This is a genomic window from Legionella cardiaca, from assembly GCF_029026145.1.
GTDB lineage: Bacteria > Pseudomonadota > Gammaproteobacteria > Legionellales > Legionellaceae > Tatlockia > Tatlockia cardiaca.
In genome coordinates this window covers 1,370,343-1,485,685 of sequence record NZ_CP119078.1, presented here as the reverse complement: position 1 = coordinate 1,485,685, position 115,343 = coordinate 1,370,343, and the positions used below count along the sequence as shown (strand labels likewise).

Here is a 115,343-nt window from a genome sequence, read left to right as displayed (position 1 = left end):
TTCTGGCATGCAAGCTCTTGATAATGCAGCAATGCAAATTGCTAACGGTCGTAGTGATCTTGTCCTTGCTGGGGGAACAGAGGCAATGAGTCACGCCCCATTGTTATTTAACCAAAAAATGGCTTCCTGGTTGGCCAGTTGGTTTGCTGCTAAAACGATGGGCCAACGGGCTGTGCTAATGACTAAGTTTAGACCTTCATTTCTTGCGCCCGTTATTGCTTTATTAAGAGGGTTAACCGATCCGATTGTTGGTTTAAATATGGGACAAACTGCTGAAAAGGTAGCTTATCGGTTTAATCTTACCCGCGAACAAATGGATAGCTTTGCCAGTGAAAGTCATCGCCGTTTATCGCTAGCCTATGCTGAAGGACGTATGGAAGAGGTTATACCAATTATTGATTACAAAGGACGCGTCTATCCTCAAGACGATGGAATACGTCCTGATTCTACAGTCGAAAAATTAGCGAAATTGAAGCCTTATTTTGACAAAAAATATGGCATGGTTACTCCTGGTAATAGTTCACAAGTAACTGATGGTGCTTGTCTATTGTTACTGGCGAGCGCTGACGCGATAAAAAAATATAACTTACCAGTTCTTGGACGCATTGTTGATTCGCAATGGGCAGCTCTGGATCCATCACAGATGGGATTGGGTCCTGTTCATGCTGCAACACCAATTATGCAGCGTCATAATCTAAAACCTGCTGATTTTGATTGTTGGGAAATTAATGAGGCGTTTGCAGCGCAGGTTCTTGGATGTTTAGCTGCTTGGGATGATGAAGAGTATTGCCGTACACAGTTAGGTTTAAAACAAGCTATGGGAGCTCCTTCATTGGGGCGATTGAATAAAGACGGTGGGGCAATCGCTGCTGGTCATCCGATTGGCGCAAGCGGAGCACGCATTGTGTTACATGTACTTCAGTCACTCAAACAGCAAAATGGAAGTCGAGGTATGGCAGCCATTTGTATTGGTGGTGGACAAGGAGGCGCAATGTATCTGGAACGTGTAACAGAGGTGAAAGGACATGAGTAACTATAAACACTGGGAATTACAAACGGATGCAGATCACATCGCTTGGTTAGCTATCAATCGACAAGATACTGCTGTTAACGCGATTAACAACGATGTTTTAGATGAATTAAATAGCCTGCTACAAGAAATCGGCCAACGCTCTAATCTAAAAGGATTAATCATTTATTCTGGTAAGAATAAAGGTTTTATCGCTGGAGCAGATGTTAATGCATTTTCACAATTTACAGCCCCAGCGGAAGCAGTCGATTTTTTAAGAAAAGGCCAAGCTGTTTTTTCTCGCTTAGAAGCATTATCAATTCCTACTGTAGCGATGATAGATGGTTTTTGTATGGGTGGAGGATTGGAACTAGCGCTTGCCTGCAATTATCGTGTAGCTAGTGATGACAAAGATACCCGTATAGGCTTACCTGAAATTATGTTGGGTATTCATCCAGGGTGGGGTGGGACTGTTCGTTTACCAAGATTGATTGGTGGTTTTAATGCCTTATCCAAAGTAATTTTAACTGGTGCACCACTTAGTGCAGAAAAGGCCAAATATCTGGGCGTGGTTGATGATGTGGTTCCTTTAAGACAATTAAAGCGGGCAGCAGTTTATTTTATAAAAAATAAACCACCGAAACATAGACCAAGCTTTGCACAATCAATAACTAACTATTCTTGGATACGTGCTTTACTTGCATTGGTGTTGCGTTATAACGTCGCCAAACGGGTATCAAAGGAACATTACCCAGCACCTTTTGCGGTGATTGATCTTTGGGAAAAAGAAGGTGGAATAGGCGAACGAGCTTATCTTAAGGAAGCAGATTCTGTTGAGCAGCTTGTCAGCCAAGGTGATACTTCTCGCAATCTAATACGGGCATTTTTACTGCGAGAGCGCATGAAAGCATTTGCCAAAGATAGTGATTTCAAAGCCCAACATGTACATGTTATTGGTGCTGGTGTCATGGGTGGTGATATAGCAGCTTGGTGTGCGTTAAGAGGAATGCGTGTTACTTTACAGGATAAATCTCATTTACAAATCGCTCCTGCAATTGGGCGTGCCTATGCTTTATTTAAAAAGAAATTACGGAAGCCTCGCCTTATCCAGGCCGCAATGGATCGTTTGATTGTTGATTCTGAGGGGCACGGTATTGCTCGTGCTGACGTGATTATTGAAGCTGTTTTTGAAAATTTAGAAGTTAAACAAGCAATTATGCAACAAGTTGAAGCCAAAGCTAAAAAAGATGCAATTATTGCTACTAATACGTCAAGTATTCCCCTTGATGAAATAAGTCAGGTAATGAAAAATCCTGAGCGTTTGGTTGGGATTCATTTCTTTAATCCTGTTGCGAAAATGGAACTCGTTGAAGTCGTGAGTAGCTCTAAAACCACCAAAAAGGTTTGCAAAGATTCTTGTGCATTTGTTAACCAAATTGGACGCTTGCCTTTGCCTGTAAAATCCAGTCCTGGGTTTTTAATCAATCGTGTACTAATGCCTTACCTCATGGAGTGTGTTCAGCTGCTTGAGGAAGGATACAGCGGTGAAGAAATTGATGAGGCAGCAAAAGATTTTGGTATGGTAATGGGACCAGTTGAATTAGCTGATACAGTAGGGATGGATGTTTGTTTGGCTGTGGCTGAAAATTTAACCAGTCATTTTGGTGGCACCGTTCCTCAAAGATTGCGTGATATGGTCAAAGAGGGCAAGCTTGGTCGTAAAACAGGTCAAGGATTTTATCGTTATAAAAATGGCAAACCTGTTAAGCAAAAGGTAACAAGTACTAAATCAGCTAAGGATATTGCTAATCGACTGATCTTGCGCATGGTTAATGAAGCTGCTACTTGTCTCCGAGAAGGAGTTGTTGCAGACAGCGATTTATTGGATGGTGGAATGATTTTCGCTACAGGTTTTGCACCTTTCCGTGGCGGTCCAATGAACTATGCCAAACACTTCGGCCACGATAAGTTAAATGAGCTTTTTGCAAAATTAGAAGCTCAATATGGCGAGCGTTTTAAGGCTGATGCCAGCTTATAATTTGATGGCAATTTAGCTATTTATCTTACTAAACGGCAAGGTATTTACCTTGCCGTTTCTTTTAAAAGTAGCAATCTATGAAAACATCAAAGCTTTTAGGCGCTTTATGCCTTAGTATGGCAACGTTAAATCCTCTGTGGGCTATTACTTTTGTTCTGCCTGAGCAAGGTGATATGGTCGGTGAGGTACAATATGCTAATCCAGAAGCTGGAGAAACATTAAGCGAAATTGGGATTCGTTTTGATATTGGTTACTATGAAATGGTTCGAGCTAATCCCCATGTCGATCCTGCTAGTCCTCTACCTGCTAATATCACAGTACTTATTCCATCCCAATTTATTCTTCCACCAGTATCACGAAGAGGCATAGTTATTAATTTAGCTGAATACCGTTTGTATTACTTTCCTCCAAATGACAATGTGGTGGTAACAATGCCTGTCGGTATTGGTCGTGAAGGTTGGACAACGCCATCGGGAATAACCAAAGTTATAGGCAAGGAAAGAGATCCTATTTGGCGACCAACAGCAAATGTAAAAGCTGAAGCAGCTAAGCAGGGAGTGCCTATTCCTAATGAATTTCCTGCAGGTTTTGCTAATCCTTTGGGAAGGCATGTTTTACGTTTAGGTTGGCCTACTTACCTCATTCATGGCACAAATCGACGTGATGGCGTGGGAGCAAGGGTGAGTGCTGGTTGTATGAGAATGATGCCTGAAGACATTGAATATTTATTTAGTCTTGTTGCAGTGGGAACTCCGGTGCATGTGCTTAATGAGCCCGTAAAATTTGGATATTCTGACGGAAGCTTATATATGCAGCTCCATCCGTTACTGGCTGAGCAGAAAAATCATAATCTAGATTCATTAGTGTATAGGCAATTAGTGCGAATGGCTGTAGTCAATAAAGTGAATAAGAAAATAGTGCAGTTAGAATTAAGACACCCTAGTGGAGTTCCTAAAAAAATAAGTTAATTCTTTTTTAGCGCAGTGGGAGCACAGGCTATAAGTGAGCAATAAAACGAGTCCGCTGCCCACCAAATCGAGGGGATAATGCCAACCTAACAAGACACACGATGCGATAAGTAATAAATTAATTGGCAGAAATAAATAGAAAAGCAAGCGTGACCAACGAACAAGATAGAGACAAAGCCAAGCCCAGATTGCATGAAAAGAAGGAAAAGCAATCATGCCCCCCTCCATGGTGGACGGTGGGAGATGTTGGTGGATTTCTTTAAATTTAATGCCTGTTGCATATTGTTCTGGAGTAAACAATGGGCTGTTAATAACACTGGCAGGAGCCACAGTAGGATAAAAATAATAAAGTGCAAATCCAATTAGTGCACTTATAAGTAATAAACAATAGTATTCTCGCATATAGAAAAACTTGCGCATGAATATTGTCACTACGGGCAAAATACTCATTTGATAAGGTAAGCTATCATAAATATGAACAAGCAGGGTGGTTAGCCAAGAATGGCTTACTGTCCAGGCGACAATGCTATTTACATTGATGTGTAAAGAGTTTTCTAATTCAATTAGTTGATTATCAATGGGGGCAAAAGGTGTATATTGAATGGCATTGGTGGCTAAAGCAATCACAGACATCACAAGAAAATAATAAATTAATTCTTTCGTTATTTTGACAGCAATACTGCCTCTACCGAATTGCAAGTAGCTACCTATCAATGCCAAAAAAAGAAGAACGGCTATTAAAAACACATCTGGTGGGAAATAATTGTTGCCGGGGTATTTAAAGACTGAAGTGTTAATATAAAGTGCTATGAGGGCTAATAAGCATAGAACAAGGGCGGCGAATAAAGAGCAAGTCTGAGTGTTTCGCTGCATTATTAATAATTATTCAGTGTCATTGTTTTGTCGTTTTTGTTTAATGGCATTATAAATTTCCTCCCGATGAACCTCCACCGCACGTGGGGCCTCGACACCAAATTTAATATTGCCATGCTCTAAGGTTTTGAATGCCACTACCTGAACGACGGTGCCTTTAATATTAACAGTTAACGGTTCTTCAAACGGGATAGTTACGATATTCATAAAAACCTCTTTACTTTTTAATACGTTATATATCATGACCTTATGAAAAGCAATGTTTTCATTATTATCTATCTACGAATGGTATATGACAAAAATTTTCATTTCAGTGAAGTTAGGGGACAGCAACTATTTGAAAAGAGGGTTCACTAAGCCTACGTTTGGGATTTCCCACCGTTTCTGGTTTTGACCTTATTAATACTCACTTTAATTACACCGCTAAGATTCTTGACTCAGGGGTATATGAGCCGAATAGATGATTTAATCGGCTTGATGAGTGAGCCGAATATAAGCTATATTTAAATCATTTGATGAGCCAAATAAATTTCTTAATGGGCTCAAAATGGGATAATTTATGAGCGACACGCAAAAAAATTGGATTTGGCAACAATTAGATTGGCCAAAGTTTCATTGGGATGAAGCAGTAATTCAACCCTTATTACGTGCAGTCAGGTTAAAACAGGGTGTACTTTTGGGAAGAACTGGAGCAGTGAACGATAATATCACACTTGAAGCTTCTCTAGATACATTGCTGCAAAATATCATTGCTTCATCGGCAATTGAAGGGGAACAGTTGAATGCTCAATCTGTTCGGTCGTCACTGGCAAAACGCATTGGTCTGCATCTAAACCAATCCTATCCTACAACAGAACGTTCAGAAGGCTTGGCGCAAATGATGCTGGATGCTATTTGTAATTTGGATTCACCCTTATCATTGGGACGGTTGCTCCAATGGCATGAGTGGCTTTTCCCCAATGAATCAATGTCTCTTTATTCAGTCAGAGCGGGACAGTTGCGAGGTGAAGAGCCTATGCAGGTTGTCTCAGGACGTATTGATAAACCCACAGTGCATTATGAAGCGCCTCCGAGAGACCGGTTAGAATCAGAGTTAGTCAAATTTATAACTTGGTTTAACCAAAGTTTGAAAGAGCCGACTATAGATCCTTTGTTACGAGCAGCTATCTGCCATTTTTGGTTTGTAACTCTCCATCCTTTTGAGGATGGAAACGGACGAATAACACGTGCTCTAACTGATCTGGCATTAGCTCAGGATGATAAGCAGAGTATTCGTTTATACGCCATGTCAACTACTATTCTAGCTAATCGTAATGAGTATTATTTAAAACTAGAAAAAAGTCAGCGCAACACAACAAATATAACCTCATGGTTGTGTTGGTTTTTGCAAACAATGGAAAATAGTCTGCAAACTGCCATTCATAAAATTGACCAAACACTTGCTAAAAGTCGTTTTTGGCAGTCTTTTCAGGATGCGGAACTCACTAAGGAACAATGCAAAATTCTTAATCTAATGTTTGATGAAGGTCACAAAGATTTTGCAAATGGTATCAGTGCATCACAATATAAAAAAATTGCCAAGGTAAGTAAGGCTACAGCTACTAGGCATTTGGCTGATTTACTTGAAAAGGGTTGCATCGAAAAATTACCAGGTGGTGGACGAAGCACGCGATATCAAATTGCCTCGAAATTTATAAAAATAAACTTTGCAATACCAACTAATGTGTAGCACGAGCATTTTTAATTTGATAAGGGCATTAGAAATTTTTTGCGAGGATACATCCTGTATCTTTTTGTTGAGAATGATTGATTTAGTTTAACTTGATTTTTGTAATTGCTGGCACGAACGGCTAAATAGTAATAAATATGTTGTAATATTTGTCGCATGAATGATTTAAAATTGCATTATATAGTCAAAACATGATTTTGCCTGATTCAAACCCAATAAATTTGCTCAAGAGCTAAAAATCAGTTAACATTGTGCGTTTTTTTAACCTTGCCTTACTTTATATTCATGAAGAAGGCTATATCCATAAGGAGAAGTCAGTGAGACATTATGAAGTAGTGTTTCTCGTGCACCCCGATCAAAGCGAACAAGTACCTGCAATGGTTGAGCGTTATGAGGGGATTATTACCAAGCATGATGGAAAAATTCATCGTAAGGAAGACTGGGGTCGTAGACAGCTTGCTTACACCATCAAAGAAGTTCATAAAGCACATTACATATTAATGAATATTGAATGTAATCAGGCTGCACTTGATGAGCTAAAAAATGCATTTAAATTTAACGATGCCATTTTGAGAAATTTAATCATCAAGCGTAAACACGCGATTACTGGTCAATCCGTGTTAATGAAGAAAGAAAAAGACGAAAGAGCAGCCTAAGGAGAATAGTCTATGTCAAATGCATATTTTCGACGTAAAAAAATGCGCTTAAGCACAGAAGGTGCTACTGAAATTGATTATAAAGATATCATCGCTTTAAAAAACTACATTACTGAAACAGGCAAAATTGTACCAAGCCGCATTACTGGTACTCCAACTCGCCCCCAACGTCAGTTGGCACAAGCTATAAAATGGGCGCGCTTTTTGGGATTGTTGCCTTATTGTGACAGCCACCGTTAAAAATGACACGTTTGGGCGAGTTATTGCGTAAACAGGGTCGTTTTCTGTTGGAAAATGATGCCTATGCTTTGTTATACATCGCAATTTTAGCCTTAGTACCCTTTGCGGCATGGTTATCAGTTGCAATTGTAGCACTAATCACATTGCGCAAAGGGGGTAATGCTGGATTTATAGGAGTTTTGGTTGGGATGGTTTCAATGACTGTCTCATCAATATGGTCTATAACTTGGTCTGCAAGCATCATTAACGCCACGTTGGCCTTTATACCTTGCTATTTGACAGCAAGCGTATTGCGTGCCAGTGCAAGTTGGCGAATTGCTGTAGGCTTTATTGTTTTGCAAGCTTTAGTTGTTATTACCTTAGTACATTGGTTAGCTCCAGCGTTCATTAATGAACAATACCAATTTGTTCAAGAGGTGATAAAAGAATTAGAACATGAAGGTGCGATTAAAGATTTGCTTAACAATCAAGATGGATTTAATCCAGTAGTGATTGCCAACTATATTGTAGGAATACAGGCCGTCAGTACAGTGATGTCAGCAATTGCTTCGCTGATGTTGGCACGCTCTGTTCAGGCAAGCTTATTTTATCCTGGTGGATTTCGTCAGGAAATGATTGGGTTTCGTGCCAGCACGTTAGGTGTGATTTTACTGGTAGTTGCCGCACTGGGCGCATACCAGTACAGCCCGCTTGGAATAAGCTGCTTACCAATATTAGTTGTGTATTATGTTAGCGCAGGAATAAGTTTAAGTTTTAATATTTTGACTAAGGGAAAAAAGGGAATCGGCGCATTCCTTTTATTGTTACTTCCATTGGTAATTTTACCCTTTGTCATGTTGCCCATTTATGTCGTTTTAGGTGCTTTAGATAGTTTGTTTAATTTTAGGTTACATTTGCCCGCTAAGTCGGGTGGAAAATAGAATAAGGGGTTTTCAGATGGAAGTTATTTTATTAGAAAAAATTAGGAACTTAGGAAATTTAGGCGATAAAGTAAATGTAAAAGCAGGTTATGGTCGAAATTACCTAATTCCACAAAGCAAAGCTGTATTTGCTACTGAAGAAAATGTTAAGCGCTTTGAAGAGCGTCGTGCCGATCTTGAGAAAAAAGCACAGCAATCTTTGGCAAATGCCGAGCAACGTGCTGCCAAATTAAACGATGTAACTATCGTTATTTCGGCAATGGCAAGCGATGAGGGTAAACTTTACGGCTCCGTTGGTCCGAATGAAGTTAAAGATGCCCTAAAGGCTAAATCAATTGAAGTAAGCAAGCGTGAAATCGTTATGCCAGAAGGTCCTATTCACTCTATTGGTGATTACGTGGTTGAAATTCACGTTCATAGCGATGTTATTGCAAATCTGCAAATTCAAATTGTTCCTGCAAAATAAAAACCCAAAGAGAACCTGCATCATGCAGGTTCTTTTTAATAACTTTCCAAACGCACCACATCAAATGCCGGCTCTTCATAAGGATGACTTGACTTAAGGGCTTGAACTACTTTTGCAATATGCTTGGCAGAGCACAGCATTTCCACTTTATACTCAGAGACAAACGTTAAGATATTAGGTGTGCCAATTGTAGGATTTGCTTCTGTAAGAGGTTTAAATTGACCCTGACCTAAGCATTGCCAGCAACAATGCTCATAATTACCGAGCCTTCCAGCGCCAGCATCAAATACAGCTTGTTTAACTTGTTCGATGTGGCTTTCTGGAACATAAAAAGTTAATTTATACTGAGCTAATTTTTCCACTTAATGTTGCATCCCAAGCTAGGTTTTTGTTCAACAGTGACAGGTTGATCTGACAATAAACTATCTAAGGCGCTGCGGACATGCTCACCTGTGACGGCGGTAGTATTTCCTGGTCGAGAGTCATCAAATTGCCCTCTGTAAACCAAACTAAGGTTGGCGTCAAAAATATAGAAATCAGGCGTACAAGCAGCTTGATATGCTCTGGCAACTTCTTGCGTCTCATCATAGAGATAAGGAAAGGAATAATTTTGCTCGATCGCTGTTTTTTTCATATTCTCTGGTGAATCGTCAGGATAAGCTTCTACGTCGTTTGAATTAATGGCGAGAAAACTTACACCTTTTGCACTGTAGTCTCGTGCTAATTTTGCCAATTCCTTATTTATATGTTTAACGTAGGGACAATGGTTACAAATAAACATAATTACGGTTGCTTTACTATTCCAGGTATTATTTAAACTCACCTTGGTTCCGCTTACGACATCTAATAGAGAGAATTGTCTAGCCTGAGTGCCTAAGGGAATCATATTAGAGGGGGTTTTAGCCATAATTTTAACCTTGTGAAAAAATCAATTTCAAAATAGCGATTAGTGCAAAAAGCGAGTTAAGAACTGCCCATAATAAGGTAATTGTCTTTCCTTTGTAAGCTGTATAAAAAGCATAAATAGCTATAGAAAAACTGCCAATGAAAAACACCCATTGGTTTTCATAGGAAAAACCTACGGAAAGTACAGCAATACCCGCAATGCCGATAAGAAGGAAAATATTATTCAATTGCCCGCTCATAAAATAAAAAGACAACAATTGAATGCAAAGAAGAATAGGTAATGCTAGCTGGAGGGTGGTGCCAATCCCTAATAGAATAGCACCATGACCAGCCATAAGAATCATTTCAAGCGCTATAAAATAGATTAACTTGAAATGAATGGAGGTCAGCAATAACAATGCTGAACCAATGACATAGTATTTCTGCGCGGGGGTATTAGTAAGTCCAAGCAACAGTATGCAAGAACCAATAATACCTATTAGAAGAAATAATTGATCTTGTCTTTTTATATTCACCTATAATCACCAGCGTAAGTAAATTCCTTTTTTGGTTGCATCAGTAATGACCTCATTCTGACCTTTATTTGTAGAAACCCAATAGTTTCCCATATTGCTTAAAGCAAATTTAACGCGCGGATATTGGCAAACATCTAAAACATCGCGACAATCCAAAGTTTTTATTGTTTCATTTTCCTTGATGAAACATTGAAAATGTAAGTTTTCAATGTCTGAAGCAAAAGCCGCCCAATTCAAAGGATCTAATTTTACGTTTAGTGACGGACTCATAAACACTTCACGAGTTTCAATACGCTGTAACTCAATGGGTTGGTTGCTGCGATTTTGAATTAAATAAAAAGATTGTAAACCGTTGTCATTAACGATTAAATGATTTTGGCCAAAGCCAAAACCACTAACTTCACAGCCATGAGGGAATGGTGTTGGTGTGGCGGCTACACTATTTAAGGAAACAGTAATCATTGCTACTGACATGATTGCTTTAAAAAATGACATGAAAATCCTCACAAAAATTTTGGAAGTGCGTATTTTAATGATAACTACTTTAAAAGTGAATCAGCTAATCTATTTACTGTCAGTAATCACTTCAGAATGCGTCATCGGAGAATAAGTTCGATACATGCTTAGGCTTAAATACATCACTACATAGCCTACGGATAAAAACAGCCACGTATAATTAATGTTGGGATAATTCCAAAGAACAAGAGCAGAACTAAGTCCATAAATTAAAGAGAAAGTATGCATAACAATTTTTAGATAACGATATTGGGTTAAGTAATCCAGGCGAGAAGGATAAACGTACTTGATGGGAACAAAAATTAATATACACAAAATCGATAGTATCCATGCATTAGTGTACATTGACGTATTAAAGATGAACATATAAAAAACGGCAATATTCCAATAACAAGGAAAACCTTTAAAGAAATGATCAGGTGTTTTAGCATCAATCTGACAAAATTGATAGGAGGACGTTATTGTAATTGCAGTAATAATGAATAATAAATAACTGGATGGCAACATGTCCGGTTTTACATAAAGGAAAAAACAAGGGGTGATGACGTAGTTTAGGTAATCTACAATGTTATCAAGCAAGGTTCCATCAACATTGGGTAATACTGATTTTACACGCACTAATCTTGCAAGCGTGCCATCGACCGCATCGATTACTACCGTAATTGCCATAAACCATAATGCTTGGACGTAGTTATGCTGGTAAATTTTAATAAGGGTAAGAACACCAAAGAATGCGGCGCTTGCTGTAAAGGCATGCACAGCCCAGGCAACCAAATAATGAGCGGGGTGGTAGCCTAGTTTTTTATTTGTCATTGATTATCCTAGTTCTGTATTAGTTACTCTATCGCACTGCTTTTTGTTTATTTTTTCGACTAGCAGAGTCAATACAATGAAATTATCAAAATAGTAACAACAATCAAAAGGGGTGTGCAAGAAACTAAGAGTGGAATTCAGCATTTTTATACAGATAATCCTCCGTAGATACACTATATTGAGCTATTTGTGCTTTTTATGTCCCCATGCGTTAATGCCTTATAGGGGTTAAATTTTAAGATGAAATTAAATTGGGAAGAAGTCTTGATGAAGATTTTTATATTCTGGGTCTCTATATTTTGAGATTACAGGACTCGTCCGAAAATAATGACGAGTGATAGTTGCGTCTTGACTTGCATAAGCTAAACTGAGAAAAAATACCAGGAGTAATAGCGATGATAATTCGTACTATAAATCCCAGCACGGAAGAGGTCTTAAAAGAGTATAAAATTCTAAGTGAAAAGCAATTATCTGCCTGTATTGATGCTGGACATCTAAGTTTCGATGTCTGGAAAAAAACGCCTTTTTCCCATCGTAAGCAATTGATGCTAAAAATGGCAAAATTGCTCAGAGAAAAAAAAGATGAGCTTGCTTTACTCATGGCTCATGAGATGGGTAAGCCAATTACTGCTGGACGAGCAGAAATTGAAAAATGCGCATGGGTTTGTGAGCATTATGCTGAAAACGCAGAAAGTTATCTACAACCTCGCATTGTTCAAACCGAGATGAGCAAAGCAATGGTATGTTACCAACCATTAGGCATTATTTTTGCGATTATGCCCTGGAATTTTCCTTTTTGGCAGGTATTTCGTTTTGCTGTACCCACGCTAATGGCTGGTAATGCGGCAATTTTAAAGCACGCCCCTATTTCAACAGGTACTGGCAATCGTATTGCTGAGTTATTTGCTGAGGCTGGTTTCCCTGAACATTTATTTCAACATTTTATTTTAGATAATGATTTGGCAGCGCAAGTTATTGCAAATGAGAAAATTAGAGCTGTGACGCTAACGGGTAGTGAAACAGCGGGAGCAACCGTGTCAGCGAATGCCGCTAGTCATTTAAAAAAGGCCGTGCTGGAGTTAGGTGGTAGTGATCCTTATTTAATCCTTCACGATGCAGATCTTGATCTAGCTGCTAAAGCCGTTGTGACTTCGCGGCTTAATAATACCGGACAAGTTTGTATTGCTGCAAAACGTGTCATTGCTGTTGAATCGATACATAATTCGCTTGTGGAGAAAATCCAAAATTTAATGAAAAATTATCATATGGGTGATCCTCTGGATGAAAAAACCAATATAGGACCTATGGCACGTGATGATTTACGAAAAACAGTTCATGAACAAGTTGAAAAGAGTATAAAATCCGGCGCTAAATTAATTGAAGGAGGGGAAATACCCAAGTGCAAAGGGTTTTATTATCCGCCTACTTTATTAGTAAATGTGAAAAAAGGCATGGTTGCTTTTGATGAGGAGATATTTGGTCCAGTGATTTCTATTATTGAGGCAAAAGATGAATCAGAGGCAATTCAGCTTGCGAATCAAACCCAATTTGGATTAGGTGCCGCAGTTTTTACCCAGGATTTAGCACGAGGAGAACATATTGCAAGATATGAAATAGAAGCAGGAGCCTGTTTTGTAAATGCTTTTGTTGCTTCTGACCCTAGATTGCCCTTCGGCGGTATAAAACGTTCTGGGTTTGGGCGAGAATTATCGAAAGAAGGTATTTTAGAGTTTGTAAATACAAAAACAATTGCAATTAATGATAATGCAAAAAAACACTAATCAATTTATTTATATTTCTGCCAAGCAGCAAATGATGCATTGTTTTGAAAATGACAACGCATATAGGATATATTTGGTCTCGACTGGTAAAAATGGTTTAGGGGAACAAAATGGAAGTGGGTGCACTCCTAGAGGCTGGCATGTGATCTATTCGCGTATTGGTCTTAATAAGCCAATTAATACTGTGTTTGTATCGCGCAAGCCTACAGGAGAAACGTATAGTTCGGAGTTGGCTTTGCGATATCCGAAACGAGATTGGATATTAACACGCATTCTTCAGCTTGATGGACTGGAAGAAGGAAGAAATCGAGGAGGGGAAGTCGATAGTTTGCGGCGTTATATTTATATTCACGGTACCCCGGACACAAAAGAACTGGGAAAGCCTGCTTCTCATGGTTGTATTCGCATGCGAAATGAAGATGTCATCGAGTTGACGGACTGGATTATTCCTGGAGCCCGAGTTTATATTGAATAAAATTTAAGAATGAATGCCTGGGAAATTATAAAAAGTGAATTGTTTGATTAAATAAATGCAACACTGGCGTGTAAGTTGTCGTATAGAAGTATATAATTTGCGGCAATTTTATTTTCATGCCTAAAAGAGGTGAATGAATGTCCTATAAATTTGAAGAGGGTAAAGATTTAATTATCGATGCTGTGGTTGAACGAGTCAAAGAGAAAATGGAAGAAGAACAGTCTTCCTTTTGCGCTGAATTTGTTCGCCAGTTCTACGGCACCGTCGCACTCGAAGATTTACGAGAATGGGATACGGAAGATCTTTATGGCGCTGCAGTTAATTTCTGGTCTCTTATTCAGCAACGTGCTCCTGATGAAACGAAAATTCGCATTTATAACCCTGATTTTGAGCGTCATGGATGGCAAACAACCCATACAGTGGTAGAGATTATTACCGAAGATATGCCGTTTTTAGTAGATTCTTTGCGGATGGTAATTAATCGTCTAGGGTTGGTTTCGCATTTAATTATGCATATGGGGGGGTTGCGGTTACAACGTGATAAAAATAATCATGTGACAGCGATTTTTCCACGCAAAAAGGAAGATGATGAGGATCTTGAAGGGGTTAGTACTGAAGCTGCTATCTTTATTGAAATTGACAGACAAACTGATCCCTCAATCCTAGAAGATCTGCATAGCAATTTTGAACGCGTTCTTGAAGATAATCGTATTGTAGTGAAAGATTGGATTCCAATGCGTAAAAAAGTTCGTGAGGCAATTGCAGAGCTCGACCAAGTCAGTTCCGTTCTCGACAAGAATGAAGCAGAGGAAACAAAAGCATTCTTAAATTGGATAGAAGATCATCATTTTACTTTTTTAGGTATTCGTGACTATGAGTTGATACAGAAGGGTCAAGAAACTATTTTGCAACCACTTCCTGAAACAGGTTTAGGTGTACTCAGACAAAGTATGAGTAAATCAAGTGCTCGCAGCATTTCAGCAATGACCCCTGAAGCGAGAGAGTTGACTCTATCAACTCGTATTCTGGTTATGTCTAAAACCAATACAGAGGCAACAGTACACCGTCGAGCGTATACCGATTATATAGGTATTAAACGTTTTAATAAAAAAGGACAGGTTATTGGCGAACGCCGTATTATTGGTTTGTATACCTCAGCGGCTTACAACACAAATCCGAAGCATATTCCGTTTTTGCGTCACAAAGTCGCATTAATTATGAAAAATTCCAATGTAAGTCCTCGTGGACATGCTGGAAAAGTGTTATTAAATATTCTTGAAACGTTACCACGCGATGATTTAATTCAAGCTTCTGAAGATGAAATTTTAGAAATTGCAATGGGCATTTATTATATGCAGGAACGTCGTCGTATCCGCATGTTTGCTCGTGCTGATGTATATCGTCGTTTTATTTCTTGCCTGGTATATGTGCCCAAAGAACGCTTTAATACCGAGTTGCGCCAGGAAATGCAAAAAATTCTCGCAGAAAGTTTTAACTCTCATGAAATTACCTTTTCTACCTGGTTCTCTGAATCAGTACTGGCTCGCATTCATTTCTTGATTCGTACCAATCCTCAAGATACGACCCAGTGGGATTTTAAAGAGATTGAACAACGATTGATTGAAGTTGGGCGTACGTGGACTGATGATTTACAGCATTTTCTTTTTGAAGCCTTTGGTGAAGAAACTGCTAACAGATTGTACAGTCGCTATAAGGGCGCGTTTCCCGTTGCTTATTCAGCAAATTTCTCACCAAGAACGGCTGTTTATGATATCAAGCATATAGAGACATTATCTGCAAAAAATCCTTTAGTGATGAATTTTTACAAATTAATGGATGAAAAAACAGAAAGTTTCCGTTTAAAAATTTATCAACATGATAATACCATTCCTCTTTCTGATGTTCTTCCTATTGTAGAAAGATTAGGAATGAGGGCAATTAGCGAGAGACCTTATGTATTGAAATTTGACGATGGGAAAGAAACCTGGATTAATGATTTTGCTCTACAGTACACTCGTGGAATGCAGTTTGAAATTGATGATATTAAAGATCTATTTCAAAATGCTTTTGCCAGTGTCTGGTTTGGTGAGGCAGAAAATGATGGATTCAATCAACTTGTACTGGCAGCAGAGTTAGATTGGCGCCAAGTAGCTGTACTGCGAACCTATGCAAAATATTTTAAACAAATTGGGTTTACTTTCAGTCAAGAATACATCGAATCGGCTTTGAATAATAATGCCCATATTGCTAAAAAATTGGTTGAATTATTTGACGCACGGTTTAATCCCCGTGCTAATGGAAATAGAGACGAAGATTGCAACCGAATTGCCGAAGAAATTTTTACGGCTCTTGATGATGTGGCTAATCTTGATGAAGACAAAATTATTAGACAGTACGTACAAACAATACGGTCAACGCTACGTACAAACTATTATCAAACTGACAGTAAAGGCAATCATAAGAGTTACATTTCAATTAAATTAAATAGTAAAGAGATTCCGGGGGTACCAAAGCCCTATCCCATGTTTGAAATTTTTGTTTATTCTCCAAAATTCGAAGGCGTTCACTTAAGAGGCGGACGGGTTGCACGTGGAGGTTTACGCTGGTCAGATCGTCGAGAAGATTTTCGTACGGAAATCTTAGGGCTTATGAAAGCGCAGCAAGTTAAAAATGCTGTTATTGTTCCCAGTGGAGCAAAGGGTGGATTTGTTCCTAAACAAATGCCAGTTAATGGAACAAGAGAAGAAATTTTAGCAGAAGGAATTCGATGCTACCAAATGTTTATTCGTGGATTACTGGATATTACGGATAACTATAGCCAAGGCGGTGTTATTAAGCCTGCGAATGTTATTTGCTTTGATGAAGATGACCCCTATCTGGTGGTGGCGGCAGATAAAGGGACTGCTACATTTTCAGATATTGCTAATGAAATTTCCCTCGAATATGGCTTCTGGCTAGGCGATGCATTTGCTTCAGGTGGTTCTGTTGGTTATGACCACAAGAAAATGGGGATTACTGCAAGAGGCGCCTGGGAATCAGTAAAACGTCATTTCTACGAAATGAATCGAGATATTCAAACCAGTGATTTTACTGTGGTTGGCATCGGTGATATGGCTGGAGATGTTTTTGGAAATGGGATGTTGCTATCAAGACATATTAAATTGCTTGGGGCGTTTAACCACGTTCACATTTTCGTTGATCCAGATCCAGATCCGGAAGTTAGCTTCAAAGAGCGTGAGCGATTATTTAATTTACCCCGCTCTAGCTGGACTGATTATGATAAAAAACTGATTTCCAAAGGTGGTGGTGTATTCAATCGTAGTGCCAAATCAATCACTGTTAGTAAGGAAATGAAAGAAGTATTTGGTATTAAGCAAACAGCAATTGAACCTAATGAATTAATCCGGGTTCTTTTAAGAGCGAAGGTGGATTTATTGTGGAGTGCTGGTATTGGAACATTTGTTAAGGCGCAAACAGAAGCCCATACTGATGTTGGCGATAGAACAAACGATGCTATTCGTATTAACGGCAAACAGCTTCGCTGTAAAGTTGTAGGTGAGGGCGGTAATTTAGGTCTAACCCAATTAGCCCGTGTGGAATATGCGGTAAATGGAGGACTTATTTATACCGACTTTATCGACAACTCTGCTGGTGTAAACTGTTCGGATAAAGAAGTTAATATTAAAATTCTTCTTAATAGCATTGTGTCATCTGGCGACTTAACTGAGAAACAACGTAATGAACTACTCAGTGAAATGACAGATGAAGTGGCTGCTTTAGTATTACGAGATAACTTTGCACAGCCACGAGCAATTAGTCTTACCGCAACTCAAGCAGCCGGCTCTGTCGAACTGCATAGCCGCTACATGAATGAATTGGAGCGCAGTGGTAAATTAGATAGAGAGCTGGAATTCCTGCCTAATGAAAAAGTATTAATGGAGCGCAAATTATTGGGCAAGGGTTTAACTCGCCCAGGAATTGCAGTACTGCTTTGCTACACTAAAACGATTCTGAAAGAACAAATATTAGCTTCAAACGTTCCGGAAGATCCTTATCTGAAGGAAACATTGATTGGTTGTTTTCCAAAACCCTTGCAGGAACGTTTCAGCAAGCAAATGCAAGAGCATCCATTGAAGCGCGAAATTATTGCAACGCGATTAAGTAATCTTATTGTCAATGAAATGGGCTTTACCTTTGTTTATCGTTTGCAAGATGAAACAGGCGCTCCCGTTTCAGCAATCGTTCGCGCTTACATGATCGCAAGAAGTGTGCTCGATTTGGAAACTATTTGGAATGAAATTGCAGCCTTGGGAACAACAATTACTGCAGATAAACAAAATGAATTGATGATGCTGTATGTGCGTTTATTAAGACGAATTACTCGTTGGTTCTTGCGTAGTCAACGAATGCGTTTAAACATCAGCAAGGCAGTGAAACACTATGGACCCGGCGTAAAAGCGTTTAAAAAAGCGTTTCCTGCTGTTCTGACTGAAGGCAATCGTGCTCAATATGATAGGCATTTCGCCGAATATGTTGAGTTAGGAATACCAACAGGTTTGGCACATGAACTAACCATCACTCGGGCATTATTCTCGGCTTTAGATGTTATAGAAGTGAGTCACCAAATTGGAATCGACGTTGCTAAAATAGCAGAAGTTTATTTTGGAATTGGTGAATTCCTGGATTTAGCCTGGATTCGTACCCAGGTTATTTCTCACCCAACGGAAAATCACTGGGAATCTTTGTCAAGAGAAGCATTACGTGATGATTTAGATTGGCAGCAAAGACAGTTAACAGCCGCTATTATAAGTATTGCTGATAATAAAAACGACTTCATGCAATGCCTTGGTGTTTGGTCTGAAAACCATGTGAGCCTTATTGAGCGATGGCGCCACGTGCTTGCTGATCTGCGTTCCAGTACAACACTTAATTACACAATGTTCTTTGTAGCTATCAGAGAGTTATTGGATTTAACTCAAACAACGGTGCAAACGTCTACAAAAGAAATTGCGTAAGCCTACTTTCAATTACTAAACGCTGGATGCCTCGGCTTGCTCGAGGGATCCAGTGAATACACAAACTTTATTTGCCATATCAAATAAGCTTGATTGTATTTTCGCTGTCAGTAAAATATTTTCGTTAAATTTAAAGAAAGGAATTTGAATGTTAAAGAATTACACGGATTATTCAAAAAGTAGTAAGTTTCTTCATTGGCTTATTGCTCTGCTGGTTATTATCATGCTAAGTGTAAGTTTTTTTCTTGAGGACTTGCCTGAACAATACATTTCTACAGCCTTCTTGATTCATAAGTCTACCGGGCTTACGATTCTATTTCTTATGATTTTGCGTTTAGTTTTAATTGCTTTTAGAGGAAGACCACCCTTACCTGAATCAGTCGCTACCTGGGAAAAAATATTTTCAAGAGTAGTGCAATATAGTTTTTATATTCTTCTGATATTGATGCCATTAAGTGGTTGGATAATGTCAGTGGCGGCGAATAGAGTACCATCCTATTTTGGCTTATTTTCATTACCCCTACCTGGGATAGAGCCTGATAAGCAGCTGGCACATTCTATGGAGGAGGTGCATGAAATCATCGCATTGATATTGATTGCTTTAATCATTCTGCACATTGCCGGGGCATTGAAACATCATTTTTATGATAAAGATAACGTTTTGCTGCGCATGCTACCTGGCAGACGAAATAAAAATACGGACGTCCCTGTCAACTTAATACAGAAATAGGCGCGTATTTTTATTACTACCTTCTATCTGGATTAAACCATAATCCAGATAACCGATGCTCGTTTCGTACGGGACAAAAGTTTCTCATGCCTGGGCGAGCAAACTGTCCAACGCTTTACACTTAATGCATAATTTTCAGGTTTTTTGTAATAGTAGGCATAGTCTGCTGGAGATCAATCCTGTTTAAAAAATATTTTTTAAACAGAGCTGATCCCCTGACAGTGACATAATCTTTAAAGAGTGATAGATACAAATCGGCTCGGTAATATTTAGAACAGGCTCCTCTTCGTAAAAATGTCCTTCCTGCAAAGCAATAACCATTTAAGTTGCGTTTGTTAACGCAACTGTATTCGTTTGATCCTCAATACGTATTTCCCATGGATGTTCAAAAAGAATACTTGCCGCGATGAGATAGTGATTATTGTCAAGAGGACTAAAATCAATTAATTCGCCAATTTCTGCATTTCCTGATGCATCAAATATTTTTTTACCTGCGAGTACGGGTTCCTTAGTCTCAATAAAAAATAAACGCAAACCGTGCTTTAATTTTGCTCGGTAATGGGTTCTTGCAATAATTTCCTGTCCTTTATAACAACCTTTATCAAAGCTTATATAATTTGATAAATGTAAATCGAGACGATGAGGTAAAAATAAACCTCGTGTTGTAGGATAAATTTGTAGGTATTTATTACAAAGTTGTAGATAATGCCAACCCAATGAGCCACGATATTGTTGATTTTGACAAAATGGCTCTATAAATGTGTTCACCAAATTATCCCTAACCAGGAAAATATAAAGATTATTACCCAGATAATAACTACAATAGTCATCTGTTTGTAATACCTCAAAGCATTCAGAAGTTAATTGCACATTAGTCGGTAGATGATCATCAGGGTTATTTAAATAAAAACCATAAATTTGGTAAGTATTCGCTGGTTCAAGCGTTACTCTTGAGAGCATTGCTGTTTTGGATAGGGAGTTTTGAGTATCGACAAGCAGATCGTTAGGGAGAATCAACTGGAAATCATTCCAGCAAATTACATCCAATAACGCCAGAATACGCCCCTTTAAATTGCATTGAGCACCTTGACGCATCGCTGTCGATGTTACCTTTTTTACATCACAGGTAAGTTGTCCTTGGAGAAATTCTTGAGCACGCTCCCCCTTAACACAAACTCCACCAAGATGAGACAACTCAAAAAGATAGTTTTTATTCTTTTGAAAAGTGAATTCATTCTGAAAAGATAAAGTATACGTATAAGGACGTTGATTGATTAAGTATATTGATGTCATTTTAATTATTATAAGATTGCGATAGCTGTGAAGTTTAGTGTAACATTGCGTCGGCTGACAATCAGGTAAAATAATGATTAACCCCTCTAGAAAAGCAAAACTCATATGGCATTGCAGGCGAGGAATGCTTGAATTGGATTTGATCCTGAATCGATTTGCCAATAATCATTTGGATAATATCACTGAAGAGCAAATCGAACAATTTGATAAATTGTTAACTTGTATTGACCCTGAACTATATAGTTGGTTAATGGGGTATGAGCAACCTACAGACAAGGATTTAGTCGAAATTGTTGAGTTCATCAAACTGCACGATAAAGTTCGGTAAGTCTTCTTATTTCTTACGTATTGCTTTGTTGATCTATTTCTGTGCTTTTCTATTAATCGTTTATAGTGAATGGGCGCTTTGGTTAAAACTCTTAACTTGCATTCCATTAAGTTTAGAATTTCTCTATATTATTAAAAATCCAGTGCCTTATACTAACTATTTACAACTATCCCATAACAACCAAAAATGGTTCTTGCATACAAATAATACAACAATAATGAGCTATGATAGAATCCGCATTATCATTAATGCAGGTCTATTTTTTCTCCTCGAACTTGAAAACATAACATCCCGCAAAATGCTCGTTATTTTTACTGATCAGGTGTCAGCTGATACCTATAGACACTTGAAAATAAAAGAAAAGTATGTTCAAAATTAAAGCAATTGATTGGCGGGTCGACATATAGAATAAGCTTCGTCATGATGAGCACCTATGGATTGTCGGAAATTAACGGATTGCCATTTAATTGATTTAGCCCTCGCTGGAGACTCGCTTGCAGTAAACCATTTAATTCTTAGACATCGGACAAAAATATTTTTGCAAATCCATTCTCAGATTGATGATTTTTCATTAGTAAATGATTTAGCCCAAGAGGTTTGCTTAAAAGTTTTTCGTTATTTACCTTCATTTAAACAGCAATCAAGCTTTACAACCTGGTTGTATCGAATTACTCAAAATACAGTTTTAAATCATTTCAGAGCATTAAAAGCTCAAATGAGTGAAGATATTTACCTTGCCAGAATTGAAAACACAAATCATTCCCCAGAATCTTATGCAGTTGGTATGCAACTTCGAGAAAAGATTAATCAAGTTTTATTAAGCATGCCGAAAGAGCTTAAGCACTGTTTTCATTTACATGTAATAAAAGGCCTAAGTTATAAGGCTATTGCAAAACGTCTTCACGTTCCGATAGGGACGGTGCGTTCACGTATTCATCGTGCACGTTGTTTACTTAGAGAACAAATCGATTTTATCTAAAAATAAGAATTTAAAAATTTATGCTATATGCCTTTTGAATACTATGCAGCTTGCAATAAAAGCTGTGTTAGAATGCACGAATTATGGCAAACCCAAAACTTTTATGCTTGAAAGTGATCGTTTGATAAGTGCTACTTCGACTGTCTCGGAAGAAGCATTTGACCGTGCTATTCGACCTTTGAGTCTGGATGAGTATATTGGCCAGGATGCAGTTTGTTCGCAGATGCGTATTTTTATTGATGCCGCTAAAAATCGCCGGGATGCGCTTGATCATGTGCTTATTTTTGGTCCTCCAGGTCTTGGAAAAACAACTCTTGCCAATATTATTGCTCACGAAATGGCTGTGAACCTACGGCAAACCTCAGGACCTGTATTGGAGCGAGCAGGGGACATTGCGGCTATTCTCACGAATCTTCAAGAAAATGATGTGTTATTTATTGATGAAATTCATCGTTTGAGTCCTGTCATCGAAGAAATTCTCTATCCGGCGATGGAGGATTATAAACTCGATATTATGATAGGTGAGGGACCTGCTGCCCGTTCAATTAAGTTAGAATTACCCCCTTTTACTTTAGTAGGTGCCACAACGAGAGCTGGTTTGCTTACTTCGCCACTGCGTGATCGATTTGGTATTGTCCAACGACTTGAATTTTACTCGATTGATGCTTTGTGTCACATTGTTTCCAGATCAGCAAAACTGCTGGGTGTAAAAGCTGAGGATAAAGGCGCTAGAGAAATAGCCATGCGTTCACGCGGTACACCAAGAATTGCTAATCGACTTTTACGTCGTGTTAGAGATTATGCTGAAGTTAAGGGAAAAGGTATTATCACATTGGATATCGCAAAGCGTGCTTTAGAAATGTTAGATGTTGATCAACATGGTTTTGACATGATGGATAGGAAATTAATGTTGGCGGTTATCGAGCGTTTTGCCGGCGGACCCGTAGGGGTTGATAGTATTGCTGCGGCGATAGGAGAAGAAAAAGGTACCATTGAAGATGTTCTTGAGCCCTATTTAATTCAGCAAGGCTTTTTAATGCGAACACCACGCGGTCGAATCGCTTCGCAATTGGCCTATCAACATTTTGGAATTCCGATGGTTGAGCAGGAATAAATATGTCATGGCTTGATTTAAATCGTTTAGATATTCGTGTTTATGCTGAAGACGTTGATCACATGGGAATTGTCTACCATGCGAATTATTTGCGCTTTTTTGAGCGAGCAAGAACTGAAATGATTCGCAGTGCTGGCTTGTCTTTAACCACACTTGCAACGTATGATTGCCACTTTGCAATTCATGATGTAAAACTGCGTTATTTATTGCCAGCACGCTTGGATGATTTGTTGACTGTTGTGTCAAGAATAGAGAGCAAAAAAACTTGCAGTTTGGTTTTTGAACAATGTATCTATAGTCAGGATAATAAATTACTGTGTGATGCTATGGTAAAAGTGGTGTGTGTGGATGGGGCTATGAAGCCTAGACGTATACCAGAGAATTTATTTGAATAATTGATTAAATGTTGTTGACATTTTGGAGGAAAAAACGTGGGTAGCCATGCTAGTGTATTGGGTTATTTTATGCAGGCCGGTTTGGTTGTTAAGACTGTGATGTTAATTTTGCTTGCTGCATCCATCATATCATGGACTCTTATTTTGCAAAGGGCATGGTACTTTAAGCAAAAAAAACAAGAATGTGATGCATTCTCAAGACGCTTTTGGGCTAGTAGCGACTTAAGTAAATTATATGCAGATATTGACAGTAATGTTGATAGTAGACAAGGGTTAGCCGCAATTTTTCATGCAGGTTTTAAGGAGTATGTTCGTTCTCGCAAGTTGGGAAGCATTCTTCTTGAACCAATCCAACGGGCCATGCAGATTAAACACGCAAAAGAAGCAACACAACTTGAGCAACATCTTCCCTTTTTTGCTTCAGTGGGTTCTATCGCCCCTTATGTCGGTTTATTTGGTACCGTGTGGGGGATTATGACTTCCTTTCAGGCATTGGGCCATGCTCAGCAAGCAACAATCGCCATGGTTGCACCAGGAATTTCAGAAGCCTTAGTTGCCACAGCACTAGGCTTATTTACCGCCATTCCAGCAGTTATTGCTTTCAACCGTTATTCAACACGTGCTAATGACTTGCTAGATCGCTATGACTTGTTTCAGGAAGAATTAGTCTCACTTATTGAGCAACAGACAGCAGCGCCAGTAAGAGGATAAAATTGTTATGTCAAGAAAGAAGAAGGCAAGATCCAGTAGTCCAATTGCTGAGATAAACGTAGTGCCTTACATTGATGTTATGTTGGTTTTGTTAGTTATTTTTATGATTACTGCCCCCATGCTTACGCAGGGAGTTACTGTTGATTTGCCTAAAGCGGCAAGTCAAACATTAAAGCCTACTGAACGAGAACCAATTATTGTTTCAGTGAATCAGCAAGGTGATTACTTTCTTAACATTAATGCAGCACCTGAGAGTCCAATTGAAGCAAAAGCTTTGATGGTTCGTGTTGCTGCTGAATTAGAGTTAGCACATCAAAATAATCAACCCATTAATGTTTTGGTCAAAGGGGATCAAGGTGTCGCTTACGGTAAGGTAGTAGCTGCAATGAGCTTGTTAAAACAGGCTGGTGCTGAGCAGGTAGGCTTATTAACTGATTCATCTGATTCACCACAGGAGAGTCAGGGATGATAAATGATCAAAGTTACCGTAAATCTTTTTATGTGGCTATTTTTCTCCATCTATCTCTAGCCTTATTATTGTTGATTGAATCAACCAGCCAACGTCCGGTGATGACTATGGCAAAAAATGAGCCTAGTCAGGCTTTACCAATTGAAGCACAGCAAACTAAGGAGGTTGTTAAAGCAGTAAGTGTAGACAACCGAGAAGTTATGGAAACTGTAAATCGCTTAAAGCAAGAGCGAAATGAACAACTAAAAGCGGAACAAGCCAGGCAACAAGCTTTAGCACGCCAAGCAGAAATGGCTCGTAAAGCACGTGTACAAGAGCAACAACGCTTGGCTAAATTGAAGGAAGAAGCCGAAAAAGTGGCCATTGCACGAAAAAAACAAATAGAAGAAGAGCAAAAACGCCTAAAGCAATTAGCGCTACAAAAGGAACAGGAGGCCAAGCGACTTGCAGAGCTGAAGAAAAAACAGGAACAGCTTAAGAAAAAACAGCAAGAAGAGGCGGAAAAACTTGCGCAATTGAAAAAGAAGCAAGCTGAAGAAAAAATTAAAGCTGAAAAAGAGAAAGCTGAAAAAGCCAAGGAAGAGCTTGCACGTGCAGAGAAAGAAAAGGCAGAAAAAGCTAAAGAAGCATTGGCGCGTGCAGAAAAAGCCAGAGCGGAACAAGCTGAAAAGAATCGCCAAGCCGCAGCGCAGCAAGCAGCAGATGATGCCGCTAAAAGAGCTCACATTGCAGGTGAAGTTGATAAGTATAAGGCGATGATTGTCAATGCAATTGGTCGCCAATGGATATTACCTGAAAATGTAAATAATGGCTTATCAAGTCAATTTAGGATTCGTTTAGCTCCGGATGGTGCCGTGCTAGAGGTTACTTTAACACGTAGCAGTGGCGATCCTGTTTTAGATCGCTCAGCACAAACTGCTATTTATAAGGCATCACCACTTCCAGTGCCTACCGATCCAGAAACTTTCGATATATTCCGTGATATCAGTCTAACTGTACGTCCAGAAAACGTTAGGGGGTAATTGTGTCTATTAAACGTTTAATAACACCGCTATTGTTATTATTTTCGACCACGCTTTTTGCTGTGGATCTTGAGTTAACCCAAGGAATTAGTTCAGCGCTACCCATTGGTATTAATTCTTTCGGCTCCGAGTCAGTAGGACAGCAAATGTCCGGGATTGTAAATAATGATTTACAGTTTTCAGGGCAATTTAAAATAATTGCTGCACCAGGCTTTGAAACACCATCGATTACAGCTTGGCGACAAGCAGGAGCTGATAGCATCTTATCTGCAAATGTGAGACGTGTTGGCTACAATCGCTATGAAGTGAGTTATGAGTTAGTGGATGCAGTAGCTCAAGGCAGAGTGTTACTATCCAAAAGTTACCAAATCAGTCCAAATGAACTCCGTGCATTAGCGCATCATATTAGTGATGAGGTTTATCAAAAATTAACAGGTGAACGCGGCATTTTTTCAACGCGAATTGCTTATATACTCGTCCAGCGCAGTGGCGAGAACGCCAGATATTCTTTAGAGGTAGCGGACGTTGATGGCTATAATCCTCAAAGTTTACTTGTTTCATCCGAACCAATCATGTCACCCTCGTGGTCACCAGACGGCAGTCAAATTGCGTATGTTTCTTTTGAGAAGAAAAAGGCACAAATCTTTACTGTAGATGTTGCCACTGGTCGACGTCGACTGGTAACTGATTTTACCGGAATTAATGGCGCACCTGCCTGGTCTGCTGATGGGCGCCAATTAGCGGTTGTATTATCAAAAGGTGGCTCACCCAAAATTTATACTGTTGATTTAAGTAGTGGCAGTATGAAGCAATTAACTTTTGGTGATGCGATTGACACAGAGCCACGTTATTCACCTGATGGGCGTTCTTTACTCTTTACTTCTGGCCGTGGCGGTGCGCCCCAGGTTTATCGTTTATCATTAGCTGATGGCGGTATCAGCAGAATGACCTACGAAGGCAACTATAATGCTCGGGCGTCTTATACTCCTGATCAGAAACATATTGTCATGCTACATCGCGAAGACAAAAGTTTTAACATCGCTGTGCAGGATGATGGTGGCCATGTAACGCAATTAACCTTTGCACCAATGGATGAATCTCCATCAGTAGCTCCTAATGGTCGTTTAATTCTTTATGCTACTCGTTATAATGACCAAGGTGTTTTAGGAATGGTTTCCATTGATGGGCGTGTTAAAATTCGCTTGCCTGCCAAGCAAGGTGATGTCCAGGAGCCAGCTTGGTCACCTTATTTAGGATAATTAAAAGTGGTAAAAAAATGGAATGTAATTGTTTTAATTGTAGGCTTGTTTGTAGGAAACGCTAGTTATTGTTGGAATGCTTTGGGTCATCGATTGGTGGCCCAAATTGCTTATCACCATCTTACGCCTCATGCAAAGCGAGTCCTTAACCACTATAATCATGCCTTGGATAAAGTCTATCGTCCGCAAAATCTGGTGAATGCTGCTGTATGGCTCGATAGTTTACGCTATCAGAAGGATTTATGGCTTGGTTCTAAGCATTACATCGATATTCCTTTTTCTTTTGATGGAACTGACTTAATAAAAGAGGATAACGTTAACGCAGTTTCCGCGATTAACACAGCTAAAGAGTTGATGCAGGATAATTCAGCAAATGATTTTGAAAAAGGATTTACACTGCGGATATTGTTGCATGTTGTTGGCGACATTCATCAGCCTCTTCATGCTGCTAATCAATTTAGTGTAAAAAATCCTCAAGGTGATCAAGGTGGAAATCTGTTTTATTTAAAGGCAAATCCAGTTGCCAACAATTTGCATGCATACTGGGATAGAGGCGGTGGTTTATTAAATTATAAACGCTATACTTCTGCCCAACTTAGTAGGAAGGCTTATTCAATAGAAAAACGCTGGCCTTGTCATCTTGAAAACATGGTTCTCGTTCCGCAAATTTGGGCTGAAGAATCTCATCAATTAGCAGTTCACAACGCCTATCAAATTAAAATGGGTGAAAAACCTTCAAAACTATATCAGCAGATGGTCAAAAAAACAGTAGAACAACGTATTGCCATCGCGGGTTGTCGCTTAGCCGCATTATTAAATCAGATAAGTTGAAAGTTCCGTATTAACTTAAAGGGATCACCTACCAGATGTATTGAAACAATGATTTGATGGAATAGACTCTATAGTTTCCATTCGATGCTTTTATAGAGTGACTCATCAAGTGCAAAATAAAGTTAAAATATTAACCCATTCGACTTTATTTTTAAAAACAACCTTTTGAGACGCGAGATTCCTATCTGAATTAGGTTGCGCTTTTCTGTGAGTTCATTGAGTAGGAGGGGTTCTAAACACTAACCCAGCAATTTCACTATTTATGCAAGTCTTGTTTGATTATGAATGACGGAAGGAATTAAAATCTGGCAGGCCTCTCTTATCTGACAAGAGGCTGTAATTTTAGAGAATGTTTAATATTTGCTTAAGATTAATTCAGTAAAATAGTGTCAATATTTTGATCGATGTGTCGAGGAAATAATGGGGCGAAGAGTTAAAGAAGGTAAATATACTTCAATTGCTGATAGTGCTGTAGACAAGCTCCTAAATAGACTGAAACCAATCCTGGCAGATTTGCAAAAAAAACTTGATACTCGGCCAGAGTATAAAAAGAGAACAATTGAAAACGAATTTACAAAAAACCAATTTGCCGCATTAGCAAGAATTATTAAAGTTTACGATGACATTTCAAGTAATTTTGCTAATGGGAATCAGCCAAATATGGCGTGGCTATTGCTTAAAAATCCTGGATTGCTAAGTGATATGACCAGTGTGACAAATGATTTAAGCTCCACTCATCAAACCATATACAACTTATTGAAAAAGGATCTGGCCAGCATAACTGAAACTGCTTATAAAGCAGCGCAAAAAAGTGATTCTTCTGTAATAATCGAAAGTTTTAAAGAGGAACTAAAGAAAGCCATCAGAAAAAAATTGGCTAATTTAGGTACAATTATCCCTTGCACCAATTTAGAAAAATATTTACTAGAGTTGGATCGTGTCATTGATGAGTATGACATTAAGAACCATTTGTCTAATAAAAGTGAATTTATAGAGAATTTAAAGCTAGTTATTTCAAGAAATTTTGTAAAAGATCATAAAAAAATGGATTTTAAAGTAGTTCACCCCATTTCCTATGAGTTAATCGCCAAAATCTTTCCATTCCTACATGAGATTCCTGCTGAATTAGAGGATCTAGCGTCCTTTTTTCATCCAGGAGCTGGTAATATTCCTAAGAAAGTATCTCATGTTACAGAGAAGGCCCCCAGCGATTATACCTATCTGGTGAAAGGGGAAGTCATTGATGCTGAAGAAGCATACAGAAAATATAGAGTTCTTCTTCCTTCAATTTTGTCAGGTAAATTAATTGACTATTTTGAAGACTATAAAGATACACTTCATGTGCGAAGTGAGCTTGCAAAAATGAATATGATACGAGAATTTATTCATGCTGAGAATAAATTACTTGAAGAGAAAACAGAACAATTCTTAAAAGATTTCTCTACAGGAGCTGTAGAATCTCCGCATAGTGAGGCATTATCATCGATTGATCCCAAGGTTGCCGCAGATGGAGCTGAGGGCAGACTTGAAGAAGAACTAGCAGTCTTTAAAGAAAATGAGTTTCATATTAAAGCACTAATTGATGAACTGACTCAAAAATTAATGGACTACAAAGGAAAAAGTTTACGTAAATTATTAGACTCTCATTCGGAATTAGCAGAGAGATTAGTAAGTGAAGCTAGCAATCATGATGTCACCTATGCCAATGAAATTCTTCCTGATCTACTTCTTGTGAAAAAGACGGATGCTAGTTTTGGTCTCCTGGCGGTTCAAGAGAATCTTGCCAGAAATTTGCAGATGCAAAAAATGAAACTAGAGGGCGTGCTTGAGCACTTGCAGGAAAATAGAAATAGATTAGTTTTGAACTATCACCAAAAAAGAAATGCCGATATTTCACAACAATTAGAAAAATTGGATAAGGCTATTGCAGGGTTTGAAAATTTTGCAGAGTCCAGTGCTAATGATTTGGAAGCCCTCGAACGCCAATTTTCCATGCTGGAAATGCATTATTCCAATGTCTTATCCATTCAGGATGAATTGAATAAGTTACTGCAAATTTGGGAGCATCCATTTTATTGCCCGTCCTATTTAAAGCAAGGACTTTATCCAGCAATTATTAACATTTATTCAGCCAATAAAATGGCGCTTACGGGACATCAGCATACGGTTGTAAAAATATTAGGATTTCTGGAATCACAAAAACTTGAATTAATCCAGCGATTAGAAAAAGAAAGAGCTGCCCAATCGATGAAATCAGCTAATCGCGAAGCTTTTACCGAATTGCAATTTACAAAGAAAGAGTTGCTTGCAAAAAAACAGGAAGAAGAAAAGAGTATTACAAGAGTACTTGAGGATCTTAATGAAAAGACAATTCAAGCTACTAAACTAGAAAATGATGATGAATTGCAACAGAGCAAATCTAAACGTTCATTAATGGCGCAATCAGTTTGGGGTGAGGTAACGAAACATAAAGAAACATTATCCCAATTGGGCTCCCTGGATGAGCAAAAATTTGATCGTTTATTTGCTCTATCTACACTAGAATCTGATCAAACTGAAAAAACTTTACTGTGGTTAGAAGAGTTAATTTCTACTGAAGAAAAAAAGGACAAACAATCCACCGGTAATAAAGATTATTTTGAGAGTAAAAGACAAATCCAGACAGCCTTAATGGCTGTTTCTCAGGCTATTACAGCAAAAAAGAGTCCACTGGTTGATGTTTTAAAAAATCTTGATGAGCTAACCACATTTTCAATAAAAAAATTCTATGGCATATCGATTTTTAAAAGAGGAGCTGGTATTGAAGTTTTAGCAAAAATTCTTCAGCAAGAAAAAGAAGAAATCGAGAGAAGACTTGCATGTGATGAATTATCAGAGAGTATTGATGAAGCTAAGGATTTAGTCACTAACCAAATCAAATGGGCTCAGCAATCACAAGATAATCTACTGCTTTATAAAAGTCGCAGTGTTGAGCTTTTAAATATTAAAAAAGCACTAGAGCCACTAGTCACAGTAAACAAAACAATTGCCAAAAAAGAGCAAGAAATTGCGTTAGTGAAGAGTGATCTTGAACAAGAAATTAATAAAAACAAAGAAGCGTTAGCGCAGACTAAGACAGATATTTCTAATATTAATCTTGAGATACGAATTCTAGAAAAGATTGATATTTTACTTTTAGATGTACAAAAATTAAATGATTACCTAAGTACAACCAGCGAAAATCCAGACCAAAAATGTAATGAAGCTGAAAAGCAATTTGAACCTCTCATACAGGCTTCAGAGGAGATAAAAAAATTAATCGATGAAGTTAAAAGCAGTGAGTATGAAGTAAGCATCACAGCGATTCATTCCGTTCTAAAAACAGCCGTAAAACGGATTGCAAATTTGAAAATTGCGAGTTTCAATGAAAAATTTAATACTATCTCGGTGGCTTTGGATTCGCTTCCTGAAATGTCTGACCTAAAACTAACCCTCTTAAAAGAGCAACTAATAAACTTTAATATTTATTCACAAGCCATTCAGCCTGCTTTTCAGAATATTGAATTGCTTCAAAGGAGATTAAGTAAGACCTTTTCTGAGCAGGACAATGATGGTAATGCAAAAACTTCAGTGTCAACAGAAAGCGGGGCAGAAGGTTTAGTCCCTATCTGCCGCGGAAAGCAGGAGCTTTTACTGCAAGAAATAACGACCTGCTTAGAACAATATAAAACACAGATTGAAACTCAAAAACAAACCCTGGGGATGACCTTTAATGAAACTTGCGAAAATAAAAAGGTTCACGCAGAGGCTATCCTTGCTCTCAAAGCTTATTTACCAAGTATTAAAGAAGAAGAACTGAGCCATTTAAGTGATGAGTTAGAAAAGTTACAGCCAGCAAGCAAGGGCACTCTAGGGACATTAAATGAGGTAATAAATGCAATTAATTTGCTTAAGAAACAAGTCGAAAAACATGAAGTTATTCTTAATGGCCAAAAAGATCGAATAATGCAAAGAAGGGAATTGGTTCAGAAATTTTCTGGAATTTTTAAGGAGTACTTGCAAAAGCGTCACGGTAAATATGCATTCAAAGATTTTTTTAATAATGCTGATGCACTTAAGCGAGAAAGTTTTATTCAGAAACTATCAGAGGAAATGAAGGGGTATGAAGAGACCGGTGACGGGAAAAAAGTTATTGATTATATTTTTCAAAATAGAAATCAATTTCATGGTCTTACTTTGCAGCCTATTCTAAGTAGACTGATAATTGATATGACTGATTTAGGTAAAAAGATTCCAACTTCTCAAGAAAACTACATTTTTGCCGTAGATCCTGTTTCTACTGATGTACACGAAGATGCTTTAATAATTTTAAAAAATCATGAGGAAGCTCACCCCAAATTAAGTAATGCACTTTCTCATCTTTATAACGCGATTGAAGTGCTTGAGCAGCATGGGGTGAAGATTGGTAAAGATGGCCAAATGGTTCAAGATTTAGCAATTCGCTTGCGCAAAAAAGTAGATGCGCTAATTTATGAGCATCCAGATAATTTACCGACGCCTGATGAATATAATGCCTTCCATGCTGATTTTATGGAGCATTTACATAGCCACGATGATGTAATGTCTAAGCATCGTTCGTTCTGGAAACCGTTCATTGTTAACCTTGCTTTAGCATTAGTGTCTGTAGGTATTGCTCTTGGAGTTAAATTACTCACTTCCAAACGAACTGACGGTTATGCTTCTTTCTTTGTTGAAACGAAACGCTTTCAGCATGTAAAAGAGTTGGATATGTCGCTTGAGGATGTCGCCAAAGCAGCGGCAGCTGCATAGAAATTCGGTTCTTCTCAAAAATTATCCCCTCCAGATCGTTATCCTGAAAACGGCTGACCGTTTTCAGGGCAGGGGATTTAAAATTAGGTTGCCATAGCGCTGACAAGGCGATTTACGACAATCCTTTTGAGATTATGGTTGTTGCAACGATTCAATAACAGCGCCTAAAAATCGAGTTGCTTCACCACCCGTGACAGCTCGATGATCAAAGCTTAGGGATAAAGGTAATAGACGGTGTTTTTCAATGTTATCTTTCTGAACCACGGCTCCTTCGTATAAACGACCAACCGCTAAAATTGCAACCATCGGTGGCACAATAATTGGACTGGCAAAACGTCCGGCAAATTTTCCAAAGTTTGACAAAGTGATCGTTGCTCCTTTTAAATTTTCAGCAGCAACAGTTCGATTTTGCACGTCTTTTTTATAATCATTAATCATTTGTCTTAATTTGGAGTCACTTTGCCTGGCTGCATCATGAATGACAGGAACAAATAAACCATCACTGCTATCCATTGCTAATCCTAAATTAACCTCTGTAAAACATTTTCTTGCACTATGCGCTGTATTAAACCAAGCATTCAATGCAGGCTCTTTTTTGCAAGCGTAGACAATAGCTTTGATAAGACGGACCGTTATATCATTTTGAGGTTCCCAGCACTGAATATCTGCCTCATCAAAAATACTTACAGGAACGACTTCTTGGTGGGATTGAACCATACTAGCCAACATAGCGCGGCGTACACCTCGCAGGGCTTCAAAGCCTTCTGGAAGCTCGGTCTTTTTACTGGCAGCTGACTGAACATCATCACGAGTAATAACACCATGCTCGCCTGTACCAGTTAATGATTTGAGGTCAACACCAAGTTTTTTTGCCAATAACCGAATTGCCGGAGTAGTCTTAACTCGTTGGGATGCTGTATGACTTGAACCAATTGTAAAATTGTCTTCACTAATGTCGGTACTTTCTTCTAAGTTACCAACGACGGTTCCTTTGTCGACTCGCGCTGTTTCTGCAGCTTCAAAGCCAACCAAAGGTTCGCCTGTTTTAATCACATCACCTGGTTTACCAAACAATTTGACAATTTTCCCGCCTTGAGGACAGGGAACATCAACAACAGCTTTGGCTGTCTCCATTGAAACCAAGGGCTGATCCGCTTGAACAATATCGCCTTCTTTTACAAACCACTCATGAATTTCAGCATCAGGCAAACCTTCGCCCAAATCAGGTAAATTGAATATATTCATTATCACTCCATTATGCTCATGACACTGTCTTTAATCCGGGAAATGCTCGGTATATAGTTTTTTTCTAGTTGGAAATAGGGCATGACTACATCATAACCTGTTACTCGTTGCACAGGTGCTAACAGATCTGCTAATGAGTTTTCCATTAATTGAGCAGTAATTTCAGCCCCAACACCACATGTTTTGGCCCCTTCATGGATAATAACGCAACGGCCAGTCTTCTCAACAGAGTTGATAATTGTTTCTATATCGAGTGGTTTGATTGTTGCCACATCGATAACCTCACAGGAGATGCCTTCTTCCGCTAATTGTTTAGAAGCCTGCAATGTTTCATGCATACTAGCTCCCCAACTGACCAAAGTAACATCGTCTCCTTCCTGTAATGTAAAACACTTACCCAGAGGTAATGCCTGGCCATTATCTTCTACAGGCTGTTTAACCAGTCTATAAATTCGTTTAGGCTCCAAAAAAATAACGGGATCGGGATTTCTAATTGCAGCTAATAAGAGACCATAGGCTCTCTTGGGAGAGGAAGGAATAACGACCTGTAATCCAGGAATATGTGCAAACAAGGCTTCAGTGCTTTCTGAATGATGTTCGGGTGCTCGAATTCCTCCACCAAAGGGAGCACGAAATACAAGTGGGCAGTGTAATCTACCTCGTGTTCTATTACGCATTCGTGCTGCATGAGAAATAATTTGATTCATTGCAGGGTAAATAAAACCCATAAATTGAAACTCGGCAACAGGTTTCAATCCTTGAACGGACATGCCAACTGCAAGCCCAGCAATCATGGATTCTGCCAAAGGTGAATCGAATACACGATGTTCACCAAAGCGATCTTGCAAACCTATTGTTGCTCGGAATACGCCGCCATTTTTCCCAACATCCTCACCAAACACCACCACATTTTCATCATTGGCTAATTCATAGGCTAATGCCTGGGTAACAGCTTCAATTAGAGTTATATCAGGCATGAGCGGCATCCTCCATGGCAATTGCACGCTGCTCAATCAGGTAATCTGGCAATTCAGCGTAATGATAATCAAATAGGCTACTAACTGGTTGAGGAGCACGAGTCAAATATTCATTAACTGCTTCCTCAATCACTTCACTGCATTGGTTTAATAACTCTTTTTCTTGAGTTTCATCCCAAATATGTTGCTGTTCTAAATAATTTTTGAATCGACTAATAGGTTCCTTTAATTTCGCATGCTCAACTTCTTCACAAGGTTGGTAGCGAGTTGCATCATCAGCAGTAGTGTGATCGCAAAGTCTATAGGTTAATGCTTCAATTAATGTCGGCCCCTCACCACGACGAGCTTTTTCAATGGCATCGCCAATTACCTGGCGGCAAGCAAGAACATCATTGCCATCTATTTGAATACCATCAAATCCTGCCGCAATTGCTTTTTGAGCGACTGTTTGGGAGGCCGTTTGTTTTGATAATGGGACGGAAATAGCCCACTGATTATTGTTAACAACAAAAACAACAGGCAATCTCCAGGTACCCGCAACGTTCATTGCTTCATAGAAATCGCCTTCAGAAGTACCACCTTCTCCAATACAAACCACCGCAACTCGAGATTGTTTGCGATACTTAAATGCAAAAGCGACTCCTGCAGCATGTAGGCATTGAGAAGCGATAGGTACGCAGATAGGAAGATCTTCTGAATTACAGGCGAATTGGCTTCCTCGTTCGTCACCACCCCAATAGGCCAGAATTTCCGACATTTTTACCCCACGTTGAAATTGCGCTGCATAATCACGGTAGTAAGGTACAAAAACATCTTCTTTTCGCATGGCATGACCAATAGCTGTTGAAATAGCTTCTTGACCATTAATTGGTGCATAGGTTCCCATTTTTCCTGTACGTTGGAGAGCAATGGCTTTTTTATCAAAGGCTCGAGTACGAACCATAACACGGTATAATTCCTTCATAACATTTTTATCAGATGTGAAGGATGGTAAACTGCTCGAAGGTTTACCTTGTTCATTAAGATACTGAATATAAGGTATTTCAAAATGGGCGACTGTTGTCACGGCTGTCTCCTTGTTAACAACGCCGCCATAGAATACTCACAATTCTTTCTAAAAACTAGGGACTTCATTAAATCCGTGTTTAAATCAAACCAAAATTACTAGTTGTTTGTACATCTTGATCACTAGGAGTATGACTAGCAAGATGGCGTTTCAAATGTTCCTTAACAAATTCCATAACACAATTTTTAGTGGTTATAACTAAATCTTTCTTCTTTATTTTTGGCGGAATATTTGTGCTTAGATAAGTTGATAAACTTTCATCCCAGGCTTTAGATAAATAAAAGTCTTCATCACAGGTTAGAGGTTGTCCAATATGAGATTTAGCATCGGTATCATTTGAATAGGTTTCTCTAAGAGCGACAATCGTTGCATCAACTGTCTTTTCAGTGAGTTCATCAACAACTTTGTCTTTTTCATCCAAAATAGATTTGAAAGTTTTTTGAATTAAGCAGTAGAAAGAGTGCAATGGCCCAATGCATGCAGCTTTTGCATCCATTTGTCTTCTCATCTCTACCATGCGGAGATCAAACTCATATTCTAAATGCCCAACTTCAACGGTTAGCTCCCTTAAAAGATTTAGTTTTTCAATAAAAACTGCTTTGTCTTTTATGCTAAGTCTTTGTCTTAGTAATTCCATTTGTTTCACACTAAATGAATCGCTTGTTAGTTTCTGTGCCTGCATGTCGGGTGTGACAAAGAAAAGCAGGTCTCTTAACATAATGTTAACGCGGGCAATTCGCCCTTGTTGAACTGCAAATTCAAATTCATTGGGATCTGGAAATAATTTATCTCTCTCTTCTTGAGATAATTTTTCATAATAGGTGGGGCCGTAATTAAGCCTCTGATTTAGCATGATTTTTTCGACAAGATCACGTAAATAATTGCTGAATTTTGTGGATAGAGGCTGATCGTTTATCTCATCATATAAAGGCGCTAAAATTTTATTAAAAAGCATGCAAATAATTTCCATTTGCCCTTTTTTTATAGGGTAGATACTTTCATTTTTTAGGTATTGAAGGGCTTTGACCATATCTGCTTGCGAGTGAATTAAGTCTACCTGGCGAGAACTGGAGTCCGCTTTATTTTTACCGCCAAAATAGTCCAGGCAACTTAGAGTATTACCCCAAACACCCGGCGAAGTCTCACGGCTGATAAAGGCCTCCACTCGAATACCTTTGGGTTGATTTTCAGTTGCACTGGAGCTGGCTTTTTCTAATATCTCTGGTGGGGTTGTAATAGAGTCTTTTCTGGTTTTAGAGCCAAAAAAAGTCCCTTTTGACCTTGAGTGTGTTCTTCGCAATTTTTTAGCCGTATCAATTTCATGAATTTCCATCATAGGATGTGATGCGAGAAAAGTTTTCATATCGGTAATGACAACTTCTTCTTCATGGCTAACAGTTATGCCTTTAATCTCCTGTAGCGATTTAAGCAAAGCAGATTTATTATAAGCTTCATTGCAACCGGCCAACTCCATGGTACATACCGCTTTATTGTTTTCTGGATCATAATTCCAAATCACCGGGTGTTCTATAAAAGTAATAGAAGGGAAACAGATTTTCATAATTATCCTACTTTGGAAAAAACAGCTCGAACTGTACAATTATCTTGCCATATGTGTAAAGGTTTTTAGAAAAAAAGTGTACAAAAAGGTTAATGATGACGAAATTTACAATATTAAACTTAAGCTATTCGAACAATTTACTTAAACATTATCAAAAATTGACAAAACTGCCGGGTTTTGTTCTTCTTGAAAGCAGCGATAAGACAAATGGTCGTTATGATATTCTAAGCGCTTATCCGTACCAGCAAATTAAACTCGAAAAAGATTCTTGTACAAATACTATTTTTGAACAGTTACAGGAATTAATCCCCGGCACAGAAAAAAGTATTGGGGATCTGCCATTTCAGGGAGGGGCAATTGGCTATTTTTCCTATGATTTAGGAGCAAAACTTTTTGGTATCCCCTCAAAACCTCAAGCGAGCTTGTCTGGCATGCCTTTAATGAATATAGGCCTATATGATTGGGCAATTATTACCGATCATCATTTAAGAAAAGTTATTTTATTTTCAGCGAATCAGCGCTCTGAGACGGCGGCAATTATCAAAGAGATGTTAATACTATGGAATTCTAAACACTCTACGGATGATTTTTTCGAACTTAAAGAAACATTCAAACCGCTTATTTCCAAATCGGATTATCGCGAAGAATTTAATGCCATTCATAAAAATATAGAGGAGGGGCGCTGTTATCAGGTGAACTACACACAACCTTTTAATGCTGCTTATTGTGGTGATGCTTGGGAAATGTATAAACAAGTCAGCCTCAAAAATCCTGTACCCTATGCTGCATTCCTTCGTTATGAAGAAGAAGATATTCTAAGTTTTTCTCCCGAACGTTTTGTTATGCATGATAATGGGTTGTTATTGACCTCTCCTATTAAAGGGTCTGCAAAACGTTCTATTGATCCATTGGTTGACGAGCAATTACGCCAGAGCTTACTTAGGAGTAGTAAAAATCGCGCTGAAAACGTCATGATTACTGATTTATTGCGAAATGATTTAGGAAAAATTGCGCATGCAGGCTCTGTTGTTGTGCGTGCGCTCTGTGAGCTTCAAAGTTTCTCGGCGGTTCACCATTTGGTAAGTCATATTGAAGCACGACGCAGAGAAGATATTTCACCTGTAGAGGCATTTAAAGCTTGCTTTCCAGGTGGCTCTATCACTGGTGCCCCTAAATTGGAATCTATGCGTGTTATAGCAGAGCGTGAACCGCATGCACGAGGAATTTACTGCGGTAGTATTGCTTATTTTTCAAACCATGGGCGTTTTGACAGCAACATTGCTATACGTACGGTCATTGCGCGTAATGAAATTCTACATCTTGCTGCTGGAGGGGGAATAGTTATTGACTCTAACTGGGAAGATGAATACTGTGAATGTTTTACTAAAATAGCTGCCATTTTAAATGGACTTCACAACGCTAACTAACTCCGCTTTGAAAAAAACGGCCTCAGTTCTTGTATTGCATGATTTGTCGAATAATTCATTAATCTTGACAAGACGCAGTCTAAAATTACGGCATCATCCAGGGGAAGTTTGTTTTCCAGGTGGTCGATGGCAGAAAAATGACAAGGATCTTTATGCAACAGCATTGCGAGAATTGCAGGAAGAGCTTGGGATTCCTTCAGAGCGTGTAAAATCACCGACTGCAATGATACCTGAACAGACACTGACAGGTTTTCTTATTTACCCTTGGTATGCCTCCATTGAATCATTAACTCCTTATATTCTTGATCCACGCGAAGTTCTTGATGTTTTTACCTTACCCTTAAATGAAGTGAGGGATTTAAAGCACTATCAAAAAATATTAGTTACAAAAAATGGATTTCATTTTAAAAGCTGGCAATATACAGCAAGCCCTCATTTTCTTTGGGGGGCAACTGCACGTATTATGAAACAGCTTTGCTTTATGAAAGATTAGGGGGCGGTCTGAGCAAATACGTTTTTGGTGATGTAAAGAATGAGCCACAAAGTAGCTCATTCTTTAAGACTTCTTCTGGGTACTTAAAGTCTAATTAATTAGGCAACAGAGGCTTCTTCTGTTTTTAAAGCGCGGCGCAAAACTTTGCCTACATTGGTTTTGGGGAGTTCGCTATAGAATTCAATAATTTTAGGAATTTTATAAGCTGTTAAATGTTCGCGACAATAGGCGGTAATTTCTTCTGCTGTTAAATTCGGATCACGTTTAACAATGCAAGCTTTAACTCGTTCGCCTGTTTCTTCATCCAAAACGCCAACAACCCCTACTTCAAGTACTCCAGGATGCATACTAATTATTTGTTCGACTTCATTGGGATAAACATTAAAACCAGAAACATCAATCATGTCTTTTTTCCTATCGACAAGATATACATACCCTTCTTCATCAATGCGAGCAATATCACCAGTTTTTAAAAAGCCATCTACGGTAAATACCAAGGCAGTTTCATCGGGTCGTTGCCAATAACCGGCCATTACTTGTGGACCTTTGACACATAATTCACCTGCCTGTCCTGGTTGAACATCTTTGTTATCATCGTCTCGAATTGCAATATCTGTCGAGGGTAAAGGTAAACCAATACTACCGTTATAATCTTCAAGATACATGGGATTAATTGTAACTGCTGGACTTGTTTCAGTTAGGCCATACGCCTCGAGCACTCGCGTTTTTGTTTTTTCTTTCCACTTTAAGGCAACGCTTTTTTGTAATGACATGCCTCCTGAAAGAGCGAGTTTAACTTTTGAAAAATCAATTTCATGAAATTTGGGGTGATTTAACAGCGCATTGAATAGAGTATTTACGCCGGTGATGGCTGTAAAGCCACTATTTTTAATTTCTGAAATGAAATGAGAGATATCTCGAGGGTTGGTAATTAAAATGTTTTTTGCACCGACTTTTAAAAAAGTCAGGCAATTCGCAGTTAGTGAAAAAATATGGTACAACGGAAGGGCAGTTATAATAATATCCTGACCATCTATTGCTAAGGGGGATATCCAGGAGGATGCTTGTAGAACATTAGCCACCATATTGCCATGCGTTAGAATCGCTCCTTTAGCAACACCCGTTGTGCCTCCTGTATATTGTAAAAAGGCAATGGATTGGTGATCGAGCTGAGCTGGCTCTAAATGACCGGATTCGCCTTGTTGCAAAGCGTCATTAAAACTAATGGCATGGGGAATATTGTAATCAGGCACCATTTTTTTTATGTATTTAACCACAGAATTGACGATTATTTTCTTAATAACAGGAAAAAGATCACCGATTTGAGTAATAACTACATGCTTAAGATCCGTGTGAGGGAGGGCTTTTTCTAGCGTTTTAGCAAAATTGGCGAGAACAACAATTGCTTCAGCACCAGAGTCTTTCATCTGATGAGCAACTTCATCAGCGGTATAAAGTGGATTAGTATTAACGACAGTATAGCCAGCTCTTAAAATACCAAATAAAGCAATAGGATATTGCAGTAAATTTGGCATCATGATGGCTACACGAGCACCTTTTTTTAATCCTAATTGCTGCAGATAAGTGGCAAATTGGGCACTTTTTTTATCTAATTCTGCATAGGTTATGGGACTACCCAAGTTAACGTATGCAATTTGAGATGAATATTTACGGCAAGATTCTTCAAATAATGCAACGATGGATGCATATTCATTAATATCAATTGTATGAGGAACGCCCTTTTGGTAATGTTCAAGCCAAACTTTATCCACGGTTATATCCTTCTGTTATTTATCCCCTCATGATAGTATAAACAAAAAACAGGGTGATGGATATCGTGATTATGGTGGATAATATATTGAAATCACAAGCATTTAAGCTCAAAGGTAGATTGTATACATTTACAGTTTTGCAATTACTGAGTCGTGACTGCTTGCTGTTTAAACAGCAACTAATTGAAATTATTGCAAAAGCGCCCCGTCTTTTTGATAAAACGCCGGTTGTTTTAGATTGCAGCGTTCTGGAAGATGGTGAGATTGATCTACAAGCATTTTGTCAGTGTTTGCGTGAACATCATTTGCTGCCCGTTGCAATTCAGGGAGCAAATCCCTTGCTGTCTACTTTAGCTCAATGTCAAGGCTTGGCCGTATTAAATGCTTCATCCACTCATGATAAACCTCTTCTGGAGGAGTTCTCACAAGAAGCTGCGCCCGCTGAACCTATTAAAACAAAGTTACTGACAACGCCAGTTCGATCTGGACAGCAGGTTGTGAGCAAGGGAAGTGATTTAATCATCACTGCCTCAGTAAGCCATGGTGCAGAATTACTTGCTGATGGAAATATTCACGTATACGGTGCTTTGCGTGGTAGAGCGTTAGCGGGAATTTCTGGTGATACGAGTGCGCGAATTTTTTGCCATTCTCTGGAAGCTGAATTGGTTTCTATTGCTGGTTTCTATCGTTTAAGTGATGCAATAGAGCCGCAGACTGGCCCTTGTCAAATTTATCTACAAGATGAACATATCCATATAGAGCCTTTATGTTAGATGCTGTTTTTATATCCGATTTACATTTGCATCCTCATGAAGATGGGATAATTGCGCGCTTTAATGCATTTATTGATTGGGCTGCAACAAATACAAAAGCTGTTTATATTCTTGGTGATTTTTTCCATGTTTGGCCAGGTGATGATGGACTTGAGCCTTGGAGTGAAGAAATTGCCCAGCGATTACATTGGTTATCACAACAGAACGTTCAGATTTATTATCTACACGGAAATCGTGATTTTTTACTTGGTGAGCAATTTGCTAAAGTAGCTAACATAAAAATACTATCAGAGCCGGCAATCATTTTGTTTGGATTGCCAGTCATGTTAGTTCACGGCGATAGATATTGTACGTTAGACAGGGCGCACGTCTGGTTCAGGCGTCTTACAAGAAATCGATGGTTTGCAAAATTTTTTTTAAAGTTACCATTATCTTTTCGAAATAAACTAGTCAATAAGGTGCGAGAGCATAGCCAAATGAATAAAAACAAAGCAACGGCAGAAATGGACGTTGTTGTTGAATCCATGCTAAAGCATATGCAAAAATACCAGACAAATATTTTAATCCGCGGGCATACACATAAGCCAGGCTTAATAAATTACCCGTATAATGATAATCAATATAGCGAGTATGTGTTAAGTGACTGGGATGACAGTCCTCATCTGCTGTGTTATGATAAGACTAATGGCTTTAAATTTGAACAGTTCTTTTAATGGAGAATGAAATGGTCGATTTTCCAAAGATTAAAAACCCTTTTAGAGATGCGCCACGTGGTCCAGATCAAGATGCATTTACCAAAGCAGTTACTGATCCGCTACAGCAAGAAATGATTGAAAATCAAAAAAAAATAAAAGAAAGAAACAGTGCTCAGAAAAACGAGAAAATCAATAAGGAAATTGGAGAGCTACAAAAGCAAGTAGACGAAAATATCCAACGATGTCTTAAAGGTGAGTCTGAGGCATTTGTGGAATGGACTACTGGTATGAACAAGCTGATGAATTACCTGAAGGTTTTTAGTGAGTTAATTAATAAATGGCTAGGAAATATGGCTATGGCAAACCCAAATTGGGATAAAATCGACCAAGACAAGCTAAATATATCTCCAGAAATCAAATACAGTGTGACTATGGATGAAACCACTGGTCATGTTAAATCTGATGTATCGGTTAACGGTAAACCGGTTACTGAGGAGCAAAAACGATTATTTGATATGGCACTTTTTGATTGGGCTAAAAAGAATGGTCATACACTGCAAGTTGATGCTAATGATCCAGATAAGCGTTTTACCTTAACCAATGATACAACTGGACAACGTCTGACTGATAAAAGCGCTTTTGATGATCTAAAAAAGGATACTTCAAACGGTTTACAAAAAACCATGCACAATTACCTAAGTGAGCGTTTCGCACTAAAAATGGAAGATCAGAGCGATTATCAGCCTAGTACTCCAAGCGGTCCCTAGCATTACTTTGGAGGTATTCCGCTATGAAAGCGGAATACCGTATCTTGTGAACAAATCAACTTGTTTTCAATTTGTAAGAACAAATCAATCCTCTTATCGATCTCCCCACCGTAAAGCTTTGCTAAATGCAAATAGTCTTGAAAATGTCGTGCTTCAGATTTAACAAGTGAAGCATAAAATTTTCTTAATTGTTGATCTTCAAGCATAGAAACAAGCGCATTAAATCGTTCACATGAACGAGCTTCTATAATGGCACCAACGATGAGCTGATCACTTAAGCGCTCTTTGCATCCACCTTTTGTAACATGTTTATGCATTTGCTGAGCATAGTTTGAAGGTGGTAGTGGGGCAAATTCAATTCCTCGCTCACTCATTAAATGAATCACTTTTTCAAAATGTAATAATTCTTCCCGAGCTAAAGGCGACATTACTTCTACTAATTCAGGCTTTTCTGGATATTTACTAATAAAGTTTACGGCCGTAGCTGCTGCTTTTCGCTCGCAATGGGCATGATCAATTAAAAGAGTAGGAAGATTTTCTACGGCAGCTTCAAGCCAAGCATCAGGCGTAGAAACGCAAAGAAAATCAATTAAAATTTGCAAATCGTTATTTAGTAGGCTTAGCATGATAAATTACACTATACTCTTTTTAAAAATAGAGCGTTATATCACAGACTGTTGCAAAATCATATTGGATGAATAATGACCGAAGAACATGTAGAAAATGATTTGGCGGAGTGGTTGTCAACTTATGGCTTAATCACCGTTGAGCGAATTTTGGAGAGATATAAAATTCGTCTTCAACAACAAGATCTTATCAGTGCAATAAAAAGTCCCAATACCTTTTACCATCGGCTGATGCGAGTTCCCTTAAAAAATGTATTAAATGGCATTATTTTACAGCAAGCCCACGATTATCAAGTTTATGCCCAAAAATTGTTTATTGACTATCTGTTATCAGGTGAAACCAGTAAAAGCGAAGGGTCGCCGGGAGAATATACTCGCGAAGATCTTGAAAAGGAACGCCAGGAGCTTATAAAAATTGGCGAAGAATTTCATGCGCAAGAGCTTGCTCATGGCCATCTTATTGCTGATAGTCAAAAAAGCCTGATTAAGCTTGCTAATGATTGGCAGGAAGCATTAGTAACTGCTGCCAAAAACATTAAAAAATCCTTACAAACTCGGCAGATTTCGCTGAGTGAAGAGATTATTATACAAGCTATCAATATTTTGTTGATTTCGCAGGATTTTACAAAGGAAGCCAATTTAAGTTTTAAAGGGGAAAATTGGGCGCGTGTTGAAAAAATAACCAATCAAAGTTTTACAGACGATATTAAAGAGATATTTCTTGAACAAATTACCAAGCTTCGAGAGTTTATGTCAGAAGTTGAAACCACATTAATAACATTTATTCATAAAATATCAGATATGGCCGTTAGTCTCCGGGAGTTTCGCACTAAATTTTATAATTTAATCTTGAAAGCTAATGATCTAATTAAACTTCTTCCAGAATATCGTATTGACCAGGCACAAATCGATGAAAACCGCGAATCTCTTTATTTTGATACTGCAATCGGTGAGGAAAGTTAATTGTCTATAATTACTTAGGTTACAAGCGAGCTAAAAAGGACAGAACACAATCAAGTCGGTAAGATTTAACGTAAATTCATGAGACATGTAGAATTTAATTGGCCAGCAAACCCCGATATCGTGTATAATGCAGCGCTTTTAATCTCAGTTATTGGAGTACAATATGGCAAATGAGTTAACTCTATCGATTATTAAACCCGATGCAGTTGCAAAATCTGTGATTGGTCAAATCTATTCTCGTTTTGAAAATGCGGGTTTGAAAGTTGTTGCTGCAAAAATGGCTCATCTTTCTCGCGCTGAAGCTGAAGGCTTCTATGCTGTTCATAAGGCTCGTCCATTTTTTAATGACCTTGTTTCATTTATGATCTCTGGTCCTGTAATGATTCAGGTGCTTCAAGGTGAAAATGCTATTGCTAAAAATCGTGAATTAATGGGTGCAACCAATCCTAAAGAAGCTGCTCCGGGAACTATCCGTGCTGATTTTGCTGAAAGCATTGATGCAAATGCTGTTCATGGTTCTGATAGTGCAGAAACAGCTGCTCAAGAAATTGCGTTTTTCTTTGAACCCCATCAAATTTGCAAGAGATAATTGGTTGTAGATTGTAGAGGTAGTAATGAGTCAGAAAATTAACCTATTGAATTTCAATTATCAGCAGATGCGCGATTTTTTTCGTGATATTGGCGACAAGCCGTATCGTGCGCAACAAGTGATGCAATGGGTTCATCAGGCTGGTTTTCATGACTTTTCTCAAATGAGCAATCTGGGTAAGACCTTACGTGAAAAGCTTACCCAGATTGCTGAAATTCGTTTGCCCGAGATTGTAACTTGTCAGAAGTCGAGTGATGGCACTCATAAATGGCTATTAAAATTAGACTGCGGCAATTGCATTGAAACCGTGTTTATACCCGAAGCAAATCGCGGAACATTGTGTGTTTCTTCACAAGTAGGGTGTGGACTAAACTGTAGTTTCTGTTCTACAGCAAAACAAGGATTTAATCGTAATCTCAGTACAGCAGAAATTATTGGTCAAGTTTGGCTGGCAGTTAGAGAGTTATCACAGCAGCAAGGAGCGCACGATAAGCGAATTACCAATGTTGTCATGATGGGTATGGGAGAACCCTTGCTTAATTTTGATAATGTCGTCGCTGCCATGGATATTATGATGGATGATTTCGCTTATGGCTTATCGAAACGCCGAGTTACTTTGAGTACCTCCGGAGTTTTGCCTGAGCTTCGTAGACTTCGAGAAGTCAGTCCCGTCGCATTAGCTGTTTCTTTGCATGCGCCGAATGATACGCTTCGTAATGAATTAGTACCAATCAATAAAAAATACCCTTTAGTGGAATTAATGGCTCTATGCAAGACCTATTTCAAAAATGAACCTAAAAGGCGCGTCACTTTTGAATATGTTATGTTAAAAGACGTTAATGATCAGCCCGAGCATGCTGAGCAATTGATAAAATTACTTAGAGATGTTCCAGCAAAGGTTAACTTGATTCCATTTAATCCTTTCCCTCTTACCCAATATCAACGTTCTTCACAAGCAGCTATTGATGCTTTTCGTGATAAGTTGATTGCGAAGGGAATTAATACCATCACCAGAAAGACACGAGGCGATGATATTGATGCAGCTTGTGGTCAACTCGCTGGTGAGGTAAAAGATAGAACAAGTCGTTCTGCAAGATGGCAGAAATTGCACTTTGTACCCTTAAAGGAATCATCTGAGGAAAAATAGAAGTGCTGTAGGACTGTTTTTAGGTCGCCATTGCATTTTTTTTTTGACTTCTTTCAATGAAAAAAATACATAACTCTTTTTAAATTCGTATGTTCACGGTTATAATAATCCATCTTTTTTGCGCTATGTGAAGAATGTGTTGAATTTATTGCGCTTTTTATCTTTTTTTAGTCTGACATTACTAGCAGCGTGCCAACACAATGTAGGAACGAAAACCGACCAAACTGCCCAGAGTCGCCAAAAGAACAGCGAAGCAGCAGTTTACAATATGCAATTAGGTGTCGCTTATTTGAAACAGGGTGATATGCCGCGAGCGAAAAGAAAGTTATTAACTGCATTGGATTTGGCGCCAAATTCAGCTGATGCAAATGTTGCAATGGCTTATTATCTTGAAAAAACAAGAGATATTAAGAACGCCAGAATATATTATCAAAAAGCATTGGCGTTAGCCCCAAATAATGGCGCTCAATTAAATAATTACGGCACTTTTTTATGTCGACTTGGTAAGTATACTGAGGCAGAAAGCTATTTCTTAAAGGCTGCCAATGATGTTCGCTACATTCATACTGCTGCTGCCTATGAGAATGCAGGATTATGCGCTGCTGCTATTCCAGATTACGTGAAAGCTAAGCAATATTTTGTGAAGGCTTTGCAACAAGACCCAAGAAGGAAGCAATCTCTCTATGAGTTAGCTTCTTTGGAGCTTAAGCAAAAACATGCAAATGATGCTTTGATGTATTTGCAAAAATATGCAAATCTTTCCACCAGTGATCCAATTTTACTTGCAATGGTAATTGATTCTGCACATCAAGCCGGCAAAACCAATATTGAGTTAGATTACAAACGTCGTCTAAGTCATTTAAATCATTTTACGGACTATCCTGGAGCAAAAAATGAATACAACAATAGCAATGGATGAGATTCACAAGGACAGCCATGAAAAACCTGGTGCGCAATTAGCTCGTATACGTGAAAAAAAGGGATACAGTCAGGAATATGTGGCAGGTAAGTTACATTTAAGAGTTAGAATTATTGAACTATTAGAATTGGATAATTATCAACAAATGCCTGAACCTGTATTTATTAAAGGATATTTGCGTGCTTATGCTAAATTACTTGGTGTTTCACCAGAACCTTTGCTGACTACTTTTAATAGTATGAACATGTCTGAAAGAAAACTTGAAAAAGCTCTCTGGCAAAGCAAGCGTGAATCAAACAAAGGAGAGCGCTTTGTTCGCTGGTTAACTGGTCTGATTGCCATTGGTGCTCTTGTGGCGGTGGGTATATGGTGGCAAAAAAATAGAGATACCCAGCAGATTGAAACTGCAAAAAATACACAGAGTGAAGTTACTGCAAGTAAAAATGATCCGGATATTCGTTTAACTGATCTTTCAAAAATGCAAGCTATATTCTCAACCAACAGTAATGCGGCGCAATTGACGCCCTTGGAGACACATGGTGGTTGATAGAATTCAGGCAATTAGGGGTATGAATGATGTTTTGCCCCATGAATCACCGGTGTGGCGACAATTAGAAACGATTTTTATTAGCTGTATGTTGCAATATGGTTATCAGGAAATTCGTTTTCCCTTCCTGGAGAGCACGCAGCTATTCAAACGTTCTATTGGTGAAGTTACCGATATCGTTGAAAAAGAAATGTATACTTTTATCGATTTAAACGGTGAGAGCATTACACTAAGACCCGAGGGTACAGCAGGGTGCTTACGTGCGTGCCTGGAGCATGGTTTATTGCATAATCAGCAACAAAAGCTATGGTACATAGGGCCTATGTTTCGCCATGAAAAACCGCAAAAGGGCCGATACAGACAATTTAACCAATTTGGGGTTGAGGCACTGGGAATTAGTGGGGCAGCAATCGAAGTTGAATTAATTGCATTATGTAGACGTCTTTGGAAGCAATTAAAAATCGAACAGCATGTGCAGTTGCAAATAAATACTTTAGGTGAGTTAAGTGAGCGCCATAATTATCGTATTAAGCTTATCGATTATTTTAAAACTCACTATGACCAGTTAGACGAAGATTGTAAACGCCGTTTGGATAGAAATCCCTTGCGAATCTTAGATAGCAAAAACCCTGAAATGCAGGATTTATTAAAAGAAGCGCCACAGTTAATCGATTCGTTAGGACCCGAAAGTAAAAAGCGTTTTGCTGATCTCTGTGATGGTTTAACAAAGCTTGGCATTCCTTACATTATCAATCCTTTTCTGGTGCGGGGCCTGGATTATTATGGCCATACTGTATTTGAATGGGTCACTGATAAACTAGGTAGTCAAGCAACTGTTTGTGCTGGTGGGCGATATGATGTTTTGGTTGAACAATTAGGTGGGAATCCAACGCCTGCTGTAGGCTTTGCGATGGGTGCGGAACGTTTACTCCTATTGCTTGAAACATTAAAGACTACTCTGGAACAGCCTAAAATGCCTTCAGTATTTATTATTGCTACTGGTGAGGAAGCAATGCAGCAAGCTTTATTACTAGCTGAGGTTTTACGCGATGCTAATATCGACTGGGAAATTCTCGTGAACACTGCTGGTGGTGGCTTTAAGAGTCAATTTAAGAAAGCGGATAAAAGCAACGCAGAGTTTGCATTAATACTTGGGGAAGATGAGATAAGCACGAATAAAATAGGTATAAAAAATTTGCGTAAACAAGAAGAACAAGTAACTATTCCTCAACAGGAATTAGTCCAGTTTTTACAGAATTCTCTAGGAAGGTAGTAGGAGATTAATATGTCAGTGTATATGACAGAAGAAGAGCAATTAGAAGCGATAAAAAAATGGTGGCAGCGATACAGTACTCCGATTACTGTCGTACTTTCTGTACTATTGCTTGTTGTAGCTGGCTATAAATATTGGACCTGGCATCAGTACAAGGTCAGCATGCAAGCATCTAATGCCTATGAGCATTTAATGGTTGCCTTTTCTAATCAAGATAATAAAAGCGTACGCTCTTATGCGAACCAATTGATTAATGACTACGGTGACACTGTCTATGCTGATGCTGCGCGTTTAACATTGGCTAAGCTTTATGTTGGCTATGATAAATATGAAAAAGCGAAAGAAAATTTGGACTATGTTGCTAATAATTCAAAAATGCTTGCCTTAAAACAGGTCGCTAAAATTCGTATTGCTCGACTATTAGCTGCTGAAAAAGACTATGATAAAGCACTTGCTCAGCTAACTAAAGTTGATGATGCCGCTTACATGCCTGTGGTCAATGAGTTGAAAGGCGATATTTATGCGGCAACAGGGAAGTACCAACAGGCAATTAATTTTTACAAGGAAGCCATTACTGAAGTGCGTACTAATGGTATGGGGAATCTTTTCCTTGAAATGAAAACTAATGAATTGGCTGCTCTTACTCAATCCATGAAAAGAGAAGACGGTAATCTTCAAGCTGCTTAAGAGGTCTATGTTACAAATGAATAAGAAATTTTTAATCCTCCTTGTGTCTATTTTTTTGCAAAACTGTACCCATATTGATAACTACATGTTGGGTAAAGATAATACACCTGCACCAAGTGAATTAGAGCCTATTAAGCCGAAAGTTGCTTTACAAGAAAAATGGTCAGTACCCGTTAGCTCAAAAGCGACTGCTAACCTTAAACTAAAGCCTCAAATCGTTGCGAATATAATCTATACCGCCGATGCCAATGGGTTAGTACAAGCAGTTGATAAATCAAATGGCAAATTGCTTTGGTCAAAGAAATTGGCTAATGGTATTGTTAGTGGTCCTAGTGTTTCCGCAGGTGTGGTCGCATTAGGAACTGATTCTTCAAATGTTATCTTGTTAAAACAAGTCGATGGTAGTGAGTTATGGCGAGCGAAGGTTTCAAGCGAAGTTTTATCTAAACCTATTATTTCTAACAGCAAAGTCATAGCAAAAACTATTGATGGTAATTTGTATGCCTTGGATCTGGTTTCTGGAAAACAGCTTTGGATTTCAGAACATGGGGCTCCCAGCTTAATTTTAAAGGCTAGTTCATCGCCAGTAGTACTCGCTAACAAACTTGTCCTGGTTGGCTACTCCGATGGAAAAATGGATGCAGTCGACTTGGAAACAGGGCGTTTAGTCTGGCAGCGGAGTATCGCCTATGCAAGTGGTGCCAGTGATGTTGAGCGTTTAGTTGATATTGATGCTGATCCGATTGTCCGTGGAGATGTAGCTTATCTCGCAAGTTATCAAGGTTATGTTGGTGCTTTATCTCTTGTTGATGGTCAGTTCATATGGCGTAAACCTGCCTCTGTTTATAAAAACATGGCTATTGACGGTAATACGCTATATTTCACAGACAGTGAAGATGTGGTTTGGGCTATTAATAGACAAAATGGACAAGTTAACTGGAAGCAGGTTGCATTGAAGGCTAGAGGTTTAACAGAACCTGTCGTGATGGGAAATCGTATTATTGTTGGCGATAAAACAGGACTTCTTCATGTACTTGCTAAAAGCAGTGGGGATTTGATTTCTCGAGCTCAGCTTAGCGGTTCTATAACGACAGCTCCGTCTATCTCGAGTAACAGTATTTATGTCATGACAAGTAATGGCAAGTTAAACCGATTTTCTGTGAGTTAATTAATGATTCCTGTTATTGCCTTAGTTGGCCGCCCTAATGTGGGAAAATCAACCTTATTTAATCGGTTAACCCGTACTCAGGATGCCTTGGTTGCGGATTTTCCAGGGCTAACTCGAGATAGACAATATGGGCAAGCGCATTTTAATGACAAGCCTTTTATTGTTATTGATACGGGTGGTGTAGGTGTTGATGATTTGGCTGTAGATGCTTTGATGTCAAAGCAGTCCGCCGTGGCCTTAGAAGAGGCTAATGTTGTTTTCTTTTTAGTTGATGGCAGAGCAGGGTTAACCGGTGTCGATGAAAACATTGCGCTGCAATTACGAAAGAGCAATAAAACAGTTTATTTGATTGTTAATAAAACAGACGGTTTAGATGAAGAAGTTGCTTGTGCTGAATTTCAATCCTTAGGTTTTAGTGAGATGCATGCTATTTCGGCCGCTCACGGTCGAGGAATGCACTCACTCCTTAGTAAGTTAACGGATACGTTTGAACCTGTTATCGAAGAAGAGGCTGATAATAAGGCTATTAAGATCGCATTTATTGGCAGGCCAAATGTAGGAAAATCCACCTTAATTAATCGTATTTTGGGTGAGGAACGTGTAGTGGTTTATGATATGCCAGGAACTACGCGTGATAGCATTGCTATTCCTTTTACTAGAGAGGAAAAGCCCTATGTCCTTATCGACACCGCAGGTATTCGTAGACGTGCTCGTGTGGAAGAGAAAATTGAAAAATTTTCAGTGATCAAAACGCTGCAGTCAATTAAAGAATCTCATGTTTGTATGATGCTGTTAGATGCTAAGGAAGGCCTAACCGAGCAAGATATGCATCTTTTAGGTTTTATTATCGAAGCAGGCAAGGCGCTGGTTATCGCTGTTAACAAATGGGATGGTTTGGATGAGGAACATAAAGAACATGTCCGGGAAGAATTATCTCGTCGACTGCATTTCGTCCACTTTGCCAAAATCAGATTTATATCTGCCTTACATGGTAGCGGAGTAGGCTTATTATTTAAGGATATAGAACAGGCTTATGCATCAGCAATGCAAGCATTCTCGACTCCGAAATTGACAAGACTCTTGCAAGACGTCGTTAATCAACATACACCGCCCATGGTACAAGGGCGCAGAATTAAATTAAGATATGCCCATGCTGGCGGTCATAATCCACCAATTATAGTGATTCACGGTAATCAGCTTGATGCATTGCCAGATAGCTATAAACGTTATTTAACTAAAGCCTTTGTTTCGCATCTTGGTCTTATAGGAACACCTTTGAAATTAGAGTTTAAGGGTGGTAGTAATCCCTTTAAAGACAAAAAAAATAAACTAACTGCTCGACAAATTAAGAAGAAAAAACGCTTAATGAAACGAGTAAAAAAAGGCTAAAAAAGTTTTCCTCTAAACATGCCACATAATCCCGAAAGAACCTGTTGTCATCCCAAGCACAGCGAGGGCTCTCCCGGCAGTGGCACAATCTTTAAAGTATCGATGATCTAAATCTTTCCTTTTAGTAATCAGCTCTTGTTTATTTTCTTGAGCAATCCTTAATTTTTTTCGAGCCACATTGCAGGAGCTTTCTCGCTGTGTTCGGAATGACAGAAGCAAGATTGAGATGACGTGGGTAAAGCTATCGTTTATGGCATTGACTGTAGTTCAGAGAAACTGTAATTTTTGCAGATTGTTCATACTTCGGATGTCGTGCGCAAAGTGAGTACATCGCAAGGCGCATGATGAAGCATTGCATAAGCTGTGCTACCAAGAAATGCTGGTACAGCACTAGGAGCATGGCTTCCTAAAATAATAAGACCACAATCTAGAATTTTTACCTTCTCTAGAATATGCATTTTTAAAGAGCCTATTTCGACATGTTGTTGTTCAGGTGGAATATTAAGAGCCTCTCCTAATAAGCTCATTACCGTCTGGGCATCATCCTTCACAGGATTTACCAACTCAGCAAATCCCAGACTCTGAGCTAATTGAAGACTGGCGGGGGGCTCAATCACATGAAGCAAATGAATTTTGACGTCGAATTTTTTAGCAATTTCAATAGCTTTTTTACAAATATCAAAATGATTTTCGCTCAAATCCGTGGCGTGTAATATTGACTTGTACACGATTCCCTCGCTTAACAACAGTCTTTACGCATAAGTGTAGTTGATCCTAACTTTTCAGCAAGTTTGCCATTCTGATAAAGCTTTCAACTCTGATCCTGTTTGATTATTTAGAAGGTGGTGATTTTTAGAATAAAAAAATAGCAGAAAAAAATTTTCCTATAATTAGTATAAATAACTAAGTATCAAGAATGTCATGGATAGTAAAATATCATCAAATACGGAGAGTCGATGCTTTGAATTATTGTTTAAAAATTCTTTAAAATCAATACCGTTTAATTTTGTTTTAGCATCTATACTTTCCTTTTATTTTTGGTTTAGTGGCGTTTCACTTCGCTGGATTGCCCCCTGGCTTTTGTCAATTTTTATAATTAGTTGTGTTCGATGGTTTTATAGTAAGCAAATACTCAAGAGCAAAAATTATTTGGACAAACAAAGTAAGTGTTCAACAATATTTGTTTTGTTAACTGTTCTAATGGGGGCAATGTGGAGTGTCAGTTATTTTATTTTTTCATTCTACATCAATCAAATAAATGAAATAATCATTATGTTAACTTTAGGTGGAATGGCTGCAGGAGCCTTGGCTTCTCTGTCAGTCTATATGCCAGCTTATTACGCCTATTTACTCCCTATTTTTTTACCTGTCATTATTTACAATTTTTATTCGTTGGAGTGGGAACGATTAATTCTGGGAATAATGTTTATTTTGTTTGTAATCATGCTTATTGTGACTGCAAAAAATACAGCAGAATTACTGCAAGAAACCATCAGTCTTACGATTGAGAAAGATGATTTAATTCTAAGATTAAAAAATTCACATCAAAAACAACAAAAAGCCTTAGAAGCTATTAAAAGACTTTCCATTACTGATTCTTTGACAGGACTCTATAATAGAAGATACTTTGAAATAAAGTTAAAAGATGAGTCCTATCGAGCAAAAAGAAATAAACATTCACTGAATTTAGTTTTCATTGATATAGATAATTTTAAAATTGTTAATGATAGTCTTGGGCATCCCTCTGGAGATAGTTTTTTAAAGCATTTAGCTTGTATTATTAAGCAATCTACTCAAAGAGAAAATGATGCTGCTTTTCGTATAGGAGGCGATGAATTTGCTGCTATTTTTACTGATGCTTCGCTGGATGAAACCATCAAAATTTGTTCAGCTCTTAAAGAACACTTTAACAAAAACAGTCAATTGGATGTAACCATTAGCATAGGGATCCTATGTATACCTCCATCCTCCTCTGAAGATATAGAAAATATTGTTTCAGCAGCAGATAAAACGCTATACAGGGCAAAAAAAGAGGGAAAAAATAAAATTATTTCCGAACGCTTAGAGTAAAAATTCATTGATTTTTTATAAGTGGTTAATCCGGATTTTTAATGTTGATTAATAATTTTTTAAAGGGCTCATTCGAAACAGCTCCTGAGAAAGAATAGCTTAAATCAGTTACCGCGGTTATATAAAATGCAAGAAAGGCGCAAAGAAACACATGCATTAGAAGATTAACTAGCGTGTTCTTTAATAAAAAGACACTCATAATTAGTATGAATAATGCACCAATAAAAATCATCATATACCATGAAGTAGGAATTGCTAAATCCAGCATATTAATTCGATGATTGCGGTCTTCAATTGCTGCATTAAGTGCAGTTAGTGCCTTATCATAATAAAGGATTGCTGCATTATTACTGGGGCGGTATGCAAGTATGGTGTCATAAAGTTGATCAATTGCTTCGGTAGCATTTAAACTTTCCCGCCCCCTTTTCATTGATGGCCATTCATCATTAATGACAAGCGTAAGATAATTAACAAGGTTAACCCTGATTTGTTTGGCGACCTCGGGTGGAAAATCTTTGCTGCTTTCCGTAAGAATATATAGCTTAGTCGTTTCATCTACAACGGTTACCCGCGCATCCTGGTAGTCACTCCAGAGAAGGTAAATGACAAAACCTAAAAAGATACTATAAAAACCACTCACAATGCCGACTAAGAGGCTGCTTCCTCGACGAGTGTCACCTGATTGTGACGATTTTTTAAAATAAAAAGCAATCCCGCTAGTAGTCAAAAAGATTATTACTATTAAGAGAAAAATAATTGGAGGTAGTACGTGATCAACTAGGCTACGCACTTCCATCTCTACTTAATTGAGTTTAGATAAGTTTAGTTTATTTTTGCGAGGAGGGCTTAATTGTTAAACAATAATTATTATTATCAATAAGTTCTGTCAAAAGTGTATTATGGATTTTTAGTGTTTTTGGAGCAATTTCAAGCAAGGGAACAAAAACAAAATCCCTTAAATGAATTCTGGGGTGGGGCAAAGTTAATGATTCTGATTTTAGGGTTAAGGAACCATATAACAAAATATCAATATCCAGTGTTCTACTGCCCCAGCGAATATGACGTACTCGTCCTTGCTCTTTTTCTATTTTTTGACAATTTGAGAGTAATTGCTTTGGGGTTAATAATGTTTGCAAAAGAACCACAGTATTAAAGAATGAAGGTTGCACTTTTCGCCCCCAGGCTTTACTACGATATAGCGTTGCGGTTTTAAGCAAATGAGTATTAGGTAATTGGCGTAAAGCCTCTAGTGCAATTCTCAACTGACGTTCTGGCGATTTTAAATTACTACCAAGAGCTAGATAACATAAATTCATTGAGAGGATGTGGTTGTAGTTTTAGGCTTGCGGCGCTTTCTTTTTTTCTGTGGGAAAGGTTGCGGAGCCAGTGCTTTAACCATACCAGCTTGTTCTGTTTCATCAGCGTCTTGGAAACTAGTCCACCACTGGGCCAGCTCCATAGACTCATCACCAGCCAAAGCGCGTAAAGCAAGAAAATCATAAGCCGCTCGAAACCTTGGATGTTGCAGCAAATTAAAAGCTCGTCCACCCGAACGTTTAGGAAATCGAAATTGCAGCAGCCATATTTCTCTAATCACTTGGCTAAAACGTTTAGGAATAGTAATTACTCGATTTTGCTCAAAAATAACTTGAGACATTGCTTTTTCGAGTGCCGGTAAAGGATCCATATTTTCTTGCTCTTGTAGAAGAACAGCACGAGCCTTTAAAGGAAACCAAAGTAATACTGCAAATAAAAATGCAGGTGTGACTGGTTTATTATCGCGAATACGCGTATCAGTATTCTCCAATGCAATACCAAGCAATGCATTAACGGGGTATTCGCTCGATAATAGAGAGGCTGTTTGCGCAAACAAGTGAGTGAATAAGCCGTGTTGCACCAGGAGACGTTGGACCGCTTCAGCTTCTCCGCATTGATAAAGTTTTGTCATTTCATCAAACAGACGTGAACCGGATACATGCGTTATCAAATGACTTAGCCTTGGCAATGGCTCAGCTGTTTTGGGGGCAAGATCAAAATGCAATTTAGCACTAAAGCGAATAGCACGCAGCATTCGGACAGGATCTTCTTGATAGCGAGTGACTGGATCGCCAATAATACGTAGCAAACGATGGTGGACATCAGCAACTCCACCAGTAAAATCAACAATGGAGGAATCCTCAATATTATAATAAAGGGAATTTACCGTAAAATCTCGGCGCCAGGCATCTTCATCGAGTGTTCCGTATACATTATCGCGAACTAGCATTCCTCTTTCATTTGTAAGCTGATTCGCTTCGATTGTTTCATCTTCAGGAACACTAACACCGCGAAAAGTTGCAACTTCTACGATATCGCGATGAAAAATGATATGAACTAGTTTAAAGCGCCGCCCTATAATACGAGCGTTGCGGAATAATTTTTTGATTTGATTCGGCGTTGCATTGGTTGCAATATCAAAATCTTTTGGTGCTTTACCCAATAGAAGATCACGAACACTACCGCCTACGAGATAAGCTTGAAAGCCAGAGCTATTTAAACGATTCAAGACCTTAAGCGCATTGACACTAATGTCTGTTTTAGAAACATTATGTTGAGTACGGGGTATAATGTAGCTGGCATCAACAGGAGGATGACTAGTCCTGGACTTACGTAACAGCTTTTTGATTAATTTGATTATTGTGGTCACCCTGTAATAGCCTACCTAACGCCGCATAATTATAGCCTAGAATAGAAAAAAAGTGAATCATTTACCTTTGAGTCATTCCAGTAGACAATAGTTACTTTAAAACTATTGCAAAAGCAGTAAAATGGAATTTTTGGATATTATCTTAAGTTTATCGGCATTAACTATCCTGGAAATAGTACTAGGAATAGATAACTTGGTATTTTTGTCAATTTTGACCGAAAAATTGCCTAGAGAACAACGAAAACGCGCCCGTCGTTGGGGATTGACTTTCGCTTGGCTAACTCGGCTGATGCTTTTGGCATCAGCGGTCTGGTTGGTTAAATTAACAAGACCTTTAATAACTTTTTGGGATTTTTCTTTTTCTGGACGAGACTTATTTCTTCTAGCAGGCGGGGCGTTTTTAATAGCCAAGGCAACGCAGGAAATTCATTATGAAGTCGGCGAGGATTCCGTGGAGGAATTGACTTCACCAGCAGGAAAGGCGGTTACTTTCAAAGGTGTAGTAATACAAGTTGCTTTAATGGATATCATCTTCTCACTGGACAGTGTGCTTACAGCAGTGGGGTTAACCAGTCGTTTTTGGGTAATGGCTGCAGCTATTACTTGTGCAATTTTAGTCATGGTATACGCCAGTGAGCCTGTCAGTCGCTTTATAGATAAGCATCCAACAGTAAAGATGTTAGCTCTTAGTTTTTTAATTTTAATTGGTATGGTTCTGGTTGCCGATAGTTTTTCTTTTCACGTGCCTCGTGGTTACGTCTATTTTGCAATGGGCTTTTCTTTAGGTGTAGAAATGCTTAATCTTCTTAGACGTTCTCGCCAGCATAAACGGAAGTCTTCGAAATAAATTATGTTAACAATTAAAGCCTTTCATATTATTGCAATGGTTGCCTGGTTCGCCGGACTTTTTTATTTACCGCGACTTTATGTCTATCATGCACAAACCAGTGACAGTATTAGTCTCGAGCGTTTTAAAATTATGGAGCGAAGACTTTATTATGGCATTACATGGCCGGCTGCTATCATCACCACGACTTTAGGAATAACGCTCGTTCTTTATAACCCTCACTATTATTTAAAAGCAGGATGGATGCATGCAAAGTTAAGTTTGGTATTTCTACTGTGGATTTATCATTTAACTTGCGGTCATTTCAGGAAAAATTTTGCGCTTGGTAAAAATACAAAAACAGATAAATTTTATAGGTTATTCAATGAATTACCTACATTATTTTTAATTGGCATTGTTTTGTTAGTTGTTCTCAAGCCGTTTTGATAATTTTTGGAAGGGGCCCATTAAGGGCCAACCTCAGGATTAATCCATTTCTACCATTTCAAAATCTTCTTTTCCAGCACCACAATCGGGGCAAAACCAGTTTTCGGGAACGTCTTCCCAACGTGTGCCTGGCTCTATTCCATCTTCAGGCCATCCTTCTGCCTCATCATAAATGAAGCCACAAATGACACAAATATAGCGTTTATACTCTTGCATATTGGTTACTCTAGATTTAAAGGGGCTAATTTAGCGATTGCTTTCATCAATGTAAAGTCTGATTCTGCCATAATTTTTGTCACTAGTGGGAAAAATAGAGTAGAATTAGCGTTTATTTTTGGCGATGGAGTAGTCATGACGAATTCACAACAATTATTTGCCCAGGCTCAGACTGTTATTCCAGGTGGTGTTAACTCGCCTGTACGTGCATTCAAAGGAGTAGGGGGGAATCCCATTTTTTTTAAGCAAGGGAAAGGGGCCTATTTAATTGATGTGGATAATAAAAAGTATATTGACTACGTAGGGTCTTGGGGGCCTTTAATTTTAGGCCATTGTGAATCTAAAGTCGTCAATGCTGTCAGTGAAGTTTTACACAGCGGTATGAGCTTTGGGGCTCCCACTGAGCTTGAGGTAAAACTTGCGCAAAAAATTATTAAGATTATGCCAGCCATCGAAAAAATTCGTATGGTGAATTCTGGAACCGAAGCGACCATGACTGCTATACGATTGGCACGTGGTTTTACGAAAAAAAATAAGATTATAAAATTTAACGGCTGCTACCATGGCCACAACGATAGCTTACTCGTTAAAGCAGGCTCTGGACTACTAACCTTAGGGATTCCTTCTACTCCTGGTATTCCAGCAAGTATCACAGAACATACATTAACCGCAGATTTTAATAACCTTGAGCAAACTGCAGCATTATTTGAACAATATCGCGATGATATTGCTGCCATCATCGTTGAACCTGTAGCGGGTAATATGGGTTTTGTGCCTCCTAAACCAGGATTCCTGCAGGGCTTGCGTGAGTTATGTGATATTCATGAAGCTGTTTTAATTTTCGATGAGGTCATGACAGGCTTTCGGGTCGCTCTGGGGGGGGCTCAAGCTTTATTTAATGTTACCCCTGATTTGACAACACTTGGCAAAATCATTGGCGGTGGGATGCCTGTTGGCGCCATAGGCGGGAAATCAGTTATTATGAGTCATTTAGCACCAGAAGGCGCTGTCTATCAAGCTGGTACACTATCAGGAAATCCTTTAGCTATGGCAGCCGGATTGGCTACACTGACTGAAATTGAAAAACCAGGTTTTTATGAAACTCTTGGCCAAAATACCGCTATGATGATCAGCAGTTTAGCCGAAGTTGTTGCATCGTTCAAAATACCATTTTGTTATGATTCACTAGGGGGTATGTTTGGTTTTTGCTTTAATACGAAGAAGCAGGTGTTCGATTACAATGACGTAGCATCTTCAGATGAAGTGTTATTCAAGCAATTCTTTCATGGTATGTTGCAGCAAGGAGTATATTTTGCGCCATCGATGTATGAAGCAGGTTTTGTGTCTAGTGCTCATCAAAAGGAAGAGATTCGTATGACCGTTGCGGCGGCGGAATCAGTATTGGCAAATATTACAAAGGTCAATGTTTAATGAAAAAATATCATGTTTATGGTGTAGGGAATGCATTACTAGATAGAGATGCCCAGGTCAACGACGCGCTTTTACAGACGTTAAATATTGAAAAGGGTGTCATGACATTAACCGATGAAAAAACTCATCAATATTTGATGACTGCCTTAGATGGTTTGTTTTGCCACAGCGGTTGTGGTGGCTCTGCTGCAAATACCATGATTGCACTTAGTCAATTTGGTGGCCATGGTTTTTATAGTTGTAAAGTTGCCGATGATGAAGCAGGGCAATTGTTTATCCAAGAATTGAATGCTTTGGGACTTGATTGCAACTTAAGTTTACAAAATTTAATGCCCGGTATCACAGGACAATGTTTAGTTCTGGTAACTGATGATGCCCAGCGTACTATGAACACCCATTTGGGAATTTCTGAAACGCTGTGTCCTGATGTATTGAATCTAGACGCAATTGCTGCTGCTAAATACCTCTACCTGGAAGGGTATTTAGTGACTTCGCTAACGGCTCGTCGTGCTTTATTAACAGCTAAACGGCATGCAAAAGCAACAAACACCAAGGTAGCATTGACTTTGTCTGATCCTAATATTGTACGTTTCTTTAAAAATGAACTGCTAAGCGTGATAGATGGTCATGTTGATCTTCTTTTTTGCAACGAAGAAGAAGCTTTATTATTCACGGATACACATAGCATAGAAGCGGCTATTGCGTTATTACAACCTTTTGCAAACCATCTTGTTGTTACATGTGGTAGTCAGGGAGCAATTTTAGCAATTGATGGTGAAGTGCTTGCTATCCCCACATTTCCAATTAAAGCGGTAGACACTGTAGGGGCTGGCGATATGTTTGCCGGCGCTTATTTGTATGCTATTACGCATGGCTATGCCCCCCAATTAGCGACTGTATTAGCTAATAGGGCTGCCGCCGAGGTAGTGGGACAATACGGCGCTCGACTACAAGAAAAACAGGTTCTGGCGATTAAGGAAGAATTTATTTCCCATCATTACCAGCATGCGCCTGTAACTGAATCGAAAATAGTTGAAGGGGCGGTTAACTAGCGAAAATAAGTTTTATGGGCGGCTCATAAAACTTATTTGTAACTATAATTCTGTGCTAAAGCCTGGCTATCCAATGCTGTAATAAAGTCTCTAACAGTCCTTGGTTTCTGGCCATTCTCAAACAGCGCATCAGCATGGCCCATTTTGATAAAAGAGCGTAACTCCTTTCCCAAATTACCATTGCGTAGTGTTGATAAATGTTCTGATAAATTCCCTTGTCCATTACCCTTGAGTGCCTCAACTAACGCAGAAACTGCTTCTTCTTTATCACTGTAACTGTGTTGCATGAACGTAAACAGTTTATGACGATATTGTTTCGTCACACAATGACCGTCGATGTTTTCTGTTTCCTGGGTTCGTTTGATTAAATAGTCTTTTAAAATACCCTCTAAAGAAACAGAAGAAATCACACTATTCAGATTGTTAGAAGATTTTTGAACCTCATTCGCTTCTAAGAAATCTGTCTTAGAAAAAAAATCTGATTTACATACTATTTGAAGGTTATTTTTATGCGTCTGTAGCATTTTTTGAATAAGTTCTAAGGAATAGTTATCTGCAAGTGCTGGATTATCTTTCTTAAATTTTTCTAATAACTCGAGTTTCTTATTGCACTGTCCCAGTGGGTCTAACTTTTTGTAACTCTCACAAGCAATACCTAGATTATCTTGCTGAACTCGCTGCATTTCTCGTAATAAAGACATCAGGCTATTATTTATATACCCATTTGCATGAAATTGCCTTTCAAGCATCTGCATTTGATGTTTAAAGTCCTCGTCCATCGCAGACATCAGTTCTTTTTTACTCTTGGAGAGTGGCAGCTGGCTAAGATGATGGCCTTGCTTATTTAATACACTCATAAACGACCCTAGTGGTTCAAAAGATCTTTCACTGGGTGCAAACTCATGGGCTATTTTTTGAAGTTCAAAAGAGACATACGATAAACCATCTCCTTTATCTAATCTTTTTACTGCTGAGTCTACAAGAGTCCGGAGTCTAATGATTTCTGAGGACGGTTTCTGGATAGAGTCAAGGTTGCGTTTAAATTCATATAATGCCTGTAAATAACGTTGTTCTTCTTGCTCCTCAGAACGTGCCTCATTAATTTTCTCCGAGTTAAGACTTCGTAAAAATTTTTGTGGTTGATAGCTAAGATACTCTTCGAAAACAGGCATAGCACTTCTCCAAAATTGGCAGGTATTTCGGAATCTGTCTCACAAAATGACTATATTGGTGAATATTCTCTGTGTAATGCAATTATAGTTGATGTACTACATGGTTCCTGTTAGTTAGCAATTTAAATTATTTTCCTCTATGACCATACCTTGATAAGTCAGTGAAACAATACCGACATACCGTCACAGAACGTTATAAATTTGTTGGTGGCCTATGAGTACGCCTTTATTTTTGGTTGCCTCCTGGCGTTTTTTGTTGGAACAAATATAATATGCTCTTTTTTTGATCTTTGGGGGGATTGTGGATCCAGAAAAACACTTAACAGTGCGATTTTTGCGATTTTTGAAATTTGATGATGCAGCAGATTTATTCGTGCAATCTTTACTTAGTCCTGAGGTAGGTATTTCTCTTCATAGCAAGATAAATACTGCTGTGACTGAACTTGCTGAGTGTATTAACACGCTTCCACAGGATGGTTTTTTTGCTTTTAAGATGGCTGATTTATTTACTGAGATTGCTGACAAACATCAATTACACCAATTAGATTCTGTCTTGGAAAATAACCCATTGGGTACAGTTCGTCATAATTAAATTCGTAATGAATTTTCGGGGTTCTGTGCAAGTTAGACAGAACCTAACTATCTAAACAATGATAGGGCTGATCCATCCATAGCCTTTTGAGTCCATTAAGTATGTAATTTAACTACTATATCTTCAACTTTTTGTGCAATTAAAGCCTCCTCATCCCCTCGAATAACGAATATTGGTTTGCCACTCGCCGAGATATCTCTGCAGGAACTTTCACTGCGGTCAAGATTTTTTTCAAGATCTAATTCAAAATTTAAATGTTTAAGTGAAGCCAGTACTTTCTCACGAATCAATGCAGCATTTTCACCCACACCACCAGTAAAGATAAGGGCATCCAGGGTTGAAATTTGGCTGCTGTAAGCACCTATTATTTTTTGCAATGAATAAACATACATTTCTATAGCAAGCACAGCTGCTTTATCATCCGCTAATGCTCGTTCAATGAGTCTACGCATGTCATTCTCTTGAGCAATGCCTTTAAGGCCACTTTGCTTATTTAACAGATTATCGACTTCCTCGGTAGTCATACCTTGATATTGCAGGTATAAAGGAATTGCTGGATCAATATCGCCACAGCGTGTTCCCATGATAAGTCCGGCAAGAGGAGTCATTCCCATGGACGTATCAAATGATTGGCCTTGTTTGACTAAACAAGCGCTCGCGCCATTGCCTAAATGAAGATTAATAAAATTACATTTTTCTAAAGGTTTATTAAGGTGAGCTGCAGCAACTCTAGCAACATACTCATGATTTATGCCATGAAAACCATAGCGTCTTATCTGATAATTTTTAGCTACATCCATGTTAATTGCATACTGATGAATGTGAGGAGGTATACTGTGATGAAAACCACTATCGAAGACGGCAATATGCACGGCATCGCGAAAATGTTGCTGGGCAAACTGGATACCAAGCGCGTTAATCGGATTATGTATTGGTGCGAGTTGTGATAATTCGCGTATTTTCTCGAGTACTTCCGGGGTTACGATTGTCGGTAAAAAATAGTCATTCCCGCCATGGACAACGCGATGACCTACACCTTCAATGGGATACTTATCAAGCTCTTGCTTAAGTTTGGTGGCTAATGCCGTAAACGCTTCCTCATGATTAAGAAATCGTGACTGAATGGATTCTTTGATTCCTTTAGTATCGTTATGGTGCCACTGACCCTCAATTTCTCCAATGCCTTCAATTAGGCCGAATACTAAAGGTTGAACTTGCTGATTCTCTACTTTAAAAGCTTTGTACTTAATAGAAGAACTGCCGGCATTAAGTGTTAAAACGTTCATAACTTTTCCCCCTGAGCCTGGATAGCAGTAACGAGAATGGTATTAATAATATCTTGAGGAGTACAACCTCTACTGAGATCATTAACAGGTTTATTCAAACCTAATAACACGGGGCCAATTGCCAAGGCACCACTTTCCCGTTGAACCGCTTTATACGTGTTGTTACCTGTATTGAGGTCAGGGAAAATAAGCACATTCGCATCACCTGATAATTTTGAATTAGGAAGTTTTTTGGCAGCAATCTCTGGATCCACAGCTGCATCATATTGTATGGGTCCTTCAACTAATAACTCAGGTTGCATTTGTTTGAGTAACTCCATGGCTTTCGCAACTTTTTCAACACTCTCTCCTTTACCAGAATCTCCTGAAGAATAAGACAACAAGGCAACTTTGGGAGTAATTCCCAGCTTTTGTGCAATTTGTGCAGCTTGAGTGGCAATTTCAGCTAAGGTTTGACTATCAGGTTCTGGATTAATGGCACAATCACCATAAATCAGTACTCGTGAAGGTAAGCACATAATAAAAATGGAAGAAACCTTGTTGACACCGGGCTTTGTTTTTATCGTTTCTAATGCAGGACGAACCGTATCTGCTGTTGTATGAGCTGCTCCAGAAACCATGCCATTTGCATCACCGCAGAAAACCATCATGGCAGCAAAATAATTTAAGTCGGTCATTCGCTCCATGGCTATGGGAAGATTCACATTTTTATGTTTTCTAAGTTCATAGTATTTCTTGGCATAAACTTCTTTTAAGCTAGATTTTTCGACATCGATAATATTAACGTTTGGTAAATCTAAATCCAGACGCTTCGCTAAAAGGTGAATTTTTTCTGGCTTACCCAATAAAGTAATTTTAACAATTCCACGCTTGAGTAAATAATCTGCTGCAATCAATATGCGAGAATCATCTCCTTCCGGAAGAACAATGTGTTGTTGAAATTTCTTCGCTCTATTACTGATGTCATATAAGAAAACAGCTGGACTGAGTCTTGGTAGGTGTGATTTATCACTTAGCAATTTCTGTACTGATTTTGCTAGATAAGGACGAACAGAATCAATCGCTTTACTGACTTTAATTGGATCTGCTTTACTTAAACTAAATTTTGCTGAGAATAAGGCTGTAGCAGTCTCATAAGTTTTAAGTCTGGTTAACAAAACAGGAAAGGGATGCTCAAGACCTGTAAGAATTTCACGGATAATAGGACCTGGCATTTCACCGCCAGTTAAAACAATACCTGCGATTTTTGGATAATAAGCAGATTGGTCTGCTAATAGAGATCCCAGCAGAATATCAATTCTGTCGTCCGGCGTAATAATAAGCATACCATTTCGATCAAGACGGGACTCTAAAAAATTTCCGATGGTTTTTGCTGCAATTGTAAATTGGCGAACAGGGCGATGTAATTCTTTTTCACCGCAAATGATTTCAGCCCGTAATTTAACAGCCACATCACGTACAGAAGGATTTGCCAATTGTTCAAACTCAGGAATAACGGCAATAAACGAGAGATTAGGTAATTGTTTCTGGAATAGCTCAAGCGCTTCACTGTCTTGCAAGCTGATGACACGATTGACAATTACCCCAATAACACGCGCATGACTTTTTTTACTGATTTCAAGAGCATTCTTTAACAACGAAAGCGTGTGTTCCAAGGTTCTATCTTTAGCAGAAACAGTTAAGATTACATCGCAATTTAATTGATAAGCCAGAGTCAGATTAAATTGATACTCAAAAACATCATTATCACTTTCAAAATCGGTTCCTTCAAAATAGGTTAAGGCACAATCACCTGTAGTTTGAGTTGCTTCGAGTACCGAGGAGGCCAAATCCGCGGGTTGGTTGCGCATAAGAGCAATGGCCTGGTTGACACTCATCAACGGTTTTATTGATTCATTAGTTATTGCTTCAAGTAAAGGTATTTGTGATTCATCTGACTCTGAAAAAAGTTTGAAACATCGTAACGATGATTCTTGCTCTTTGAGCAGCGATAAAAAACCTAAAGAAACAAAAGACTTTCCGGGTCGTTTTTCAATCCCTGTTAGGTATATTTTTTTATGCATACAAACCTCTATTCTGTCTGAGTGTTACTATAATGCTCAAACGGTAAAGCTGCAAAGGAAATTGTAAAAAAAATGCCTGCAATGTAAAGAAAATGAAGGTTTTTGTAAGAAGATTATATATTACAGGACTTTCAACGAAATGACCGTAGACAGCTAAAAAATTGCGTGTCATATTCGAAGGGAACTGGCTAACAAAGGAGGGCATCTAATGTCTAGAGTTGATAGCAAAAATGCAGTTTGGAGTGATTTGCCTCAAGGTGTTGTTGCAATATTCTTCATTCAAATTTTTTCGACTTTAAGCTTTAGTGTGCTCTATTCGACGTTAGTTTTATATATGACAAAAAAATTAGGCATCTCTGCACCCACTGCCAATAGTATTACTGGAATTTTTGTTGCTGCTAATTTTGCATTACATTTGCTGGGAGGTTATTGCGGCGGGCGATTTTTATCAAATCGTTCTCTTTTTTGCTTCGGAATGCTCGCGCAAATTGCAGGCTGCATTTTACTGGCATTAGAAAGCTCAACTTATCTTTATTTGGGTTTGGGTTTTTTCTTAACAGGTTGTGGTCTTAATGTAACCTGTATTAATTGCATGCTTACACAACGATTTACTCCTGAAGATAATCGTCGCGAATCGGCTTTTTTATGGAATTATGCAGGGATGAACATCGGCTTTTTAGTCGGCTTTACATTAAGCGGTTATTTTCAATTATCACAGAATTATCAACGCCTATTTTTATTAAGTAGTTTAGGTAACTTAATTGCTGTATTTATATGCTTGTATTTTTGGCATTCTTTGGAAGATCAAAAAACCATTTATAGCCGTCTTTCTATACCCCATAAAAAACGCGCTTTATTAGGCGGCGTAACCATTGTTTTAGGTCTGCCATTCCTATTAAGCCAATTAATTCATTTTGCAGATTGGGCGAATAAAATTATTCTAATTACAGGGATTATAATGTTGTTTATTACAATAACCCTCGCTTTACAACAAAACCGTGATGCTCGAGAAAAAATGCTCGCTTTTTTAACTTTAATGGTTATAAGTACTGTGTTCTGGATGTTGTATCAAATTGGTCCCATGGGATTAACCCATTTCATTGAAAATAATGTACAACGACATTGGGAGGCAATTACTATTCCGCCTCAATGGTTTCAGAACATTAATACTATTTGTATCGTAGTTGGCGGTCCGCTGCTCAGTCTTGTCTTAAACCGTATGCGCTTACGAGGTATTCAAGTTAATATACCTACACAATTTGCTTTGGCATTGCTGTTAATTGGTTTGGCGTTTGCTATATTACCGCTTGGCATTGCGAGAGCTGATGTCTATGGTATGGTTTCTCCTTGGTGGATTGTTTTAAGTTTTGTCTTGCAAAGTGCTGGTGAATTGCTAATTTCTCCTATTGGTTATGCCATGGTAGGGGCATTAATTCCTAACTCACTGCAAGGTGTCATGATGGGAATGTGGATGCTGGCCACTGGAGTAGGGGCAACATTATCAAGCTATAGCTCTAACTGGATGACAGCAGGCCAAGAATCAAATTTGCCTATAGCAACCAATAATGGGTATAGTGATGTCTTTTTAAATCTTGGTTTATTTGCAATTGCTGCCTCGTTGTTGCTCTTTTTATTGGTACCTAGACTACGCACCTGGATAAATAATAAGAAATGCGACTTGTCTGAAGAGGCTGCTTCTGTAATGGTGTAGTGAGATGATGTGTGAGTAGTCCTTTTATTCCTATTGAAACGGCAAGCTTGTTTTGGCGCGATGGTTTGCCGTTTTCTTCCAAATTCGATGATATTTATTTTTCAACAGCAGGTGGTTTGCAGGAAACCGAGCATGTTTTTATTGCAGGGAACCACTTAATTGATCGATGGCAAACGCTGAAAAATAATACTTTTATTATTGCTGAAACAGGATTTGGTAGCGGATTAAATTTTTTATTAACTTGGGCGTTATGGTTAAAGCACGCCCCCTCATCAGCTCAGTTACACTTTATTAGTTGCGAAAAATTTCCCTTAACGAAAGAAGACTTAGTGAGATGTCTGAATTTATGGCCGCAATTACAAAAACAAGCTGAGGCTTTACTTGAGGACTATCCAATTTTAACGCCTGGATTTCACCAGCTTGCTTTTGATGAAGGACGCATTAATTTAACACTTATGCTTGGCGATGCTGAAGCTTGTTTCAATGAGCTTCTAATTTGTGGAGATGCAGTAATTGAACAACAATTAAGAACAAATCATGTCGATGCCTGGTTTCTTGATGGTTTCGCACCTTCGAAAAATGAAGCCATGTGGTCTAAGACTTTATTTCAGGCAATTGGATTACTCTCAAAACCTGGAACGACGTTAGCGACGTTCTCTGCTGCAAGTGTGGTGAAAACCAATTTACAAGAGGCAGGTTTTTGTGTGAATAAAGTCAAAGGCTTCGGACGCAAACGTGACATGATAACGGCCGAATTTGAAAAAATACCAGCTACTCTCAAACCAAAAGGGCGAACAACTCCTTGGCACATGGATGCAGTTAATAATGGAGGATCTAAGCGAGCGCTTATTGTGGGTGCAGGGCTTGCTGGTTGTTATACCGCCTTTGCTTTGGCAAAAAGAAATTGGCAAGTTACTTTAATTGATATGCAAAATGGAGTGGGGTGTGGGGCTTCCGGTAATAAGCAAGCGGTTTTATATCCTAAATTATCCTCTTTTCAATCGCCATTGACGCAATATATGTTGGCTTCTTTTTTGTTTGCTGTGCGACATTATAAAAAATTACTTAAAGACTATCCTTCTCTGGGAGAATTAGCAGGAATATTGCAACTGGCATTTAATGAGAAGGAAAGACTAGCGCAAGCAAGTTTAGACTCATGGCTTGCAGCTTATCCAGAATTAGGCATGTTAGTCGATCTTGAGCAGGCCTCTGAGCTGGCAGGAGTTCCATTAAAAAAAGCAGGTTTATTTATTCCTCTGTCCGGATGGTTAGACTCACAGGCCTTATGTCAGTTGCTTGTGCAAAACTCCGGCATTCAATTCATCGGAAATACGGCAATTTCAGAAGTCAATTTCAAAGAGGGGTTATGGCATGCTGCTGATTATCATGCTGATGTGCTAGTTATCACCAGTGGTTATCAAGCTGCTGAGTTTTCACAAACCAGCTACTTATCTCTTAAACCAATTCGTGGACAGATGACAACAATTGAGAGTAATGAAAACAGTGTGAAATTGAAAATTCCATTATGTGGTGACGGGCATGTTTTACCTGCTAAGAATAACACTCATGCTATCGGTGCAACTTATCATTTAGGTATTACTGATAATGGTTGCAATTTTTCCGATGATGCTTCTAACTTGGCACGCTTAAAAAAATTAATAGATGAAAATTCATGGTCGAATCAACTAAGAAGCAACTGGGCAGGAATTAGGGGGGCAACTACCGATTATTTGCCAGTGGTTGGTCCTGTTCCAAATGCTTGTGAATTTAACCAAAGGTTTAAATCTTTAGAGAGTAATGCAAAGCGGTGGCTTCCATTACCAGGCGTATATCACAAAGGTTTATTTTTATGTGCTGGTTTTGGCTCAAGAGGTATAACGACAATACCCTTATCTGCTGAATGGTTAGCATCCATGATTAACAATGAACCATTTTTTCTCCCTAGGACTTTGGTGCAAGCTTTATCTCCAGCGCGATTTCTGCGCAAAGCCATCATAAGAAAACTCTAATCTTTGTATGTGAGTCGGATTGTCGCCTATACGGAATAGATCAAATTTGATTACCTATTTTTTCATGCACTTAAAATTTGTGTTCTATACTTGATATGCCTAAGTTAGTTTTAGGAAAAGGATTTCAAAAAAAGAAAAACGATCAAGGAGCACTCATGGGCATGGTATTAGCTGAAATAAAAACATCTAAAGACAAAGAATTAGAAACGATGAGTAATCATTTCTCTATGGTTATGAGAGAACTCAATCAATTAAATTTTCAATCGTTAACACAAGAATTTTTGATACAAGAATTTTTGCATACTGCAATAAAAACACATGTTTCACAAATTGATTTTCCGTTATATAGCAAAAATAATAAGAAAGTACTGCAAGCGATATCTGCTTTAGCCGATAAAATGGTTTTCGAGAATAGGTATGGGACGTGTTTGACTGCAAGCCCCAATAGCTGTCTTAACTGAGGCTTATCGCGACAATTTTATAGAATGCCATTGATGCGTGTACCGGATGGTTGTGTTGCAAATTCAAAAGATCATGCGGAAGAGGTTGTTGCGTTAGCGAAAATACAGACTGACTTTTACATGACTATCCTTGATAATTAAAATACAATTTAACTAGCGGAGCAGCGACTAGTATTAGTTGCATCTAATCAAAACAAAGAATGACCTGATAGTAAATTTAAAAACTAGACGTTAAGTAAAATTTCATCTTTACCTCTTGCTTATCGCAATCGAGATCGTTACTCTTCGCGCATCATTAGTTCCTGTAATGAGATATACAGTGCATAGTATTGAAATTTTTCAAATAGATGCTTTTACCGATAAAGTTTTTCACGGTAACCCTGCGGCGGTTTGCCTGTTAAATGAGTGGTTAAATGACGAATTAATGCAAGCTATTGCTGTTGAAAATAATCTTTCGGAAACCGCGTTCATTATTGAGGACGAGGATGGCTTTCATATTCGCTGGTTTACGCCACGTGGTGAAATTAGCCTATGTGGTCATGCTACGTTAGCGGCCGGTTTTGCGTTACATGAATTAAATAAATGTCAGAGTGATACTGTAGCATTTTCAAGCAAAAGTGGCCCTCTGGCGGTAAGAAAAAAAGGGGAGCGTTATATCTTAGACTTTCCTCGTTTAAATTACCAATCTAGTAAAACCCCCGAAACCATTGCTGTATTGATCGATCAGGTTTGTTCAGAAATATATGAAAGTGAACTTGATTATATGGTTTTGCTTGCTGATGAAGAGAAGGTTTTACAAGCTCAGGTTGATATTAAAACTTTAGCTAAATTACCCAAAAGAGGCCTGATATTAACATCACGTAGCAGTGAAGCGGATTTTTATTCCAGGTGTTTTTATCCAAAACATAATATTCCCGAAGATCCCGTTACAGGATCAGCACACTGTGTATTAGCTCCATTTTGGGCAAAGCGCCTTAACAAAAACATGCTTCGCGCAGTTCAAGGTTCTTTTAGGAAAGGACATATCCACTGTGAAGTTTTGGAGGAGAGGGTCTATCTTTCCGGATATTGTAAATGGTATTTAAAAGGACATTTAGTAATTTAGCTTACTTCGGTAGGAAGAGTAAGTTGTGCATATAACGAAGCAATATGACCTACTTGTCTTGGTTTAGATAATATATACTGGTAAATGTAGCCCGCACCAAGCACTAAAGACTTGGATGCTTGTTGATCAAGACTAATTAGAATTCGATTTTGATCAAAGGTCTTTGTGGATATCCAATCAGGTTGATTAAGATTAATAAAAATTTCATCAAAACCAACCAGGCTTAGACTATCAGTTAATCTTTTTTTGAGTGTTAAACGTTCCCTCAAACGATAATTTAATTGGTTGGAATCCTGGCGCTTTCTTTGTTCAATGCGTGAACGAATGCTAAGCCATGAATAGCGTCTTGGAGTATAGCTTACCTGTTCTAATAATCGGGTTTCCTGAAGGTTACTACCCTGATTTTGCCAGGTATTAACATAGGTTGTTCCTAAGGTAAAAACCAATTGAGGAGAGAGTTGATAGCTTCCGTTAAAATTATTAAGAAACTGGTCGTAGACATTTTGCCTATTCATCACTCGCAATTGAGGTTCTAGTTGGTAGGAGAATTTCCCCAAATTTGTATTAAGTCCGAAAGTTGACCAAACTTTTTCTGTGGTTTGTACTCCCCACAACACTTTCATTATTAACATGCAGTATATAAAACAAAAGGTACGATAAGCTGATAGCTTCATTACGTTCTACGACGATCATTATTTACATAATTTACTAATAACTATCCTATATTGTCGATAAATAATTAAAAATTAACCTGATTCTCTAAGCACCTAATAAATAAAAATTTCTGAAAAACACATAGAAAGAAAAGCGTTATTGCTTTATGCTGAAAGGGCTTGGAACATTAAGCGTTTTATTTAATTTTTTTTTAACTAAGGATGGTAAGAAAAATGAATACGTGGAACAGTGTAATTTTTATGAAAACCAATAAATCATGGTCAGAATTAAGCTCTATTGCCAAGTGGGAAGGCGTGGAAAAAATATGGTCTACTACAGGTGATTGGGATTGGTGTATTAAGTTAGATAAAAACTCTTCTTCACCTGAAAAGACTCATGAGTTCGTAGCTCGTATGCGTGATGGTCATTGGGCTACTGAGACAAAAACAAATTGGTGGAAAGAGATCTCCGCTAAGTAAGAATTTAGCCCGAGAATATTCTCGGGCTATTTCACTTGTTTAACCTGGTAGTTCCCATTACAAATAAATGTTTTTACTGAGTTACCTTGTCATTGGTGTGGGAGCATGATAAAAAAACGGTTCACAATGTCAAGGAGTGAATATTGATGTCTTGTTCCATGGGAAAGCGCTTTCGAACACTCGTTCACAATAACTCGCCCTTACAAGTTGTCGGTACAATTAATGCCTATGCAGCTATGTTAGCGGAATCAGCTGGATGCGAAGCTATTTACTTATCTGGTGCCGGTGTTGCTAATGCCTCTTATGGTTTACCTGATTTAGGTATGACAAGCTTGGCTGAGGTTCTGGAGGATGCAAGACGTATTACCCAGGCATGTTCATTACCACTTTTAGTCGATGTAGATACAGGGTGGGGACATGCATTTAATATTGCCAGAACAATCAAACTAATGGAACGAGCAGGTGTAGCTGCTATTCATATTGAAGATCAAGTTCTCGCTAAACGTTGTGGACATCGTCCCAATAAAGCAATTGTCACCATGCAAGAAATGGGCGACAGAATTAAAACGGCAGTAGATGCTCGTACTGATGAAAACTTTGTCATTATGGCGCGGACAGATGCTTATGCTGTAGAAGGCATGGCGGCGGTGATTGAGCGCGCGCAGTTATGTGTTGAACTGGGTGCCGATATGCTTTTCCCTGAAGCCATGACAACCCTGGACGAATACAAGGAATTTTGTTGTCATTTTAATGTTCCCGTCCTGGCAAACATAACGGAGTTTGGCAAAACACCGTTGTTTACACGAGAAGAATTAAAAGAAGCAGGTGTTCAATTAATTTTATATCCGCTCAGCGCATTTAGAGCAATGTCGCAAGCAGCTTTAACCGTCTACAAAACAATAAAACAAACTGGAACACAGCGTGATTTACTTGAAAGCATGCAAACACGCAATGATTTGTATGAAGTTCTAGGTTATCACGATTATGAAAAAAAATTGGACCAATTAATGGAGGGTGAGGATGGTCAATAAATCAGGAGCAGGATTAGCTGGGGTAGTTGCAGGGCAGTCAGCTATAGCTACGGTAGGGCAAGAGGGTAAGGGTTTAAATTATCGTGGTTACTCGATCCATGATTTAGCGGCACAAGCAACGTTTGAAGAGGTCGCCTATTTACTCCATTATGGTGAATTGCCTACGCGTTCTGAACTTAATCAGTATACTGAAAAATTAATGGGCTTAAGGAAGATTCCTGATGAATTGAAAGCCGTATTGAAGTTAATTCCTAAAAACACTCATCCTATGGATGTTTTAAGGACTGGTTGTTCAATGTTGGGTACATTGGAACCAGAAAATGATTTCTCACAACAATATGATATAGCCGATAGATTACTTGCATTATTTCCAGGCATGATGTGCTATTGGTATGCGTTTCATTTTCAAGGCAGAGAAATTACAGGGCAGAGTGATGAGCGAACAATTGGCGGCCATTTTTTAGCACTTCTGCACAATCGAAAACCTTCCGAGCTTGAATGCGATATGATGAATGTCTCATTAATTCTTTATGCAGAACATGAATTCAATGCATCCACATTTGCTGCAAGAGTTACTGCTGCGACGCTATCAGATTTTTATTCAGCCATCACAACTGCCATTGGTACTTTAAGAGGTCCTTTGCATGGTGGTGCAAACGAAGCTGCAATGGAGCTTATTGAGCAATTTAAAAGCCCTGATGAAGCAGAAAAAGAGCTAATGCAAATGTTAGCACGTAAGGCCAAAATTATGGGATTTGGACATCGAGTCTATACCGAGTCGGATCCGCGTTCTGATGTTATTAAAGCCTGGTCACATAAATTGGCAGAAGCCAAAAATGACATGCTTTTATATAATGTTTCAGAGCGCATTGAAGCAGTCATGCGCCGGGAAAAGAAATTATTTCCGAATCTCGATTTTTATAGCGCCTCTGCCTATCATTTCTGCGGCATACCAACACCCTTATTCACACCAATTTTCGTAATGTCACGTATTACAGGCTGGTCTGCTCATGTTTTTGAACAACGCGCAGACAATCGTTTAATTCGCCCCACGTCTGAATATACAGGGCCTGAGCGTAGAAAATTTATTGCCATCGATGCGAGAGGTTAATATGCATACATTTGTTGAAGATAATGTGAAGCCTGATTATGACGCTGTAATCAATGACATTGCAGATTATGTTTTTAATACGCCAATAAAAAGTGCCGAGGCCTATGAAACTGCGCGTCTTTGTTTAATGGATACATTAGGCTGTGGGATGTTAGCTTTAAATTTTCCGGAGTGCACCAAATTACTGGGACCAATAGTCCCGGGAGCTCAATTAGCGGGTGGTGCACGCGTACCTGGAACATCTTATGAACTAGACCCAGTACAAGCTGCATTTAATATTGGTACAATGATCAGATGGCTGGATTTTAATGACACGTGGTTGGCTGCCGAATGGGGACATCCGTCTGATAACTTAGGCGCCATTTTAGCTGTTGCTGATTATGTAAGTCGACAAAATGTAAAAAATGGTCGAACAGCATTAAAAATGCAGGATGTGTTGACTGCAATGATCAAAGCCCATGAAATTCAAGGATGCTTAGCTCTTGAAAATAGCTTCAACCGTGTGGGTCTCGATCATGTCTTTTTGGTAAAAGTTGCAAGTGCTGCCGTAGCTGCCCACCTGCTAGGTGCAGATAGAGATTGTCTACTGCGCACGCTTTCACAAGTCTTTGTCGACGGTCAAAGTCTAAGAACCTATCGTCATGCACCTAATGCGGGTTCGCGTAAATCATGGGCTGCAGGTGATGCGACCTCACGAGCTGTACGTTTGGCTTTAATTGCTGCTGCCGGAGAAATGGGGTATCCCAGTGCGTTAACAGCACCTCAATGGGGCTTTTACGATGTTTTATTTGGTGGCAACTCCTTTAAATTCCAACGTCCCTATGGCAGTTATGTCATGGAAAACGTTTTATTTAAGCTTTCTTATCCTGCGGAATTTCATGCGCAAACGGCAGTTGAATGTGCAGTCGCTTTGCATCCTCTTGTTAAAAATCGTTTTACAGATATTGCAAAAATAGAATTAATCACCCATGAGTCTGCAATCCGTATCATTAGCAAGCAAGGACCTCTACATAATCCTGCTGACAGAGATCATTGTTTACAATACATGGTTGCTATAGGTTTGTTACATGGTGATTTAAAAGCAGAACATTATGAGGATGTTGTTGCTGCGGATCCACGTATTGATGAATTACGGGCAAAAATGCAAGTTACAGAAAACAAGCAATTTTCTGTTGATTATCTCAATCCCGAAAAGCGTTCGATTGCCAATAGCATGCGAATAACATTCAAAGACGGTTCTGCATCAGAATTGATAACTGTTGAATACCCAATAGGTCATAAGCGTCGTCGTGAAGAAGGTATTCCGGTATTGTTAGCTAAATTTAAATATAATTTAGCTACACGTTTCACTAAAGAGCAAGTAGAAACTATCTCGCAGGCGATGAATGACACCAATACTCTAGCCGCAATGTCGGTTATAGATTTTGTGTCACTTTGGCATGTTTAATCCTGTTTTGAATGTAAGTTTGGTTTAACTACAGAAACAGAGCAGATGCGAACTGAGATCATTATGCTCCGATATTATCGGAGCACTTCTTCAACCAACTGATTTTTAAATTGTTTGAACGCGATTTAGTGATAGTTTGCAAAAGAAATAACAGCAGTTACAACCACTATCAAATAAAAAAAATTAAAATTAAACGAAAGCTGTTGGTTGTTTGGAGTAATCCACCAAACCTAATAGAGATCCCAAGTTTTTTTGCCAAAAGGTCAAATTAGCCAGCGCATCCTTTTGTTTTATCGTATTGGTTGATGCATTAATGATATGTAATGCCACGTCCAAGGAAGGCATGAAGTTAGCTACAATTTTTTCAAATGCCAAATAATAACTTGAATCACTAAGTGTTTTACCAAGCTCAAAAAGATATGTATTTTTAGACCTGACCCGTTCAAGAATAAAGGCCTTCAATGAATCAGCATAATCTCCGGACAATGTTGTTTTATCACGACAGCAAAAATCTATTAGAGCAATTTTTGCTTTTCTCTGGACAGGCTTCTCACTTAAAACTATTCCTAAATTTGCATTGCTAAGATCAGTTAAATTTAAAACGACACTAAGAATCAACAACCCAGCAGTTGCTATTTTATCGATATGAAAGTTTTCTTTCTTATTGGTAAAAAAACCTTGACCATAAGTACTCATATCAAAATCGCTGTGTTCCCATTTATCAAGGTCTTGATACGTATAGTTTTTTATCTCGCTCTTTGTACCATTCATATCCGCAGAAAATAAATAGGCATATTCAGCGGTATATACAAGCCTTACCGCCGGAACACGAACACCACAGCTTTTAGCCAACATGAAAATGACCAAATCAGTTAGCTCATTGTTATTATAATCTTGTGATTCATAACGTTTGACATAGGTCTTTTTAAAATTTTTATCAATGAGAATAACACCAGCCTGATTACCTTTTTCTTTTGGCATCCAAATTTCTTCAGTAATTGCATTATGCCTGTGCAAATCGTTGAAACAAGCTTCTGAAACAGAAATGCCATTGCTTTGCGATTGTCTGCCTCGTTTCATAAATCAAATCATCTTTAGGCTGAAAGATTAAAATTTTAACACAATAGTCAAAAATATTTCAACGATCCAAAATCCTCTTGGGGAAGAGCTGCCAAGTAGAGTGTGCGCATGTTTACCACTAGCGAACTTCTATAATTTAAGCCAAGTTTCGCATTTGCAGTTTAAAATTTACGCTTAATTCCTGCCGCAGCTAGTACCTTTGTAGCAATTTCTTCGATTGAATAGCGCGTAGAGTTAAGGTAGGGGATTTTTTCACGCTGATACATTGCTTCAACTTCACTCACTTCAAGACGACATTGTTCTGCCGAAGCATATTTGCTATTTGGCCGTCTCTCGGTCCGAATATGTTGTAATCTTTCTGCATCGATTGTTAAGCCAAAAAGTTTATGCTTATACGGTCTAAGTACATCAGGCAGATGAAACAATGTTAAATCTTCATCGGTAAAGGGGTAATTGGCTGCAAGAACTCCAAAATGCAAAGCCATGTAAATGCAACTAGGCGTTTTGCCACAGCGAGAAACACCAATCAAAACAATATCTGCTTTATCATAATCACGTATTTTAATGCCATCATCATGTGCTAATGCATAATCGACAGCTTCAATTCGTTGACGATAAGATTGGGAGTTCGCAACACCATGTGTGCGCCCGACAGTGTACGATGATTTGGTATTCAGTGTTTTTTCTAAAGGCCCAAGAAAAGTATTAAATAGATCAAAAATACTCGCATTTGCTTTTTTAATAGCATTAACAATATCAGGATTGACTAATGTTATGAATACAAGAGGTTTGATACCTGTTTCGTCATAGGAATTGTTAATCCGTTGTACAGCTGCTTCTGCTTTGGCAATGGAATCTATATAGGGAATAGTTAGCTTTTCAAAGTCAATGTTCTCAAATTGAGTAATAAGACTGTTGCCAAGATTTTCAGCAGTAATACCTGTTCCATCGGAAAGCATAAAGACATGTTGTTTCATTGAGTTCCCTATAAATAATTTTGGACTTTAATTGATATATTGCACTGCCTTGCAATTGTCAACTAATTGTTATTACTTGGAAATTATCTTTGCTTCTGCTATGGTTGTTTTTAAACAGTAAATAATTTCAAACTTCATGAGGCATTTTTTCTCAAGTCATTCATAGAATGAAATAATAAGCTATCATTAATCGTGAATTGGCCCTCATCCGTATGCTTGAGAATTCGGAATAGAATTATGGAATATGATCGTTTTCAGCAAAATAGTGTTCTTTTCATAATCGGGATGATTGCTTTGCTCCTTAGTTTGAGTCTATTTGCTTTTGCTTTTTATATTCTCCCTTTTCTTTTATTTAATTGGATTTATGATGTACCCGAATTTATTTCAATTTGGAGAGAATGGCTAAGGGAAGAATATGGATTTACGCTGATGGGAGCATCGTGGCTGATGCTATTAATGTTTGTTTTGCCCGCATTAATTTTTGGTTTCATTTCTTACTATGCGTCAAATTATATCGATGATCGTCTTTATCATTTAGTACCTGAGAAAACAAATCCCGAAAAACAAGTAGAAGTTAGAAGGGACATCCAGGAAACACTCGGCTTTATTCTAAAGATATTAGGCGCAATTATTTTAATCTTGGTCGGAATTTCAATTGTTCAATGGTTACTTTCTGTTCCTACCCCAAGTACTGTGTAAGGAGAGAATATGCTTTTCAAGCGTTATAAAATCAAACGATTAACAAAAAAATTAAAAGCAATGCAACAAAACCGTATTCATAACCAGCCATCTGATGAGGTATTAAAAAAAGAGATTGGTTATTATCATGAGCTGGCAGCTATTTATAAAGGATTAATTGGTCATAAAAAACATCCTTTCGCGGCTGACATGGTTATTGCCTGCTTACGCGGTGCAGGCACACTAGATGATGCCAATGCACAATATGAAGTGGCTCATCTATTATTAGATGAGGCCAAATTTAGAGAGCGCTTACAACTTGAAGGTCTTTTTGCAAGTCCAAGCAATGAACGTCAAATGAAGCAGCTGTATGAAGAAGCACTGGTTTATCTGGAAACTGCTGAGAAATTAGGACATGTTTTGGCAAAACGTTTGCGAGGCCTTTGTTATATTAATGGTTGGGGAGTTAACTCAGATAAAGAAAAAGGATTTGAATTGGTGGTAGCCAGCATTGAACAGGAAAATAGCTGGGAAAAAGTTCCGCAAATATTTGCATCGATTGGCCTAAACAAACCTGAGTTTTTTGCTGCCATCATGAAGCATCGTAAAACTTCTTGAACCTAAAATTACTGTAAAATAATCCCTGGTGTTGAGGTACTCAGTGCATTGTGGTAAATACTCCAGGGAATAACTTAGTGAATCTTTAAGAGTAGTAGCCAATCATGGGGAAAATGCATGAAAATGAGCTTGAAATTGATGAATATCTTGTCAATGCGCTTCTTGTAAGCCAGTGCCCCCATTGGGCTCATTTGCCGCTTAAAGCTGTAGCATCCAGTGGAACTGACAATGCATTATTTCGCTTAGGCGATAACTATGTTGTGCGACTTCCTCGAATAGAATGGGCTCCAGGCAGTATTAAGAAAAATATTGATAAAGAAAATGAATGGCTCCCAAAGATTGCGCCGTTTTTAAAAAAACCTATTTCTGAACCCGTATTTAAAGGTTGCCCTGATAAATCTTATCCCTGGTATTGGAGCGTAACAAAATGGAATGAAGGTCATAATCCCTCCTATGAAAAAGACAATGAATATGAATTTCTTGCCAAAGATTTAGCCTGTTTTTTAAATGATCTACACGGAATAAAGATGGCTAACGGCCCTCTTTCAAGACGAGGCATTCCTTTAAAAGAGTTGGATAAAGAGACAATAAAAGCCATCAGCGAATTAACTGATGAAATAGACATTCGAACGGTTACTTCTTTATGGAGAGAGTTATCTCAGATACCTTCGTGGAATAATGAGCCAGTATGGTTGCATGGAGATTTTTTACCAGGAAATATTTTAGTCCAAAATAATCGCCTGGCCGCTGTAATCGATTTTTCCGATGTGGGCATCGGCGATCCGGCCTGTGATCTGGTTATTGCTTGGAGTTTGCTAGATTCCCATTCAAGGAATATTTTCAAAGAAAATTTGCAATATATTGATGAAAATACATGGGAAAGAGGGCGAGGTTGGGCACTATCAATTGCGTTAATTATGTTGCCGTATTATAAAATTTCAAATCCAGTTTTAGCTTCACTAGCAAGACGTATGATAGAGCATGTATTAAAAGCTAATAATTAGGATATTCACTAAAAATCTCGGCATTAATACATGGTGTATCATCTTGATGAGCAAGATTTAAGGTCTCCACAATAGGCAAAGCTTTGATAGCCAATTTTTTCAAATCTTGAATGATTAAAGGGCGAATTACAGATAAATTAATGTCCTTTGTTTTGTAATCAGAAACACGATAATACTTTAAAATTCCTTGATAATTTATTATCTCACTTGTAGGACTAGATTGATTAGAGACAATAAAGATTATACTTTTTGGGTACTGAGCACAAAATTTAGTTATTTCTTCTGAATTATTTGATAAAAATAAGTAGATCAAAGGAACCTTGGATAGTGTTTTCTCGCCTCCATAAAGGGAAAAAATATAGTTAGCAAAGGTAAAACCGGCAACAACTTCACTGCAGAAGCCTTTAACAGACTCACCATCGTGTGGCTGAAAAAATCCCAGTTGAATTTCTTTCGTTGCTAGTATGGCTATGATGTTCTTCGTTATTTTACTTGCATCACTATATGATAGCTCCTGACAGATTACCTTTGGACGCAAAGAAGGTAATAACAACGCTATCTTTTCCTTAAATTTTGCTTTGAAAAAGGTAGCGTTATCTTTAACAACTAACAATTTACTACTAGAATCAAGTTCATTAACCAATTTTTTCCACAGACTATTATCAGAACCAATATAGTTAAATAATTTGCAGACTTGAAGCAATATAACCAACTCTCTTGGCGAAAAATATCGAAAAATCATAACAATGACTTCTTCTGGTAACAGCATAATGTTTGGCTTCATTGATAGCTCTTGATATAAATTGAAAGTAGTATGCCTCTACATTTTCCCATTTAAATAGAGTTAGTTTAAGGCGAAGATATTTAAGAAAATAAAAATATGCTCAAATACCAGTTTATAATAGATTTCCCCCAAAATAATGAGAGGAAACCAGCCAGGCAAAGAAAAGGACCAAAAGGAATAGGGGAATCTTTTGATTTTTTCCGGATTTTAAGATAAATAGAACCAACAATTACACCGGATATTGAGGCAAAGAGCAGAATTAATGGTAATTGAGTCCAACCAAACCAGGCACCCAATGCGGCGAATAATTTAAAATCACCATGCCCCATCCCGATTTTTCCACGTATCAGATAAAATAGTTTTATAAAAAGCCATAAGCTTAAGTAGCCTGCTGCGCTACTAAAAACAGCATCAGAAAGAGATATAAATAAAGATTGCGTATTGGCAATTAAACCCAACCACAATAAACCTAGTGTCAGTACATCGGGTAAAAGATGATGCTCCAGATCAATAAAGAATAAACTGATCAGAATCCAATTAAACAGCAATACAAACAAAAGAGTAGTATTAAAACCGATTACCCAAGCAGAAAATAAAGCAATTAGGCAGCTCAAAAGTTCAACAATAGGATATCTTATAGAAATTGGATTGTCACAATGTTTACATCGGCCTCGCTGCAAGCAATAACTTATAATGGGAATATTGCTTATCGCTGTCACTGTTGTTTTGCAATTAGGACAAAAAGAACGCGGAAAAAATAAATTAATTGGCTTATCGGCAACTTGCGGCAAATTTAGATAATTTCGACATTCTTTTTCCATCTCTGTATGCAACATAATAGGTAACCGATAAATGACTACATTTAAAAGACTACCAATAGCTAAAGAAAAAAGAGCCAGAAAAATATAAAGAATAGGCGATGAAATTATTTCAAATTGAGTAAGCATAGCATTCACATGATAGAACCAAGTTTAAAAATCGGGATATACATGGCAAGCAATAAAACACCCACCACAATGCCTAATATTGACATGATAAGTGGTTCCAGCAAAATATTAAAAGATTCAATTGTATTATCTATTTCTTCTTCATAATAATCAGCAATTTTATTTAGCATCTGCTCCAAAGTGCCTGATTGTTCACCAATAGCAATCATTTGTACAACCATTGCGGGAAATAAAGCGGTATTTTCCAGGGCGTATTGTATGGATTGTCCTCTTGCAATCGTTTCTTGCATGCGAATACCGGCTAGATGATAAACACGATTAGCAGTAACATTTACTGCAGCCTGTAAAGCCTGCAACAAAGGAAGACCTGCGGTCAGTGTAATGCCTAAAGTACGCGTAAAACGAGCAATAATTGTTTTTAAAATGACAGGGCCAATCCAGGGTAGCTTTAGCAAAAAAATATCGAGATACCTGGTAAAGGTTACAGAATTTTTTCTGGCCTGTGGTAGTCCTACAGTTGCACCAACAAGCAATGCGAATAGCAAGCACCAATAGTTTTGTAAAAAAATAGATGCGTTCATTACGCTACGAGTTAATAAAGGGAGCTCTGCTCCAAACGCTTTGAACATTGTAGAGAACTGAGGAATGACAAAAATTAAAAGTCCTGTTGTAATAAGAAGCGCTATAATGAATACAACGCTAGGATACATTAATAGCTTTCTGATTTTCTTGCGTACGGTTTCTAATTTTTCTTGATAATTAGCTACGCGATTTAGCATTAGTATGAGAGAGCCAGATTTTTCTCCCGCCTCAATAAGACTACAAAACAAATGATTAAAAAGGGTAGGGTATTTAGCTAAAGCGCCGGCAAAAGTAGATCCAATTTCAATATCTCTCTTGATTGCTGCAATTAGAACATTCATTTGCTGTTTAATTTGACCCTTCATAATTATATCAAAAGCGTGCATAAGCGGGATGCCTGCTTCTATCATGGTAGCCATTTGTCGGCTGAAAATGGCAATATCAGCTGAGGTAATTTGGTTAAATGGATTACTTAGTAAAGCATAATGTTTGCGAATTTTCTCTACGTTAATGCCCTGCTTTTGTAGTTCAAATTTTGCATAGAGGAGATTAGGCGCATTAATTTCGCCTCTGACTTGTCGGCCATGCAGATCAATTCCTTTCCAGAAATACCGAAGAGTTTTGTGCTTTTTAGTCATTATTTGATTAGTTAATGGTAACACGATTTAACTCTTCAATGGTTGTGATGCCATCTCTGACTTTTTCAAAGCCTGTCTGGCGTAGAGTCAACATGCCTTCCTGTTTGGCTTGTCGAAGTATATCAATAGAATTAACGTTCGAGAGAATTAAATCGGCTATTGTTGGAGAAACCGGTAGTATTTCAAATAAGCCAATGCGGCCTTTGTAACCATTGAGACAATGTTTACAACCGTCTGCGCTATAAAGCTCGACAGGGTTAATTATTTCTTTTTCAAATCCTAATTGAATAAGTTCTGAAGCTGTTAAAATCTTTGTCACTTTTTTGCAATAGCTACATAAACGTCTAACTAAACGCTGAGCAATTAGAAGATTAAGTGAACTGGCAATGTTAAAAGAGGGAACTCCCATGTTCCTTAAGCGTGTTAAAGCTTCTGCTGCACTATTAGTGTGTAATGTTGAGAGAACAAGATGCCCTGTATGAGATGCTTTAATTGCAATTTCAGCTGTTTCCAGATCTCGAATTTCCCCAACCATAATGATATCTGGGTCTTGACGTAAAAAAGAGCGAAGTGCATTTGCAAAGGTTAAGCCTACTTTAGGATTAATATTTATTTGATTGATACCAGAGATTTTTATTTCGACCGGATCTTCGGCAGTTAAAATATTTCTTTCAGGCGTATTTAATAAAGTTAGGGCTGTATATAAAGAGGCTGTTTTACCACTCCCCGTAGGCCCAGTTATTAGAATCATACCTTGAGGCTTCTCAAGGGATCTTAAAAATAACTGTTGTTGAAAAGAATTAAAACCGAGCTCTTCAATACTAACCGTAGAAATATTAGGATTAAGAATACGGATAGCTATTTTTTCTCCACTTACAGTAGGGCAGACATTTACTCTAAAATCCATTGTAAATCTTTCTGCCATCTCCATTCTAAATCGTCCATCCTGAGGTATACGGCGTTCGGAAATATCAAGATTAGCTAGAATTTTAATACGAGAAGTAATTTGATTTGCTAAACTGGTCGGCGGTGCAACAGCTTCGACTAAAACACCATCTAAACGATAGCGAACCCGATATTGATCTTCATAAAGCTCAAAATGAACATCCGATGCCTTCCTTTTAACAGCGTCCGCAAGAATATCATGTACCAATTTAACAATAGGTGCATCCTCTTTAAACCCCGGATCGCTCAATCTTTCAGTAAATTTTTCAGTCGTTGCTATTTCGTAAGAACCAGGATTAGATTTATGTTGGTTAATTTTCTCAATTAAACCATTTAATTTGTCCCTTTCAACGACGATCACCAGAGGATAAAATTGTGTGTAGAATTGAATTTCTTTTATTGTCGCGTGCTTGCTTGGATCATCAGTGGCTAAAAATAAATGATTTCCACGAATGAATAGAGGAATCAATCGAAGATTGTATACCCATTTTTCATTCAATAATTGCCAAGGCATTAAGGTTAAATTAATCGAATCAAGATCAAGGTAAGGAACACCAAAATGCTCCGATAATAACAATGCTAATTGCCGCGCCGAAAAAAGTTTATTTGCAGTTAGGTATTCTAATAATGTTTGCTTAGAAGATTGAGCATTTTTTTGGTACTCATTTATTTTAACGTTGCTGATTAGATTGGCTTTAACCATTAAATGAGCAATGGTTGGTAATGGGTGTTCTGCGTAAATTCTTTCCATGGTTAGACTTTGCTTTCATTTTTGAGCGCCGCTACTATAGCTTACTGAGAATTAAATAAAAAGGCATATGCTAAACTTATAATAAAATCAAAAGGAAAAAGGAGCGATGATGGAACATGCTGAAAGAATAGCAAACCCTCCGCGTCATTATAGTCATCCGTCTGGGATATTAGCAGATAAGGAATTGACCAATGACGAACGTATTGCTGCATTGAGAAATTGGCGAAATGACATTGATTTAAGATTAATAGCTACTGAAGAGAATATGGGACCTAGTACAGCCGATGTAACCTTGGTTGAAGAGATTGACAACCTGCTGAATTATTTAGAGCAACACTAGTTTGTTCCCATAAAGAGTGCTTGCTGGTTGGTGTAACTGTATGGTAAAAAAAGATAATTCGCTTTAATAATGGGGCAGTGCTTTGTCTTTTGATGATCAGAAAAATAGGTTTCAAGCCCTAAAAACTTGGTTTTCAACTGACCAAGGTCGACATGTGGGGCGTGCCTTTACAGCCGAGTTAACACATTTAAGCGAATTCTTATATGGAGAAACATTATTACAGCTTGGTGATTGCGGAGATAACCCCTGGCTTCAAACACTTCATTATAGTCATAAATGGTTAGCAACCCCTTATACCCAGCTATCAAGCAGTGTCATTACGGCATTTAATGCCATGCCACTTGATAGACATAGTGTCGACTGTATTGTTGCTCCCTTGACAATGGAAGCCTTTACTCATAAAAAAAATCCAATTGATGAAATCGATAGAATTCTAAAACCTATGGGATATATTGTTTTTTTAGGAATAAATCCCCTGAGTCTTTGGGGGCTATTGATGCGTTTTGGCTGGCATACTTGTTTTGGTACTTTGCCTACACATTCAATGTCTGTTTTCTTTATAAAACGGGCTATGTTACACCGTGGTTATGTTCAATGTAGTTTATCCAGTTTTTATTTCATTCCTCCAATCCATAAAGAAAATTTAATTCATAAATTAGAGTTTTTAAATGAAGTAGGTAAAATGATGTGGCCTTGTCCCGCCGGGTTTTACTGCCTTGTCGTGCAAAAATATCAAGAAGGTTATACGAATATTATTCCTGAGAAGATAGAAGAAGAATTATTAAATCGCGAAAGAATGCCGTTACAGACATTGTATTCAGATCGACGTTAATATGGAAAAGAAAACTGCCTCAGTGCTAACTAAGATGCCTCTTAGCATTTGGGCATTAGGTTTTGTCAGTATGTTTATGGATATTTCATCCGAAATTATCCATAGTTTATTACCTTTATTTTTAACAACCACCTTGGGTACAAGCATAATAGTCATTGGTATTATTGAAGGATCAGGTGAGTCCACTGCACTCATTTTTAAAATATTTTCCGGTGTCATTAGTGATTACTTGGGCCAAAGAAAAATGCTTGCCGTTTTAGGTTATGCGTTAGGGGCGGTAGCAAAACCATTCTTCGCATTGGCATCAACTTCAGAAATTATTATGGGTGCCCGCGTTTTAGATAGAATAGGGAAAGGAATACGTGGTGCACCACGAGATGCACTTGTTGCTGATATAGCGCCGTATTCTATGCGAGGCAGTGCTTTTGGGCTTCGTCAAGCATTAGACACTCTCGGAGCTGTTATTGGTCCCTTAATGGCGATGGTACTCATGTATCTTTTTAATAATCATTTCCGAACCGTATTTTGGATTGCCACTATCCCGGGAGTTCTGGCTGTGCTTTTACTCATTTATGGAGTTAAAGAACCAATCCCGTTGGAGAGAAGAGAAAAACGCTTAAATCCAATCAGTCGAAAAAATTTACAACACTTAGGAATAGCTTATTGGTGGTTAGTCATTATTGGCGCTATGTTAACGCTTGCTCGATTTAGCGAAGCATTTCTTGTTTTACGTGCCATGGATGTAGGCCTACCTATCGCTTGGGCGCCATTTGTCATGATCATTATGAGTCTCACCTACTCAATTTCTGCTTATCCTTTTGGGAAACTTGCGGATAATATGAGTCATGTGAAGCTTTTAGTATTTGGCATAATCGTTTTAATCGCAGCTGATCTTACTCTTGCATTCAATGCTCATTGGCTTACGCTTATGATAGGTGCCGCACTCTGGGGAATTCATATGGGTATGACTCAGGGTTTATTAGCAACGATGGTTGCTGACGTTTCGCCAGACGATTTGAGAGGCACTGCCTATGGTTTTTTTAATTTGGTAAGCGGGTTTATGATGCTAATAGCAAGTATATTTGCAGGATTTTTATGGCAGCAATATGGTCCCGCGTCAACCTTTTATACAGGAGCCATTTTTTGTGTTCTTTCACTTATCGGTTTGTTGCTTCGTCACATTCATTTAAATTTCAAGACTATATTTTTCTCATAACATTTGGCACCACAGCCATCATTGTTTCTGTATCGTTCCCATAGGAGGATTTAATAAATAATTAGATGAATTTCACCTAATTCTTTTGCAAGATTTTTGCATTTTCATACCATGATGATTTAGTCGTTTTTCGTTTTAAAATTATATATTTTCATATGTTTAAAAAAAATCTAGTCTAATAAAAAGTCATTTCCTACTTGCTATACTGATCATCATATAGGAGTAGAGTGAATATTATGAAAGTCTCTGAATTACTTAAGAAAATGGCTTTAAAATCAGTATATCTTGATGATAATTTATGGAAAAAGCATACTGGATTGACTGCAATTGTTTTAGCTTTTACCCCCCTTGAAGATAAAAATGAAGATGAAGAAGTAGATAATGAAACTTTGAATTGCTTAATAATGGCATCAAGGTTAGATAATAAAAATATTAATAATTTATCGAGGCAATCTATTAGCATATTAAAGAAAGTAAACAAGTTACTTTCTCGTGAAGAACAAACCTACATTGCTACACTTGATGATGCCATTAAAGTGATAAGTGATAATAAGTTCAATTTGGTTTCTGAGTCTGTTAAAAAACATGTAGTGCATGTATTTTCTGCAATTAGTCAAATTTCCAAAAGTCAGCAAGACATTCCAGGTAGTGTTTTCCCAATCGATATACTTGATAGTGGTGAAACTTATCGATTTTATTTTCATGGGGAGAATTATCCAGATTATGCTGCACGTAGAGCAACTTTAGAACGCTTAAATATAGCCTTAATTAATATTTGGAATGATGCTATTGAAAACAAACAACTTGCTTTTTTCTTAGAAAATATACAGGCAGGACCATGCATAGAAGGAGCTACTCGCGAAGCTATGGCTAAGGTAGTAGGCGCTATAGAAAAGAGAATCTTACCTACTGACTTTGATACAGCAATGGCAATGTACTTTGCCCAAGCAGCGGCATTGTTAGCACGACTCAATTTGCCACAAAGTTTGATGAATATACATGATTTAATTTTGCAAATACATGGCGGAGAACGATGTACCCCTAAACTGAATACGCCAGAAGTTATTACCTCTAATACTATTAGATCTTATCTTAAAACTCTTGGTTATTACGATTTTCTATATAGAGTTGATATTGATGAGGCACATAGATGCCGAGATAAATTGGCCGATAAATTGAAAAGCTATTCTATTGCAGAAAGATTGAGTATATTACAAACAATTTCAACTTTTGCTCCCGCTGAAGTTTGTGCATCTTTGCAGCCATCGATTTATTCTTATAAGGAGCTCGGTCGGCTAACTGAAAAAAAAGATCTAACTTCAACAGAAGTGAATTCTTTACTGGGAATTTTACTCGCAACGAATAGCTTTAACACGCCGTTATTCAAAACTTCAGTTTTGGAAACTGCTTGGAATAATAGATCAACACTTGTAATAGAAGCTTTGCTCGAATGTCCCGAATTGGATTTCGCACAAATAGAAAAAAATACAAGCCTTAACTTATGTACTCTAATTTCTGCAAAAGAAGCAGATCAAAAGTATTTGATACAACTGTTACAAGCTGTTCCAGCTTTTGCAAATCGTTTCAGCTGGGAAATGTTAAAAAACTCAATAGCTAATTTCTTTTTGTATCCTTCTGGGCCAGAGGCCTTACGGGCTTTAATTTCAGCCAACCCTCAAATTGTAAAAACGATGACTGCCGACAGTTTACTCACAGTTGTACCTTACCTTAGGGAATATGTGCCGATATATATTCTCTTATTTATGAACATGGATGTAATGAAAACGGTATTAGAACTTAACCCTCTACTAATTGAGAACATTCCAATAGAAATGTTTTTTGAGATACCCAGAACATCTACGGTTTCTGTCCCTCGCCTGTTATATCGATTTTTTTTAAATGACGGTCATGCTGATGTACTCCTTAATATGTTACAAATAAGACCAGAGCTTGCGAAGCATGTAACAGCTGAAATGTTAGCAAAATTTGGTAATGTGTATGGGCCTGATGTCTATCCTAAATCTGTGCTGGGGCAGGCAATGAAACCAAATAATCATAAAAATGCCCAAGTATTGTTCAAAATATTAAGATTAAATCCCGAGATTAGCAAACAGATTACTAAAGAAATGCTTTGTAATTCCTATCCGGATGGTGGTTCTCTACTCTTTGAGTTGGTAGCTGACATTGCGTCATTTGTGATACTAGATCTATTGTTTAGACAAAATAAAATGCTAGAGCAATACATTACTGCTGAAGCATTATTCCGACAAAATACCGGCCTATATCCTGAATTCACACCTTTTCACTTAATGGCTGCCAATCCAGCCGGACATCCTCTTTTATTAGGCCTTCTTGCAAAGCGTCCAGATTTAATCGATTTCATCACAGAAAAAACATTATCAATGATACCTAAAGCATCTAAAACCCAAAAATCGCCTAAAACATCTCTGTCTGAAACGAAAGAGGGAGCTGAAATTTTAAAATTAATAAACATTAAATTTAGTCAAGAAAAGTCAAAAGAAAGTACACGTGAAAAAGAAGAATTAAATCCAGCTGACGTAAAACGTTACAAGACGGAACAAAGTATTGCAGCTCCTACATCGATTGCTAATAATCCTCACACTTTATATCCATCTGATATAAAAAAGAGACGAAATCCTGAACCAGCAGTCGAGAAGCCTGATATTGCTGTATCTGAAATACTCAAATTTTCTAAAACAGAGGAATTTGACGATAAACCTGATGACTCCAAAATTAATGGTGGTAAAAAATTATAAATTTTAGATAATTGATGAATTTTCAATAGTCGAGTTTGAGTACTTTTTAGCAGAATCTAATTGGGCAAATTTTAGATTAGATGAAAAATCCGAGCAAAAACTTAAGATCGTTTGAATAGCCTGCCTAAGATTCGCTATAATATTGTTGCATTTAATTTTAGGTAGTCAGTCTGCATGTCAAAAAAAACGCTATACCGCATAACTTTTGCTAATCAAGAAGCAATTTATGAAATTTATGCACGAAAAATATCCGAAAGTGAAATTTTTGGTTTTCTTGAAGTTGAGGATTTTGTTTTCGGGGAGAATACTTCTCTCGTTGTGGACCCCTCTGAGGAGCGTTTAAAAGTTGAATTTAACAGTGTAAAACGAACTTATATCCCTATGCATGCTGTTTTTCGCATTGATGAAGTTAACAAGCAAGGAATCGCTAAGGTTCGAGATAAGTCAGTAGAGGATGGTAAAGTAAGTATGTTTCCAGTCCCTAACAAACGTAAAGATTAACCCATTAAATCTTAGGATTCCTGATGTCTATTCCAAGCAAAATTAAAGAAGTCTATGAGAAATCGAGTTGCCTTTTTACTACTAAGGAAGTTGAAGCTGCTTTAGATAGAATGGCAATCAACATTCATGAACAGCTACATGACAAAAATCCAGTAATCTTATGTGTCATGATAGGTGGCTTAGTACCGATGGGCAATCTATTACCTCGTCTGGATTTCCCTTTAGAAGTCGATTATGTACATGCTACACGTTATTGTGGTGAAATCCGAGGAGGCGAGTTGCAATGGAAGGTAAGGCCGAGCCTTAGCTTGGCGGATAGAACCGTATTAGTGGTTGATGATATTCTTGACGGTGGGATTACATTAGCAGCCATTATAAGGGAAATTTCAGAGATGGGCGCTAAAGAGGTCTATAGTGCTGTATTGGTGGATAAATACCACAAACGTGATCCCGAGGGGTTAAAGCAAGCTGATTTTGTTGGCTTACAAGTTGATGATCATTACATTTTTGGTTACGGCATGGATTACAACGAATATCTGCGTAATGCACCAGGTATTTTTGTTGTTGACCCGGAACATGAATAATCGCTTTTATTGTAAGGTCATTGGTTAATGCCTTGACCTTACAATTTCTAACGCTCTCTCAATGCTGTTTCCCGAGCTTTCAAGATGGGTTTAAGTATATACTGTAATACGCTTTTTTTGCCGGTTAAAATATCAACTGTAGCCATCATTCCTGGGATGATATACAGCGGTTTTGCTTCCGTTCCCAGATAGTTTTTATCTGTTCTAACACGAATTAAATAGTACGTTTCCTCTTTACCTGAACTAGTCTTATCATCAGTAATGGTATCTGCACTGATTTGTTCAACTTTTCCGGCAAGCCCACCATAAATAGGAAATTCATAGGCTGTTAATTTCACAACAGCATTTTGCCCGGGATGTATAAAGCCAATATCTGAAGGTCTAATTTTGGCTTCAATTAACAACGTATCATCCAAAGGTACAATCTCAATAATGTCCATTCCTGGTTGAATCACCCCACCAATGGTATTCACCTTTATACGTTTAACAATTCCTTTAACAGGTGAACGCACTGTTGTTCGCACAAGCTTATCCTTTTCAGCACTTTGTGATTCACTAAGTGCTGCCAATTCCCCCTTGGCTTTATTGAGTTGTTCAAGTGCTTGTGATTTAAATTGATAAATTTTACCTTTTAACTCATTAACAGAACGTTCTAATCTTAAAATTTCAACTTCTGAAACAGCTCCTTTGGCAACAAGGGGCTTTGAAAGGGCGAGCTCCTTTTCTGCAAAACCTAAAGCTGAGGTAAGTTGATTTAATTCTTCTTGACGTGACGCATACAGTGCCTTCTCTGCGTCCACCAGATCAGCATTTTTTTTAGCGAAATCAGGAGGAACAGCCATTGGTTTATTATTCATTTCTGCTGATAGCCGTATAACAGCAATTTGCAAAGAAGCTATCTTCTTATCGACTTCATTAAAGGAAGCCATAAAGCGAGTATTATCAATTTGCATTAGGACTTGATCTTTTTGTACAATTTCTCCTTCTTGTACATAGAGCTTGCTAACAATACCACCTTCCAAATTTTGAATAATTTGAATTTGACTGGAAGGAATAACTTTTCCTTCTCCTGTGGTTACTTCATCTAAAATTGCGTAATGAGCCCATATTAAAGCACAGAATATAAATAATACGGCACTCCAAAGAATAATATGGGTAAATATACGAGATTTTTCTTCATTTTTCATGGGGCTGATCTCTCAACTGTCATGCCTGCTTTTAGTGCGGAAAGAACGGATTCTTTTGGTCCATCAGCAATTATTTTGCCATCATCAAGTACAATAATTCTATTCACAAGTTCAAGCATGGATATTTTATGAGTAACAAGTAGAAGCGTATGCTTTTTGGTCATATGAGCTAATAATTTCTGTTTAAATTGCCGTTCACTGTTATCATCCATTGCAGAGGTTGGTTCATCTAACAGTAGAATACTAGGATTTCTGAGAAGAGCTCTGGCAATTGCAACAGATTGCCGCTGTCCCCCTGACAACTCTCCCCCTTTCTCACCAACTTGCCTATCAAAACCATCAGGATGGTTATTTATAAAGGTTCCTACACCAGCAATGTTGGCAGCATTAATTAGTGATTTATCATCAATAAAAGGTGCCCCAATGCAAATATTTTCTCTGACTGTTCCATAAAATAATGATACATCCTGAGGCACGTAGCCAATTTGTTGCCGCAGATCATCCGGATTTATTTGATGATAATCAGTACCATCAAGCAAAATTAGTCCTTCATTTGGAAAATACAGCCTAAGAAGAAGTCTTGCCAGCGTAGATTTGCCTGAGCCAACACGACCAATAATGGCTATTTTTTCACCTTCAGTAATTTTAAGACTTATGTTTTTTAAAATAGGAGTAGGGGAACCCTCATAACCAAAAGATACTTGTTGAAATTCAATGTTCCCACGCAAGATAGGGCGATGCAGATAATGAGTACCCTCAACAGCATCAACAGGCAATTGCATCACATTGTTAAGCGACTTAAGTGCATTTACAGATTGGTAATAGCGCGTTAACAATGCTGCAACTTGCGACATAGGAGCTAAAGCCCGTCCTGTTAGTAATGTACAAGCAATTAGAGCTCCCATCGTGAGATCGCCTTTACTAATAAGATAGACACCAGCTATAACTGTAGAGATAGTAGCTCCCTGTTGGATAAGAGCAGTAAGATTTAAGCTTGTTGTGGACGTCATGCGTAATTTCATACCATTATTTGCTGCCAATTTAATGATTTGCTCCCAACGAGATTGTAAGGATGATTCCGCGCCAGAAATTTTTACTGCTTCAATGTTAGCTAGCGATTCGAACAGCACTGCCTGTTTTTCTGCAGCATAGCGAAAAGATTGTTTGGTTAAGTTAACCAAAGGCAATTGCAAGACAAAACCTATTAAAAAAATAATCGGAATAACTAACAAGGGAATCCAAAATAAGCTCCCGCCAATAAAATAGATCACCAAAATAAAAATAATAGTGAATGGTAAATCAACCAATACAGTCATAGTGCTGGAAGTAATAAAATCTCGAAAAATTTCAAAGGATTGAACCGTATTAGCTAGTGCTCCCACTGATTTGGGACGAACCTTCATGTTAATTCCTAATATTTGCTCAAATATATTTGCCGAGAGTTCAATATCACTTCGCTTACTTGCTATATCAATAAAATGTGAGCGTAATGTCTTTAATAAGACATCAAAAATAAACACCAAAGCGACGCCGCTAGCCAACACCCACATCGTATCAATCGCATGGTTAGGGACAACTCGGTCGTAAACGTTCATTGTAAAAAGAGGAATAACCAAAGCAAAAATGTTTATTAAAAAGGAGGCTACTATCACCTCAGAATAAGTTGGCCACATTTTTAAAATTACTTTCCAAAACCAATTTTTGGGATCTTTACCTAAAGTCTCTTCCGCTCTTGTGGTGTATTTATATTGGGGTTCGACGTGTATAGCCTGGCCAGAATATTGCGAGGAAATGGATTTTAGATCGGATATTTCTTCTGTTTTTTGTGGATGAATAACTTTCTGTTGGTCGATGAGTAGACAAGCATCACCATTTTTTAATAAAAGAATCACAGGTAAATGAGTGTTTATAATTTTATCAAGAGGCGTTTCCACCACTTCCGTTTGTAACGAAGCCCGACTTGCTGCCCGTGCAAACAAAGCAAGTGTTAATCGATTATTTTCCAATGGCAATCTGGCTACCAATGACTGTGGAGAATACGGAATTTGATAATAACGAGTTAAAAGCACAAGACACGATAATAAAGGATCGTGTTCCGGTAGCATTTGTAAATCGATGGTTGACCAGGATTGTCTTTTAAAATTAGCCATTCTTTCAGTAGATTATTTTTATTTTATTCAAGTATAGAATCAACTTTGAGAATTTTGCTAATTATTATTAATAATTTAGTTACAAAGAACAGGAGAAAGTTAACCTTACCCTTTGCTACTGTTTTGTAGCCATAAGAATTTTCTTGTTCCTTGCGGGGAATTGATTTAAAGCCGTTGATATTTGTTTATACAGTTCAGGGAGCCATCGTGGCTGTGCAAAATTAGAGGTAGCTGGTTTACCAACCCGTAAGTCATTGGGAGCAATAATCACTTTTACATGACTTAACCCTACTCGACGAGCAAGTAAAAAAAGTTGATCAATTGCTCTGTCTCCTACAGCTAAACAACCAACAGAAAGTGATTTGCCATGAAGAAAAATATTATTTCCTAAATTTTTTCGTCCATCTTTACTCGCCTGCAGCCTATCGAAATGATTCGGGTAATCAATCATCATGGATAAATGCATTGAGCTAAATGGATTAAACGTGATAAGGCGGTAAACACCCTCTGGAATTTGACCATCGCGTTCTTTCAGTTTGGGGCCTAATCGACCACTGAATGCAGTGAGAGGATAAGTATGAATATAGCGCCACGAGTCATTTTCATTTTTAGCCCATAACTCCATTTGTCTTTCTTTTTTAAAAGCCAAAAGAGCAACCTCTTGAGGTGGGTAAGCGACTCTGGAACGAGCAAAAAAACGCTTTAATTCAGGTTCAGTTCTTAGACCATAGCGATAGACCGCCTTATCAATTGCTTTATCCCAATTTAATTTGGGTGCCATACTTGATGACATAGAAGAAAACAAAATTAAAATAGATAAAAGCAGACTTCGCATAGTATTAGCTATATAAAAATTTTCGATATGTTAACAAAAAATAAACAGCGGAACAAATTGTTAGCCATTATTGCTATCTCTTTGACTTACATAGTAAAAAAACTAAAGTTCATCGTCAATTTGTATTTAGTTAAGTTTGTTTTTGCAAGTTATCTTGTACTTGCTTTGGTAATTGTTTAATCACAAAGCCCGGTGCTGTTGTCAGTTCGCCGGTAGAAGGTAATAGCCCATAATGATTAGGACACATAAATTTCACTTTGCCACCAGAATTTACTTTATAAAAGACATATTTATAATCGCAATAGGGCTGTTTACTAAAAGTCGCCACTTGAAGAATAGGCGTTCCAGGTAATCGATCTTCCACAAACCTGGCATTTATCCATAAATTACTCAACAAAAGAATGGCGCCAGTTACCACCAGTGCAGAAACCAATCCTGTCAGATAGTGTACAATAGTTTTTTTTGTTTTGGGAAGGAACGCAAACATAAAATACAAAATAGAGACAACAAGTACTACTAGATTCACAGAGTAGGTTGTGGCATGGAAATAATTAAAATAACTACCGAGAATCTCGCCACCTGAATCACGATATTCAAGCAATAAAGTGATAAGACTTACCCACAACGCGACGAGGATATAATTACTTCGTTTCAATATAAAACCTAAAATTAAAACTAACAATCCCAAGAGAGGGAGTAGTATGTGAATTATCTCCGCAATGTTAATCATTAAAATAATTCCTTATTTTCATATAATGATTAAGGCGTGTCTTCAATTGCTTTTGGAACAATTGCATGGCGAATAGTTTATCCTATTTAACGAACTCAATTGTTTGCCAGCCGAATTTACAGCCAGGTAAGTAATTGAGGACACACCTAAATTAGTCTTCTAGTGTAACTCAGACTAAAGCAGATGTCTCGAGTCCATTTAACCATCCATATCAAGAGGCGGTTCTTTTATTAAGAGTAAAATAGGCTCCACCTGAATTGGTAATTTCAGACGGATAGGTAATGGGGTTTGCCGCTGCAGAAATTGAGGTAAAGCTGAGCTTACATAAAATAAGGAAGCAGGATGCATTTTTGTAACTTCTTTTTTAAATTCTTGCGGCCTTGGAAGCTTTCGAGGATGAACACTGCCAAGCCATATTGGTTGGCGGAAATGCTGCAAATGATAATTTGAACGCCAAATTCGTAAAATTTGTACGGGATTTCCATCTTTAGGCTGATAAATCATCATTAAAACTGGTTTGCGGTTTAAATAGAGTTGAGCCATCAAAGGCAAATCCTGTGCGGAAGGTTGGCCGCTTACTCGTGTTAACAAGGAATTGAACAATGAATCATTGCGTTTTTGCCAGCCATATTTGGTTAGTGCTTGTTCCAGGCTAGCAATTGAACCGACATATTGAATATTGAAAACGCTAATATAATTCCCTATGCGATTCGCACGATAAATGGGAAGGAGAGGTTTTTGTTGATTCCACCAGAGCTCATCTGTGAAAACATATTGTGCTAAATACGGTTGATGAGCGCGTAGAGCTTGACGATAATGAAGGGCCCCACTAATACCCGCTACAAGCATTAATAGCAATAAAATTTTTAAAGGTCCATAAGTTGTGCACCTAATAACAGCTTTGTGGCGACGATAAAATAGCCAATGCAACAAACATAAGCTAAACCCACATAAGTAAGCTCCCAGACTATCAGTAATCCAGTTATCTCCGAGATACAAAGGTGCTAATCCCGCAAGAAATAGACTTATACCTAAAACAATCTTCACAAAACGGTTTACAAGCGTCACAGCATAGTGATTAAGATAAAATATCAATGCGGCAAAAAATGCTGTTGCGTATGTAAGACCAATTACAGGGAATGAATTATTTTGCTTATTTTCTAAAAGTCCTTGCGGTCTTGGGCTATCAACTAGCCAGTGAATAAATAGCAAAATGACTGTACAAGATAAACAGAGACTGAGCCAATAGCGCAAAGAACGCCAGTCGTTAAAATAAATTATTATAAAACTGACAGTCACTACTAATGCCAGCAAAGCAGAAGGACTAGCAGTTTGAGAAACAATAATAAAAAATATATCGAATGAATGAGTACGCAAACTTTGTAAAAAAAGATAAATTGATTGATTGAAATCCTCAATCCAGGCTCCGTGGATTACCAATCCGGTTAAAGTACAAAATGCCAGCGTACTTAATAACATTAAAACAACGAGGGCAGCCGTAGGATAATAATTAAGCTCATTGGCGGGCGTTAATAGTTTTACCATCCTTGCTAAATGAGGGTGATTATGTGACCAAGCCCAAAAACCGTGCAGGCCTATACGCAACAAACGATTAAGCCTAATAAACAGCCATTTCAATCCCACACTTAATAGCCATACTGCTGCTAATAATAATAGGACTGTAATAAATAGACGGGTAGCGCTCTCACGTGACAACTCGCTACTGGCAGCGCCAATTAAAATACCAGGAAAAACATACAAGATTGCCCAACCTATCGCAGAGCATATATTAGCAATAAAGAAACGCCATTGGCTCATACCCATCATCCCGGCAATGACAGGAATAATTGAGCGCAAAGGTCCAACAAAACGTCCAATTAAAACACTTTTTCCACCGTGACGAGCAAAATACTCTTTGCCAAACGCCAGCCAATTAGGATAACGGCTGAATGGCCAAACATTAACAAGGCGTTCACTAAAAGTGTAACCCAGCAAATAACTTGCACTATCACCCGCAATTGCTCCTAATGTCGCAGCTAAAAGTGTCAAATCAATGCGCATGACACCAGAGCCTGCAAGAATACCTATAGCAGTCATAGTGACCGAGCCAGGAATAATACTACCAACGATAGCTAAAGACTCGGCGAAAGAAACAAGAAAAGTGATTAGCAAGGCCCAATGAGGATGGGCGTGAAGCCAAATAGTGAGAGGATTAATATAATCAGCAAATAGATGCATGTTTAGCGTTCAAATTGAGTTAGAAACGTCTCAGTAAATTGTTTACTGACGCCCGCAATACTTACATTTGGAACATAATCGCTCATTTGGGTCATTTGTAACTTAGCAAATCCACAAGGATTAATACCTTTGAACGGGGTTAAATCCATGGCTACATTGAGAGCTATACCATGGTAAGTGCGACCATTTTTTACACGTAAGCCAATAGAAGCAATTTTCTTATCGTCCACATAGACCCCTGGCGCACCTTGCTGAGTAGATGCTTTAATGCGGTAGCAAGCCAGGAAAGAAATGATAACTTTCTCAAGTTGGCTAACTAAAGTTCTTATTCCAAGATTTTGTCGCCGAATATCCATAAGAATATAACCTACAAGTTGTCCTGGTCCGTGATAAGTAACTTGTCCGCCACGATCGCTTTGCACTACTGGAATGGCATTAGGATTGAGAATATGCTCAGATTTACCAGCCTGTCCCTGAGTATACACAGCGGGATGTTCAAGCAACCATAATTCATCGAGGGTACTTTCATTCCTTGCAGAAGTAAATTCCTTCATATTTTCCCAAACGGCAAAATAAGGTTGCAAGCCTAAGTTTCTAATATTCCACATCATAGTACCATTTTAATATCTGGATGCTGTGTTAATTCTATATATAGGGCGTCCAGAGTTATTTGACCATGCACATACAAAACAGCAGTAATCGCTAAATAATTCCCTTGTTGGCTTTCTTGGCAATTAATTGATTCCTCAGGCGTCTCAGGAAAATGTTTGAGGATGATAGCTAGAATCTCTTTAAGAAAGTCAGGTGAGTTCTTGCCTATGATTTTTACTGGAAAATCACAGGGAAATTCTATTAAAGATGTTTTCTCAGTCATGGTTATTATCGATCAGTTGTTGATATTTACTACTAATTTTTTCCCAAAAAATACCAGCTTTACCATCCGCAATAAGAGAATCATCAATACGCGTAACAGGATAAATTTCTTTGGTGGTACTTGTTATCCATACTTCCCTTGCCTCAAAAAGAGCACTTGTAGGAATTTTTTCCTCTTTTAAGGACCAGGATAGTTCATGAATCAGCTCAATGGTAATTTGACGTGTAATTCCTGGTAAACACATATTATTAAGAGGAGGAGTGTATACGGTACCTTCTTGATCTATTAAAAAAATATTGCTTGCACTTCCTTCGGTAAGAATACCTTTACGTGACAGAATGGCAGTATGAGCGCCTTTAGAAACAGCCTCATCATTAAGAAGAATATTAGCTATCAACGATGTTGTTTTAATATCACAGCGCAGCCAGCGAAGATCTTCGACAATATTCGCATGTAATCCAAGCTTTTTGATTTCAAAAGAAGCATAGGGATTGTGGAGCGTGTAAATAATAACCGTAGGTTTTAATTTGTCAGGAATATCGTGTTTACGGACACCTTGATTACCACGAGTAATTTGCACATAGAGTTGCATATCACCCGCGCCATTTTGCTGGATTAATTCGTTAAAAATGGCATTCCAATCAAGTTGCGGGTAAGGTATTTTGACATTTGCCAGGCTTGTATTTAATCGTTTTAAATGTCTAGCAACAAAAAAAGGGCGACTTTTATAAACCGGAATTACTTCATAGACAGCATCCGCAAACAAAAAACCTCGGTCAAACACCGAGATTTTTGCTTCAGAGGCAGGCAGATAATCGCCATTGATGTAAACAATGCCTGACATAAATACAGTCCTTTAACCGAACCAACGCCCAAATGCTAAACGAATAGAATCTTTCATGCGTGTAAAAATACCACCTTGTGGTACTTCTTGAAGAGCATAAAGATTTTGTGTTCCAAGAACATTATTATCAAATTGTATAACTAATTCGCCAACTTTATCACCTTTTTTGATCGGGGCTTCTAAATTTTGCGACATCTTTGTGTTAATACTCAATCGCTGATATTGACCATTAGGAATCGTTACAAATTGATCTTCGCGCAAACCAACGTTTAATTTATCTATACTTCCTTTATAAACCGGAACCTCAGTAATGGTTTGGCCACCTTTGTAAAGTTCATGGGTTTCGAAAAAGCGAAAACCATAATTTAATAAACGTTCACTATCATCTGCACGCGCCGTTTCAGTTGGCGAACCCATTACCACAGCAATGAGGCGCATGTTATCGCGTTTTGCTGAGGAAACAAGGCAGAAGCCTGCTTCATTCGTATGGCCAGTTTTAATACCGTCAACTTGACTATCACGCCAGAGTAAGCGGTTGCGATTTGGCTGACGTATTCCGTTGTAGGTAAACCATTTTTGCTTATACCAATCATAGTATTGAGGAAAATTAAGCACGAGAGCACGACCTAAGATGGCTAGATCCTTAGCTGTTGTATAGTGGTTTTCATCAGGCAATCCTGTGCTATCTGTGAAATGACTGTCTTTCATACCTAAATTTTGAGCCTGCTGATTCATAATCTCTGCAAAGCCAGGTTCACTACCACCCAAGTGTTCCGCCATGGCAACACAAGCATCATTACCAGAGTCAACAATAATTCCTTTTAATAAATCTTCAATTGCAACTTGCTGTCCTTCTTTTACAAACATTCTTGAACCGCCTGTTTTCCAGGCATCACGACTAATTCTAACCGAGTCAGTTAAGTGAATTTGCTCATTGTGAAGCGCATTAGAGATGACATAGAGGGTCATCATTTTAGTTAAACTTGCTGGCGGTAGTTTTTCCTCGCTGTTTTTTTCAGCAATGATTTTTCCACTATTCACATCAATAAGGATATAAGCTTTCGCATTAAGCGTAGGAGCAGATGGAGTAATCAATGGTTTATTATTAATCGGTGCTGAAGGGGGTACACTCGATAGACTAGCAGTGGGTAAAACATCTGCTGCATAAAAAATACCTGCTTTAACCAGTAAACTAGCTGCTAACAATATCCTGCTTGGTGAGAATGGTGACTTCATGTTTCTATACTCTACTCTTGGTTACAAAAAATGTTGTAATCTTATCACAGCCTCAATCCTGTAACCAAATTACATTGCAGGTATTTTAATGCGTTTTTTCTTTGTATATATTAAAAAAAAGAATATTAATTTTGAGTTTTTAAATAATGCGATTTGTTTATTTTTTTGCTTTTTTATTACTGAGCAGCTGTGCAACTGCTCCTGTAACCACTCCCTCGAACCATAAAACATTTTCCAGCCGGACTGCAAAAAATCAGACAACGGCCCGAACATCGACTAAATCCAGGTATGCGCAGGAAAATGATGGCGCTCCTACAGGACCTATTCCAACCTCATTCAAAGAGGCCAAACCAAAGTCCGAACCTTTCAGTCGATATGGTAATCCTGATACCTATGCTGTTGAAGGTCGTACCTATGAGGTATTAAAAAATTCAAGTGGCTATAAAACACGCGGAATAGCATCCTGGTATGGAACTAAATTTCATAAACAAAGAACTTCAAGTGGCGATAATTATGATATGTATGCAATGACTGCAGCGCATAAGACCTTACCGTTACCCACCTATGTAAAAGTAAAAAATTTGAGTAATGGTCGCGTTGCCATTGTTAAGGTAAATGATCGAGGTCCATTCCGTAATGATAGGGTTCTCGATCTTTCTTACGCTGCAGCAACAAAATTAGGTTTGCTCCCGAAAGGGACTGCTCCGGTTGAAATAGAGGCACTTAATACTGGAACGCGAGTCGCTCATTATTATGTTCAGGCTGGGGCCTTTAGTTCACAACAATTAGCAACGGCCTTACAAAGTAAATTAGCGAAATTAACGCCTTCACCAGTTATTATCGAAAAATACCAACAGCGCTTTATTGTAAGAGTAGGGCCTTTTGCCTCTAAGCAAATGTCTGATAGTTTAAAAAACAAATTAGCTGCCAATGGTGTTAACGGTTCTTTTTCATTATTGCGCTAGATTTCCTTCAACTGATGCCGAGTGGAGGATTGTTTCACTTAATGCTTACTAACTTACATTGAAAATAATCTGTAGTAACTTATTGGATGGATGGCGGCTCGCCTTCGTGCGCATGACAGATTTTTGTTCCGCACAGGAGGTAGAGTCTATTGTAGTTATTCATGACATGTATAAAAACTCTGTGCTATTCTCTAATCTTATTTTTCATTTTTTGCTTATAAATAAATCATGAAGGACCTAGAATTATCACTATAAATGAAATGATGACATCTGTAACAAGCATTAAGTTTTAAAAGAGAAGTATTAATGAGTAGAAGACGACAAAAATTACCCGCAGAAGCACAAATTACAGAAGTAGAAAAATTTAGCCACGATGGTCGTGGTATTGCTCGCATTAACGGAAAAACGACCTTTATCCAAGGCGCATTACCCAATGAAAAAGTTTCTTTTCAGTATACTCGTATCAAAAGCGATTTTGATGAGGGTAAGGTTATCTCAATTCTTGCAGCATCGCCTTCCCGTGTAGAGCCAGCTTGCCCACATTATATCCTTTGCGGTGGTTGTTCATTGCAACACTTAGACGAACAAACCCAAATTCATGAAAAACAAGCTTTATTACTGGATTTACTACAACGAGTTGGACATTGCACGCCAGAGAGAACATTAGCGCCTCTTGTTAGCGACAGTTGGCACTATCGTAATAAAGCTCGCCTGAGTGTTCGTTATGTTGCAAAAAAGCAAGCTAGTCTTGTAGGGTTTAGAGAAAAAAATAATCCCCGATTTATTACTGAGATCACGACATGCCCGGTAATGAATGAAAAAGTTGACAAAGAAATTATTAATTTGCGTCTACTAATCGATTCATTTTCAGATCCCAATATGATTGCTCAAATTGAAGTCGCGGCAGGAGATAATGAGATTGCTTTAATTTTTCGCAATCTTAGTCCCCTAACAGAGACTGATGAAGAGAAGCTTCGTGAATTTGGGCAAAGAACAGGTTTTCGATTATTTCTGCAACCTGGAGGAAATGACACAGTAGCTCTTTTTTACCCACAGGATAACTCGCCATTTTTAACCTATACTTTACCCAAGGAAAATATTGAGTTTTGTTTCCATCCTACTGATTTTACACAAGTTAATTCTAAGTTAAATCAATTAATGGTCTCTTTGGCACTTGAATTAATGGATTTAATACCTGAGGACGTTGTTTTGGATTTATTCTGTGGTTTAGGTAATTTTTCCCTTCCTATTGCCAAGCGATGCGCACAAGTAGTAGGTATTGAAGGGAGTGATACGATGGTTGCCAGAGCACAAATGAATGCTCAAGCCAATCATTTAACGAATACTGAATTTTTCTGTGCCGATTTGGAAAAACTTGATGCTGTAGCAAGATTGAACCACTATCGATTCACAAAAATTCTCTTAGACCCGCCCAGATCGGGCGCTTTAGAAATCGTAAAACAAATCGATGCACTAAAACCTCAACGAATTGTTTATGTTTCATGCAATCCTGCAACCTTGGCAAGGGATGCTGACATTTTGGTTAACCAAAAAGGTTATCGTTTAAAAGCAGCTGGTGTTATGGATATGTTTCCTCATACTGCTCATGTTGAATCGATAGCATTGTTTGAGAAAGGATAATAGACATGGTTAAAGTTAAAGAGGATACCCCTTGGTCAATCGATGGCAATATTGATGTTGAACAATGGTTACAGCAATTAGGTAGTAAAGGGTATTTTCAAGACTTGGATTTAATTCGCAACGCTTGCACTTTAAGCCAATTAGCAGGGCAAGATCATGCGACAGAAACAGGCGTTTCCTGTCTACAATTAGGTCTGTCAATGGCAGACGTCCTGGCCGATCTGGGTGTTGATCAGGAAACATTAACTGCGGCCATTATTTTTGAAAATGTCCATTATGCCGAATTATCGCTAGACGATGTTGAAGAACAATTAGGTCCTCACATTGCAAAGCTCGTGAAGGGCATTGAAAAAATGAGTGCGATGCACAATTTGCAGGCACTCAATAAATATCCGCAAAATAAGCATCAAATCGATAATGTTAGAAAGATGTTGCTGGCAATGGTCGATGATGTGCGTGTGGTTTTAATTAAATTAGCAGAACGCCTTTGCATCTTACGTACCTCAGGACAACTTCCTGAAGCAATGCGTCAACAAATAGCGACAGAAGCAATGGAAATTTATGCACCATTAGCAAACCGTTTAGGTATTGGTGCTATCAAATGGGAAATGGAGGATCTTTCTTTTCGCTACCTACATCCCGAGGATTACAAAGCAATAGCCAAAGGTTTAAAGGCAAAACGTCTCGATCGTGATCGTTACGTTGATTTTATTGTTGAAGAGCTCAATCGACAAATCCGTGCTACCGGTGCTCATCATTTTGCGGTTTATGGGCGTTCGAAACATATTCACAGTATCTATCGAAAAATGAAGCGTAAAAATGTGTCATTAGAGGAAATCTATGATGCAACGGCAGTAAGGGTTTTAGTGGAAACCAAAGAACAATGTTATGAAGTTTTAAGCATGGTTCATTCCTTGTGGAAACAAGTTCCCGTTGAATTTGATGACTATATTGCCAACCCCAAACCCAATGGTTATCAATCGTTACATACAGCTGTTGAAGGGCCTGAGGGACGTGTTTTTGAAGTGCAAATTCGAACCTTTCAAATGCATGATTTGGCAGAAATGGGGGTTGCTGCTCACTGGAAATATAAAGAAGGCGGTGTAAGTCAAAAAGAAAGCCATGAGCGTAAAATTGAATGGTTACGCGATGTATTGTCGTGGCATCAGGAAATGGCCAAATCCAAGGGAGTGTCTGAGGCTATTGAAACGGAATTTCTCGAAGACCGTGTTTATGTCTTTACCCCAGATGGGGACGTACTGGATTTACCTCAGGGCGTTACTCCACTTGATTTCGCTTATCATGTTCACAGTCAAATTGGTCATAGATGTCGTGGTGCTAAAGTAAACGGTACGATCGTTCCTTTAACCTATGAATTAAAAACTGGCGACAAAGTAGAAGTTTTAACCGGAAAAGACGAGCGCCCATCAAGAGATTGGATTAATCCTCATTTAAATTACTTAAAAACATCGCGAGCTAAAGCGAAGGTTTTGCATTGGTTTAAAATGCAGGATTACGACAAGAATAGGGACGAAGGTCACGAAATTCTAGATAAAGAATTAAAAACACTAGGGATCAAAACTGACCGGCTGAATGACATATTAGCTTCTTTTAATTTTAAACGTACCGATGATTTATTGGCTGCTCTTGGACGGGGAGATATCAAATTAGGACAAATTCTTAATAAATTATCGCCCACAGAAGCCGTTCCCCTTAGCGTTCAACAGATTGTCAAACCTCTGACTAAACCGGAAGTTTCCGGTAGTGACTTGCGTATCGAAGGGGTTGGTAATTTACTTACGCATATGGCTCGTTGTTGTCAACCCGTGCCTGGAGATGATGTCATTGGCTACATTACATTAGGACGAGGCGTATCCGTTCATAAGCAAGATTGTCCCAATATTATTCATGCAAGTCATAAACAAAAACAACGATTTCTCCAGGTTAATTGGGGAAGTTCTACACGAGATCACTATGTAGTCGATGTATTAATTAAAGCATTTGATCGAGGTGGTTTATTAAGAGATGTAACCTCATTGCTTGCAAATGAAAAAGCCCATGTTTATGCGCTACAAACCCAAAGCCATAAGCAAGATAACACTGCCCACATTAAGTTGACGGTCGAAATTGATGGACTAAATAGCCTCTCTCGCTTGCTGAGTAAACTAGAGCAAATACCCAATGTTTTAGAAGCTAGACGACAAGTTTAAGATTATTAGTTCATTCTTAAGATCTATAGTTAGAAATAGGGGCTTATAAGCCCCTATTTCTGCATTAGATAATTGCTTCTGTCAGTGAGCTTTCCTGGGTTTGTTTTTCCTTCATTGTCTCTAGTGTTTCACGACACTGATTTATAAAGCTCTCTTTAAGTTGCTTATTTTGAGCTCCCATAGACGGCAGTACTTCAAGCGCAGGAATTAAGTGCTCTAAGAATTGGCTACAATCCTCAATGGAATGTTCATGTTGTGGAGTTTCCTCTTTGGCAAGTTGTTTTTCCTTTTCAAGATGCAAAAGATTCATTGGAGAACCTCCTAACATTTGCTCAAAATAGGGCGTAATGAATGGGCTAGCCTGTAACTGTTCCTCACTACCATACCATTTTGTCAAGGCCTTTTTATATTCTGCTATTGCTTCAGGTTGTAAGAAATCAGCATAACTATGAATACCGTTAGGGAAATTTTTACCCAAATGGAATCGTGGTTTGACTCCAATTTCTGATAAATAGCTCAACAATTTTTTTTCAAAATTGGCAATACCTGGCGCATTAGGATGGGTAACAATATCAAGCGCTATAATATGTTCATCATCAGAACTGGTTGCACTCGTTGAAAGTCCGCCCGTTGTGCCTTTAATATAACGAGCATAAACAGCATAAGTAATAGGACACTCACCATGCTTGGCGCCTTCTTTTACTAACTCATCGATTTTTTGTAAAACTTTAGCGAGTAGAGCACCAGCTTCCTTATCTTTTACAGGTAAAAGATAGCTCACATCTCGCATCGCTTTAGGGAAAGCCACCTGATAATGTGTAATGCTGTTTTCATGATCAACGAGAGCTTTTGTGCCTCGAGTCCCTGTGATTGCCGCTGCAGCTAATAGTAAATACTGTGGCAAAAGTTTTATGAGCTTGCTATCTAGCAAGAAGTCTTGTACCGAATCACCAACTCGTACGCTCAATTCTTGTGCCCAAGAGCGAGCATCGGCAGTATAGGGCGGATCTTGAATCTTTGTACGAGCTTCCTGCGTATAATTCCACAAACGAATTTGCCATTTATCCAGTAAACTAAGATCATCATGCGGATAACCATAACTTGGTATGCCAATTAAACTAAAATATTGATTGTTGCTTAATAATTCGTCTAAATGAGACTTCATTTTTTCCACGGTGGAAAAGTTATGAATTGTTTCCTTCAGGTTAAATGCCTCAACTGTTTTAAGTTTCATACCAAGAACAATCCCGAGTGCTCCTGAATGTGCTGAACATAAGGTAGCGAAATCTTCATGGTCAGGGTTAATTTCGCAAATATTTCCATCTTGGTCACATATTCGCAAAGCAGTGATTTGCCCACTAAATGCAGATTCGTCACGACCAGTGCCATGTCCCCCCGTAGCAGCTAAGCCTACAGCACTCGCCCAGGAAAGCATGCTTGCCGTCCTCAAAGACAATCCTGATTCTCGAAGTTTTTGCGCAAGTGCAGCTATTTGCACACCGGCAGTAACCCAAACTTCATAGGTTCTTAAATGATCCAAAGGATTTTGAGAGTCTACAGGAGATTTGTGTTTAATTTCGCCTAATTTTTTAACTTTTTGATATTTAGGGCTAAAGCGAATAATGACATCCGCTGCAGAACCTTCTGAGAAAGAAAACGATTCGTTATAACGCTCTTCCTGCTCTTTTGCCCAAGGAAAGCAACACCACTCGCTTTCTTTATCAGCCCATCCTGCCGTTGCTCGCACAGTAATTTTACTTTCAGGGTATTGTGCGTTTTGTTTTTTAACAGCTTGCATTACTTCTTGAACTTGTTTTTCACTGTCTACCTGGACTACTACTGCTTTGCTTTTTTTTACATTTTCCATGTAGTTAGTCCAGGTTTTTACTTGATATGAAATTTTTTTAGAGTGGAGGTCATTTAAAAAATCTGCTTTCGAAGTTCCGGTAAATGGCATATTCTTTCCTTGAATAAATTTAAGCCAGAATTTTATACTGTCACGGCCAACAATACCTCGTCAATAATTTTTATACTTGGTTAGCCAAAAATTTATTTGCCACAATTGTCAAGGCGTGTGCATTCCTATTTTTATTGATAAGTTATAAATATTTCTTAAATAATCATATAGATAGTGAAATGAATGTATTTTTAAATTTACTAAAAAATATTAAAGTAAATTGTCGTACTGAAATATATTAAAAATTAATTTAAAGGAATAACAATGAAAAGTTATATAGGAATATGTAGTCTCTTAATGATGTTGTGGTCTCATGTCTTATTAGCCCATGGGACTTTAGAAATACCCATTTCCCGAGTTTATCAGTGTTTTAAAGAAAATCCTGAAAATCCTAAATCAAATGCATGTAAAGCGGCTGTAGCCGCAGGTGGCACTCAAGCATTGTATAATTGGAATGAAATTAATCAAGCAGCTGCCAATGATCGGCATCAAGATATCATTGCTGATGGGAAATTGTGCGCGGGCGGTCGAGATTTATTTAAAGGCTTTAATCTTGCCCGCACTGACTGGATGACATCCACTATTCGACCGAATGAAAATGGACATTTCATTTTTAGTTACATAGCCACTGCACCTCATAAAACTAAATACTTTAAATTTTTTGCCACTAAAAACAATTATAATTTTAGTGAGCCTTTAAAATGGTCTGATTTAGAAGACAGTCCTTTTTGTACTATTACCAATGTAACCCTGGAAAATGGTCATTACAAAATGGATTGCCCATTACCTGCTCGCCTTGAAGGAAAAAGAGTTATCTATGTCATATGGCAGCGTGATGATAGTACGGAAGCTTTTTACTCCTGCAGCGATGTATATGTCGATGCCATGTCCCAACCTATGTCCTGGTTTGAATTACAGGATTTTTATAACTCTGCTGATATTGCAGCCAATACCAAAGTGTTATTGCGACTATTTAAAAATGAGACTGAAATTGAAAATCATAGTCTCACTGTAGACGATACTAATAACACTGCTGCGCTATGGCCCATTGCCTTAGGAAGGGTAGTCAATGAACACTCCAATTTACTGCGCATTGGTCTCCTGGATCCTCAAACCGGTGAGGTTAGCTTATCAACAGGTCAAGCCAATAAAATCTACTTAAGCGACAATGCAATCCAAAACTACCACGTAGCTATAGATTTTACTGAGCCCAACAGCCAGGTAGATTACATCTATCCAGATAGTATTAGTTCTTATAAAGCTGGGACTATAGTGATGGGGCGCAATAACCATAACCGTTATCAATGCAAACCTTGGCCTTATTCAGGCTGGTGCTCTCAAGCTCCTGCATACTATGAACCTGGTGTTGGCCTTGCCTGGCAAGATGCGTGGACTTTATTAACGAACTAAACAAATTTAAGGTCGGGTTACTTAAGAATAAGGCCACCCGACCTTAGCCCGAACTTTCTTTCATTAAACGAGATTTAATATTCTGCCGTAGCCATTATTAAATTTTCTATTGTTAAAAAATAAAAAATAAAGATAATGGCAGCCACCTTTGTCTGCAAATGTTCATTTGAAAAGAAAATCTATTCACTCACTGCTTAAGGAAATATTGATGAGAAATTTCATTCTGTACCAAGATGGATCCTCCGATGATTACATTGCTTTATGTTTAATTACGGCTATGCTGCGTAAGTCCGGCGGTAAATTAGCGGGTATTATCACTGCAGGAACAGGTGAGGTTGATGCCAAATGTGGTTTGCAAAACGTTTTAGAAATATGCAATGCCTTAGGCCTTGAACAAATCATCTTAGGCCAAGGTGAAGATAAACGCATTAACCCTGAATTTGGTCAAAGCTTTCCAAGCTATATCCGATCGTTTATTGATACATTGCCTGCGCTCATTGGCTTAAAAAGCAGCCCCACCATTGATAAATTTCCTAATGCCGTTGAAAGTTTTCATCACATTATTTCGCAAAGCGATGAACCGGTTGTTATTATCGCAACCGGCCCTTTGACCGATCTCGATTTATTATTTGCAAACTATCCAGAGGATAAGAAAAAGGTTGAAATTGTCATGATGGGAGGTGCTATTCACGTTCCTGGCAACATTCAAGATTTAGATCCTCAAATTCCTAATAAAGTTGCTGAATGGAATATTTTTGCCGATATTGCTGCGGCTAGAAACGTGATTGCATCGGGTGTTCCATTACTTATGGTCCCCTTAGATGTGACACAACATATTCGTGTTACAGAAAATTTTTATAAGCAATTAGAAGAAATAGCGCAAAAACAGCCTACAAGTGCAATTTCCCTCGTTTATAAACTAATTACAGCTTTAAAAGTAGCGTTCGAAAAAGAACATCCAGAAATCAATTTCTTTCAAGTTTATTATCTATGGGATCCCTTTGCAGCAATGATTGCTCTAGAACCTGCCTTTGCTAAAATCGAGGAAAAGTATATTCAGGTTGTTCTGGAAACCGGGAAAACAGAAGAAGTTGAACAGTCTGCTGAAGGAGTAGGGCGTATTCGCGTGGCGACAGATATTGCCAAACCAGCAGAAGAGATCTTGAATCATTTAATCGAAATAATTTCTTCCTTGCCACCGCCATCCAATCAAAATGAAAAAGTAACGCCCTGGTGTGCAATGTTCGGTTCCGTCAATCCTCAAAAAACAGAAAATGCTGCTCAAGGAGAACCTTATTTGCAATTCCATAATTAACAAAAGTACAAGGATGATAGATGGTCTAAATAAGTCTGTCATCCTGCTTATACTATGTAATAGGCAGGTTAAATGAGGCTTAACACATTATGAAACGTAACTGGGATATGATTAGAGAGATTCTTTTACGCGTTGAAGAGCTAGAACCCAATGCGTTGTTAACCTTAGAAAGCTTCGCCAGTACGGAATATAATGAAGTTTCTTACCACCTTGAAATCTTGCAGGAAGCTGGATTGTTACACGGCACAATTCATAAAACACCAGGTGGCTCCACTCATAACTTCCATTTAATTCGCCTCACATGGCTTGGCCACGATTTGTTGGAATCGATTCGCTCCGAGACAACATGGCAAGCAATAAAAGAGCAACTTCATGCAAAAAATATAGGGATGAAAATCGACACGATTATGGCCATCGCTCAAACCCTCTCATCAAAATAGTAACGACCTGATTATCTTTTTTCTTACGCCAACATCATTCAAAATATTTTCTACATGCGTTCTGCGTGATCAATGCGTCTGATAATTGGTCATTATACATTTAAAATTACTTAATATTTTATTAATTTATTTTGTATATACTGATTATTAAATAAACCATTTGGGGAATTCAATGACAACCACTGTTGAAATAATTGAGATACTGAAATCTCAACCTAAGACACAACTTACACCCGCAATTGCAGACAACTTGAAAGCAATCAAAGAAATTTGTGATAGTCAATATTCTAACCAAAGTTTTTATGGAAATGCGGCCCTAAATCGCCAGATGCTTCTAGATGAAAACATCGCTAACCTCTTAACGCCAGAAGTTCTCTCCTATCTTTTCACTAATGAGCCGACACCAGAAACCAAGATATTTCGCAATTCAGGCGGAGCTATTAATCTTAGAGATGCAATTTATTATGGCTTTAAAGAGGGTCTGCACGTCCTTCATATGATGCCTAATAATGAACCTGATTATAACCCTCATTCTTATCTTGCACAAAAAAGCAAATTTACAAAAAATACTATGCGTATTGCTGAAAATATAAGCAAAGCTGCGCATGTGGAAGAGCTAGAGACTAAACAAGCGTTTAACCCTCAACAACTCATTGAGCAATATGCACGCATCGTAGAAACTGTTAACTTAATAAAAGAATCAAATAAGTCATCAGAACTTTTAAAAGTTCCAGGCTATACACCCACACAGATGCGTCAACAAGTTGTAGGTGGTTTTAATCGAATGCGTCAAATATTAGACGTGGAAAGCCTTGAATCTATAGAATTGGATGACTTTTGTGAGAAGTTCCTTAAAAGTCCAGAGGCAATGCTCGATGGGGCAGTTATACACCTTTTTTATGATAGAGCACATATTGATGCCGCACTAGAGCAAGATACTAAATTTAAATTCAAAGGAAAAGAGTGTACTTTCCAAGATATCTTTAAAGTCATGGTATCAAAAGTCGCTACCAATCCTGACAACTATCCTTCCTGTGCTAAAGAACAGTTTTGTCTGCGTATGACATTAGTTGAAAGCGATTTACAAAATCGCTTTCAATCTGAATATGCAAAAGCGCAAGAAAGAAAAGAAGAGAAAGATCTTAAAGGAGAAGAGAAAGATTTTAAAGGAGAAGAGGAAGATCTTAATGAGGAATTTTTGGATTCCTCGCTACCGCAAACCCGACAAAAGGAATTACAGAGCATTATTAAGACGTTGGTTGAGAATATTGAAACACCAAAAGGTACACGTCGGACATCAGGAGCGGGGTCAACCAAAGTTCAAAACTTAAATTCTCTATCCGACCAGATAGGGAAATGTCCAGCAGAGGAATGGGCTGCTAAAGAAGAGCAATTCATCGGTAAACTTAAAGAACTTTGCGCAACACGTAGACATGCTTTGCATTTTTGGTCTACGCCCCATAGTGTTAATGAACTTGCTACATTGTTGGAAGAGAAAGGTTTTACTCAACCACAAAAGGAGTCTGCCGATTCTCAACTAAAAGCCTAACAAACACGGTTACAAGCTTACATCCCTATGTAAGCTTGTAAATCCTGTTTCATTTTTTAAACCAGGAAAACCTGACATTACCTTTTAATACAATGTTGTACTATCCTATTAATTAGCGATTACCTGGATGGTTCAATATGATCTTTATAAGAAAAGGAAGCTCTCGCGGTAAATCTCAATCCGATTGGCTGACTAGCTTTCATACATTTTCCTTTGGCGAGTATTATGATACTCAATTTATGGGATTTAGCACGCTGCGGGTAATTAATGAGGATACGGTACAACCTGGCAAAGGTTTTGGTAGGCATCCGCATAGAAACATGGAAATTATTTCTTATGTGGTAGAAGGGAGCCTGCAACATCGAGACAGCTTGGGCACAGGTTCTGTTATAAAGCCTGGGGAAATTCAGTGTATGTCGGCAGGAACTGGCATTGAACACAGTGAATTTAATCATTCAACAACCGAAATTGTTCATTTTCTACAAATATGGATTATTCCAGAACAAAAAGACTTAACACCGGGATATCAACAACGCGTACTGCCGCAGTTAAATAATGAATTAACACTAATTGCCGCAAAAGAAGATAACAATGTGATTAAAATTCATCAGGATGTCAACTTGTATCGAGCCTTGCTAACTCCAGGGCATCTAATAAATTTTAAATTTAATTCAGACCGTTGTGGCTGGTTACAATTAATTAAAGGCGAAGTGACTCTAAATGAGCAACAACTTGTAGCAGGTGATGGTGCTGCAATTATAACGGAAAGCATTGAAATTCAATCAGTGACTGAGTCAGAGTTTTTATTATTTGATTTACATAGACAGTAAAATTTTAAGATTCTCTTAATTGCTTCATTAGGACAATTTAATGAGAAAATATTTAATCTTACTGCTGTTAATAGGGCTATGGTCAGGTAGCAGCAATTTTGCATTGGCTGCGAGCAATAGAGATAGAGAAATTAAAGATTTGGTCCGTTTCCTGACCTCCAGTGCAATGCTAGTCCCAAGCAAAAGCGGCTTATTAATTCCTTTAAACTTTTATGTTGGCAGTACAGAAGATGTAGCAAGATATTTTGGTGATTATATTTGCTTACCTGACGATACCTGTACTGTCGTCGATAGTTTATATAGTAATCCTTATTTTTTTCTAACAAGTCCTTTTGCCATTTTGGGAGAAGGTCTGCCACCTCAACAAGGCACGGTACAAGAATGGTTTCAGGCTCAGGCACAGATTGAGCGCACCAATATAAACTATGGAACAGATATTTATCATGCAGCAACCTGGCAAATTGCTTTGGCTCTTGCCTCAAAAAATGACTATCTTAGCGAGGCAAAAGCAAGAGAATTAGTAGCGAATGAACTTGATTCCATTAGTAATCCAGCAAATCGAGCAATAGGAATATTTTTTCAATATGGTTACCAACTCTCAATTTTTGACCCACTTAAGGCATTCACCTTTCGCTTAATCGCCACCAATTATTTTAATAAAGATCCCTTCTTTGGAGGTCGTTATCAAGATTTTATTACATGGAATTATAATATTTATACATTGGCAAAAAATGATCCAGAAGGGCACTCTCCAGATTTTTTTACTTTCGTTACCACTTGGTCTGATTGGAAACCACTCACGGGTGAGAATGCCTGGGCTCAATTAATTGGCCCATTGCAAGCCGAATATATATTTACCGAAGGTAAGGTTTCTGCAACTTCCAA

Annotated in this window: 108 protein-coding genes (2 of these 108 cut by a window edge); 69 read left to right on the top strand and 39 right to left on the bottom strand. The window is 38.2% G+C overall.

The genetic code is table 11. The features are described from left to right. The 3 genes from PXX05_RS06445 to PXX05_RS06435 form a co-directional block, all read left to right on the top strand. On the top strand, nt 1-1,033 hold the 3' portion of the coding sequence (locus tag PXX05_RS06445) for an acetyl-CoA C-acetyltransferase (RefSeq protein ID WP_275090238.1). It extends 287 nt beyond the left edge of the window; 1,033 of the gene's 1,320 nt are visible here — the last part of the coding sequence; its start codon lies beyond the left edge, outside the window; its stop codon occupies nt 1,031-1,033. Next, complete coding sequence (locus PXX05_RS06440) at nt 1,026-3,047, top strand: 3-hydroxyacyl-CoA dehydrogenase NAD-binding domain-containing protein (RefSeq protein WP_275090237.1); 2,022 nt, start codon at nt 1,026-1,028, stop codon at nt 3,045-3,047. Before PXX05_RS06445 ends, PXX05_RS06440 begins: the two co-directional genes overlap by 8 nt. Before the next feature lie 77 nt (nt 3,048-3,124). Then, a complete protein-coding gene (locus tag PXX05_RS06435) occupies nt 3,125-4,015 on the top strand; it encodes a L,D-transpeptidase family protein (RefSeq protein ID WP_275090236.1) in 891 nt (296 codons plus the stop codon). On the opposite strand, the gene PXX05_RS06430 is transcribed toward PXX05_RS06435, so the two are convergent. Then, a complete protein-coding gene (locus PXX05_RS06430; protein ID WP_275090235.1) occupies nt 3,977-4,888 on the bottom strand; it encodes a phosphatase PAP2 family protein in 912 nt (303 codons plus the stop codon). The two genes, PXX05_RS06435 and PXX05_RS06430, sit on opposite strands and share 39 nt — an antisense overlap. A 9-nt stretch (nt 4,889-4,897) precedes the next feature. Next, entirely contained in the window at nt 4,898-5,095 is a 198-nt protein-coding gene (locus PXX05_RS06425; protein WP_275090234.1) for a carbon storage regulator, read from the bottom strand. Between the two features lie 352 nt (nt 5,096-5,447). On the opposite strand from PXX05_RS06425, the gene PXX05_RS06420 reads away from it, so the two are divergent. The 5 genes from PXX05_RS06420 (at nt 5,448) to rplI (ending at nt 8,899) form a co-directional block, all read left to right on the top strand. Beyond that, entirely contained in the window at nt 5,448-6,617 is a 1,170-nt protein-coding gene (locus tag PXX05_RS06420; protein ID WP_275090233.1) for a Fic family protein, read from the top strand. Nucleotides 6,618-6,934: 317 nt separating this feature from the next. Continuing rightward, on the top strand, nt 6,935-7,273 hold the full coding sequence (gene rpsF / locus PXX05_RS06415; protein WP_275090232.1) for a 30S ribosomal protein S6: 339 nt from the start codon (nt 6,935-6,937) through the stop codon (nt 7,271-7,273). 12 nt (nt 7,274-7,285) lie between these two features. Continuing rightward, nucleotides 7,286-7,513 carry a 30S ribosomal protein S18 gene (rpsR, locus tag PXX05_RS06410; RefSeq protein WP_275090231.1) on the top strand — a complete coding sequence of 76 codons (228 nt, stop codon included), beginning with the start codon at nt 7,286-7,288 and terminating at the stop codon, nt 7,511-7,513. A 2-nt stretch (nt 7,514-7,515) separates the two neighbouring features. Beyond that, nucleotides 7,516-8,433: a hypothetical protein gene (locus PXX05_RS06405; RefSeq protein ID WP_275090230.1), complete on the top strand. Its 918-nt coding sequence runs from the start codon at nt 7,516-7,518 to the stop codon at nt 8,431-8,433. A gap of 16 nt (nt 8,434-8,449) precedes the next feature. Further along, the gene (gene rplI, locus PXX05_RS06400; RefSeq protein ID WP_275090229.1) at nt 8,450-8,899 is read left to right on the top strand and encodes a 50S ribosomal protein L9; all 450 of its coding nucleotides are present in this window, start codon (nt 8,450-8,452) and stop codon (nt 8,897-8,899) included. 35 nt (nt 8,900-8,934) lie between these two features. Here the strand turns inward: rplI and PXX05_RS06395 are convergent, their stop codons facing one another. The 5 genes from PXX05_RS06395 to pcsA form a co-directional block, all read right to left on the bottom strand. Continuing rightward, the gene (locus PXX05_RS06395; protein ID WP_275090228.1) at nt 8,935-9,261 is read right to left on the bottom strand and encodes a YqfO family protein; all 327 of its coding nucleotides are present in this window, start codon (nt 9,259-9,261) and stop codon (nt 8,935-8,937) included. Continuing rightward, entirely contained in the window at nt 9,249-9,806 is a 558-nt protein-coding gene (locus PXX05_RS06390; RefSeq protein WP_275090227.1) for a thioredoxin family protein, read from the bottom strand. The genes PXX05_RS06395 and PXX05_RS06390 overlap by 13 nt, the downstream gene beginning before the upstream one ends. A gap of 4 nt (nt 9,807-9,810) precedes the next feature. Further along, complete coding sequence (locus tag PXX05_RS06385) at nt 9,811-10,320, bottom strand: hypothetical protein (protein ID WP_275090226.1); 510 nt, start codon at nt 10,318-10,320, stop codon at nt 9,811-9,813. Nucleotides 10,321-10,326: 6 nt separating this feature from the next. Continuing rightward, a complete protein-coding gene (locus PXX05_RS06380; protein WP_275090225.1) occupies nt 10,327-10,815 on the bottom strand; it encodes an enhanced entry protein EnhB in 489 nt (162 codons plus the stop codon). A gap of 69 nt (nt 10,816-10,884) precedes the next feature. Beyond that, nucleotides 10,885-11,649 (bottom strand): phosphatidylcholine synthase, encoded by a 765-nt coding sequence (pcsA, locus tag PXX05_RS06375; RefSeq protein WP_275090224.1) that lies wholly within the window; start codon nt 11,647-11,649, stop codon nt 10,885-10,887. A 395-nt stretch (nt 11,650-12,044) separates the two neighbouring features. Here pcsA and PXX05_RS06370 point away from each other — a divergent pair, with 395 nt between their 5' ends. The 4 genes from PXX05_RS06370 (at nt 12,045) to PXX05_RS06355 (ending at nt 19,650) form a co-directional block, all read left to right on the top strand. Next, complete coding sequence (locus PXX05_RS06370) at nt 12,045-13,430, top strand: NAD-dependent succinate-semialdehyde dehydrogenase (RefSeq protein ID WP_275090223.1); 1,386 nt, start codon at nt 12,045-12,047, stop codon at nt 13,428-13,430. Next, nucleotides 13,414-13,905 carry a L,D-transpeptidase gene (locus tag PXX05_RS06365; RefSeq protein ID WP_275090222.1) on the top strand — a complete coding sequence of 164 codons (492 nt, stop codon included), beginning with the start codon at nt 13,414-13,416 and terminating at the stop codon, nt 13,903-13,905. The genes PXX05_RS06370 and PXX05_RS06365 overlap by 17 nt, the downstream gene beginning before the upstream one ends. Nucleotides 13,906-14,042: 137 nt before the next feature. After that, entirely contained in the window at nt 14,043-18,920 is a 4,878-nt protein-coding gene (locus PXX05_RS06360; protein WP_275090221.1) for an NAD-glutamate dehydrogenase, read from the top strand. Nucleotides 18,921-19,068: 148 nt separating this feature from the next. Continuing rightward, complete coding sequence (locus PXX05_RS06355) at nt 19,069-19,650, top strand: cytochrome b (protein WP_275090220.1); 582 nt, start codon at nt 19,069-19,071, stop codon at nt 19,648-19,650. A gap of 321 nt (nt 19,651-19,971) precedes the next feature. On the opposite strand, the gene ygfZ is transcribed toward PXX05_RS06355, so the two are convergent. Beyond that, nucleotides 19,972-20,943 carry a CAF17-like 4Fe-4S cluster assembly/insertion protein YgfZ gene (ygfZ, locus tag PXX05_RS06350; protein WP_275090219.1) on the bottom strand — a complete coding sequence of 324 codons (972 nt, stop codon included), beginning with the start codon at nt 20,941-20,943 and terminating at the stop codon, nt 19,972-19,974. A gap of 73 nt (nt 20,944-21,016) precedes the next feature. Between ygfZ and PXX05_RS06345 the strand changes: the two genes are divergently transcribed. The 11 genes from PXX05_RS06345 to PXX05_RS06300 all read left to right on the top strand — a co-directional run bounded on the left by PXX05_RS06345 (nt 21,017) and on the right by PXX05_RS06300 (nt 32,860). Next, on the top strand, nt 21,017-21,271 hold the full coding sequence (locus tag PXX05_RS06345) for an FAD assembly factor SdhE (RefSeq protein WP_420844635.1): 255 nt from the start codon (nt 21,017-21,019) through the stop codon (nt 21,269-21,271). Next, nucleotides 21,234-21,650 carry a protein YgfX gene (locus PXX05_RS15135; protein ID WP_420844634.1) on the top strand — a complete coding sequence of 139 codons (417 nt, stop codon included), beginning with the start codon at nt 21,234-21,236 and terminating at the stop codon, nt 21,648-21,650. The genes PXX05_RS06345 and PXX05_RS15135 overlap by 38 nt, the downstream gene beginning before the upstream one ends. Nucleotides 21,651-21,704: 54 nt before the next feature. Next, nucleotides 21,705-22,250 (top strand): RNA polymerase sigma factor, encoded by a 546-nt coding sequence (locus tag PXX05_RS06340; RefSeq protein WP_275090218.1) that lies wholly within the window; start codon nt 21,705-21,707, stop codon nt 22,248-22,250. 103 nt (nt 22,251-22,353) lie between these two features. Then, the gene (gene ruvB, locus PXX05_RS06335) at nt 22,354-23,364 is read left to right on the top strand and encodes a Holliday junction branch migration DNA helicase RuvB (RefSeq protein WP_275090476.1); all 1,011 of its coding nucleotides are present in this window, start codon (nt 22,354-22,356) and stop codon (nt 23,362-23,364) included. A 2-nt stretch (nt 23,365-23,366) separates the two neighbouring features. Next, nucleotides 23,367-23,759, top strand: coding sequence for a tol-pal system-associated acyl-CoA thioesterase (gene ybgC / locus PXX05_RS06330; protein ID WP_275090217.1), 393 nt, complete (start codon nt 23,367-23,369; stop codon nt 23,757-23,759). 36 nt (nt 23,760-23,795) lie between these two features. After that, a complete protein-coding gene (gene tolQ, locus PXX05_RS06325; RefSeq protein WP_275090216.1) occupies nt 23,796-24,470 on the top strand; it encodes a protein TolQ in 675 nt (224 codons plus the stop codon). A 7-nt stretch (nt 24,471-24,477) separates the two neighbouring features. Further along, entirely contained in the window at nt 24,478-24,939 is a 462-nt protein-coding gene (tolR, locus tag PXX05_RS06320) for a protein TolR (protein WP_275090215.1), read from the top strand. Then, nucleotides 24,936-25,961 (top strand): cell envelope integrity protein TolA, encoded by a 1,026-nt coding sequence (tolA, locus tag PXX05_RS06315; protein WP_275090214.1) that lies wholly within the window; start codon nt 24,936-24,938, stop codon nt 25,959-25,961. Before tolR ends, tolA begins: the two co-directional genes overlap by 4 nt. 8 nt (nt 25,962-25,969) lie before the next feature. Then, a complete protein-coding gene (tolB, locus tag PXX05_RS06310) occupies nt 25,970-27,220 on the top strand; it encodes a Tol-Pal system beta propeller repeat protein TolB (protein WP_275090475.1) in 1,251 nt (416 codons plus the stop codon). Nucleotides 27,221-27,226: 6 nt separating this feature from the next. Continuing rightward, nucleotides 27,227-28,051, top strand: a complete 825-nt coding sequence (locus tag PXX05_RS06305) for a S1/P1 nuclease (protein ID WP_275090213.1) — start codon at nt 27,227-27,229, stop codon at nt 28,049-28,051. Nucleotides 28,052-28,471: 420 nt separating this feature from the next. Beyond that, nucleotides 28,472-32,860, top strand: a complete 4,389-nt coding sequence (locus PXX05_RS06300; protein WP_275090212.1) for a coiled-coil domain-containing protein — start codon at nt 28,472-28,474, stop codon at nt 32,858-32,860. A gap of 132 nt (nt 32,861-32,992) precedes the next feature. On the opposite strand, the gene PXX05_RS06295 is transcribed toward PXX05_RS06300, so the two are convergent. The 4 genes from PXX05_RS06295 to PXX05_RS06280 all read right to left on the bottom strand — a co-directional run bounded on the left by PXX05_RS06295 (nt 32,993) and on the right by PXX05_RS06280 (nt 37,709). Further along, complete coding sequence (locus PXX05_RS06295; RefSeq protein WP_275090211.1) at nt 32,993-34,105, bottom strand: dihydrolipoamide acetyltransferase family protein; 1,113 nt, start codon at nt 34,103-34,105, stop codon at nt 32,993-32,995. A 2-nt stretch (nt 34,106-34,107) separates the two neighbouring features. Continuing rightward, nucleotides 34,108-35,082: an alpha-ketoacid dehydrogenase subunit beta gene (locus PXX05_RS06290; RefSeq protein ID WP_275090210.1), complete on the bottom strand. Its 975-nt coding sequence runs from the start codon at nt 35,080-35,082 to the stop codon at nt 34,108-34,110. Further along, on the bottom strand, nt 35,075-36,148 hold the full coding sequence (gene pdhA, locus PXX05_RS06285) for a pyruvate dehydrogenase (acetyl-transferring) E1 component subunit alpha (protein WP_275090209.1): 1,074 nt from the start codon (nt 36,146-36,148) through the stop codon (nt 35,075-35,077). The genes PXX05_RS06290 and pdhA overlap by 8 nt, the downstream gene beginning before the upstream one ends. 79 nt (nt 36,149-36,227) lie before the next feature. After that, nucleotides 36,228-37,709: a hypothetical protein gene (locus PXX05_RS06280; protein ID WP_275090208.1), complete on the bottom strand. Its 1,482-nt coding sequence runs from the start codon at nt 37,707-37,709 to the stop codon at nt 36,228-36,230. 95 nt (nt 37,710-37,804) lie between these two features. Between PXX05_RS06280 and pabB the strand changes: the two genes are divergently transcribed. Further along, nucleotides 37,805-39,136 carry an aminodeoxychorismate synthase component I gene (gene pabB, locus PXX05_RS06275; protein WP_275090474.1) on the top strand — a complete coding sequence of 444 codons (1,332 nt, stop codon included), beginning with the start codon at nt 37,805-37,807 and terminating at the stop codon, nt 39,134-39,136. 64 nt (nt 39,137-39,200) lie between these two features. Continuing rightward, the gene (locus PXX05_RS06270) at nt 39,201-39,629 is read left to right on the top strand and encodes an NUDIX hydrolase (RefSeq protein WP_275090207.1); all 429 of its coding nucleotides are present in this window, start codon (nt 39,201-39,203) and stop codon (nt 39,627-39,629) included. Nucleotides 39,630-39,727: 98 nt separating this feature from the next. Here the strand turns inward: PXX05_RS06270 and PXX05_RS06265 are convergent, their stop codons facing one another. Beyond that, on the bottom strand, nt 39,728-41,401 hold the full coding sequence (locus PXX05_RS06265) for an AMP-binding protein (protein ID WP_275090206.1): 1,674 nt from the start codon (nt 41,399-41,401) through the stop codon (nt 39,728-39,730). 71 nt (nt 41,402-41,472) lie between these two features. On the opposite strand from PXX05_RS06265, the gene minC reads away from it, so the two are divergent. Genes minC through PXX05_RS06250 form a run of 3 tightly spaced genes read left to right on the top strand, consistent with a single transcriptional unit; the run spans nt 41,473 to nt 43,636 of the window. Next, on the top strand, nt 41,473-42,174 hold the full coding sequence (gene minC, locus PXX05_RS06260; RefSeq protein ID WP_275090473.1) for a septum site-determining protein MinC: 702 nt from the start codon (nt 41,473-41,475) through the stop codon (nt 42,172-42,174). Beyond that, nucleotides 42,168-42,887: a UDP-2,3-diacylglucosamine diphosphatase gene (locus tag PXX05_RS06255; protein WP_275090205.1), complete on the top strand. Its 720-nt coding sequence runs from the start codon at nt 42,168-42,170 to the stop codon at nt 42,885-42,887. Before minC ends, PXX05_RS06255 begins: the two co-directional genes overlap by 7 nt. Before the next feature lie 11 nt (nt 42,888-42,898). Continuing rightward, entirely contained in the window at nt 42,899-43,636 is a 738-nt protein-coding gene (locus PXX05_RS06250) for a hypothetical protein (RefSeq protein WP_275090204.1), read from the top strand. Nucleotides 43,637-43,638: 2 nt separating this feature from the next. Here PXX05_RS06250 and PXX05_RS06245 read toward each other — a convergent pair whose 3' ends face one another. Continuing rightward, nucleotides 43,639-44,262: a MiaE family protein gene (locus tag PXX05_RS06245; RefSeq protein WP_275090203.1), complete on the bottom strand. Its 624-nt coding sequence runs from the start codon at nt 44,260-44,262 to the stop codon at nt 43,639-43,641. A gap of 75 nt (nt 44,263-44,337) precedes the next feature. Between PXX05_RS06245 and PXX05_RS06240 the strand changes: the two genes are divergently transcribed. The 9 genes from PXX05_RS06240 to der all read left to right on the top strand — a co-directional run bounded on the left by PXX05_RS06240 (nt 44,338) and on the right by der (nt 52,944). After that, the gene (locus PXX05_RS06240; RefSeq protein WP_275090202.1) at nt 44,338-45,225 is read left to right on the top strand and encodes a hypothetical protein; all 888 of its coding nucleotides are present in this window, start codon (nt 44,338-44,340) and stop codon (nt 45,223-45,225) included. Nucleotides 45,226-45,388: 163 nt separating this feature from the next. Continuing rightward, nucleotides 45,389-45,814, top strand: a complete 426-nt coding sequence (gene ndk, locus PXX05_RS06235; protein ID WP_275090201.1) for a nucleoside-diphosphate kinase — start codon at nt 45,389-45,391, stop codon at nt 45,812-45,814. A gap of 25 nt (nt 45,815-45,839) precedes the next feature. After that, nucleotides 45,840-46,961 carry a dual-specificity RNA methyltransferase RlmN gene (gene rlmN, locus PXX05_RS06230; RefSeq protein ID WP_275090200.1) on the top strand — a complete coding sequence of 374 codons (1,122 nt, stop codon included), beginning with the start codon at nt 45,840-45,842 and terminating at the stop codon, nt 46,959-46,961. A 136-nt stretch (nt 46,962-47,097) separates the two neighbouring features. After that, nucleotides 47,098-47,880 (top strand): type IV pilus biogenesis/stability protein PilW, encoded by a 783-nt coding sequence (gene pilW / locus PXX05_RS06225; protein WP_275090199.1) that lies wholly within the window; start codon nt 47,098-47,100, stop codon nt 47,878-47,880. Then, nucleotides 47,855-48,427, top strand: coding sequence for a helix-turn-helix domain-containing protein (locus tag PXX05_RS06220; RefSeq protein ID WP_275090198.1), 573 nt, complete (start codon nt 47,855-47,857; stop codon nt 48,425-48,427). The genes pilW and PXX05_RS06220 overlap by 26 nt, the downstream gene beginning before the upstream one ends. Continuing rightward, complete coding sequence (gene hisS, locus PXX05_RS06215) at nt 48,417-49,700, top strand: histidine--tRNA ligase (protein ID WP_275090197.1); 1,284 nt, start codon at nt 48,417-48,419, stop codon at nt 49,698-49,700. The genes PXX05_RS06220 and hisS overlap by 11 nt, the downstream gene beginning before the upstream one ends. A gap of 12 nt (nt 49,701-49,712) precedes the next feature. Then, nucleotides 49,713-50,387, top strand: a complete 675-nt coding sequence (locus PXX05_RS06210) for a YfgM family protein (RefSeq protein ID WP_275090196.1) — start codon at nt 49,713-49,715, stop codon at nt 50,385-50,387. A 16-nt stretch (nt 50,388-50,403) separates the two neighbouring features. Next, entirely contained in the window at nt 50,404-51,555 is a 1,152-nt protein-coding gene (gene bamB, locus PXX05_RS06205) for an outer membrane protein assembly factor BamB (protein WP_275090195.1), read from the top strand. Nucleotides 51,556-51,558: 3 nt separating this feature from the next. Continuing rightward, nucleotides 51,559-52,944 carry a ribosome biogenesis GTPase Der gene (gene der, locus PXX05_RS06200; RefSeq protein WP_275090194.1) on the top strand — a complete coding sequence of 462 codons (1,386 nt, stop codon included), beginning with the start codon at nt 51,559-51,561 and terminating at the stop codon, nt 52,942-52,944. Between the two features lie 296 nt (nt 52,945-53,240). Here the strand turns inward: der and PXX05_RS06195 are convergent, their stop codons facing one another. Then, entirely contained in the window at nt 53,241-53,672 is a 432-nt protein-coding gene (locus PXX05_RS06195) for a universal stress protein (RefSeq protein WP_275090192.1), read from the bottom strand. A gap of 544 nt (nt 53,673-54,216) precedes the next feature. Between PXX05_RS06195 and PXX05_RS06190 the strand changes: the two genes are divergently transcribed. Then, the gene (locus PXX05_RS06190; protein ID WP_275090191.1) at nt 54,217-55,014 is read left to right on the top strand and encodes a GGDEF domain-containing protein; all 798 of its coding nucleotides are present in this window, start codon (nt 54,217-54,219) and stop codon (nt 55,012-55,014) included. Between the two features lie 25 nt (nt 55,015-55,039). Here PXX05_RS06190 and PXX05_RS06185 read toward each other — a convergent pair whose 3' ends face one another. The 3 genes from PXX05_RS06185 to pcnB form a co-directional block, all read right to left on the bottom strand. Continuing rightward, on the bottom strand, nt 55,040-55,741 hold the full coding sequence (locus PXX05_RS06185; RefSeq protein WP_275090190.1) for a bestrophin-like domain: 702 nt from the start codon (nt 55,739-55,741) through the stop codon (nt 55,040-55,042). Nucleotides 55,742-55,841: 100 nt separating this feature from the next. Beyond that, nucleotides 55,842-56,330, bottom strand: a complete 489-nt coding sequence (folK, locus tag PXX05_RS06180; RefSeq protein WP_275090189.1) for a 2-amino-4-hydroxy-6-hydroxymethyldihydropteridine diphosphokinase — start codon at nt 56,328-56,330, stop codon at nt 55,842-55,844. Then, nucleotides 56,327-57,670 (bottom strand): polynucleotide adenylyltransferase PcnB, encoded by a 1,344-nt coding sequence (pcnB, locus tag PXX05_RS06175; protein ID WP_275090472.1) that lies wholly within the window; start codon nt 57,668-57,670, stop codon nt 56,327-56,329. Before pcnB ends, folK begins: the two co-directional genes overlap by 4 nt. Nucleotides 57,671-57,821: 151 nt before the next feature. Between pcnB and PXX05_RS06170 the strand changes: the two genes are divergently transcribed. Continuing rightward, nucleotides 57,822-58,547, top strand: coding sequence for a TerC family protein (locus tag PXX05_RS06170; RefSeq protein WP_275090188.1), 726 nt, complete (start codon nt 57,822-57,824; stop codon nt 58,545-58,547). A gap of 3 nt (nt 58,548-58,550) precedes the next feature. Then, complete coding sequence (gene hemJ, locus PXX05_RS06165; protein WP_275090187.1) at nt 58,551-58,973, top strand: protoporphyrinogen oxidase HemJ; 423 nt, start codon at nt 58,551-58,553, stop codon at nt 58,971-58,973. A gap of 39 nt (nt 58,974-59,012) precedes the next feature. On the opposite strand, the gene PXX05_RS06160 is transcribed toward hemJ, so the two are convergent. Next, nucleotides 59,013-59,189 (bottom strand): rubredoxin, encoded by a 177-nt coding sequence (locus PXX05_RS06160; protein ID WP_010947264.1) that lies wholly within the window; start codon nt 59,187-59,189, stop codon nt 59,013-59,015. A 135-nt stretch (nt 59,190-59,324) separates the two neighbouring features. Here PXX05_RS06160 and hemL point away from each other — a divergent pair, with 135 nt between their 5' ends. Further along, complete coding sequence (gene hemL, locus PXX05_RS06155) at nt 59,325-60,620, top strand: glutamate-1-semialdehyde 2,1-aminomutase (protein ID WP_275090186.1); 1,296 nt, start codon at nt 59,325-59,327, stop codon at nt 60,618-60,620. Further along, nucleotides 60,620-61,672, top strand: a complete 1,053-nt coding sequence (locus PXX05_RS06150; protein ID WP_275090185.1) for an adenosine kinase — start codon at nt 60,620-60,622, stop codon at nt 61,670-61,672. Before hemL ends, PXX05_RS06150 begins: the two co-directional genes overlap by 1 nt. A 32-nt stretch (nt 61,673-61,704) precedes the next feature. On the opposite strand, the gene PXX05_RS06145 is transcribed toward PXX05_RS06150, so the two are convergent. Beyond that, complete coding sequence (locus tag PXX05_RS06145; protein WP_275090184.1) at nt 61,705-62,844, bottom strand: hypothetical protein; 1,140 nt, start codon at nt 62,842-62,844, stop codon at nt 61,705-61,707. Nucleotides 62,845-63,145: 301 nt separating this feature from the next. On the opposite strand from PXX05_RS06145, the gene PXX05_RS06140 reads away from it, so the two are divergent. Continuing rightward, nucleotides 63,146-63,436: a hypothetical protein gene (locus PXX05_RS06140; protein WP_275090183.1), complete on the top strand. Its 291-nt coding sequence runs from the start codon at nt 63,146-63,148 to the stop codon at nt 63,434-63,436. Between the two features lie 95 nt (nt 63,437-63,531). Here the strand turns inward: PXX05_RS06140 and PXX05_RS06135 are convergent, their stop codons facing one another. Together PXX05_RS06135 and pta are read right to left on the bottom strand one after the other, a co-directional pair. Then, nucleotides 63,532-64,722, bottom strand: coding sequence for an acetate/propionate family kinase (locus tag PXX05_RS06135; protein ID WP_275090182.1), 1,191 nt, complete (start codon nt 64,720-64,722; stop codon nt 63,532-63,534). Continuing rightward, nucleotides 64,719-66,785 carry a phosphate acetyltransferase gene (pta, locus tag PXX05_RS06130; protein WP_275090181.1) on the bottom strand — a complete coding sequence of 689 codons (2,067 nt, stop codon included), beginning with the start codon at nt 66,783-66,785 and terminating at the stop codon, nt 64,719-64,721. The genes PXX05_RS06135 and pta overlap by 4 nt, the downstream gene beginning before the upstream one ends. Before the next feature lie 208 nt (nt 66,786-66,993). Between pta and PXX05_RS06125 the strand changes: the two genes are divergently transcribed. The 4 genes from PXX05_RS06125 (at nt 66,994) to PXX05_RS06110 (ending at nt 72,071) form a co-directional block, all read left to right on the top strand. Then, nucleotides 66,994-68,496, top strand: a complete 1,503-nt coding sequence (locus PXX05_RS06125) for a peptide MFS transporter (RefSeq protein WP_275090180.1) — start codon at nt 66,994-66,996, stop codon at nt 68,494-68,496. Between the two features lie 11 nt (nt 68,497-68,507). Beyond that, entirely contained in the window at nt 68,508-70,505 is a 1,998-nt protein-coding gene (mnmC, locus tag PXX05_RS06120; protein ID WP_275090179.1) for a bifunctional tRNA (5-methylaminomethyl-2-thiouridine)(34)-methyltransferase MnmC2/FAD-dependent 5-carboxymethylaminomethyl-2-thiouridine(34) oxidoreductase MnmC1, read from the top strand. Nucleotides 70,506-70,600: 95 nt separating this feature from the next. Continuing rightward, nucleotides 70,601-70,966, top strand: a complete 366-nt coding sequence (locus PXX05_RS06115) for a hypothetical protein (RefSeq protein WP_275090178.1) — start codon at nt 70,601-70,603, stop codon at nt 70,964-70,966. A 319-nt stretch (nt 70,967-71,285) separates the two neighbouring features. After that, nucleotides 71,286-72,071: a PhzF family phenazine biosynthesis protein gene (locus tag PXX05_RS06110; protein WP_275090177.1), complete on the top strand. Its 786-nt coding sequence runs from the start codon at nt 71,286-71,288 to the stop codon at nt 72,069-72,071. Here PXX05_RS06110 and PXX05_RS06105 read toward each other — a convergent pair. Further along, nucleotides 72,068-72,694 (bottom strand): DUF2490 domain-containing protein, encoded by a 627-nt coding sequence (locus tag PXX05_RS06105; protein WP_275090176.1) that lies wholly within the window; start codon nt 72,692-72,694, stop codon nt 72,068-72,070. The genes PXX05_RS06110 and PXX05_RS06105 overlap by 4 nt on opposite strands. A gap of 264 nt (nt 72,695-72,958) precedes the next feature. Between PXX05_RS06105 and PXX05_RS06100 the strand changes: the two genes are divergently transcribed. The 4 genes from PXX05_RS06100 (at nt 72,959) to PXX05_RS06085 (ending at nt 76,793) form a co-directional block, all read left to right on the top strand. Further along, nucleotides 72,959-73,204, top strand: a complete 246-nt coding sequence (locus PXX05_RS06100) for a hypothetical protein (protein ID WP_275090175.1) — start codon at nt 72,959-72,961, stop codon at nt 73,202-73,204. Nucleotides 73,205-73,350: 146 nt separating this feature from the next. Beyond that, the gene (prpB, locus tag PXX05_RS06095) at nt 73,351-74,235 is read left to right on the top strand and encodes a methylisocitrate lyase (protein WP_275090174.1); all 885 of its coding nucleotides are present in this window, start codon (nt 73,351-73,353) and stop codon (nt 74,233-74,235) included. Next, complete coding sequence (gene prpC, locus PXX05_RS06090) at nt 74,225-75,346, top strand: bifunctional 2-methylcitrate synthase/citrate synthase (protein ID WP_275090173.1); 1,122 nt, start codon at nt 74,225-74,227, stop codon at nt 75,344-75,346. Before prpB ends, prpC begins: the two co-directional genes overlap by 11 nt. Before the next feature lies 1 nt (nt 75,347). Then, entirely contained in the window at nt 75,348-76,793 is a 1,446-nt protein-coding gene (locus PXX05_RS06085) for a bifunctional 2-methylcitrate dehydratase/aconitate hydratase (RefSeq protein WP_275090172.1), read from the top strand. A gap of 189 nt (nt 76,794-76,982) precedes the next feature. Here the strand turns inward: PXX05_RS06085 and PXX05_RS06080 are convergent, their stop codons facing one another. Together PXX05_RS06080 and ppsR are read right to left on the bottom strand one after the other, a co-directional pair. Further along, nucleotides 76,983-77,873, bottom strand: a complete 891-nt coding sequence (locus PXX05_RS06080; RefSeq protein ID WP_275090171.1) for a hypothetical protein — start codon at nt 77,871-77,873, stop codon at nt 76,983-76,985. Nucleotides 77,874-78,034: 161 nt separating this feature from the next. Continuing rightward, entirely contained in the window at nt 78,035-78,850 is an 816-nt protein-coding gene (gene ppsR / locus PXX05_RS06075; protein ID WP_275090170.1) for a posphoenolpyruvate synthetase regulatory kinase/phosphorylase PpsR, read from the bottom strand. A gap of 237 nt (nt 78,851-79,087) precedes the next feature. On the opposite strand from ppsR, the gene PXX05_RS06070 reads away from it, so the two are divergent. The 3 genes from PXX05_RS06070 (at nt 79,088) to PXX05_RS06060 (ending at nt 81,150) form a co-directional block, all read left to right on the top strand. Beyond that, complete coding sequence (locus PXX05_RS06070) at nt 79,088-79,549, top strand: hypothetical protein (RefSeq protein WP_275090169.1); 462 nt, start codon at nt 79,088-79,090, stop codon at nt 79,547-79,549. Between the two features lie 9 nt (nt 79,550-79,558). Continuing rightward, on the top strand, nt 79,559-80,146 hold the full coding sequence (locus tag PXX05_RS06065; protein WP_275090168.1) for an SEL1-like repeat protein: 588 nt from the start codon (nt 79,559-79,561) through the stop codon (nt 80,144-80,146). Nucleotides 80,147-80,250: 104 nt separating this feature from the next. Next, complete coding sequence (locus tag PXX05_RS06060) at nt 80,251-81,150, top strand: aminoglycoside phosphotransferase family protein (protein ID WP_275090167.1); 900 nt, start codon at nt 80,251-80,253, stop codon at nt 81,148-81,150. Here PXX05_RS06060 and PXX05_RS06055 read toward each other — a convergent pair. From PXX05_RS06055 to pilB, 4 genes are all read right to left on the bottom strand, one after another. Beyond that, nucleotides 81,140-81,934: an F-box protein gene (locus tag PXX05_RS06055; RefSeq protein WP_275090166.1), complete on the bottom strand. Its 795-nt coding sequence runs from the start codon at nt 81,932-81,934 to the stop codon at nt 81,140-81,142. The two genes, PXX05_RS06060 and PXX05_RS06055, sit on opposite strands and share 11 nt — an antisense overlap. An 80-nt stretch (nt 81,935-82,014) precedes the next feature. After that, nucleotides 82,015-82,881 (bottom strand): prepilin peptidase, encoded by an 867-nt coding sequence (locus tag PXX05_RS06050; RefSeq protein ID WP_275090165.1) that lies wholly within the window; start codon nt 82,879-82,881, stop codon nt 82,015-82,017. A gap of 5 nt (nt 82,882-82,886) precedes the next feature. Then, on the bottom strand, nt 82,887-84,101 hold the full coding sequence (locus PXX05_RS06045; protein ID WP_275090164.1) for a type II secretion system F family protein: 1,215 nt from the start codon (nt 84,099-84,101) through the stop codon (nt 82,887-82,889). A gap of 7 nt (nt 84,102-84,108) precedes the next feature. Further along, complete coding sequence (gene pilB, locus PXX05_RS06040) at nt 84,109-85,797, bottom strand: type IV-A pilus assembly ATPase PilB (RefSeq protein WP_275090163.1); 1,689 nt, start codon at nt 85,795-85,797, stop codon at nt 84,109-84,111. Between the two features lie 106 nt (nt 85,798-85,903). On the opposite strand from pilB, the gene PXX05_RS06035 reads away from it, so the two are divergent. The 6 genes from PXX05_RS06035 (at nt 85,904) to PXX05_RS06010 (ending at nt 92,047) form a co-directional block, all read left to right on the top strand. Continuing rightward, complete coding sequence (locus PXX05_RS06035) at nt 85,904-86,137, top strand: hypothetical protein (protein WP_275090162.1); 234 nt, start codon at nt 85,904-85,906, stop codon at nt 86,135-86,137. 82 nt (nt 86,138-86,219) lie between these two features. Beyond that, nucleotides 86,220-86,969 carry a methyltransferase domain-containing protein gene (locus PXX05_RS06030; RefSeq protein ID WP_275090161.1) on the top strand — a complete coding sequence of 250 codons (750 nt, stop codon included), beginning with the start codon at nt 86,220-86,222 and terminating at the stop codon, nt 86,967-86,969. Nucleotide 86,970: 1 nt separating this feature from the next. Next, nucleotides 86,971-88,185, top strand: coding sequence for an MFS transporter (locus PXX05_RS06025; protein ID WP_275090160.1), 1,215 nt, complete (start codon nt 86,971-86,973; stop codon nt 88,183-88,185). A gap of 236 nt (nt 88,186-88,421) precedes the next feature. Further along, nucleotides 88,422-90,962 (top strand): hypothetical protein, encoded by a 2,541-nt coding sequence (locus PXX05_RS06020; RefSeq protein WP_275090159.1) that lies wholly within the window; start codon nt 88,422-88,424, stop codon nt 90,960-90,962. Between the two features lie 174 nt (nt 90,963-91,136). Beyond that, complete coding sequence (locus tag PXX05_RS06015) at nt 91,137-91,463, top strand: DUF1820 family protein (protein ID WP_275090158.1); 327 nt, start codon at nt 91,137-91,139, stop codon at nt 91,461-91,463. 23 nt (nt 91,464-91,486) lie between these two features. Beyond that, nucleotides 91,487-92,047 carry a hypoxanthine-guanine phosphoribosyltransferase gene (locus tag PXX05_RS06010; RefSeq protein WP_275090157.1) on the top strand — a complete coding sequence of 187 codons (561 nt, stop codon included), beginning with the start codon at nt 91,487-91,489 and terminating at the stop codon, nt 92,045-92,047. A gap of 47 nt (nt 92,048-92,094) precedes the next feature. On the opposite strand, the gene PXX05_RS06005 is transcribed toward PXX05_RS06010, so the two are convergent. The 9 genes from PXX05_RS06005 to PXX05_RS05965 all read right to left on the bottom strand — a co-directional run bounded on the left by PXX05_RS06005 (nt 92,095) and on the right by PXX05_RS05965 (nt 102,141). Further along, nucleotides 92,095-93,234 carry an HlyD family type I secretion periplasmic adaptor subunit gene (locus tag PXX05_RS06005; RefSeq protein WP_275090156.1) on the bottom strand — a complete coding sequence of 380 codons (1,140 nt, stop codon included), beginning with the start codon at nt 93,232-93,234 and terminating at the stop codon, nt 92,095-92,097. Further along, complete coding sequence (locus PXX05_RS06000; protein WP_275090155.1) at nt 93,231-95,384, bottom strand: type I secretion system permease/ATPase; 2,154 nt, start codon at nt 95,382-95,384, stop codon at nt 93,231-93,233. The genes PXX05_RS06005 and PXX05_RS06000 overlap by 4 nt, the downstream gene beginning before the upstream one ends. Nucleotides 95,385-95,499: 115 nt before the next feature. Beyond that, the gene (locus PXX05_RS05995; RefSeq protein ID WP_275090154.1) at nt 95,500-96,219 is read right to left on the bottom strand and encodes a L,D-transpeptidase family protein; all 720 of its coding nucleotides are present in this window, start codon (nt 96,217-96,219) and stop codon (nt 95,500-95,502) included. Between the two features lie 130 nt (nt 96,220-96,349). Further along, nucleotides 96,350-96,949 (bottom strand): type I secretion system protein LssZ, encoded by a 600-nt coding sequence (locus tag PXX05_RS05990; protein WP_275090153.1) that lies wholly within the window; start codon nt 96,947-96,949, stop codon nt 96,350-96,352. 198 nt (nt 96,950-97,147) lie between these two features. Next, a complete protein-coding gene (locus PXX05_RS05985; RefSeq protein WP_275090152.1) occupies nt 97,148-99,187 on the bottom strand; it encodes a VTT domain-containing protein in 2,040 nt (679 codons plus the stop codon). A gap of 2 nt (nt 99,188-99,189) precedes the next feature. Next, the gene (gene lipB / locus PXX05_RS05980) at nt 99,190-99,795 is read right to left on the bottom strand and encodes a lipoyl(octanoyl) transferase LipB (protein ID WP_275090471.1); all 606 of its coding nucleotides are present in this window, start codon (nt 99,793-99,795) and stop codon (nt 99,190-99,192) included. Continuing rightward, complete coding sequence (locus PXX05_RS05975; RefSeq protein ID WP_275090150.1) at nt 99,795-100,061, bottom strand: HP0495 family protein; 267 nt, start codon at nt 100,059-100,061, stop codon at nt 99,795-99,797. The genes lipB and PXX05_RS05975 overlap by 1 nt, the downstream gene beginning before the upstream one ends. Then, nucleotides 100,054-100,905, bottom strand: coding sequence for a D-amino acid aminotransferase (locus tag PXX05_RS05970; RefSeq protein WP_275090149.1), 852 nt, complete (start codon nt 100,903-100,905; stop codon nt 100,054-100,056). The genes PXX05_RS05975 and PXX05_RS05970 overlap by 8 nt, the downstream gene beginning before the upstream one ends. A 12-nt stretch (nt 100,906-100,917) precedes the next feature. Further along, a complete protein-coding gene (locus tag PXX05_RS05965) occupies nt 100,918-102,141 on the bottom strand; it encodes a D-alanyl-D-alanine carboxypeptidase family protein (protein WP_275090148.1) in 1,224 nt (407 codons plus the stop codon). A gap of 146 nt (nt 102,142-102,287) precedes the next feature. Between PXX05_RS05965 and PXX05_RS05960 the strand changes: the two genes are divergently transcribed. The 3 genes from PXX05_RS05960 to relA all read left to right on the top strand — a co-directional run bounded on the left by PXX05_RS05960 (nt 102,288) and on the right by relA (nt 106,957). Next, entirely contained in the window at nt 102,288-103,106 is an 819-nt protein-coding gene (locus PXX05_RS05960; RefSeq protein WP_275090147.1) for a septal ring lytic transglycosylase RlpA family protein, read from the top strand. A 306-nt stretch (nt 103,107-103,412) separates the two neighbouring features. After that, nucleotides 103,413-104,747, top strand: coding sequence for a 23S rRNA (uracil(1939)-C(5))-methyltransferase RlmD (gene rlmD, locus PXX05_RS05955; RefSeq protein WP_275090146.1), 1,335 nt, complete (start codon nt 103,413-103,415; stop codon nt 104,745-104,747). Nucleotides 104,748-104,752: 5 nt separating this feature from the next. Then, a complete protein-coding gene (gene relA / locus PXX05_RS05950; protein WP_275090145.1) occupies nt 104,753-106,957 on the top strand; it encodes a GTP diphosphokinase in 2,205 nt (734 codons plus the stop codon). Between the two features lie 64 nt (nt 106,958-107,021). Here the strand turns inward: relA and PXX05_RS05945 are convergent, their stop codons facing one another. Continuing rightward, nucleotides 107,022-108,914, bottom strand: a complete 1,893-nt coding sequence (locus tag PXX05_RS05945) for an FAD-binding protein (RefSeq protein ID WP_275090144.1) — start codon at nt 108,912-108,914, stop codon at nt 107,022-107,024. 264 nt (nt 108,915-109,178) lie between these two features. Here PXX05_RS05945 and PXX05_RS05940 point away from each other — a divergent pair, with 264 nt between their 5' ends. From PXX05_RS05940 to PXX05_RS05915, 6 genes are all read left to right on the top strand, one after another. After that, a complete protein-coding gene (locus tag PXX05_RS05940) occupies nt 109,179-110,324 on the top strand; it encodes a lytic polysaccharide monooxygenase (RefSeq protein WP_275090143.1) in 1,146 nt (381 codons plus the stop codon). Nucleotides 110,325-110,532: 208 nt separating this feature from the next. Then, nucleotides 110,533-111,639, top strand: a complete 1,107-nt coding sequence (locus tag PXX05_RS05935; RefSeq protein WP_275090142.1) for a nucleoside hydrolase — start codon at nt 110,533-110,535, stop codon at nt 111,637-111,639. 89 nt (nt 111,640-111,728) lie between these two features. Continuing rightward, nucleotides 111,729-112,079, top strand: coding sequence for a DUF2513 domain-containing protein (locus tag PXX05_RS05930; protein WP_275090141.1), 351 nt, complete (start codon nt 111,729-111,731; stop codon nt 112,077-112,079). A gap of 172 nt (nt 112,080-112,251) precedes the next feature. Continuing rightward, nucleotides 112,252-113,628, top strand: a complete 1,377-nt coding sequence (locus PXX05_RS05925) for a hypothetical protein (RefSeq protein WP_275090140.1) — start codon at nt 112,252-112,254, stop codon at nt 113,626-113,628. A gap of 137 nt (nt 113,629-113,765) precedes the next feature. After that, the gene (locus PXX05_RS05920) at nt 113,766-114,458 is read left to right on the top strand and encodes a pirin family protein (RefSeq protein WP_275090139.1); all 693 of its coding nucleotides are present in this window, start codon (nt 113,766-113,768) and stop codon (nt 114,456-114,458) included. A 40-nt stretch (nt 114,459-114,498) separates the two neighbouring features. After that, nucleotides 114,499-115,343, top strand: partial view of a hypothetical protein gene (locus PXX05_RS05915; RefSeq protein WP_275090138.1) — the 5' portion only. Its footprint extends 1,336 nt past the window's final position; 845 of the gene's 2,181 nt are visible here — the first part of the coding sequence; it begins with the start codon at nt 114,499-114,501; its stop codon lies beyond the right edge, outside the window.

What these genes read in the sequence shown, in the direction of transcription:
- PXX05_RS06440 (WP_275090237.1), top strand. Translation starts at nt 1,026, where the DNA reads ATGAGTAACTATAAACACTGGGAATTACAAACGGATGCAGATCACATC.
- PXX05_RS06435 (WP_275090236.1), top strand. Translation starts at nt 3,125, where the DNA reads ATGAAAACATCAAAGCTTTTAGGCGCTTTATGCCTTAGTATGGCAACG.
- PXX05_RS06430 (WP_275090235.1), bottom strand. Translation starts at nt 4,888, where the DNA reads ATGCAGCGAAACACTCAGACTTGCTCTTTATTCGCCGCCCTTGTTCTA.
- PXX05_RS06425 (WP_275090234.1), bottom strand. Translation starts at nt 5,095, where the DNA reads ATGAATATCGTAACTATCCCGTTTGAAGAACCGTTAACTGTTAATATT.
- PXX05_RS06420 (WP_275090233.1), top strand. Translation starts at nt 5,448, where the DNA reads ATGAGCGACACGCAAAAAAATTGGATTTGGCAACAATTAGATTGGCCA.
- rpsR (WP_275090231.1), top strand. Translation starts at nt 7,286, where the DNA reads ATGTCAAATGCATATTTTCGACGTAAAAAAATGCGCTTAAGCACAGAA.
- PXX05_RS06405 (WP_275090230.1), top strand. Translation starts at nt 7,516, where the DNA reads ATGACACGTTTGGGCGAGTTATTGCGTAAACAGGGTCGTTTTCTGTTG.
- rplI (WP_275090229.1), top strand. Translation starts at nt 8,450, where the DNA reads ATGGAAGTTATTTTATTAGAAAAAATTAGGAACTTAGGAAATTTAGGC.
- PXX05_RS06390 (WP_275090227.1), bottom strand. Translation starts at nt 9,806, where the DNA reads ATGGCTAAAACCCCCTCTAATATGATTCCCTTAGGCACTCAGGCTAGA.
- PXX05_RS06380 (WP_275090225.1), bottom strand. Translation starts at nt 10,815, where the DNA reads ATGTCATTTTTTAAAGCAATCATGTCAGTAGCAATGATTACTGTTTCC.
- pcsA (WP_275090224.1), bottom strand. Translation starts at nt 11,649, where the DNA reads ATGACAAATAAAAAACTAGGCTACCACCCCGCTCATTATTTGGTTGCC.
- PXX05_RS06370 (WP_275090223.1), top strand. Translation starts at nt 12,045, where the DNA reads ATGATAATTCGTACTATAAATCCCAGCACGGAAGAGGTCTTAAAAGAG.
- PXX05_RS06365 (WP_275090222.1), top strand. Translation starts at nt 13,414, where the DNA reads ATGCAAAAAAACACTAATCAATTTATTTATATTTCTGCCAAGCAGCAA.
- PXX05_RS06360 (WP_275090221.1), top strand. Translation starts at nt 14,043, where the DNA reads ATGTCCTATAAATTTGAAGAGGGTAAAGATTTAATTATCGATGCTGTG.
- PXX05_RS06355 (WP_275090220.1), top strand. Translation starts at nt 19,069, where the DNA reads ATGTTAAAGAATTACACGGATTATTCAAAAAGTAGTAAGTTTCTTCAT.
- ygfZ (WP_275090219.1), bottom strand. Translation starts at nt 20,943, where the DNA reads ATGACATCAATATACTTAATCAATCAACGTCCTTATACGTATACTTTA.
- PXX05_RS06345 (WP_420844635.1), top strand. Translation starts at nt 21,017, where the DNA reads ATGATTAACCCCTCTAGAAAAGCAAAACTCATATGGCATTGCAGGCGA.
- PXX05_RS06340 (WP_275090218.1), top strand. Translation starts at nt 21,705, where the DNA reads ATGGATTGTCGGAAATTAACGGATTGCCATTTAATTGATTTAGCCCTC.
- ruvB (WP_275090476.1), top strand. Translation starts at nt 22,354, where the DNA reads ATGCTTGAAAGTGATCGTTTGATAAGTGCTACTTCGACTGTCTCGGAA.
- ybgC (WP_275090217.1), top strand. Translation starts at nt 23,367, where the DNA reads ATGTCATGGCTTGATTTAAATCGTTTAGATATTCGTGTTTATGCTGAA.
- tolR (WP_275090215.1), top strand. Translation starts at nt 24,478, where the DNA reads ATGTCAAGAAAGAAGAAGGCAAGATCCAGTAGTCCAATTGCTGAGATA.
- tolA (WP_275090214.1), top strand. Translation starts at nt 24,936, where the DNA reads ATGATAAATGATCAAAGTTACCGTAAATCTTTTTATGTGGCTATTTTT.
- PXX05_RS06300 (WP_275090212.1), top strand. Translation starts at nt 28,472, where the DNA reads ATGGGGCGAAGAGTTAAAGAAGGTAAATATACTTCAATTGCTGATAGT.
- PXX05_RS06295 (WP_275090211.1), bottom strand. Translation starts at nt 34,105, where the DNA reads ATGAATATATTCAATTTACCTGATTTGGGCGAAGGTTTGCCTGATGCT.
- PXX05_RS06290 (WP_275090210.1), bottom strand. Translation starts at nt 35,082, where the DNA reads ATGCCTGATATAACTCTAATTGAAGCTGTTACCCAGGCATTAGCCTAT.
- PXX05_RS06280 (WP_275090208.1), bottom strand. Translation starts at nt 37,709, where the DNA reads ATGAAAATCTGTTTCCCTTCTATTACTTTTATAGAACACCCGGTGATT.
- pabB (WP_275090474.1), top strand. Translation starts at nt 37,805, where the DNA reads ATGACGAAATTTACAATATTAAACTTAAGCTATTCGAACAATTTACTT.
- minC (WP_275090473.1), top strand. Translation starts at nt 41,473, where the DNA reads ATGGTGGATAATATATTGAAATCACAAGCATTTAAGCTCAAAGGTAGA.
- PXX05_RS06255 (WP_275090205.1), top strand. Translation starts at nt 42,168, where the DNA reads ATGTTAGATGCTGTTTTTATATCCGATTTACATTTGCATCCTCATGAA.
- PXX05_RS06250 (WP_275090204.1), top strand. Translation starts at nt 42,899, where the DNA reads ATGGTCGATTTTCCAAAGATTAAAAACCCTTTTAGAGATGCGCCACGT.
- PXX05_RS06245 (WP_275090203.1), bottom strand. Translation starts at nt 44,262, where the DNA reads ATGCTAAGCCTACTAAATAACGATTTGCAAATTTTAATTGATTTTCTT.
- PXX05_RS06240 (WP_275090202.1), top strand. Translation starts at nt 44,338, where the DNA reads ATGACCGAAGAACATGTAGAAAATGATTTGGCGGAGTGGTTGTCAACT.
- ndk (WP_275090201.1), top strand. Translation starts at nt 45,389, where the DNA reads ATGGCAAATGAGTTAACTCTATCGATTATTAAACCCGATGCAGTTGCA.
- rlmN (WP_275090200.1), top strand. Translation starts at nt 45,840, where the DNA reads ATGAGTCAGAAAATTAACCTATTGAATTTCAATTATCAGCAGATGCGC.
- PXX05_RS06220 (WP_275090198.1), top strand. Translation starts at nt 47,855, where the DNA reads ATGAATACAACAATAGCAATGGATGAGATTCACAAGGACAGCCATGAA.
- hisS (WP_275090197.1), top strand. Translation starts at nt 48,417, where the DNA reads ATGGTGGTTGATAGAATTCAGGCAATTAGGGGTATGAATGATGTTTTG.
- PXX05_RS06210 (WP_275090196.1), top strand. Translation starts at nt 49,713, where the DNA reads ATGTCAGTGTATATGACAGAAGAAGAGCAATTAGAAGCGATAAAAAAA.
- bamB (WP_275090195.1), top strand. Translation starts at nt 50,404, where the DNA reads ATGAATAAGAAATTTTTAATCCTCCTTGTGTCTATTTTTTTGCAAAAC.
- der (WP_275090194.1), top strand. Translation starts at nt 51,559, where the DNA reads ATGATTCCTGTTATTGCCTTAGTTGGCCGCCCTAATGTGGGAAAATCA.
- PXX05_RS06190 (WP_275090191.1), top strand. Translation starts at nt 54,217, where the DNA reads ATGTTAACTTTAGGTGGAATGGCTGCAGGAGCCTTGGCTTCTCTGTCA.
- folK (WP_275090189.1), bottom strand. Translation starts at nt 56,330, where the DNA reads ATGAATTTATGTTATCTAGCTCTTGGTAGTAATTTAAAATCGCCAGAA.
- PXX05_RS06170 (WP_275090188.1), top strand. Translation starts at nt 57,822, where the DNA reads ATGGAATTTTTGGATATTATCTTAAGTTTATCGGCATTAACTATCCTG.
- hemJ (WP_275090187.1), top strand. Translation starts at nt 58,551, where the DNA reads ATGTTAACAATTAAAGCCTTTCATATTATTGCAATGGTTGCCTGGTTC.
- PXX05_RS06160 (WP_010947264.1), bottom strand. Translation starts at nt 59,189, where the DNA reads ATGCAAGAGTATAAACGCTATATTTGTGTCATTTGTGGCTTCATTTAT.
- hemL (WP_275090186.1), top strand. Translation starts at nt 59,325, where the DNA reads ATGACGAATTCACAACAATTATTTGCCCAGGCTCAGACTGTTATTCCA.
- PXX05_RS06150 (WP_275090185.1), top strand. Translation starts at nt 60,620, where the DNA reads ATGAAAAAATATCATGTTTATGGTGTAGGGAATGCATTACTAGATAGA.
- PXX05_RS06145 (WP_275090184.1), bottom strand. Translation starts at nt 62,844, where the DNA reads ATGCCTGTTTTCGAAGAGTATCTTAGCTATCAACCACAAAAATTTTTA.
- PXX05_RS06135 (WP_275090182.1), bottom strand. Translation starts at nt 64,722, where the DNA reads ATGAACGTTTTAACACTTAATGCCGGCAGTTCTTCTATTAAGTACAAA.
- pta (WP_275090181.1), bottom strand. Translation starts at nt 66,785, where the DNA reads ATGCATAAAAAAATATACCTAACAGGGATTGAAAAACGACCCGGAAAG.
- PXX05_RS06125 (WP_275090180.1), top strand. Translation starts at nt 66,994, where the DNA reads ATGTCTAGAGTTGATAGCAAAAATGCAGTTTGGAGTGATTTGCCTCAA.
- PXX05_RS06115 (WP_275090178.1), top strand. Translation starts at nt 70,601, where the DNA reads ATGCCTAAGTTAGTTTTAGGAAAAGGATTTCAAAAAAAGAAAAACGAT.
- PXX05_RS06105 (WP_275090176.1), bottom strand. Translation starts at nt 72,694, where the DNA reads ATGAAAGTGTTGTGGGGAGTACAAACCACAGAAAAAGTTTGGTCAACT.
- PXX05_RS06100 (WP_275090175.1), top strand. Translation starts at nt 72,959, where the DNA reads ATGAATACGTGGAACAGTGTAATTTTTATGAAAACCAATAAATCATGG.
- prpB (WP_275090174.1), top strand. Translation starts at nt 73,351, where the DNA reads ATGTCTTGTTCCATGGGAAAGCGCTTTCGAACACTCGTTCACAATAAC.
- prpC (WP_275090173.1), top strand. Translation starts at nt 74,225, where the DNA reads ATGGTCAATAAATCAGGAGCAGGATTAGCTGGGGTAGTTGCAGGGCAG.
- PXX05_RS06085 (WP_275090172.1), top strand. Translation starts at nt 75,348, where the DNA reads ATGCATACATTTGTTGAAGATAATGTGAAGCCTGATTATGACGCTGTA.
- PXX05_RS06080 (WP_275090171.1), bottom strand. Translation starts at nt 77,873, where the DNA reads ATGAAACGAGGCAGACAATCGCAAAGCAATGGCATTTCTGTTTCAGAA.
- ppsR (WP_275090170.1), bottom strand. Translation starts at nt 78,850, where the DNA reads ATGAAACAACATGTCTTTATGCTTTCCGATGGAACAGGTATTACTGCT.
- PXX05_RS06070 (WP_275090169.1), top strand. Translation starts at nt 79,088, where the DNA reads ATGGAATATGATCGTTTTCAGCAAAATAGTGTTCTTTTCATAATCGGG.
- PXX05_RS06065 (WP_275090168.1), top strand. Translation starts at nt 79,559, where the DNA reads ATGCTTTTCAAGCGTTATAAAATCAAACGATTAACAAAAAAATTAAAA.
- PXX05_RS06060 (WP_275090167.1), top strand. Translation starts at nt 80,251, where the DNA reads ATGGGGAAAATGCATGAAAATGAGCTTGAAATTGATGAATATCTTGTC.
- PXX05_RS06055 (WP_275090166.1), bottom strand. Translation starts at nt 81,934, where the DNA reads ATGAAGCCAAACATTATGCTGTTACCAGAAGAAGTCATTGTTATGATT.
- PXX05_RS06050 (WP_275090165.1), bottom strand. Translation starts at nt 82,881, where the DNA reads ATGCTTACTCAATTTGAAATAATTTCATCGCCTATTCTTTATATTTTT.
- PXX05_RS06045 (WP_275090164.1), bottom strand. Translation starts at nt 84,101, where the DNA reads ATGACTAAAAAGCACAAAACTCTTCGGTATTTCTGGAAAGGAATTGAT.
- pilB (WP_275090163.1), bottom strand. Translation starts at nt 85,797, where the DNA reads ATGGAAAGAATTTACGCAGAACACCCATTACCAACCATTGCTCATTTA.
- PXX05_RS06035 (WP_275090162.1), top strand. Translation starts at nt 85,904, where the DNA reads ATGATGGAACATGCTGAAAGAATAGCAAACCCTCCGCGTCATTATAGT.
- PXX05_RS06025 (WP_275090160.1), top strand. Translation starts at nt 86,971, where the DNA reads ATGGAAAAGAAAACTGCCTCAGTGCTAACTAAGATGCCTCTTAGCATT.
- PXX05_RS06020 (WP_275090159.1), top strand. Translation starts at nt 88,422, where the DNA reads ATGAAAGTCTCTGAATTACTTAAGAAAATGGCTTTAAAATCAGTATAT.
- PXX05_RS06015 (WP_275090158.1), top strand. Translation starts at nt 91,137, where the DNA reads ATGTCAAAAAAAACGCTATACCGCATAACTTTTGCTAATCAAGAAGCA.
- PXX05_RS06010 (WP_275090157.1), top strand. Translation starts at nt 91,487, where the DNA reads ATGTCTATTCCAAGCAAAATTAAAGAAGTCTATGAGAAATCGAGTTGC.
- PXX05_RS06005 (WP_275090156.1), bottom strand. Translation starts at nt 93,234, where the DNA reads ATGAAAAATGAAGAAAAATCTCGTATATTTACCCATATTATTCTTTGG.
- PXX05_RS06000 (WP_275090155.1), bottom strand. Translation starts at nt 95,384, where the DNA reads ATGGCTAATTTTAAAAGACAATCCTGGTCAACCATCGATTTACAAATG.
- PXX05_RS05995 (WP_275090154.1), bottom strand. Translation starts at nt 96,219, where the DNA reads ATGCGAAGTCTGCTTTTATCTATTTTAATTTTGTTTTCTTCTATGTCA.
- PXX05_RS05990 (WP_275090153.1), bottom strand. Translation starts at nt 96,949, where the DNA reads ATGATTAACATTGCGGAGATAATTCACATACTACTCCCTCTCTTGGGA.
- PXX05_RS05985 (WP_275090152.1), bottom strand. Translation starts at nt 99,187, where the DNA reads ATGCATCTATTTGCTGATTATATTAATCCTCTCACTATTTGGCTTCAC.
- lipB (WP_275090471.1), bottom strand. Translation starts at nt 99,795, where the DNA reads ATGTGGAATATTAGAAACTTAGGCTTGCAACCTTATTTTGCCGTTTGG.
- PXX05_RS05975 (WP_275090150.1), bottom strand. Translation starts at nt 100,061, where the DNA reads ATGACTGAGAAAACATCTTTAATAGAATTTCCCTGTGATTTTCCAGTA.
- PXX05_RS05970 (WP_275090149.1), bottom strand. Translation starts at nt 100,905, where the DNA reads ATGTCAGGCATTGTTTACATCAATGGCGATTATCTGCCTGCCTCTGAA.
- PXX05_RS05965 (WP_275090148.1), bottom strand. Translation starts at nt 102,141, where the DNA reads ATGAAGTCACCATTCTCACCAAGCAGGATATTGTTAGCAGCTAGTTTA.
- PXX05_RS05960 (WP_275090147.1), top strand. Translation starts at nt 102,288, where the DNA reads ATGCGATTTGTTTATTTTTTTGCTTTTTTATTACTGAGCAGCTGTGCA.
- rlmD (WP_275090146.1), top strand. Translation starts at nt 103,413, where the DNA reads ATGAGTAGAAGACGACAAAAATTACCCGCAGAAGCACAAATTACAGAA.
- relA (WP_275090145.1), top strand. Translation starts at nt 104,753, where the DNA reads ATGGTTAAAGTTAAAGAGGATACCCCTTGGTCAATCGATGGCAATATT.
- PXX05_RS05945 (WP_275090144.1), bottom strand. Translation starts at nt 108,914, where the DNA reads ATGCCATTTACCGGAACTTCGAAAGCAGATTTTTTAAATGACCTCCAC.
- PXX05_RS05940 (WP_275090143.1), top strand. Translation starts at nt 109,179, where the DNA reads ATGAAAAGTTATATAGGAATATGTAGTCTCTTAATGATGTTGTGGTCT.
- PXX05_RS05935 (WP_275090142.1), top strand. Translation starts at nt 110,533, where the DNA reads ATGAGAAATTTCATTCTGTACCAAGATGGATCCTCCGATGATTACATT.
- PXX05_RS05930 (WP_275090141.1), top strand. Translation starts at nt 111,729, where the DNA reads ATGAAACGTAACTGGGATATGATTAGAGAGATTCTTTTACGCGTTGAA.
- PXX05_RS05925 (WP_275090140.1), top strand. Translation starts at nt 112,252, where the DNA reads ATGACAACCACTGTTGAAATAATTGAGATACTGAAATCTCAACCTAAG.
- PXX05_RS05920 (WP_275090139.1), top strand. Translation starts at nt 113,766, where the DNA reads ATGATCTTTATAAGAAAAGGAAGCTCTCGCGGTAAATCTCAATCCGAT.